Below are 115,343 nucleotides of genomic sequence, written 5' to 3'. Positions count from 1 at the left end.
CGGCTTTGCGGTAATCGCCTTCTTCCTCGCGTGGGCCGGTGAGGATATCGCTGGGTTTGCCAGATAAGGCATTGCGGATCGCCTGCGCGAAGACGTCATCGGGTATGGCGTTGGCTTGCGTTGACGAGTCATCGTCGTCATCGTCATCGTCGTTCTCGGTGCCGGAATCTGAATGAGCGGTATCGGCCCCCGCAGCAAAGCCGTGGGCGAGCGCATATTTTTCATCCCGATTTTGAGGCGCGACAGACTGGACAGTTAATGCGCGCCGAATAGCGGCATTGAATTCGGCGTTGCCATCCTCGGAGGAGGTGGGGGACTCGCCGGCATGACTCACGACAGGAGCGAGCAACAGCACGCCGCATACGGAGGAAATTGAACCTTTGGACACCAGACTTCTACACTCACGACAAATAGGGGCAGGGGGCTTTCGCCCCCCACCCTTGCATCACAAAAATCTCAAACTAAAAACCACTCAGGGTTTTCTTAGCCACGCAGAGCAGCTGCATCACCTTGCGCGTTGCTCAGGTCGTCCATCTTTTCGCGCAGCTTGTCTTGCTTTTCAGCCAGTTTCGACTGAGCTTGCTGGATCCGGCGTGCGTCGCCGCGAGCTTGTGCTTCACGCAGTTTCGATTCAGCTTGACGCACTTCGTCTTGTGCTTTGCGCACGTTACGTTGCTTGTCTTGCACGCGGTTGTTGGCGCGATCTGACTGGCCTGCGTTCGTGCAGTTAGCCTTCACTTGTGCCAGTGCGTTTTGGAGTGCAGCAACGCGGTTTGTGTTGCCGTATTGCTGGGCAGCCTGGATTTGAGCCTGGATCGCGTTAGCACGTGTTGCGCAATCTTGTGTGTTAGCGAATGCGCTTGATGCGCCGAGCATAACGATAGGAGCGATAGCAGCGATGATGATCTTTTTCATGATGAATCCTTTATCTACGTTGGTTGCAAGCGGTGTTGTTTCCCGCTCAGCCATCACTATGACGATTTCGTTTCTGCTACGCCATCGAACATATTCGAGAGTTGAAGCGCATGGGGTGAGGCGGGAGGTGAAAGGGGGCTGGCAAGCGGTGTTGCGGGTGTGGCTGCTGGGGCCGCTTCAGGTGCTACTTCATTTGCGGCCTCATTTGTTATCTCATTTGCTACATAAAGCGCCAGCAAGGCCGTTACGCGGTGCAGTTGCGCGGTGATGGCTGCACGTGCTGGCAAGCTGCGTGACGCCTGCATTTCAAGAACCAGGCAAGCCTGATCAAGATCGGGGTCGGCCAGTGTGCAACTCACGACACCACGAATGCGATGCGACAGATCGGCCACCACTTGCCATTTTTCGGCGCTGACGGCATGGCGCAACGCGAGGCCGTCTTCGCGCAGGCTTTCGGCTAGGCCTGCTGGCATGGCGCTGGTTGAGGGTGAGGGCATGGCCATCGAGGTGAGCGCAAGGCTTTGCGCTTGATGCCTGGTGACTTGCCCCGGAAACCAGTGCGCCAGCACGCGGCTGATTTGTGCCAGATCGAGTGGCTTCACGAGCACGTCGTCCATGCCTGCGGCGAGACAGGCTTCGCGGGCTTCGGGCAGGGCATTGGCGGTGAGGCCGATCACGGGGCAATGGCGCTGCCGGTGAGTGGCTTCAGCCGCGCGAATCTGCTGGGTCAGTTCGATGCCTGAAGTGACGGGCATATTGCAGTCAGTCAGGATCAGATCCACGCCTAGCGCGATCTGCTGGAGTGCTTCGCTGGCATTGACGGCTGCGATGGGGTGATAGCCAAGCCAGTTGAGCTGGTCGGACAAAATGCGCAGGTTGATCGGATGATCGTCCACGGCGAGGATGCGCAGCGGGGTTTGGGCGAACCAGAGCTGCGCCTGGGGTTGCTCCTCGCCTTTGACTGCCAGGCAAGGCAGCGTGACGCTCGCCTCGGTGCCGCAACCGGGCTCGCTGGTAAGTGCGATCAGCCCATTCATCAGGAAAACCAGACGTTTGACAATGACGAGGCCTAACCCGGTGCCCATATGCGCAGCGGGCGAAGATGCCTGATGAAACGGCTCGAAGACCAGCGGAAGTTCGCTGGCGGCAATGCCGTGGCCCGTGTCGCTGACCGTGATGAGCAGCATCGCCGCTTCAGTGGTGGCCGTGTGCTCAAGGCGGGCCGTTAGCGTGATGCTGCCTTTTTCGGTGAACTTGACCGCATTCGAAAGCAGATTGGCGACGATCTGGCGCATCCGTACTGGATCAAGCCAAACCCATTCGGGCACCTCTGCCGCGATGCTGTGCCGCAGATGCAGGCCTTTGGCTTGAGCCGCGTGAGTGAAGAGCGCGCTGATATCGGCTAGCAGTGCGCGCAGATTGACCGCACGTGGTGTGAGTGTCAGCTCGCCCGCTTCGATTTTGCTCAGATCGAGCAGATCACCCACCAGATCGAGCAGGCCGCGCGCGGAGGCTTCCGCCAGCGCGAGCGGCTGTGCATCTGTAACACCTGCACGGGCGCTCCGGTGCGCCATTTCCAGCAGACCGATTACTGCGCTCATGGGGGTGCGGATCTCGTGGCTCATCACGGCCAGAAAATCGGTTTTCTCCCGGTTGGCGCGTTCGGCGACATCGCGCGCGATGCGTAATTCGCTTTCCAGTTGTTTGCGGCGGCGAATCTGGTACTGCAGCAAGCTGTTCCAGCCGATGATCAGCGCCAGCGCGCCGAAGATCCATGGCAGCCAGCGAAACACCGAACGCCGCAAGCTGTCCCACGTGCCGGTGGGGTAGTTGATATTCACCAGCCATTTAGACGCGAGCCCGGCGCGCTCGGACGGTGCTATCGACAGTAATGATTTGTTAAGGATGCCTAGTAGTTCAGGCTGCTGGCTGGATACACCAAAGCGGGCCAGATCCGGGCCATTGAGAGAGGTGGCGGCAATGTGCAGACGGCCGTCGAAGTATCGCTCGATCGCATAGCTGGCACCGGCCATGCTGAGCAGCGTGGCATCGGCACGGCCGCGCGCGACGAGATCTAGCGCATCGGTGGCCGTGCGCATCGAGACGACCTTGATGCCAGGGTAAAGCGTGCGGATCAGATCTGTCATGCCATGCCCCCGGGTGAGCGCTAGCTGTTTGCCGTTGAGGCTGTCGAGCCCGCTGACCGACTGGTCCGCGCGGCGCGTGACGATGGCCCAGGCCATCGGTTCAATGGCGGTGGTGAATGACAGAAAGTGACGGCGTTCGACTGTGGGGATCAGCGTGGTGACAAGGCTGGTGCGGTGGGCTCGCAGGTCGGCTTCGATGGCGGCCACGGTGTCGCGCGGGACGATCTCGAAGCGCAGGCCGGTGCGACGGCTGATGAGCTTGAGCAAGTCGGCATACATCCCGACGAATTCACCTGCCGAATCGATAAAGGTGTAGGGGGCATTGGCCGCATCGACACTCACGCGCACGACTGGATGCGTGTCAATCCAGCGGCGTTCGGCGAGGGTGAGGGAGAGCTTGCCGTTCTCCATGTCTTGCGCGGCGCTGGCGACCCAGCGCCGCAGGATGTTGACCCGCATCCACGGCGGAATGGCATCGAGGCCAGCCTCAAGAACATGCGCGAGCGCCGGACGTCCGGCGCTGAACACCAGCGCAAAGTGTGTGGTGCTGGACTCCGTGCGGGCTACCCGCAGGTTCAGGAACATGCCCTGTTCGATGTAATAGGCAGCGGAGACTAAATCGCCCAGGTAGTAATCGGCATGCCCGAGTGACACCGCTTCGAGCGCCTTGTAGAGCGAGCGCCGGGAGCTTAGCGGCGCGCTGCCTGACTGTAGTGCCAGGTCGCCTTGCTGCACGCCATGGCCTTTTAGTACATCGTTGCTTGGGAGTGCGGGGCCCGCGCGGCGCACCACGGCAAGTGGCGCTCGCAGATAGGTTGCACGGACCGATGCGTCGCGCTCGGATTCAGCGAGCGGCCCAAGCAGGCTGAGCGCATCGACATCTTGTGCGCGAAGCGCGGCGAACGCCTCAGCGCGGCTGGCAAACCAGCGAATCTGCACGGGTGTTTGCAGCGCATTGCCGAGCAGCAGCAGATATTCGGCGGTGATGCCCTCAACGGTTTCGTTACTGGAGCGAAATTGCAGCGGCGCGTAGTCGTCACCCCACATGCCAACGACGATGGCGCCATGGCGTTTTAGCCAGGCGTTGTCGCCGGGCGAGAGGTTGGCGGGGAAGCGAGTGGTGGCACCCTGGCCGACGGGGCGTAACAGGCCTGTGGCGAGGGTAGGGTCGGCGCTGGCGTGAGCGGCACCGGGGGGCAGCAGCAGACAGGTCCAGACAATGCAGGCGAAGGCCCAGCGCCAGCAGTTACACAATGCCGATCTCATACGCGTAGCAGATCAGATCGGCATTGTTCGTGATGCCGAGTTTTTGCATCGCATTTTGTTTGTGGGTGGCGACGGTGCTTTTGGCCCGTTTCAGGTTGCCGGCGATTTCGTCGAGCGTTTCGCCCTGGGCGAACAGGCGCACGACGTCTACTTCGCGTTGGCTGAGTGTGGGCTGGAGGTTGTTCGCAGCATTGCCAGACGGTTGCGCCGCAAGCCAGCCGCGCACACTGGGAGAGCAGTAAGGCGCGGCGTGACCGGCTTCGATGGCACGCAAGGCCGCGAGAATTTCACCGCGCTCGTCGTTTTTGCTGACGATGCCATGCACTCCCAGCTTCGCCAGTTGGCCGCACAGCGCGGGATTGGACAACATCGTGAACACGATTAATTTGACGTGGGGGAATTGCCGCAGCACCCGTTCGATGAGCGCGAGGCCATCGCCGCCGGGTGCGCCTTGGGTCATCGAGTAATCGGTGATAGCGAAATCACAGTGCTGGGTGCGTAGTGCTTCGAGGAGCTGCTCGCCTGTCCGGACCTTGAACGCGACAGCGAAAGCGCGTGTTTCCGTGAGAGTCGATTCAAGCGCGTCCATGATGACGGGATGATCGTCAGCCATGCCGATCCACTTCATCTGCTGTCCTGAAATAAAAGAGAGCGATGAATTTTAGCGGATATGGGTTGAGGAATTTTCCTGAAATTGCGGAGAAAAGAGCCCGAGTTACAAGCTGGTTTGCCGGAGTTGGCGGCAAACTGTTAAGAGAGGGGGCGAAAGCGGAGTGTCAGGGGGTGTGGGCGGCCGATCACGTAAATTTTGGCAATCGGCGGCATTTTCCTTTATAATCCAAGGCTTTTCTCCGCATATGCCCGTGGGGAAAGGAACAGGAAGAGCCTGCACAGCGCCTTGAAGTGCTAAAAACTAAGCAGGAAAAACACTGGGCAAAGCAATTTTATTGGATCGATCATGAAGACGTTTTCCGCAAAAGCCCATGAGGTGACGCGCGAATGGTACGTGATTGACGCGACGGATAAGGTTCTCGGCCGTGTCGCCAGCGAAGTGGCACGCCGTCTTCGCGGCAAACACAAGCCTGAGTTCACCCCGCACGTCGACACCGGTGATTTCATCATCGTTATCAACGCCGGCAAGCTGAAGGTCACAGGTAAAAAGGCCACAGACAAGAAGTACTACCGTCACTCGGGTTACCCGGGCGGCATTTACGAAACAACATTTGGCAAGATGCAGGAACGCTTCCCGGGCCGTGCGCTCGAGAAAGCGGTCAAGGGCATGCTGCCGAAGGGCCCGCTGGGCTACGCGATGATCAAGAAGCTGAAGGTCTACGCCGAAGCAACGCATCCGCATTCGGCGCAACAGCCGAAAGCGCTTGAGATCGAGATCTAAGGAGCCCACATGATCGGTAACTGGAACTATGGCACGGGCCGCCGCAAGAGCGCCGTCGCCCGTGTTTTTATCAAGGCTGGCAAGGGCGACATCATCGTCAATGGCAAGCCTATCTCTGACTACTTCTCACGCGAAACTTCGCTGATGATCGTGCGTCAGCCCCTGGAACTCACGAACCACGCGGCTACGTTTGACATCAAGGTGAACGTGACAGGTGGCGGTGAAACGGGTCAAGCCGGTGCGGTTCGCCACGGCATCACTCGCGCGCTGATGGACTACGACGCAACGCTGAAGCCTGCTCTGTCGAGCGCCGGTTTCGTGACGCGTGATGCACGTGAAGTGGAACGTAAGAAAGTGGGTTTCCACAAGGCACGTCGCCGGAAGCAGTTCTCGAAGCGTTAATCGTTTCGGCAGCGTTTCGCTTTTTGTTTCAACGCGAAACTGCGCAAAAAAGCCGTCAGTGTTTTTACTGGCGGCTTTTTTGTTTGTGCGAACGAGCCCGGGAACAGGCAGTCAGATATTTCCGGTTCGTGGCGCAAACATGATGATGGCCATGCCGCTCAGAGCGACGGCAGCGCCTAGAAGGTCCCAGCTAGATGGCCTGATGCCGTCAACGCCCCAGAGCCACAGAAGGGCCGCGACGATATAAACACCGCCATAAGCTGCGTAGACCCGCCCAGCGGCAGCCGGATGCAAGGTCAACAGCCATGCGAAGAGCGCCAGACTGACGGCGGCGGGAAGCAGCAGCCAGATGGTTTTATCTTGCCGTAGCCACAGATAGGGCAAATAGCATCCGACGATTTCGGCAATGGCAGTCAAAATGAACAGCAGTAGGGTTTTGAGTTCTGGCATGGTGTTTTTCCCAAATCCTTGATTCAGGATCTCGATTTTTGATGCTGGCGAGCCGGGTGAAGACGGCCAAACTAGCCCATTGTGTTGCAGTCGTTACGGGCGCTGCCTGCTTACACAAGTGTTATTTACAAGCGACATCTGGCACTCAAAAGTCATTGATTTCATTGACTTCAGCACGATCTCAGGATCAGTCCTACAATGGCGCACAAAAGCTTTTTTGGAGATTTCGAATGAACGCTGTCGTGAATTCCCCCGTGGCTGAAATGCCTGGTCCCTTCGTGTTTACTGACGCGGCTGCCGATAAAGTTAAACAATTGATCGAAGAAGAAGGCAATTCTGAGCTAAAGCTGCGCGTATTTGTGCAAGGCGGTGGCTGCTCGGGTTTCCAGTACGGTTTCACTTTCGATGAAGAAGTGAACGAAGACGATACCGTGATGGACAAAAACGGCGTCCAGTTGCTGATTGATTCGATGAGTTATCAGTATCTGGTGGGTGCCGAGATCGACTACAAAGACGATCTGAATGGCGCACAGTTTGTGATTAAAAATCCGAACGCGACGAGTAGCTGCAGCTGCGGTTCATCGTTTTCGGCGTAGTTACAGGACAAGCAGCAAGCGGTGTAGTACGGCCGTTGGTATTGCAGAACGGGGCACAGTTCAAATTGAGCGGGCCCCGTTTTTTATTGCTTAATGGCTTTATAGGGTTTCACAGCCGGGGTTTCGCAACCGGTTTCACAGGGTTTTACCGCCCGCGGGTTTTACAGCCTGCGGTTTCACGCCGCAGGTTTGCCAGACTCGATTCGCGCTTCATGATTTTCCGTGCTACTCCCGGATGCCGGGTGCAGCTAGCGCGGGTATATCGCCCCCAGCACGCGTTCGCCTGCGGCACCAGTGACGGCCGGAAGATTGCCTGATTCGCGTGCCAGGCAGCGCATCGCCAGCCATGCGAAGGCCATCGGTTCCACTTGCTGTGGCGGCACACCTAACGCAGCAGTGGTCAAAACCGGCATGCCGCTCGCTCCGCTTTGTTCCAGTGCGGTTTGCAGTGCCTGCATCAGCGCCGGGTTGCGTGCGCCACCACCACAGACATAAACCGCCTTGCTTTCAGGTGCATGCCGTTCGATCTCGCGTGCCACCGTGATCGCTGTGAGTGCGACTAGTGTGGCCTGCACGTCTTCCGGGCTGACACCGGCATGCTGTTGCAGCCGGGTGTCCAGCCAGGCCGTGCTGAACAGGTCGCGGCCGGTGCTCTTGGGCGGCTGCTGCTCAAAGAATGGTTCTTCCAGCAGCGTATGCAGCAGTGGCCGGTGAACTTGTCCGCTCGCGGCTAACTGGCCGTTGTCGTCAAAGGGTTTGCCAAGATGGCGTTGCGCCCAGGTGTCGAGAAAGACATTGGCTGGGCCGCAGTCAAAGCCGCGTACATGGCCCGCCGCGCCCAGGATGGTGAGGTTGCTGATGCCGCCGAGATTGCAGACCACGCGGGTTTCGCTGGGCGTGCCGAAGATCGTTGCGTGAAATGCTGGCACCAATGGTGCACCCTGGCCACCGGCTGCGATATCGCGGCTGCGAAAGTCGGCCACCACGTCGATCTGGGTCATTTCGGCTAGCAGCGCGGGGTTATTGATCTGCCGCGTATAGCCTTGTTCCGGGCGATGCCGCACGGTCTGCCCATGAACGCCGATTGCCCGCACTTCAGCCGCAGATAAGCTGCTGCCGCGCAGTAGTTCGTGGCAGCAAACCATGTAGCAGGTGGCTAGCGCGTTGGCTGCCAGCGCTTCACGCTCGATTTCGTTGTCCCCCGGCTGCTGCAGCGCGAATAGCGCCTGGCGCAGCCCGTCGGAAAAATTCACGAAAGCCTCGCCGAGCACCACTGGCGGCTTGTCTGGCGTGAGGGCGACCGCGATGCCGTCCACGCCGTCCATGCTGGTGCCCGACATCAAACCAAAATACACGTTGCCTGCGGTGTTGCGCGTCACGGTTATGCCCCTGTCAGCGGTTGATGCGCGATTATCAATCGAACCACGTATGAGCGTAAGGGTTTTAGGGGGCAGGTCCGTGAAGTTTGAGCGTTTTGAGGGGCGTGCGGTGCATAGAGGGAACGGGGTAAGGTGCTTGATCTATGGGACAATCTTTCCTTTTTTCTATCTCGCCCAGCATGAGCAACGAGCCTCTCTCCCAATCTGGTCCCACCCTTCCGCTCACCGATGAGGTTCGTCACGCGCTTGCCGTTACCCGGCGCGGTGCCGACGAATTGCTGGTAGAGAGCGAGTTTGCCCAGAAACTCGCCAAAAGCGAGGCCACCGGCACACCACTGCGCATCAAGCTGGGTCTAGATCCGACTGCGCCAGATATCCATATTGGCCACACCGTGGTGCTGAACAAGATGCGCCAGTTGCAAGACTTGGGGCATACGGTGATTTTCCTGATTGGCGATTTCACTTCGCTGATCGGGGACCCTTCCGGCCGTAACGCCACCCGCCCGCCGCTTACGCGTGAGCAAATCGAATCGAATGCAAAAACCTACTTCGATCAGGCCGCGCTGGTGCTGGAGCGCGACAAAACAGAGATTCGCTACAACAGTGAGTGGTCGTTGCCGCTAGGTGCCGACGGCATGATCAAGCTCGCGTCGCGCTATACCGTGGCGCGTATTCTGGAGCGCGAAGATTTCACTAAACGCTTTCAGGGCGGCGTGCCGATCTCGATTCACGAGTTTCTCTACCCGCTGATGCAAGGCTACGATTCGGTCGCATTGAATGCCGATCTCGAGCTGGGTGGTACCGACCAGAAATTCAACCTGCTGGTGGGCCGCGAGCTGCAGAAGCAGTACGGCCAGGCGCAGCAATGCATCTTGACGATGCCGCTGCTCGAAGGGCTGGATGGTGTCGAGAAAATGTCGAAGTCGAAGAATAACTACATCGGCATTAGCGAAAAACCCTCTGACATGTTCGGCAAGCTGATGAGCATCTCGGATGTGCTGATGTGGCGTTACTTCGAGCTGTTGTCGTTTCGCCCGCTTGAGCAAATCGCCGGGTTCCGCGAGGAAGCCGAGAACGGACGCAATCCGCGTGACTTCAAGGTGATGCTGGCGCAAGAAATCATCACGCGGTTTCATTCGGCAGCGGATGCGGAGCGGGCGCTGGAAGATTTCAATCACCGCGCCAAAGGCGGGGTGCCTGACGATATCGCGGCGGTGACGCTGGCTGGCGCGCCGCTGGGAATTGGCCAGTTGCTCAAACAGGCGGGGCTGGCCGCATCGACTAGCGAAGCGCTGCGCAGTATCGAGCAGAACGGCGTGAAGATCGATGGCACGGTGATTACCGACAAGGCGCTGAAAGTCACTCCGGGCGAATACGTGGTGCAGATCGGCAAGCGCCGCTTTGCCCGTGTGACGGTGACGCTTTGATGGCATTGGCATTGGCATTGGCATTGGCGTCTGACGGCTGGAGGCGTTGCACATGATTGCGTTGTTGCAACGGGTATTGCGTGCGGACGTGAGGGTGGGCGAGCGGAGCACCGGGGCGATTGGCCCGGGTTTGCTGGTGTTGCTGTGTGCCGAGCGCGGCGACACCGATGCCGCCGCCGAGCGCTTGCTGACCAGGTTGCTGGCCTATCGGGTGTTTAGCGATGCGGCCGGCAAGATGAACTTGTCCGTGCAGAACATGAATGGTGCAGGCCAGGCCGGGGGCTTGCTGCTGGTGCCGCAGTTCACGCTGGCCGCCGACACCCGTAGCGGCTCGCGTCCGAGCTTCACGCCTGCTGCGCCACCGGACGAAGGCCGCCGTTTGTTCGATTACTTTGTCGCGGCGGCACAAACGCGGCATCCGCTGGTTGAAACCGGCGAATTCGGCGCGGATATGCAGGTGTCGCTGGTCAACGATGGCCCGGTGACGTTCTGGCTTCAAACGCACGCCTGAGCTGATGTAGCACGCTGGCGTGGTCTTTTTCAGTTGCTCCTCCCCTCGGTTCTCTTATGGCTACCCAGATTCTTTTTATTCGTCACGGCGAAACCGCGTGGAATCGCATCAAGCGTATCCAGGGCCATATTGATATTGCGCTGGCCGAAACGGGCCTTGCGCAGGCGCAGCAGCTCGCCGCGCGGCTGATAGCGGAAGTGCGGGAAGGGGCGCGTCTGGATGCGGTGTATTCGAGCGATTTGCAGCGGGCGCAGCAAACCGCTCAGCCGTTTGCCAGTGCACTGGGTTTGCCGCTGCATTTGCGGGAGGGCTTGCGTGAACGTTCCTATGGCGCGTTTCAGGGCTATGACCGGGAGCAGATCGCCGCGCGCTTTCCGGATGAATACGCGCACTGGCAAACCCGTGACGCGGGTTTTGCACCGCCGGGCGGGGAGTCACAGCGAGGGTTTTATCACCGGGTGCTGCATGCGCTTGAGCCGCTGGTCGCGGCTCATCCGGGTGGGCGTATTGCCTGTGTCACGCACGGTGGCGTGCTGGATTGCGTGTACCGGCTGGCCGGACATTTGTCGCTTGATGCGCCGCGCGACTATGCGTTGCTGAATACCAGCATCAACGTGGTGGATTTTGCGGGCGGCGTGGCAACGGTGGTTTCGTGGGCAGATGTCGAGCATCTGACAGCGTGCAGCCAGGACGACACGTTCAAACAGGTGCCGGAGCCAGGCCGTTAGCCGTATGTGGTGCTTTGTTGTGCTTTTTGTGTGCCTTGTTGTGCTTGGTATGGCTGGTGCTGGTGCTGCTGCTGGATCAGGAGCTTGGGGCTTTTTGCCCACGCTTGGGCGGTATGGCCTGAACTGAACTGAGCTGAGCTGAGCCGGTACCGGTGGCTGTCACTGCCTTCAGGGCGTGCCTGCATTCCATAGGTCGGGCACCGGGCTTGATGCGTCAGGGGCGGCGAGACCGAAGTGGCGATAGGTGAGCAGCGTAGCCACCCGTCCGCGCGGGGTGCGCTGCAAAAAGCCTTGCTGGATCAGATAGGGCTCCAGCACGTCTTCGATGGTGTCGCGTTCTTCACCGATGGCGGCGGCCAGATTGTCTACTCCGACGGGCCCGCCGTCGAACTTGTGCAAGATCGCTTCGAGCAGTTTGCGATCCATCAGGTCAAACCCCACGCTATCGACGTCGAGCATTTTGAGTGCCGCATCGGCTACTTGCGCAGTAATGTTGCCGTCGGCTTTGACTTCCGCGAAATCGCGCACGCGGCGCAAAAGCCGGTTGGCAATCCGTGGCGTGCCACGTGAGCGTTTGGCGATTTCGAATGCGCCGTCCGGGTGGATCTGCGCGTTGAGGAGTGAGGCCGAGCGGCTGACGATGCGCGCCAGTTCTTCAGCGGTGTAAAACTCCAGGCGCGCGACGATGCCAAAGCGGTCGCGCAGCGGGTTGGTCAGCATCCCGGCGCGGGTGGTGGCACCGACCAGCGTGAACGGTTGAAGGTCGAGCTTGACGCTGCGTGCGGCAGGCCCTTCGCCGATCATGATGTCGATCTGGTAGTCCTCAAGCGCGGGGTACAGGATTTCTTCGACCACGGGCGAAAGCCGGTGAATTTCGTCGATGAACAGGACGTCGTTGGCTTCGAGGTTGGTGAGTATCGCGGCGAGGTCGCCCGCGCGCTCAAGCACCGGCCCGGAGGTTTGCCGCAGGTTGACGCCCATTTCGCGCGCGATGATGTGTGCCAGCGTGGTTTTGCCAAGCCCTGGCGGGCCAAATAGCAGCACGTGATCGAGCGATTCTTCACGGCGCCGGGCAGCTTCGATAAATATCTCCAACTGGCCTCGTACTTTTTCCTGCCCAACATATTCGTCAAGCTGACGCGGGCGCAGCGCGCGTTCGAAAGCTTCTTCGTTTGGCGATACGGGAGTGGCCGCGATGATGCGCTCGGCGGAGAGTTTGTCGGTTTCGATCATGGGCGCATTGTAACGTTTGGGGTTCGCGGGCAAAACTGGCCAAATGGCCAGGGTGCGCACGCCGCAGCCGGCATGCGAGGATGTCGCGTCGGCTGCTTCAAACAGACCGTTGCATCTGCCTGGCGGGGGGGCGTCAGGCTTTGGATAACGCCTTCAGCGCCAGCTTGATGCCGTCTGACACGCCGGTGCCGGCGGGGACGTTTTTCACGGCGGCAACGGCTTCTTTTTCGGAGTAGCCCAAAGCTAGCAACGCATTCAGGATGTCGGCGGAGTGCGTCGGTGCGGCGACGCTGCCTGCAGCCGTGCCCAGATCTGCACCCAGCTTGCCTTTGAGTTCGAGCAGCAGCCGTTCAGCGGTTTTCTTGCCGATGCCCGGCACGCGCGTGAGGCGGGCTGCGTCTTGCAGGGTTACCGTTTGCGCCAGTTCTTGCACGCTCATGCCGGAGAGCACCGCGAGTGCCATGCGTGCGCCAATTCCGCTAATTTTCAGCAGCTCGCGGAAGGTTGCGCGTTCGGCTGCTGTGCCAAAGCCGTATAGCAGATGGGCGTCTTCGCGCACGATCATTTGCGTGAGCAGCGTGACCTTTTCGCCGCTGGCGGGCAGGTTGTAGAAGGTGCTCATGGGCACGTCGATTTCATAACCGACGCCGTTGCAGTCGACGAGCAGATGGGGCGGGTTTTTTTCCAGCAGGATTCCGACAATACGACCAATCATGGCGCTTTAACCGTGGTGGGAGGTGAGAACAAGGTGGGCGCAACGCGTGAATAGCGCAGAGCAACGCATGAGCGCCGTGCCGTTTTGCAGCCTGTGCGGCACTGGTTTGACAGGTTAGCCGATCAGCCGTCCGCGACGCACTCGCAGGCCTTTTTTGGCGAGCGAGGGGGCAATGGCCCCCAGTGTGCCGAGCGTGCCGCCGCCGTGGGCATGACAGATTGCCATGCCTAGCGCGTCGGCGGCATCCGTACCGGGCACGCCTGAAAGGCACAGCAGGCGCGCCACCATTTGCTGCATTTGCTCTTTGGTGGCGCGGCCATAGCCCACTACGGCTTGCTTGAGCTGCAACGCGGTGTATTCGGCAACGGGCACGCCATTGGCCACCAGCGCGCAAATCGCGGCACCACGTGCCTGGCCCAGCAGCAGGGTTGATTGTGGATTGACGTTGACGAACACTTTTTCGATTGCAGACTGGTCTGGGGCGTACTGGCGTGTCAGCGTCGAAATTCCTTCGAAAATGGTGCCCAGCCGGGATGGCAGATCGGCATCGGCAGTCTTGATGACGCCGCTGGTAACGTAGGTCAGGTGCTGGCCAGTCTGGTCGATGACGCCAAAACCAGTGACACGCAAGCCTGGATCAATGCCGAGAATTCTCATGGGGTGCCGGGCGAACAAGGTGGCTGCGATGCTACAACGGATGCTTGGCCGGCGCGCGGTAGAAGCGCGTGTTTGTGCCTGGCAGTGAGCTGGGTGAGCTGGGTGAGCTGGCTGTGCTGAGGGGTAAGGCAGCAGGTCAAATGCAGCAGATCAAATGAAGCAGCTCGCCCCGCCTTCCCATGTAAAACACCCCAAAGGCTGGATCAGCGTCCAACCTTCGGGGTGTATTTCACAGCCACAGGCTGAGCCAGAAACCGCTTGAATTCAGCGTGCAGAGTGTATTGGGGCGGACCACCTGGCATGTGTTACTGGCCTTCAGCCTCTCGCGCCAAAACTTCCAGCCCAGCCCCCAGCTGAATCCCGCCCTAGTGACGGAAGTGACGCGTGCCGGTTAGCACCATCGCTATGTTGTGTTCGTCGGCGGCGGCGATGACTTCGTCATCGCGCATTGAGCCGCCTGGCTGGATCACACAGCTTGCGCCGGCGTTGACCACCACATCCAGGCCATCACGAAACGGGAAGAACGCATCTGAAGCCACTGCCGAGCCCGTTAGCGACAAGTCCGCGTTTTGCGCCTTGATGCTGGCGATACGCGCTGAATCGACCCGGCTCATCTGGCCTGCGCCAACGCCCAGGGTCATGCCGTTGCTGCAAAACACAATCGCATTCGATTTCACGAATTTGGCGACGCGCCAGGCAAACAGCAGGTTGTCCATTTCAGATGGGGTGGGGTGGCGTTTGGTCACCACGCGCAGCTCATGCGGCTGGACATTTTTTGCGTCCGGCGATTGCACCAGCAGACCGCCGCCCACGCGCTTCAGGTCGAGCGCATTTTGCTGGGTGCCGAGCGGAATTTCGAGCACGCGCACGTTTTGTTTGGCGCTGAATACTTGCAGTGCGGCGGCGCTGAACGATGGCGCGATCAGTACTTCGACAAACTGCTTGACCACCGCTTGCGCTGTGGTTTCGTCTACTTCGCGGTTAAACGCGATGATGCCGCCAAACGCTGAGGTCGGATCGGTCTGGAGCGCTTTCGCATACGCTTGCGCCGGGTCGAGGCCTAGCGCTACGCCACACGGATTGGCGTGCTTGATGATGACGCAGGCGGGCGCGCTGAAGGTCTTCACGCATTCCCATGCCGCATCGGAGTCGGCGATGTTGTTGTACGACAGCTCTTTGCCCTGCAACTGGCGATAGTTGGCCAACGCGCCTTCCGGCGTGGCCAGGTCGCGGTAGAACGCCGCGCTTTGATGCGGATTTTCGCCGTAGCGCAGGTCCTGCACCTTGTTGAAGGCGAGGTTCAGCGTGGCGGGATAGGGGTTGCGTGAGGTGTGCTGCAACTCGTCAGTCAGGCTGGTGAGGTAGTTCGTGATCGCGCCGTCGTATTGCGCTGTGTGCGCGAACACTTTGGTGGCAAGGCGGAAGTTGCTCGCGTAGCTCACGGTGTTCTGGTTCGCGCGCATTTCGTCTAGCACCGCTGTGTAGTCGAGCGGATCGACCACGACGGTTACATCACGATGGTTTTTGGCGGCCGAGCGCAGCATGGTTGGGCCGCCAATGTCGATGTTTTCGATGGCGTCTTCGAGCGAGCAGGTGGATTGCGCCACGGTTTGCACGAAGGGGTACAGGTTCACGACCAGCAAGTCGATAGTGGGAATGCCGTGCTGTTCCAGCGCGCTCATGTGCGCGGGCAGGTCGCGCCGCGCCAGAATGCCGCCATGCACTTTCGGATGCAGGGTCTTGACGCGGCCATCGAGCATTTCCGGAAAGCCAGTGTAGTCAGCCACTTCAGTGACAGGCAATCCGGCTTCGGCGAGCAGCTTTGCCGTTCCGCCCGTGGAGAGCAGCTTGACGCCGAGCGCTGAAAGCGCGCGGGCAAAATCGACGATGCCGGATTTATCGGAAACGGAGATGAGCGCTTGCTGGATCATGATCTGATGAAAAACCGGTGGAGGAGAAAAGGGCGGAAAAGGCCGAAAGAATCGAGCGCGCTGCAAGGCGCGGCGAAACGTACAACGAAAAAACGAACAACGAAACGAGCTGCGAAACTACAGCAGCCCGTGCTGTTGCAGCTTTTTGCGCAACGTGTTGCGGTTGATGCCGAGATATTCAGCCGCGAGCGACTGGTTGCCGCCAGCCTGTTCGAGGACGACTTCGAGCATGGGTTTTTCGACGCAGGCCATGACCATGTCGTAGACATCGTGCGGATTGGAGCCGTCGAGATCCTGGAAATAAACGTCCAGGCTGTCGCGGACAGATTGTTCGATGATGTGCTTGCTCATGCTGCCAGGTGGTCGGTGTGGTCTGGCTCGCGGTCGGGTTGCGCGGTTTCGTCGAGATAGACAAGGCGTTCGGAGACGGCCTTTTGTGCTTCGAAGAATGCGTTGACGGCGAGCAGCTGTGCGTGTGTCGTGTCGAGCGTGTTCATGTGATGGCGGAACACGCTGGCACCAGAAAGGCCGCGAGTGTACCAGCCGATGTGCTTGCGTGCGGTACGAACGCCGGTAAATTCGCCATAGAACGCGTAGTGATCTTCCAGGTGCTCGTTCATCACTTGCTGGATTTCGTCGATGCGTGGCGCTGGCAGCAGCTCGCCGGTTTGCAGGAAATGAGCGATTTCACGAAAAATCCAGGGGCGTCCTTGAGCGGCGCGGCCAATCATGATGGCGTCGGCACCGGTGGCGGCGAGCACGGCCTGGGCTTTGTGCGGTGTGGTGATGTCGCCGTTGGCGACCACTGGGATGCGCACGGAGCGTTTAACGGCGGCAATCGTTTCGTATTCGGCTTCGCCGTGATACAGGTCGGCCCGTGTGCGGCCGTGCACCGTCAGCATGGCGATCCCGGCTTCTTCGGCGATGCGCGCGATGGCTAGTGCATTGCGATGGTCACGGTCCCAGCCGGTGCGGATTTTCAGCGTGACCGGCACGGCGTCGGGGCCACGGCCTACGGCGTCCACCACCGCGCTGACGATGCTTTGCACCAGCGGCTCGTTTTGCAGCAGCGCGGAGCCCGCCGCGACGTTACAGACCTTTTTGGCTGGGCAGCCCATGTTGATGTCGATGATTTGCGCGCCGTTGGCCACGTTGTAGCGGGCGGCTTCGGCCATCATCTGCGGGTCCGCGCCAGCGATCTGCACGGCGATGGGTTCGACTTCTCCCTCATGGTTGGCGCGGCGCATGGTTTTTTCGCTTTTCCATAGTTGCGCATTCGACGCGACCATTTCCGAGACTGCGTAGCCCGCGCCCAACTGCTTGCACAACTGGCGAAACGGCCTGTCGGTGACGCCCGCCATGGGGGCTGCGAACAGGTTATTGCACAGAGTGTGGGAGCCGAGAGTGAACATGGAAGACGCGAGCAACTGCAAATGGGCGGCCGCGATGGGCGATCACGGCCGCCCATCTCAGAAAAAGGAAAGCGCGCATTTTACCGTTAACCCCTCAGGTGGCCGAATGCATATCTGCAGCAGCGCACTGGATGGAATCTTCGCTGAATACCTGTTTTGCGTTGTGTGTTGGTGTTTGCTGGTGTTGCTACTGCCAGTTACGCTGGCCATTGCCATTGCCATTGCCATTGCTGCTACTACCGCCACCGCCACCGCCACCCCCCCCACCACCCCCACCACCCCCACACAGGCCGAGTACTCAACGGCGCTGGCCGAACATCATGTGCCGTGCCAGCGCGGTTTTAACCGGTGGAGCGCATTCGAGCGCGGTTAGCGCGAGGCCGCGCAGCGCGCCTAGCGCGGGGTAATTCAGCGTAAAAAGACGCGCCAGCGAATCGGTGGCGTGGATAGTCAGACGGCGGTCCAGCGTGCGGCGCTGGGCAAACGATGTCAGCGCCAGCGGCGTCGCGCCGTGTTGCGCTAGCGCTTCAGCCAGCGCGTAAGCGTCGCGCAAACCGAGGTTGAGCCCTTGCCCAGCCACCGGATGAAGTGTCTGCGCTGCGTTGCCGATGGCCGCAATGCGTCCTTGAACCGGGGTGTCGAGCGCATTCAGGCCGAGCGGGAACGAGGCCCGTGAATGGATCTGTGTGAAGCGTCCCATCCGCTCACCGAATGCCTGACCGAGTTCTGCCAGCAATTCGGCATCGGCCAGCGCGGCGCGGCGGGCGGCTTCGGCAGGGGCACAGCACCAGACCAGCGCGAACTCGGTCTGGCCCGCGCCACCCAGCGGCAGCAGCGCTAGCGGGCCGGTCGCGGTGAAGCGCTCCCATGCCACATGCGGTTGGGGCCGCGACACGCTGACTACGCCTACCAGCGCGGTTTGCGCGTAATCGCGGTGCGTGTCCGGGCTGGCCGTTTGCTCGCTGAACAGGCCGCCTTCGGCATGTACCAGAATCCGCGTGCGCAACATGCGCTCGCCCGTGCCCGCGCGGATGATGGGCAAGCTCACGGCGTCGGGCGTTTGCGCTGGCGTGTGGGCCGAGGTTGACGGGAACCATTGCGTCGGGGTGGGGCTAACCGCTTCGGCCAGCGCGGTGACGATCGAGCCATAGCGCGCGACGTAACCCAGTGCAGATAAACCGTGCTCTGCGCGGTCGATCAGCGCGCGGCCAAACTGGCCGTGCTGCGAGATATGGATGCGGTGAATCGCGCAGGCGTCGGCGGGCCAGCGCTGTGGTTCCAGCAATGACTCAAGCAGCACCCGGCTGCCGTGCGATACCGCGATGGCGCGCGGATCGGCCTGGGCGCGGGTGGGGTCGCGGGCGTCGAGCAGCGCCACCGAAAGCGTGCGGGTTGCGCTGCGGCGGGCTAGCCAGCCTGCGAGGGCAAGGCCGACCGGGCCTGCACCGACAATCGTGACGTCGAAATCGAACGGGGGAGCTGCTGCTGCGGGGCTGGGCTGTGGCGCGGCGGCGGCATCAGCGGCCGTGTTAGAAGCCACGTCAGAAGCCGTGGCGGACAGGGGTGAAGAGGTCATGGCGCGGGGTGGTTCTGGGGCGCAGCGGGAGAGATAGCGGCAGAGGTAGCCGTAGCAGCAAGCTCAGCCTGGGCGGCCTGCATCAGCGTTTCGATGGCGTCGGCGCTAACCGGGACGTCGCGTGTCATCAACTCGCAACCGGTGGCGGTGACGATCACGTCGTCTTCAATCCGGATGCCGGTGTTCCAGTACTGCGCTGGCACGTCGTCGGCGGCGGGGATGTAGAGGCCGGGCTCGATGGTTAGGGTCATGCCTTCAACCAGTGTGCGGGCGGGGCGGGTGTTGCCTGTGTGGCTTAGAGCGCTGGCACCGCCACCGGCATTGGCACCGGTGGTCACGCCCGGCGCTGGATGGGGTTCGAAATAGTCACCGCAATCGTGCACGTCCATGCCGATCCAGTGGCTGGTGCGGTGCATATAAAAGCGCAGATAGGCGCGCTCGCTGATGACCTCCTCCACGCTGGCAAAACGCTCGCGGCTGAGGATGCCGGTTTCCAGCAGCCCTTGCGCCAGCACGCGCACGGCAGCCTGGTGCGGCGCGTCGAAACTCACGCCTGCGCGAGTGGCTGCGATAGCGGCTTGCTGTGCGGCCAGCACGATGTCGTACAGCGTGCGCTGGGCGGGCGTAAAGCGGCCATTGGCGGGGAATGTGCGGGTGATGTCGGAGGCGTAGCCGTCAAGCTCGCAAGCTGCGTCGATCAGGATCAGGTCGCCATCCTGAATCACGGTGTTGCCCGCTGGATAGTGCAACACGCACGCGTTGGCCCCGGCGGCGACGATGGAGCCATAGGCGGGCGCTTGTGCGCCGTGCTGGCGGAAGGTGTGTAGCAATTCCGCTTCGAGCGCGTATTCGTGCAGGCCTGGACGGCAGACGGCCATCGCTCGGCGGTGCGCGAGCGCCGAGATCTGGCCAGCGCGCCGCATGATCGCGCATTCGTGGGCATCTTTGATGACGCGCATTTCGTCGAGCAGCGGTATCAGGTCATAGGCGGCTGTGGGCGTGCTGATGCCACTGCGATTGCGTGCGCGCACCGCGTCGAGCCAGCCGCGCACGGTGTCATCCAGTTGCGTCGAAGTGCCCAGCGCGTAATGCAGCGCGGGTTGGTCCGCGAGCAGTTGCGGCATGCGGGTGTCGCGTTCATCAAAGGCGAATGCGGCATCGACGCCATACACAGCGGGCGCACGTTCGGGGCCGCAACGTAAGCCTTCCCATGTTTCCCGCTCAACGTTGCGGGCGCGGCAAAAGAGGATCGTTGAGGGCTCGCCGGGTGCCGCGCTGGCATCGAGCACCAGCAGCGCTTCCGGTTCAGTGAAACCGGTCAGGTAATAGAAATAGCTGTCGTGCCGGTATGGGTAATCGACGTCGCGGTTACGCCGGACTTCCGCTGCGGTGGGGACGATGGCGACACCGCCGCCGCGCGCGCGCAATGCCGCCAGCACGCGTTCACGGCGCTGGCGGTAATGGTCGAGGGCGGCAACGGGGGGCAGGGCGGAGGCGGGGAGGGGTGTTTGAGTCATCGTGCGATTGTAGCGTTCTCCGCTGCCAAATCGCCCGGTGTAGCCCGTTTGGCGGGGGTTTTGCCTGCGCTGGGGGCGCTTCTGCGTTGAGTTTGAATGGAGACTGCGTGGTGCCTGAGTGGTGCCGGAATGGCGATTGAATGGCGACTGAGCGCCTGGCCAACAGGCTGCTGGACGCGCTCGGGTGGCACCGGAGATACTGCGGAGATCGTTGCGCGCGTGAATGCCGCGTGGGCTATCCAACGTATACTTTCGCCCGAATTCCAGACCATCCATGAAAAGGCAGATGTAATGAAACTCATCGGTTCGCTAGGGAGCCCGTTTGTGCGCAAGGTACGGATCGTGCTCGCGGAAAAAAAGATCGACTACAAGCTGGTGCTCGAAAACGTCTGGTCTGCCGGCAGCGTGATCCAGACCTTCAACCCGCTAGGCAAAGTACCGTGCCTTGTGATGGAAGACGGCGAGGCGGTGTTCGATTCGCGGGTGATTTGCGAGTACGCGGATATGCTGTCGCCGGTGGCGCGGTTGATTCCGGCGTCGGGGCGGGAGCGGGTGGAAGTGCGTTGCTGGGAGGCGCTGGCTGACGGGATGATGGAGGCGGCGGCGCTGATCCGGCTGGAGAGCACGCAGCGTCCAGCGGAGCACCGCAGCGAGGCGTGGGTGGCGCGTCAGCAGCAGAAAATTGATGGCGGTCTGGCGGCGCTGGCGCAAGGCCTGGGCAACAAGCCATGGTGCTCGGGCAACCGTTACACGCTGGCGGATATCGCGCTGGGCTGTGCGCTGGGATATCTGGATTTCCGTCAGCCCGAGTTGAACTGGCGCGCGGCGTGGCCGGTGCTGGAGCAGCATTTCCAGAAGCTGTCGCAACGGCAGTCGTTCATGGATACGGTGCCGGTGGCTTGAGTAGCTTGAGTGGATGGTTGAGGCTGGATGGCCGTGGGGCCGTTGCAGCAAAAAGCGCGAACGCTGTTTGAGCGTTCGCGCTTTTTTATGGTTATTCAGCCTGCCTTTGATCGCGTGGAAATCTAGCCGGAAAAATCACGCATCACGCCTCAGGCCTTCCCACCCACCGCTTGTCACCGTGCAGGCACCGCCTCATCCACCCCCAGCGCCGCAAACGAATCACTCCGGGCCAGCGGCCACCATTTCTCGTACAGCGTGTAGTGGTATTTCCCCGCCAGCAGGTCGCCTGGCTCCAGATACTTCAGCAGCTCCGACATCAGCCGCACCTCGTGTGATGACACCCGCCGCACGATGTGATGCGCGCGTAAATCCCCCGGGTGTCTGAGCCCCGCTGCCTGGACGATCTCCTGCAGCGCTCGCAGCGTGTTGTGATGGAAGCTGAACACCCGGTCTGATTTGTCTGGCACATTCAGCGCCCGCTGCCGTACTTCGTCCTGGGTAGCGACTCCGGTTGGGCAGCGTCCGGTGTGGCAGGTCTGTGCCTGAATACAACCGACGGCAAACATGAACCCGCGCGCGGCGTTCACCCAGTCCGCGCCAATCGCCAGCGTTTTGGCGATATCGAATGCGGTAATCATCTTGCCGCTTGCGCCGATGCGGATCTTGCTGCGCAAGCCGATCCCCACCAGCGTGTTGTGCACCAGCAGCAGGCCTTCCTGCAACGGCACGCCCACGTGATCGGTGAATTCGAGCGGTGCCGCGCCGGTGCCACCTTCGGCACCATCCACCACGATGAAGTCCGGCAGGATGCCGGTCTCCAGCATCGCCTTGGCAATGCCGAAAAATTCCCACGGATGGCCGATACACAGCTTGAAGCCGGTGGGCTTGCCACCGGATAGCTGGCGTAGCCGTTCGACGAATTCGAGCAGGCCGCGCGGCGTCGAAAACTCCGAATGGGTCGCGGGCGAAATGCAGTCGCGGCCCATCGGCACGCCACGGGTTTCGGCAATTTCGGCGGTGATTTTCGCCGCCGGCAGCACCCCGCCATGACCCGGCTTCGCCCCTTGCGAGAGCTTGATCTCGATCATCTTGACTTGCGGCTCAAGCGCCTGTTTGGCGAACTTGTCAGGATTAAACGTGCCATCGTCGTTGCGGCAACCGAAGTAGCCCGAAGCAATTTCCCAGATGATGTCGCCGCCATGCTTGCGGTGGTATTTCGACATCGAGCCTTCGCCGGTGTCGTGGGCGAAGTTGCCTTTTTTCGCGCCGAGGTTCAGCGCCATGATCGCGTTGGCCGAAAGCGAGCCAAAGCTCATCGCGGAGACATTGAAGATCGACAGCGAATACGGCTGGGGGCGATCGGGGCCGACGATGATGCGGAAATCATGGCCGTTGAGCCGGGTCGGGGCGAGCGAATGGCTGATCCATTCGTGCGCGACGGCTTTGACGTCGAGTTCGGTGCCGTAAGGGCGGCTGTCGACTTCGTTTTTCGAGCGTTGGTAGACGATGCTGCGTTGCACGCGGGAGAACGGTTTTTCATCGGTGTCGTCTTCGACGAAATACTGGCGAATCTCGGGCCGGATGAATTCGAACAGAAAGCGCAAATGCCCCCACAGCGGGTAATTACGCAAGATCGCGTGGCGCTTTTGCAGCAGGTCGAACAGGCCGAGCGCGACGAGCGCTAGCGGCACGATGGCCCATAACCACGACAGGTGCCGTGTAGCAGCCAGCGTCAGGCTGGCCGCGAGCAGTACGCAGGCACACCACAGGGCGAGATAGCGGCGAGAGAACATGAGGGGGCTCCAGAGACGGTGGGTTCAGCGTGGCGGCAGCGGTAATGGCAGCGGTAATGGCAGGAAGCGAGGTTGCGGGCCACGGTGAGAAGGGAAAGGGGATGGAAGGAGCGTTTCGATTTTGGTTTCAGCTTCAGCTTCAGTTTCAGCTTGCTAGACGACGGTGATGGGTCGTTGCTTAAGCGGGCTTGCCTGCGATGGGCGCTAGTTCTTGCCAGTCGCAGGCGGTGCATGGGGTGGGCGGTGCGAGTGCTGCTAGCGGTGTTAGCCACCCTCAGCCACCCTCAGCCACCCTCGGCGGCATGAGCCACATCAGCGGCGCGGCGTCAGCAGGGCCGCTTGCTGCGGTGCGCGGAGAGCGGGTGCTGCCTCGGCGGCGGTTTCGATGATGCCGCCGCCGAGGCAAACCTCACCGTCATACAGCACCGCCGATTGCCCGGGCGTCACGGCCCATTGCGCGTCGCTGAAGCGCAGCCCGAAATGTGCGCCGCCGTTGGTTACGGCGCTGACGGTGCATGCGGCATCGGCCTGGCGGTAACGGGTTTTGGCACTGCAACTGAGCCCTTCGGCGGGCGGCTCTCCGGCAATCCAGCTTGGGTTGCCCGCGCTGAGCGTATGGCTCAGCAGCCAGGGGTGGTCATGACCTTGCACGACGTACAACGTGTTTGAGGGGATGTCTTTAGCCGCAGCGAACCAGGGCTCGCCGCTGCCCTCTTTGCTGCCGCCCAAGCCAATGCCTTTGCGCTGGCCGAAGGTATAGAACGCGAGGCCCATATGCTCGCCGACGAGCTTGCCGTCGGGGGTTTTCATCGGGCCGGGCTGGGTTGGCAAATAGCGGTTGAGGAATTCGCGGAAAGGCCGCTCGCCAATGAAGCAAATCCCGGTGGAATCTTTTTTCTTCGCGTTCGGCAGGCCGATTTGCGCGGCGATCTCGCGCACCTGGGTTTTGGGCATTTCGCCTAGCGGGAACAGTGTTTTGGATAACTGGGCCTGGTTCAGGCGATGCAGGAAATACGATTGATCCTTGGTGTGATCGAGCGCTTTGAGCAGCTCGAAACGGCCTGCCGGGGTTTCGCGCACGCGGGCGTAATGGCCCGTGGCGATGGTTTGTGCGCCAAGTGCGAGCGCGTGATCGAGGAAGGCCTTGAACTTGATTTCAGCGTTGCACAGCACGTCTGGGTTGGGCGTGCGGCCAGCGGAATACTCGCGCAGAAATTCGGCGAACACCCGGTCTTTGTATTCGGCGGCGAAATTCACCGCTTCGAGGTCGATGCCGATCAGGTCGGCGACCGACACTACGTCGATCCAGTCCTGACGCGTCGAGCAATACTCGCCATCGTCGTCGTCTTCCCAGTTCTTCATGAAGAGGCCGATCACTTCGTAGCCTTGCTCCTTGAGCAGCCACGCGGTGACCGACGAATCGACCCCGCCTGACATGCCCACTACGACTTTTTGCTTGCTCATGCTGGTCAGTTGCCTGTTGTGCCGGGCCCGATGGGGCTGACGGAATGGGTGTGGAGCAGATCGAGGGGGAAGCGCCGTCCAGCGAGGTAATCGTCGAGACAGCGCAGCACCAGCGGGTTGCGGTGCCGTTGCGGACAAGCGCGCAGTTCGTCGGCGCTCAGCCATAACGTGCGCACGATGCCGCTGTCGAGAGTGTGGCCCGGCAGTGGGGCGTCGCAACTGCCGCAGTAGGTAAAGCGCAGATAGGTCGCGCCATCGCGCCCGCGTCGTTCGACATGCGTCATATACACGCCCACTAGGGCTTGCGGGGTAAACGGCTGGGCGGTTTCTTCGAGGGTTTCGCGGACAACGGCGTCGAGCAGGGTCTCGCCAGGCTCCAGATGTCCGGCGGGCTGGTTCAGGCGCAGCCCATCGGCGGTGTGTTCTTCGACGAAGAGAAAGCGTCCGTCGCGTTCGATGATGGCCGCAACCGTGACGTGCGGAGCCCAAGGGTCTGGTTTCATGGGGGCGCATTTTACCGTCTCCGCCGCGCGCCTGTGCGGCGGTGCTGGGGCGGGATTGCCCGTGCTATCGGCCGCACGGGGGCTTCGGTTACAGTGGCGCGGTTGCCGTGGCACGGGTTGGCCAGCGTGCCACGCTGGCAGAAGGGTCGTCACAGGTCGTTCCAGGTTGTTACAACCAGCAGGCCGAGGAGGATTCAACGATGCATATTGGAGTGCCAGCCGAGACGCGTGCCCACGAAACCCGGGTTGCCGCGACGCCCGAGACGGTGCGCAAATACGTGGCGCAAGGCCACCAGGTCACCCTTGAGCGCGGCGCGGGTGCCGCCGCGAGCTATCCCGACGAGGCCTATGCCGCCGCTGGCGCGCAGCTTGCCGATGCCGCTACAGCATTGGGCGCAGATCTGCTTCTCAAAGTCCAGGCTCCAACCGCAACCGAACGTGCGCTACTCAAGCCGGGTGCGGTGCTGGTGGGGCTGCTCGATCCTTTCGACACCGCTCAGGCGGCCGCGCTGGCAGCGACCGGGGTTAGCGCGTTCGCGCTCGAAGCCGCGCCACGCACGACGCGGGCGCAAAGCCTCGATGTGTTGTCGTCGCAGGCCAATATCGCGGGTTACAAGGCGGTGCTGGTCGCGGCTGATCTGTATGGCCGCTTCATGCCGATGCTGATGACCGCGGCGGGCACGGTCAAGGCCGCGCGGGTGCTGGTGCTGGGCGCGGGGGTCGCGGGCTTGCAGGCGATTGCGACGGCCAAGCGTCTGGGCGCGGTGATCGAAGCCTCCGATGTGCGGCCCGCCGTGAAAGAGCAGATTGAATCTCTCGGGGCGAAGTTCCTGGAGGTGCCCTATGAAACCGACGAAGAGCGCGACGCCGCGCAAGGCACTGGCGGTTACGCGCGGCCGATGCCGCCAGGCTGGCTGCAACGCCAGGCAGCGCTGGTGCACAAACGGGCGCTGGAGGCCGACATCGTGATTACGACTGCGCTGATTCCCGGGCGAGCAGCGCCGACGCTGATTTCGGCCGAGACCGTGCAAGCCATGAAACCAGGCTCGGTGATCGTTGATCTGGCAGCGGGGCGGGGCGCGATAGTCGACGGCCGCGCGGGTGGCAACTGCCCGCTGACCGAAGCCGACCAGATCGTGACGAAGCACGGCGTGCAACTGGTGGGCTATACCAATCTGGCCTCACGCGTGGCAGCGGACGCCTCCGCGCTCTATGCCCGCAACCTGTTCGACTTCATCAAGCTGATCGTGACCGCGCAAGGCGAATTCAAGCTGGATCTGGCCGATGACATCGTCGCGGCCACGCTGCTAACCCATGCTGGCGAGCTGGCTCGCAAGTCCTGAGACGGGTGTTGTTTCGAGGAGGAGGTTGCAAGATGGAACTGATAGATCACACCGTGATTAACCTGATTATTTTTGTGCTGGCGATTTATGTCGGCTTCCACGTGGTCTGGAATGTCACGCCTGCATTGCACACGCCATTGATGGCGGTTACCAACGCCATCTCGGCGATTGTGATCGTGGGCGCGATGCTCGCGGCGAGCCTGACCGTAGGCGGCACCGGCAAGGTTTTTGGCACGCTGGCGGTGGCATTGGCAGCGGTGAATGTGTTCGGCGGCTTTCTCGTCACGCGCCGGATGCTGGCGATGTTTCGCAAGAAACCCCCCAGCACCCGCGCCCCGGAGCAGAGCACGGCCAGTACTGCCAACCCCACGGTCACGGAGAACACGCCATGAGCATGAATATCGTCACGCTGCTGTATCTGATTGCGTCGGTGTGCTTTATTCAGGCGCTCAAAGGGCTATCGAATCCCAAAAGCGCCCGCACCGGCAACCTGTTCGGCATGGCGGGGATGGCGCTGGCGATTTTCACCACGCTGGCGCTGATCGTGAAGCAGGCCACATCACCAGGCGTGGATCTGACGCTTGGACTGGGCCTGGTGCTGGCGGCGCTGGTGGTGGGCGGTGCGGTGGGCGCGGTGGTGGCGGCGCGCGTCGAAATGACGAAGATGCCCGAGCTGGTTGCCGCGATGCATTCGCTGATTGGCCTCGCGGCGGTGTGCATTGCCTATGCCGTGGTGTCGGAGCCAGCCGCGTTTGGCCTCGGCTCAGCCAGCGACGCGACGCCGGGCTTCTTGCCCTACGGCAACCGGGTCGAATTGTTTATTGGCACGTTTGTCGGGGCGATTACGTTTTCGGGCTCGGTGATCGCGTTTGGCAAGCTGTCGGGCAAGTACCGCTTCCGTTTGTTTCAGGGCGCGCCGGTGGTGTATCCAGGCCAGCATCTGCTGAACCTGATGCTGGCGCTCGCGTTGCTGGGGTTTGGCGTGATTTTCGTGCTGACCCAGGCGTGGCTGCCGTTCATCGTGATGACCCTGCTGGCGTTCGTGCTCGGGGTGCTGATGATTATTCCGATTGGCGGCGCGGACATGCCAGTGGTGGTGTCGATGCTGAATTCGTACTCCGGCTGGGCCGCAGCAGGCATTGGCTTTTCGCTGAACAACCCGATGCTGATCATTGCGGGATCGCTGGTGGGCTCGTCGGGCGCGATTCTGTCTTACATCATGTGCCGCGCGATGAACCGGTCGTTTTTCAACGTGCTTTTAGGCGGTTTTGGCGCACAGCCAGGAGCCGCCGCTGCGGATGCCCGCGAGCAGCGGCCCGTGAAATCGGGCTCTGCCGATGACGCCGCGTTCATGCTGAGCAATGCAGAAACGGTGGTGATCGTGCCGGGCTATGGCCTGGCGGTGGCGCGGGCGCAGCACGCGTTGAAGGAGCTGACAACCAAGCTGGTGGCCAAGGGCATCGACGTGCGCTATGCGATTCATCCGGTGGCGGGACGCATGCCAGGGCACATGAACGTGCTGCTGGCGGAAGCGGAAGTGCCGTATGAGCAGGTGTACGAAATGGACGACATCAACAGCGAGTTTGGCCAGACGGACGTGGTGCTGGTGCTCGGAGCCAACGACGTGGTGAACCCCGCAGCGAAAAACGACCCAGGCTCACCGATTGCGGGAATGCCGATCATCGAGGCCTACAAGGCGCGCACGGTGATTGTGAACAAGCGCTCGATGGCGGCGGGCTATGCCGGCCTGGATAACGATTTGTTCTATATGGACAAGACGATGATGGTGTTTGGCGATGCAAAGAAAGTGATTGAGGAGATGGTTAAAGCGGTGGAGTAGGGGGAGGGGGGCCGTGTGTGCGTTCACCCTGAAACAACCATGCACAAAACGACATATCTTAAAAAATAAGAGTTACCCCATATCTGGGTGAACGTCCCCGTTGTTAGCCTGTGCCCGGCTCATATGTGAGCGGGCCATGACCTGATATCACACTGACAGGAGGGGGCGCATGTTTTCTGCACTGACAAGGATGGGGGATTCAACCACGACGGGTGGCGCGGTGATAAACGCGTCGTCCACGATGTTCGATGGCGGGCACTACATAGCAGACGATGCCATCTAGCGGACGGCGAGCCTAAAAATATTTATATTTGCGCTGTCCCTATCAAGGGAGTTTTAGAACCAAACGGTTGCACGAGTGTGTTAAATGAGGCAATTAAATAGCGTCAAACCGTCGTTGAGCTATCTATTGACAGCATTTCTTTTGCCAGCCGGGATGGTGTTGAAATTAACTCTCCATTTAGCTGTGTTGATGTCTATATCAACGCAAAGGCGAAAATTGAAAAAACCGTGAAAGAAATGGATTTTTACGCGCTTCCGCGCAGCACCATAAGCAAAGTAAAGACCCACGCCACCATTTCGCCATTTACCGCCTGACGGAAAAAGCACGCTCGCTTATTTGTGCGTTCGTACCTGCGAATTTCGCTGATGACGTTGGTCTCAATTAACTACATGCAACCACATACGCCCTGCAATTTGCAGCCTACTTCCTGAGTGCGTTTGCGATTGAATTAAACATTAATGAGGCTTCAAGCGGCTCAGCATCAAAGGCGGGCTCAGCTTCGTCCCATGTCGACCATTGCACCATTACCAGGTTTTCTTTCTGGTTCACGGCGATCATCTGGCCAAAAATGCCTATTGCCCATAACGTGGCATTGGTATTGGCATCGCCTTTTGGTGCGACATTCTTCGCATTGAGCGGGACGCTATTGTTCCACCACTGATAGCCGTAAATACCTTCTGGATGGGCCGCTGATACCGAATTTTTAGCCTTGTTCCACTGCGAGGCCTGTTGCACCCATCCGTCCGGCAAAGTGGCTGCGCCATTAGCGGATTCCCCATTACGCAAAACAAACAGGCCAAAACGGCCCCAGTCTTCCAGGGTTGCATTAAAGCCGTGCCCGCCAATATCGTGTTTGCCTGGCTGATACGAATGCCAGACACCATCGTTTGCCATGCCGGATGGCATCCAGATTTTCTGTTGCAGATACTGGGCAATTGGCATGCCGGTGGCGCGTTCGAGAATATCGCCCAGCAGCCATGCTCCGCCGGTGGTATAGGACCAGACTTCGCCGGGTTTTACCTTGGCATCGCGGCTCACGCCATACACCAGTTTGGCTACGCATTGGTAAGTGTCTTTGCTCGCTTCGCATTGCGTCAGCCGGGAAAAATCAGAATTGGGATTTTTATAGTCCTCGTTCCAGTTCACGCCGGAGGTGTGCTGAATCAATTGCTTCAGCGTCACGTTTTCCCATGCGGTTCCTTTCAGGTCGGGCTTGTAGACGGTTAATTTATCGTCCAGCGATTTGATTTTGCCGTCCTTGATGGCTGCGCCGACCAGGGTGGAAACGATGGATTTCCCTACTGAGCGGGAGGTCCATAGTGTGTCTTTGGTATTGCCGTCGCCATAATATTCATAAGCAATAGCGCCATTTTTAATAACCAGAAAACCTTTAACATTTTCTCGCTTGAGATAATCGGCCAGATTATAGCTCTTGCCATTTACGCTGTAACTGACGTTGGTTAATGGTTTTTCAGTGTGTGGCAATGCAGTGGCTTTGTCATGTTTAAATACATCGCCGGGATAAGCCCGGTAATCGTTTCTGAAACCGATTAAGCGTTCTGACTTGTTCCATGTCAGCATGTTTTTGACATCAGGCAGATTTTTGTCAAGCGGTGTCGGGCATGTGGCCAGATCAGGCACGCCGCAGGTGTTTTCAGTATTTTTGGCGTTAACGTTCGTCGCTATCAATAGCGCGAACGACAGGATTAATAGTTTTGTCTTGCAATTGCTCATGTTGCAGCCGCTCCAGTGAAAAATAAACCCGCAAAGTTTTTGCGGGTACTTTTTGAGATTGTTTCGGCTGCGATAATTTGTCAGGCCGATGCGGCATGATAATCGTGTTCGGCGCTTAAATTCGACGGTGATGGCATTTTGATTTATCAGAAAAATGATTATTTAAATTGAAAGCGGATAATCACGAAACTGAATGCCGATCAGGTGCGAGGGTGTGTGGGAATTTGCTTGGTGCGCATGTAGGAATGCGCTTTATGACCGGGCGCGAAGAGCCCGATGCCCGATGCGGTGGATGGCGGGGGAGATGGGCTCGATGACGCGGAACGAGACCCGGCAGGATGGAACGTGCCCAAGCTTATGCTCCAGGGCCATGCCGGAGCCAGGGTGAGCGCCAGGCTCCAAGGCCCGGCATTCATCCTTCAGCTTGCTTGCCGCTTCAGGCGGGCCGTTGCCGCACGCTGCCTGCGATCAGGTCGAAACGGAACAGGCGGCATTCGAGCGCGCCATTAAAGAGCGGTGTTTTGGTGGATTCGCGCAGGCGTAACTGGCCTGGCAGTTTCCGGTCCGACGTCAGGATAAAGGCGTGCCAGCCGGTAAAGCGCTGTTTGAGCGAGTCGCCGAGCAGCTGAAAAAACTCGCTATCGGGCGCTTCTTCATGAACCCGCTGAAAACCTTCAGCACTGCGTCTTTCGCGTCCTTCACGTCCTTCACGCTCGCCCGCCTGGCTTTCCCGCAATTCGCCGCGCGCGTTGCGGCCGCGTACTTCAATTCGTTCGCCATACGGCGGGTTGGCGACCAGAATGCCCGGCGTGGTGCAGGGCGGGGCCATCCCACGGGCATCGACTTGCTTGAGTGGAATGCCTGGCAAACCAGCTCGTTCGAAGTTGGCGCGGGCCTTATCGAGCATGTCGCCGGAAATATCACTGCCGAAAATTTGTAAATCAGCGCGCGAGCTGCGGGCGGCGCGTCTGGTTTCAAGCGCTGCGCCTTTGAGGCTTTTCCAGGCCGGGGCGTCGTATTGCTTGAGCCGCTCAAAGCCGAAGCTGCGTTCGGTGCCGGGTGCGATACCTAGCGCCACTTGCGCGGCCTCCGCGAGAAATGTGCCGCTGCCGCACATCGGGTCGTATAGCGGCGTGCCGGTAGTCCAGCCAGTCAAACGCAAAATGCCAGCGGCGAGGTTCTCGCGCAAGGGCGCGGCCCCTTTGTCGAGACGCCAGCCGCGCTTGAACAGCGGGTCGCCGGAGGTGTCGAGATAGAGCGTGCAATCGGTGGCGGTGAGAAAGGCGAAGACGCGCACGTCGGGCGCGCTGGTGTCGATGCTGGGGCGATCGCCGCTGACGTCGCGCAGGCGGTCGCAGATCGCGTCCTTGACCCGCAGCGTGGTGAATTCGAGGCTGCGTAACGGTGACTTGATCGCGGTGACGTCGACCCGCAGGGTGTCGCGGGCGGAAAACCATTGTTCCCAGCGCTGCTCAAGAGCCAGTGCGTAGATGTCCTGTTCGCTGCGATAGGGGCGCTGGGCGATCTTCAGCAGGACCCGGCTAGCGAGGCGTGAATGCAGGTTGACCGCCATGCCTGCGGTCCAGCCGCCGCGAAAATGCACCCCGCCTGGCACTTGCGCGCCTGGGGTGAACGGTGCGCCATTGAGATGCTGCGCGGCGATCTCGCTGAGTTCGGCGGCTAGCGTCGCTTCAAGGCCGCGTGGGCAGGGAGTGAAAAAATCGAAGGACATGAGCGGTGCCGGAGCGTTGAATGAGGGCGCCATTGTACGCGGTTGGCGGCCCCATCAACGCGGCCCGAGGCTGAGCGGCTAATGCCGCCTGGCCCCGTCAGCCGGGCGTTTTAGCGAGGTTGCTGCTGACGCTTCGCGGGCCAGACGAGATCCAGTGGCCGTTTGAAGATCTGACGCCAAACCGCCCCGCGCAACGAGCGCACATGCGAGTGACGCAGGTCGCGTGAGCGTACCGCCATATAAAACGCCAGCGCGAAGCTCACGGCTACGTTGAGGATGGCCATGCTGCCTACGCCAGCCACGGCCCACCAGAGCTCGGGCTGATGCAGTGCGTTACGGCCTAGCACGCCCAGCGCGATGCCAATCGAGCCAGAGCTGAGCGTGACGTGGCGCACTTCGAAGGTGAAGGCGAAGGCCGTGAGAATCGCGGGCACGAGGCCAAGCATCATGCCGAGCGTGATATTGCCCGCGACTCCGGCGATATTCGAGCGGCAAAACTGCGCCAGACGCGCCGCGCCTGCGGCTCCCAGGGTCATGCGCAAGCGGCGGTTGTAGCACAGCGCATCCGCGACCCGATGCAGTACGAACCAGTTGTCGGCCCAGCCCGCCAGCAGGCTGGATGACCACAGCAGCACGCCAGTTAGCGCGGCATAAAACGGGGTGGGGCCAAGCAGCGAGAACGAGTGCAGCGTGGCGTGCGCTTTTTCGGGCGAAATCAGATTGCTATGGAACAGCGTTTGCCACAGCAACTGCACCCCGAGACAGACTGGAAACACCAGCAGCACATTGCCGAGAATCGCTGCCGCCTGAGTGCGGATCAAGGCGATCACCGACGCCACGAAACTTTGCACGCCTTCTGGCGTACCCGCGCCGTCGAGTTCGCGGGCGATGGTGGGGGCCGTCATCGCGGGCTGCTTGGTGGCCAGCGAAAAATGCAGGAAGTGCATTAGCAGGAAGCTGGCCGAATAGTTGATCCCGGCCAGCAGTCCTTCGAGCATCGACTGCAAATGCGCGCCGGTAATCGAAAACTTCACGCACACCGTCACCACGGTGACTAGCCCACCGCCTGCGGCCATGCGCAGCATCTTCAGATACTCCGCGCGATCACGGGCGATGTAGTGTTCGCCGGTATCGGCGCTGTACTCCACCACCTTGCGCGCGAGCAGCGAAAAATTGCTGCGCAGCAGGTGCGAGGCGCTTTGGCTGGCGTAGTTCGCGTGGATCAACTCGGCGGTCAGACGGGCATGTGCGTGCAAGTCGTCAGCGGCGGCCATCCAGGTGTCGAGCAGGTGTTCAGCGCGCTGAATCCGCATGCGCATGCGCTCCACCTGAAACACGATGTCGACGCTCACGCCGTTTTTGTACAGATGCGAGAAGACGTTGTCGATCGCCACCCGGCACTGGTCCAGCAGCACGCGTAGATAGTTCACCTCATGGAGCAGCCGCTCGGGCTCGGCACCTTCGGCGCTGGCTTGATGGGCGGCTTCGACCGCGAGCATGGCCCGCGTGAGGAGATAGAACGGTTGTTTCTCGGGCGCGAGACGGGCTTCGGCTTCGCTCAGGCGGCTGCGCACGGTGGGCGACAAACCGGTTGAACTGATCTGGCACGTGAGGTTATGCAGCGCGGTGAGCAAGTCGAGCGAAAACGGGCTGGCAGGGCGTGGCGGGTTGCTGTCGTCGCCGTTATCCGGCGGGCAATAGTTGAAGAGTTCGCGGATACGCACCAGCAAATCCGCTGGCAGCGCAGCGATCCATTCGGCGTCGTGTTCTGAGGTGAACATCAGCGTGAAGATCGCGGTGAGGTCGCGGCGGTTAGGTGCGGGAGGAATCAGCGATGACTGGAAGCGCTCGGCGAGCGCGCCGAAAAAGCCCGAATGAACTGGCATGCCGGAGTCGCACAGTAGCGAGATGCTGTCGCTCTCGCGTAGCAGCTTGCGCAGGATGCTGGCGACGTTGGCTTTTGCGGCGGGGTTGCGCTCCAGCACATTCAGCAGATAGCGCACCCGGGTGTGGGCGGGGATAGAGCGGGGCGTGTCGTCAGCGGGGTCAACCGGGTCGGGCTGGACCGTTCCACCACGGTGCAGCCAGTGCGCTAGTTCGATCAGCCATTCGTTGCGCTCGGCGTAGGGAGCGTTTTTGTCTGCCATCGCCAGCAACGCATCGAGTTGATGACCTGTATTGCGTGACGCACGCCATTTTTTGATGAAAGTAGCGAAGGGACGAAACATGAATGTTCAGAGTAGTTGAGGGGAGAGGCGGCGGGTAGTACTCAGGATCGCTAAAACAGGGTGATGGCACAAGCTGGCCAGTTGGCCTGCTCTTTGTCCCTGGTTTGTTCTGGCAGGCGCGCCTGGGCCACGTGCCGTGCCGTGCCGTGCCGTGCCGTGCCGTGCCGTGCCGTGCCGTGCCGTGCCGTGCCGTGCTTAGGACTATTGCCACGGTATCCGGTTCCCTCGTCAGGGGCGTGATGGGAGGTGGGGCAGGCGGGAAGCCTGGCCCCGGCTGAGCTCTGCGATGCGGCAGTGTTCAATCAGAGGCCCGGCCCGGGGCTGATGGGCTGATGAGCGCTTAGCGGTTGCCGCTCAGCGTATTGACGCCGCTTGCGCCATCGGGTGTGGCGGGCAAGGCGGCCGGCGATGCCGGGCACGCAAAGCGGGGAGCGAGGGCGGTGGTTTTTTTCTGAGTGCCTGTGCCGCTGCCACTAGCTGCCGGCGCTTCAGGCGGCGCGCTGGCAAGCGTCTGAATACCCGCGGCGATCTCAGTAGCAAGCTGCTGCACTGCACGCCGATGGCCGCCCGCGAGCGCTTCGTAGCCCTCCTTGACGGGCATGTTCTCGATACTGCGGCAGGTCAGCACCCTCTGGCTGCCCACGGCCCGCACGCTCCAGACCGCATCGAGCAGCGCGTGAGAACCCGGCCAGGATTCGAAGCGCTGCACGGCGAGGTTCACCCGGTAAAGCGGTACGCCCTCTGGGCGCGGCGTGCCGGTGACGTCGATGGTGTTCAGTTGCTGCATCAGGCTGGTGGACAGCGCGCGGCGGATTTCATCGCCTGGCAGCGAGGCCCAGCGTTCCTGCTCAAGCACTTTCACCTTGAGCGGATCGGACTGGACCACGAACTGGTTGCGCGCCACTTGCAGTGGCACATCGACAGGCGGCACTTCGATTAACAACGTGGGGCTGGCAACGGGGCGCGGTGCCGTTGCCGCTTCGCTCGCGTTCAGCGTATAGAAGCGGCTGGACGGTGAGGCGCAAGCGCCCAGCAGCGCGAGACCAGCCAGCAGGCTGGCGCTGGCCGCACCGCGCGCGAACGGGCGCAGCCGTAGCCGCACATGAGAGAGCTGGGCAGGCGTCATGGTTTATCTCCTGGTTTGCCGCGCAAGAGCGACTCCGGGTGGCGTTCCAGATAGTCCGACAGCGCATTTAGCGATTGCAGCGTGCGGGTGAGCTCCTGGAGCGCCTGGTGAACATCGGACTGCAGTGGCGAGCCTTGCTGCAGCGTCGCTTCGGCAGAGCTAAAGGTCTGTTTGGCCGAGGTCAGCATGTCGCGGATCTGCGGCACGACTTCGCCATCAAGCCGGTTAAACAGCTGGTTGGCGTTTTTCAGCGAACTGTTCAGGTTGTCGCCGATTTGCTCGAACGGCACTTTGTTGAGCTTTCTGGCGATATCTGCGACTTGCAGTTGCAGCTCGTCAAGGGTGTTCGCAATGGTCGGCAGCTCCAGCGGATCAAGGTTGACGTCGATGGTGGCAGGCGGGGCTTTCGGGAAGATATCGAGCGCCACGTACAGCTGGCTGGTGATCAGATTGCCTGTGCGCAACTGGCCACGTAACCCGTGCTTGACCAGACGCTCAAGCAAGTCCTTGCCAATGACATTGCCTGGGCCCGGCACCGCATCGCGGAAGCGTTTGCCGAGGCGGTTCGGGTAGACATTCATCGTGACCGGCATCATGAAACTGCGGGTTTTCGGGTTGTACTCGATGCCAATGCTGGTGACCTGGCCGAGCACGATGCCGCGGAAATCAACTGGTGCGCCAATCGCCAGCCCGCGCAGCGACTGGTTGAAGTTCATCACGACCTGCAACGGCGGGCCGTCCGGTTCGCGCATGGCATCGGTTTCGTCCGAGCTCAGGTGGAACGTCATATTGTTCGGCGCGAGCTTGCCCGCAGTCTGATTGGGCGGCGACTGGAACGACAGCCCGCCCACGATCACCGTGGCGAGCGATTGGGTATTGAGCGTGAAGCCGCTCGAATCAAGCCGCAGATCAACCCCGCTGGCATGCCACCAGCGCGTGTTGGTGCCGACGTACTGGTCGTAAGGCGCGGCGACGAACACTTGCATCGTCACGCCAGTGCCGTCCTTGTCGAGCGAAAAGCCGACTACCTGGCCCACTTGCAGGCGGCGATAGAAGATCGGTGAGCCGATATCAATCGAACCCAGCGAATCACCGCGCAATGTGTATTGCCGGCCTTTCTGGTCGCCGGTGACTGGAGGTGGCGTTTCGAGTCCGACGAAGGCTTTTTGCGTATCGTGCGATTGGCCTGCATCGACGCCGATATATGCCCCGGACAGCAGCGTGCCTAGCCCCGAGACACCGCTTGCGCCAATGCGCGGCCGCACAACCCAGAAGCGCGAGCCTTTGACGGCGAAACGCGAGGCTTCTTTGGTTAGCTGAACTTCGACTTGAACTTGCGAAAGATCTTTCGACAGCGTGATGGTTTTCACCGATCCGACGTTCACATCTTTGTATTTCACCTGGGTCTTGCCAGGTTCGAGCCCTTCGGCGCTGGTGAAACTGATGGTGATGGTCGGGCCTTTGTCGACCACCGACTTGACCACCAGTGCGATGCCGATTAGCGCGGCAATCAGCGGAATCACCCAGACCAGCGAGGGCAGCCAGCTACGCCGTGGCGCAACGATTTCAGGCTCGGGCAGATCGGCTATCGGTGGGGGCGTGGGCCCTTGTGGATTAGTCATGTTTGGCATCCTGAGCGTTTTGGGTGGTGCTCTGCGTGGGGTGGCTGGGATCGTTTTTCGCGTTGTTTTTCACGCTGTTTTTCACGTTATCCCAGATAAGGCGTGGATCGAATTGCATAGAGGCCAGCATGGTCAGAATGACGACCGAGCCGAACGCGATGGCACCCGGCCCGGCGGTAATCACGGCGAGTGACTTAAAGCGCACTAGCGCGACGGTCAGGGTGACGACAAAGATATCGAGCATCGACCAGCGGCCAACGCGCTCGACGATGCGGTACAGCCTGGTGCGTTCCAGTTGACGCCAGCGCGAGCGGCGCTGGGCAGTGAACGCCAGCAGCACCAGCACCGAGAGCTTGAGCATCGGCACCAGAATGCTGGCAACAAACACGATGATCGAAAGTGGCCAGTCGCCGGAGGTCCAGAAGTAAACGACGCCGCTCATGATGGTGTCGTCTTCATCGCCGACCAGCGACGCGGTATGCATGATCGGCAGCAGGTTCGCCGGAATGTAGAGCAGCGCTGCGGCGATCAGCAGCGCCCAGGTGCGCGTCAGGCTATTCGGATTGCGGGAGTGCAGTGCGCTGCCGCAGCGCAGGCAGTGCTGGGCGCTGGCGTCGCGCTGGCGCGGTGCGAGCTGGCCGCAGGCATGACAGGCCAGCAGGCCGGCCCGTCTGGCTGTGAGGTAGTTCATCGGGGCGTCATCCTTGGCGCGGCGGCAGGGCGGTGACGGGAGCGGCTGCGGTTCTGGCCGTGGCCGCCTCTGTGGTTACCGCGGGGGCGTCGTCGGGAAGCGGCGGGCGGTGTGCGGCGAGATCGTCTGCGAGGTCCCAGAGCGTGCGTGGATCGAACGTGACGACCACCGCGAACATCAGCGTCAGCGCGCCAAAAGCAAATAACGCGGCTTCCGGGATCACCCGCGCGAGGCTGACCATTTTGACCATCGTGACCAGCACGCCAAGCATGAAGACTTCGATCATGCCCCACGGCCGCACGAATTGAATCGCGCGCAGCACCTCGTTAAAACCCGGTGGAATGTATCCGGCGCGCAGCGGAATCAGCACATAAAGCAGCGCCACCAGTTCGGTAAGCGGGAATAGCACGGTGGAGCAAAACACCATCACCGCGACGATCTGCATCTCTTCGTCCCAGAGCGCGACCAGCGCACCGAACAGGCTGGCCTGGGAACGGATGCCATTGGTTTCGAGTTCGACAATCGGAAACGCCTGCGCGATCAAAAACGTGATGAGCGCGGCGAGCGTCATGGCGCAGATGTTGTCGAGCCGGGTTGAGGCGCTGCGATAGAGCGTTGCGCCACAGCGTGAGCAGCGTGCCATTTGGCGGCCGGTCAGCCGTGGCTTGCGAAAGAGTGCATCGCATTCGTGGCACGCAATCAGGTTGTCATGTTCCATGCGGGCTCAAAGGCAAAGCTAGGGGAGGCGGGCGGCAATATCGGCACCGGCGGGACAGACTGTGGCAAAAATCTGCGCAATAGTATCAAAAGCCTTGGTGGCCACATTTGCAATTGCTCTAGCGTGTGAGCCTGGCTGAAGCCGCTCGCGCCTGCCTGGCTTGCCCGGCACTGTCTGACGCTGGTTTGAGGTGCCGCTCACGGGGTTGGGGAGCAGCTAGCCCCGGTCGCTGCGGATAGCGCAGCGGCGCTTGTTTTGCGCTTGGCGGGAAAAGAAGGCTTTGGGTTAGCATGGCGTCCTTGATGCCGGGCTCAAGCCATCTTGTTTCATGTGTTGTGCATAGGATCAAGCGTGGCAACACAGTCAAGCATCCTGACTGTGTCCGGTTTCTCCCTGCTTACGATCACCTTCATTCTGGTTACTTCATTTGGTTACTTATGACAGGTCAAATCTTGTTTCCCCCGCGTCTTGAGCGCGCCTCCTACACCGGGCCTGCGATTGCACTGCACTGGCTGATTGCGTTGCTGATCGTGTGTGGTTTCGCGCTAGGCTGGGTGATGACCGACATTCCTGGTTTCACCCCTACCAAGCTGCGTTATTTCTCCTGGCACAAATGGATTGGTGTAACGGTCTTCGCGCTGGCAGTGCTGCGCGTGCTGTGGCGCGCAACCCATGCCGCGCCGCCTTTGCCCCAGACCACGCCAGCGTGGCAGCGGGCCGCCTCACACCTGGTTCATTTCGCGCTGTACCTGCTGATGCTGGTGATTCCCCTCTCGGGCTATCTGTACAGCTCAGCGGCCAATGTGCCGGTGGTGTACCTCGGGCTGGTGCCTCTGCCGCGCCTGATTGCACCGGATGCCGAGCTCAAGGTGCTGCTCAAAACCGTGCATGTGGTGCTGAATTACAGCTTGCTGGTGCTGGTGGTGATGCATGTCGCCGCGGTGATCAAGCATCAGTTTCTGGACCGCGACGGCTTGCTGTCGCGCATGCTTCCTTCTCGCAAGTAGTCAGTCATCCGTTATCTAGTCAACCACCTAACCACCGGGGATCTCCATGAAAGTCTTGTTTTATCGCTACATGCTGGCGGCCTTCACGACTGCCTCACTGGCATTCAGCGGCAGTGCGCTGGCCCAGGTTGATCTGGCCAAAAGCAGCGTGACGGCTACGTCGAAACAGATGAACGTGCCGGTCGAAGGCAAGTTCAAAAAATTCAGCGCGCAAATCAGCTTTGATCCGGCCAAACCGGCAACGGGCAGCGCGCAACTGAATGTGGATGTCGGCAGCTACGACCTGGGCGACGAAAGCTACAACGAACAGGTGCGCGGCAGTGACTGGTTCGATGCGAAGCGCTTTCCGTCAGCCACTTTTGTGTCGAGCGCGATTGCACCCGTGGGCGGCAATCAGTACAAGGTCACCGGCAAGCTGACGCTCAAGGGCAAAACGCAAACCGTGGTAGTGCCGGTTACGGTGACGCAGCAAGGCGCGACGCAAACCTTCGATGGCGCGTTGCCCGTCAAGCGTTCCCAGTTCGATATCGGCACGGGCGAGTGGAAAGACACCGCCGTGGTGGCCGATGAAGTTGTCATCAAGTTTCATATCGTTGCGGCACACAAGTAATCAAGCAGGCTCAGTTGGGGGTGGTGCCATGGTGGCACCGTGAGCCATTTTTGAACCAGGGAGAATGAGATGAAGAAATTTCTGCTAATCGCTGCAGGCACACTGGCCGGATCGCTATCGTTTGGCGCACTGGCGGCCGATACCTATCAGCTTGATCCCACTCACACGTATCCGAGCTTCGAGGGCGATCACTTCGGCGGGCTATCGGTGTGGCGGGGCAAGTTCACGAAAAGCAGCGGCACGGTGACGCTGGATCGCGCAGCGAAAACCGGCACTGTCGATGTCACGGTCGAACCTGGCTCAATTCAGACGGGTAGCGCCAAGCTTGACGAGCATCTGGCTGGGAAGGAATTTTTCGATGTGGCCAAGTTTCCGAAAGCCACTTATAAAGGCACGCAAATCCGCTTTGATGGCGACAAGCCGGTTGAAGTGATTGGCAATTTCACTCTGCATGGCGTGACCAAGCCGCTCAACCTGAAAATCGAATCGTTCAAGTGCATGCAGCATCCGATGTACAAGCGCGAAGTGTGCGGCGTCGAAGCCAGCGCACAATTCGACCGGGCTGACTACGGTCTGGATTACGGCCACAAGTATGGTTTCAACATGGAAACCCGGCTGCATATCCAGGCCGAAGGGATCAAGCAGTAATGGCTTGGCTCTGAACCCGATGCGGGCTTGATCCCGCTAGCTAGCCGGAGGAGGCCTTGGGCTTGAGTGAGGTTTCTCCGGTGGTGTTTACGAGTTATGAACCGCTTCCTCGCCGCGTGCGACGAAGCGGTTTTTTGTTGGCCGGCGCGTGAGGGCTGGCTGGATTCGTATGGCGTGCGCGGGTTGCATATACGGCGTGTTATTGGCGACTCGCGTATAGCGGGGTTTTCAGGTAAACCTGACGCGCTGGCTGGCTGGGCGTTTTGCTCCGCCAGTTTCCCCGTCTGGTTTTCCTGTTGGTGTCCTGTCTGGCTTCCGAGGAGATTTCTGCATGAATGTTCCATCAACCGCGCGTTCAGCGGCCGCTGCGCATCCCGCCAGCCACAGTGAGAACGAGAGCCGTCGCCGCGCCCAGTCATGGCGTGTGGTGGTAGCTGCGTCGATTGGCAATGCGCTGGAGTGGTTTGACCTGGTGGTCTACGGCTTCTTTGCGCTAGTGATTTCGCAGCTGTTTTTCCCTGCGGGCAACGAAACCATTTCGCTGCTGCTGACGCTGGGCACCTTCGGCGTGTCGTTTTTCATGCGGCCGCTGGGCGCGGTGGTGCTGGGCGCGTATGCCGACCGGGCCGGGCGGCGCGCGGCGCTGACGTTGTCGATCCTGCTGATGATGGTGGGCACGCTGATTATTGCGGTGCTGCCGACATACCAGACCATCGGAGTGGCCGCACCAGTGATCCTGGTGCTGGCGCGGCTGATGCAGGGCTTTTCGGCAGGCGGTGAATTTGGCAGTGCCACGGCCTTTCTCGCGGAGCATGTCCCGGAGCGGCGGGGCTTTTTTGCCAGTTGGCAGGTCGCCAGCCAGGGGTTGACCACCTTGCTTGCGGCAGGGTTTGGCATGGTGCTGAGCAGCCAGCTCAGCGTCACGCAGATGGCCTCATGGGGCTGGCGTGTGCCGTTCTTTTTCGGGCTGCTGATTGGCCCCGTGGCCTGGTATATCCGCACGCAGCTAGACGAAACACCGGAGTTTCTTGCCGCCGAAACCACGCTGACGCCATTGCGCGACACGCTGACCGGCCAGAAACTGCGTTTGCTGATTGCCGTTGGCGTGGTGGTGCTGGGTACGGTGTCGACCTATCTGGTGCTGTTCATGCCGACCTACGGCGTGAAACAGCTTGGGCTAGCCCCTTCGGTGTCGTTTGCGGCGATTGCGCTGACCGGCGTGATCCAGATGATGTTTGCGCCGCTGGTCGGCCACTGGTCCGACCGTTATGGCCCGACGCGGATCATGCTGGTGCCCGCCGTGCTGCTGCTGGTGCTGATTTACCCGGCATTTTTGTATCTGGTGGCGCACCCGACATTTGGCACGTTGCTTGTCGTGCAGATTCTGTTCGGTTTTCTGATGACGGGTTACTTCGCGGCGCTGCCGGGTTTGCTGTCGCAGATCTTCCCGGTGCAGATTCGCACGACTGGGATGTCGCTGGCTTATAACCTCGCGGTGACTATTTTTGGCGGCTTTGGCCCATTCATCATTGCGTGGCTGATTCGCGTGACGCAGACGCCGGTGGCCCCTAGTTTTTATCTGATCTTCGCGGCGCTGATTAGTCTGGTGGCGCTGGTGGCGGTGCGCTGCAAGCTGGGGTTGCGCTAGCGCAGCGGGGTGCTTCATCAAACGCAGCCCAGTAAAAAGCCGGTTCATTCAACAGAATGAACCGGCTTTTGTATTTCAGACGCGCCAGTCTTCACGCGCGTTGATGAACCCGTGAACCCAGCGCTTAAACTTGGGCACCTGCATGCGGGTCGTTGGGATCGTGGCGTTCTTTTTTGTCCTTGATGAGGTCTTCGCGCTTCACGCCGAACCACATGGCCAGCGCAGCGGCGACGAACACCGACGAATACACCCCGAACAGAATCCCCACCGTCAGCGCTAGCGCGAAGTAATGCAGCGTTGGACCGCCGAACAGGAACATCGACAGCACCATCATCTCGGTACAGCCGTGAGTGATGATCGTGCGCGACATCGTGCTGGTGATCGCGTGGTTGATGACCTCGACGACGGTCATCTTGCGTTCGCGGCGGAAGGTCTCGCGGATACGGTCGAAAATCACGACCGATTCATTCACCGAGTAACCCAGCACGGCCAGCACCGCTGCCAGCACCGAGAGCGAGAACTCCCACTGAAAGTAAGCGAAAAAGCCAAGAATAATCACGACGTCGTGCAAGTTGGCGATGATGCCCGCCACCGCATATTTCCATTCGAAACGAAACGACAGGTAGATCACGATGCCGATCACCACGCAGGCTAGCGCCAGCAGCCCATCGGTGGCCAGCTCCTTACCCACCTGAGGCCCGACAAACTCGACGCGTTGCAGCTGTGCGGCCGGGTTTTGCGCTTTCAGCGCGCCCATCACCTGATCGCTTTGCTGCGCCGAGGTAAAGCCCGATTTCAGCGGCAGGCGAATCAGCACGTCGCGCGAAGTGCCGAAGTTTTGCACCTGAGCATCGCTGTAACCCAGCTTGCCGAGCTCCTGGCGCAACGGCTCAAGCGGAACGGCTTGCGGATACTGCACTTCAACGACCGTGCCGCCAGTGAATTCGACCGACAGATGCAGGCCGCGATGCAGCAGGAAAAATACCGCGGTGAGGAACGTCAGCAGCGAAATGATGTTGAAAATCAGCGCGCGCTGCATCAACGGCAGGTCTTTACGGATGCGGAAAAATTCCATGATTCAGTTCTCCGGGGTTCAGCGGGGCGAACCCGGTTTGCCGGGCGTATTGCCCGTGTCGCTACTGCGGCGGCGCACCACGGGCTTGCCTGAGCGTGCTGGGGTGGAGCGGTTCGGGGCGGCCTGAGCCTGGGTGCCGGGCTCGTTGCGCTCTAGCAGGCCAGTTGGCGCGTCACTTGCCTCAGTGGGTTTCCAGACCTGGCCAATCGCCAGAGACTTGAGTTTTTTCTTGCCGCCGTACCAGAGGTTCACCAGGCCGCGCGAGAAGAACACCGCGGAGAACATCGAGGTCAGAATGCCGATGCAATGCACCACGGCGAAGCCGCGTACCGGCCCTGAACCAAACGCGAGCAGCGCGATACCCGCGATCAGCGTGGTGACGTTCGAATCGAGAATCGTGGCCCATGCATGCGAATAGCCGTTCTGGATGGCCAGTTGCGGCGACGCTCCGTTGCGCAGTTCTTCGCGGACACGTTCGTTGATGAGCACGTTGGCGTCGATGGCCATACCCAGTGCCAGCGCGATAGCCGCGATACCTGGCAGCGTCAGCGTGGCCTGCAGCATGGACAGCACTGCCACCAGCAGCAACAGGTTGACCGAGAGGCCGATCATCGAGATCAGGCCAAACAGCATGTAGTACGCGATCATGAAAACAGCGATCGCAAGAAAGCCGTAGACCACCGAATCAAAACCCTTGCGGATGTTGTCGGCACCCAGGCTTGGGCCAATGGTGCGTTCTTCGATGATGTCCATTGGCGCTGCGAGTGATCCGGCGCGCAGCAGCAGCGCGAGATCAGCGGCTGATTGCGGCGTGGCCTGCCCGGTGATCTGGAAGCGGTCGCCCAGTTCTGACTGGATCGTGGCCACGGTCAGGACTTCGCCCTTGCCTTTTTCGAACAGCACCATCGCCATTGGTTTGCCGATGTTGTCGCGCGAGACGCTGCGAATCGAGCGGCCACCCGCCGAATCAAGCCGGATATTGACCGAGGGCCGCTGATGCTCATCAAAGCCTGCTGAGGCGTCGATGATGCGGTCGCCGGTGAAGATCACCTGCTTGCGCAGCAGCACCGGTGCCTGGTTGCCCTGAGTAAACAGCTCGTCGCCTGGCGGTACTGGATCGTTCGGATTCGGATGGGTATTGACCGGGTCGGCGAGACGCGCTTCGAGCGTGGCTGTGCGGCCGATGATGTCCTTGGCTTTCGCGGTGTCCTGCACCCCTGGCAGTTCGACCACGATGCGGTCAGCGCCTTGCTGCTGAATCACCGGCTCGGCTACGCCAAGCTCATTCACGCGGTTATGCAGCGTGGTGATGTTTTGCTTGAGTGCGGCGTCCTGGACGGTTTTCTGCACCGCAGGTGTGAACTTGCCGACTACCTGGAATCCACCGCTGGTGGCGGGCTGGACGCTCCAGAGCAGTTCAGCGACGCCGATAGACAACTGCTTGCGGGCGGCCTCGGCTACGTCGGCGTCGATGAAGTTGATGACGACGCTATGACCGACACGGTTCACGCCGCCGTCACGGATGTTTTTGTCGCGCAACAGCGAACGGGCGTCCGCTGCATCGGAGTCGAGCTTTTTGTTGAGCGCGCCTGCCATGTCGACTTGCAGCAGGAAGTGCACGCCGCCGCGCAAGTCGAGCCCGAGGTACATCGGCAGCGCATGCAGTGCCGTCAGCCACGCAGGCGAGGCGCTTTGCAGGTTCAGCGCAACGATGTACTGAGGATCGGTGGGGTCAGTGTTGAGTGCCTTTTGCAGCACGTCTTTGGCATGCAGTTGCGTGTCAGGGTCGGCCAGGCGCACGCGGATCGTGGCGTTGTTCGACGCGTTGTCGAACGCAACGGCATCAGGCTTGATCTGGCTGGCGGACAGCGCGGCTTCGACCTGTGTCAGCGTGGCCGAATCGAGCTTGACCGTGGCTTTGCCGCTTGACACCTGCACCGCCGGCGCTTCACCGAAAAAATTGGGCAGCGTATACACGAGGCCGATGACGAGCGCCACCAGCATCACGGCATATTTCCAGAGGGGGTAACGATTCATGAAGATGGTCCAACGGGAAGGTTGGCTAGGGACAGCGATGCGTCCGGTGTTGCGGGCGAAGAGCGGGGCGAGAAGCCCCGCCGCATGGGCCGGGCCGCACCGGACGTGAAGAAGGGTGTGTTACAGCGACTTGAGCGTGCCTTTCGGAAGAATGGTGGTGACCGCGCCTTTTTGCACTGTGATTTCAGTGCCTTCGGTGATCTCGATGCTGACATAGGCTTCGCCAACCTTGGTCACCTTGCCCAGCATGCCGCCATTCGTGACGACTTCATCACCCTTGGCCATCGCGGCGAGCATGTTGCGATGCTCTTTCTGACGCTTCATTTGTGGGCGGATCATGATGAAGTACAGAATGGCGAACATGGCGATGAACGGCAGAAAGCTCATCAGATTTGATTCGATACCGCCAGCAGCTGCGCCTTGCGCGTAGGCATTTGAAATGAACGACACGTTGGTCTCTCCGTTTATAGACGATCAAAAAATTCAGCCGGCCATTCTACCACCGGCCTTTTCTGCGACGGCGGCCAAAAGAAGCTTTGCGATCAAGCGTTTAAAAAGCCCGATGCGCTTTGCTGGTTTTGGGTTAACACCGGCGAAAGCAAATCGTAATGCTTTGTGCCGTGCCTGGCTATCCTGATATGTCGTTCAAGGCCTGCAGCGTGCTGATGCACTAGTCGATTCCACGCGCCCGGTCATCGTGAAAGCGCTTGCGGAACGGCTCGAACTCATGGGCTGAGATGGCATCGCGGATCTGGCTCATCAGTTCGAGGTAGTAGTGCAGGTTGTGGATCGTGTTGAGCTGCGCGCCGAGAATTTCGCCGACCCGGTTCAGATGGTGCAGGTAACTGCGGCTGAAATTGCGGCAGGTATAGCAGCCGCATTGCTCATCCAGCGGGCGCAGCGAATGCTTGTGTATCGCGTTGCGGATCTTGATGTCGCCAAAGCGCGTGAAGAGCCAGCCATTGCGTGCATTGCGGGTGGGCATCACGCAGTCGAACATGTCGATCCCGGCCGCTACGCCGGCCACCAGGTCTTCAGGGGTGCCGACGCCCATCAGGTAATGCGGCTTGTTCGCGGGCAGCTTCGGGCCGATGTGGTTGAGCACCCGCATCATGTGTTCCTTGGGTTCACCAACCGACAGCCCGCCAATCGCCAGCCCATGAAAATCCATTTCCGCCAGGCCCGCGAGGGATTCGTCGCGCAAATCTTCGAACATGCCGCCCTGAACGATCCCAAACAGCGCATTGGGGTTGCCGAGCTGCCTGAATTCGTTGATGGAGCGGGTGGCCCAGCGCATTGACATGCGCATCGAGGCGGCGGCTTCGTCGTGTGAGGTGGGAATGTTGTTCGTCGCGTAAGGCGTGCATTCATCGAACTGCATCACGATGTCCGAATTCAGCACCTTCTGGATTTGCATCGAGATTTCTGGCGATAAAAACAGTTTGTCGCCGTTGATCGGGGACGCAAAGGTCACGCCGTCCTCGGTGATTTTGCGCAACTCGCCCAGCGAAAACACCTGAAAGCCGCCTGAGTCGGTCAGGATCGGCCGCTTCCAGCCCATGAAGCCGTGTAGCCCGCCGTGTGCGGCGATGGCTTCAAGACCGGGCCGCAACCATAAATGGAAGGTGTTGCCGAGGATGATCTGCGCCTGAATTTCTTCGAGCTCACGCGGCTGGATTGCTTTCACCGTGCCGTAGGTGCCAACCGGCATGAAGATGGGCGTCTCGACCACACCATGGTTCAGCGTAAGCCGCCCGCGCCGGGCAGCGCCGTCGGTGGTCAGCAGGTCGAACTGCAGGCCGTTTTGGGGCGGCGTGTGAGGTTGAACGGAGGGCGTCTCACCGGTCGTAGAAAGGGTCATCGAAAAAAACTCCTGTGCCACCGGAAAACAGTCCGGCGCGAACTATGAAAGCTGTGGCCAGGCCACGGCTGGGAGGGGGTGGGTTCACACGTAACGAATCAGCCAGCTGAAGCGTGTATGCGCTAGCTATCCTGGCGGGTCAGCAGCATTGCATCGCCATAGCTGAAAAAACGATAGCGCTCAGCAATCGCGTGCTGGTACGCCGCGCGGATGGGGGCAACGCCAGCAAAGGCCGAAACCAGCATGAGCAAGGTCGATTTCGGCAGATGGAAATTGGTGATGAGCCGGTCTACTACGCGAAAGCGATAGCCCGGGGTGATGAAAATATCGGTTTCGGCGGCCGTGGCAGCGAGCGGCTGGCCGGCCGCTTCGGCATCACGCGCGGCGGCTTCGAGGGCGCGCATCGCGGTTGTTCCGACCGCGATCACACGCTTGCCGCGAGCCCGGGTGGCAGCGATTTGCCCGACCAGGGCCGCTGGCAACTGGTACCACTCGCTGTGCATTTTGTGATCGGCCAGATTTTCGTGCCGGACCGGCTGAAATGTGCCCGCGCCGACATGTAGCGTCAGCGTGGCGCGCTCCACGCCGCGTGCCTCCATCTGGTTGAGCAAGGCGCTGTCGAAATGCAGGCCCGCCGTGGGTGCAGCAACCGCACCGGGGTTTTGCGCGAACACAGTTTGATAGCGGGTTTCGTCAGTCGCGTCTGGATCGTGTGCGATATAGGGCGGCAGCGGCAGGCGGCCGTACTGTTCGATCAGATCGAGGCACGGAGCGGGGAAATGCAGTGTGTAAAACGGCTCGACCCGCTCGCCTACAGTGACCTCGAACGCATCCGCGAGACGCAGCGTGCTGCCGGATGGCGGGCTTTTGCTGGCGCGAATCTGCACGATGGCACTGCGCTCGCCAGTGAGCCGCTCGACCAGCACCTCAATCTTGCCGCCGCTAGCCTTCTGGCCGAGGAGGCGCGCCTTGAGTACCTTGGTATCGTTGAACACCAGCAGATCGCCAGGCTCGATACAGTGCGGCAAATCAGTAAAACGCCGGTCAAGCAGCAGGGTTTGGCTGCCTTGCTGCTTGACTTCCAGCAGACGGCTGGCGCTGCGCTCAGCCAGCGCGGTTTGCGCGATTAATTCGGGTGGCAGCGTGAAATCAAAATCGGAAAGCGTGAACATGCGCAAAGGCTGCCTGGTGCAGCGAACTGAATTGAACCGGTGCCGGACGGCGAGCGGCTATGATTGCGGGGTGCCGCCAGCGGCCGATAGCTAGCCATAGCGAGTAGCCAGCAGCCTTGTACGTGGTTGCACCCTGGTGGCCGTGGCGCTGATACAGGTTATGCGTATGTCGTAATAACCACGTTGACCACGCTAACCACGCTGCATGGCCGCGACCCCCTTGAAACAAGCCGACATTGTACTTGCGAAGCAACCCATGCCTCAGCCCGAACGCGCCCGCCCGACAGCCGCAGCGATATCTGACGGGATAGCCGCCGAGCCCGCTGAAACCCCCGGCCGGCTACCCGCTGACGCTGATACCGGCACAGGCCGCAAACCAGCGGCGCAGGCTTCGCCCAAAAATTCGCCTAAAAAGCCCCGTGCCACGCCGCTCAAGACGGCAGACAAGCTCGCCCGGCTGGGCTTGGTCCGCGACATTGATCTGGTGCTGCATTTGCCAATGCGCTACGAAGACGAAACCACCCTGACGCCGATGGGCGAGTTATTGCCAGGCGGCATCGCGCAAACAGAAGGCGTGGTTTTCGATAATGAAATTACTTATCGCCCACGTCGTCAGTTGCTGGTCAAGCTGCGTGACGATGCCGGTGATGAACTGGTACTGCGCTTTCTTAATTTTTACGGCTCGCAGGTCAAGCAGATGGAAGTGGGTCTTCGCCTGCGGGTGCGTGGCGATGTACGAGGCGGTTTCTTCGGCCTGGAGATGGTGCATCCGGCTGTGCGGGTGGTCGAAGCAGGCGAGTCGCTGCCCCAGGTGCTCACGCCGGTGTATCCGGCGACTGCCGGGGTGTCGCAGGCGTATTTGCGTAAAGCGATCGACAACGCGCTCGCCCGCACGGCGCTGCCTGAACTGCTGCCGCAGCCCGTGGCGCAGGCCTGGCTGGTGCCACTGGGTTTGCCATCGCTGCTGGACGCCGTACGCACGTTGCATCACCCAAGTGCCGATCAGGACGACACCGCACTGATGGACGGCACCCATCCCGCATGGCTGCGGATCAAGTTCGAAGAATTGCTGGCCCAGCAGATGTCGCTCAAACGGGCGCATGACGAGCGCCGCACGCGCGCGGCCCCCGCGATGCCGCGCCGGGCCACGGACGATCTGGCCGCGCTGAGCGGGCGTCTGGCGCACGCGTTGCCGTTTGCGCTCACTGCGGCGCAAAGCCGTGTCTGCGATGAAATCGCCCATGACCTGACACTGCCTCATCCGATGCAGCGTTTGCTACAGGGTGACGTCGGCAGCGGGAAAACCGTCGTGGCCGCGCTCGCGGCGGCCCAGGCGATTGATGCGGGGTATCAGGCCGCGCTGATGGCACCCACTGAAATTCTCGCTGAGCAGCACGCGCGCAAGCTGCGCGCCTGGCTGGAGCCGCTAGGGGTCAGCGTGGCCTGGTTGTCGGGCAGCCTGAAAGCGCGCGACAAGCGCGCGGCGCTGGAAGCGGCTGCACTGGGCACCGCCCAACTGGTGATTGGCACGCACGCAATGATTCAGGATGCGGTTGAATTTGCCCGGCTCGGGCTGGTGATCGTTGATGAGCAGCATCGCTTTGGCGTCGAACAGCGGCTCGCGTTACGGGCAAAAGCGCATCACGCTGCCGATGGCGCACAGGATTTTCAGCCACACCAACTGATGATGACGGCGACGCCGATTCCCCGCACGCTGGCGATGACGTATTACGCCGATCTCGACGTCTCGACGATTGATGAATTGCCGCCCGGCCGCACGCCGGTGGTCACCCGGCTGGTGGCCGAAACCCGCCGCGACGAAGTGACGAGCCGGGTGCGGGAGGCCGCGCTCACAGGCCGTCAGGTGTACTGGGTGTGTCCGCTGATCGAAGAAAGTGAAACCTTGCAACTGCAAACCGCCGTCGAAACCTGCGAAACCTTGCGCGCAGCGCTGCCTGAGCTGAACGTCGGTCTGGTGCATGGCCGTCTCGCGCCAGCTGAAAAAGCGGCGGTGATGGAAGCCTTCACGCGCAACGAACTTCAACTGCTGGTGGCGACCACCGTGATCGAAGTCGGGGTGGACGTGCCGAATGCGTCATTGATGGTGATCGAGCATGCCGAGCGTTTCGGGCTAGCGCAGCTGCACCAGTTGCGCGGCCGTGTTGGCCGCGGCAGTGCGGCTTCGGCGTGTGTGTTGCTGTATAGCGGGCCGTTGTCACAAACCGCCCGGGCGCGCCTGAAAACCATGCGCGAAACAACCGATGGCTTTGAGATTGCCCGCCGCGATCTTGAGATCCGCGGCCCGGGAGAGTTTCTCGGAGCCCGCCAGTCGGGCGAAGCAATGCTGCGTTTCGCCGATCTTGAACAAGACGGCTGGCTGATTGAGCCCGCCCGCGCAGCAGCGGCGCAACTGCTGGAAGCCTATCCCGAGGTCGTCACGCAGCATCTGGCGCGCTGGCTGGGTGCGCGGGAGCAGTACCTGAAAGCCTGAGCATAGGTCTTCATTGCTTAGGGCCATTCTGGACGGGGTGGTTGGCGAAGCAGCCGCATCGGTGTATAACAGAAATCTATCGGTCTCATAACATTGATTGGTTATCTATGACGCTAACTGAACTGAAATACATTGTCGCCGTGGCCCGTGAGCGGCATTTTGGCCGGGCTGCCGAAGCCTGTTTTGTCAGCCAGCCGACGCTATCGGTGGCCATCAAGAAACTGGAAGACGAACTGAACGTGCAGATTTTCGAGCGCGGCACGAGCGAAGTGAGCGTGACGCCGATTGGCGAGCAGATCGTCACCCAGGCGCAGCGTGTGCTGGAGCAGACGCTGGCCATCAAGGAAATCGCCAAACAGGGTAAAGACCCGCTGGTCGGGCCGCTGCGGCTAGGCGTGATCTATACGATCGGGCCGTATTTGCTGCCGACGCTGGTCAAGCAAATGATCAAGCATGTGCCGCAAATGCCGTTGATGCTTCAGGAAAACTACACGCTGAAGCTGATCGAGCTCCTTAAACAGGGCGAGATCGACGTGGCCATCATGGCCTTGCCATTCCCTGAAACCGGCTTGATGCAGCGTCCGCTTTACGACGAACCATTCGTGGTGGCGCTGCCTGCCGGCCACGCCTGGGAAGCGCGCGAGAAAATCGACGCTGAGGAGCTGAAGCAGGAAACGATGCTGCTGCTGGGCAGCGGTCATTGCTTTCGTGACCACGTGCTGGGCGTGTGCCCCGAGTTGATGCGTTTTTCGCAAAATTCCGACGGCATCCAGAAAACCTTTGAGGGCTCATCGCTCGAAACGATCCGGCACATGGTGGCGAGCGGCGTGGGCATCACGGTGCTGCCACGGATGTCGGTACAGGAAGTGAAGCCGCAGGCCGCAGGTATGGATGCGGGTTTGCTGAGCTATGTGCCGTTCGAGCAGCCGGTGCCTGATCGCCGCGTGGTGCTGGCATGGCGCAAGAGCTTCACGCGGATGCCCGCCATCGAAGCCATTTGCGAGGCGATTGCTGCTTGCGATCTGCAAGGCGTGCAAAAGCTCGATATCCCGGCCGCGCTGAGCTAGAGGCTTCCGGCACGGGTTGGCTTATGGGCCTATGGCCTATGCCCAGATACCACCCGTGCCGCTCTTTCATCTGCCCCCACTCTATCGAATAGATTAAATTAATCAAAATCACTACATCGATAGCTTTGATATAGTGACCTCCTTGAATCGCCCGATTCACCGCACCTGGAGGTCACCTCATGCCGCAGCACCCATCGCAAGTTCTTTCTCCTGCTTCGTTGTTGAGCGAGCTTGAGGCTACGCCTCGCGCTTCGTTGACTGGCCGTATGGCCGATCTGGCAAGTGGTGCGCGCACGGTTGCGTTTTCTCTGCTGGTGGATCGCGCGCTGGCGGGCTAACGCCTGCCCAGCCCCCGACCCCAGCCACCGGTCTCGACATTTCACGCTTGCCCCCAAGTCATTGATGACGAACACATGGAGTTTTTATGTCTGAACGTATTCTCACGGCCGCTTCCGGCGCACCCGTTGCTGACAACCAGAATTCGCTGACCGCAGGCCCGCGCGGCCCGGTCGCATTGCAAGACGTCTGGCTGATGGAAAAGATGGCGCATTTCAACCGCGAAGTGATCCCCGAGCGCCGGGTGCATGCGAAGGGTTCGGGTGCTTTTGGCACATTGCGCGTCACGCACGATATTTCGCGTTATACGAAAGCGAAGGTATTTGCTAAAACCGGCATGGAAACCCCGCTTTTCATGCGCTTTTCGACGGTTGCCGGTGAACGTGGCTCGGCCGATGCGGAACGTGACCTGCGCGGTTTTTCGGTCAAGTTTTATACCGAAGACGGAAACTGGGACGTGGTTGGTAACAACACCCCGATATTTTTTATCCGCGACCCGTTGAAGTTCCCCGATTTCATTCACTCGCAAAAGCGTGACCCGGCGACCAATCTGCGTAGCGAAGTAGCGGCGTGGGATTTCTGGTCACGTCATCCGGAGTCGCTGCATCAGGTGACGATCTTGATGAGCGACCGGGGTATTCCGCAGAACTATCGCCAGATGCACGGCTTTGGCTCGAATACGTATTCGTTTATCAATGCCGCAAACGAACGCTTTTGGGTCAAGTTTCATTTCAAGTCGATGCAGGGAGTCGAGAACTACAGCGAGGAGCAAGCCGCCGAAGTGGTGGCGCGCGACCGCGAAAGCGCCCAGCGCGACCTGTTTGGCAATATCGCGGCGGGTAATTTTCCGCAATGGCGCTTTTGCATTCAGGTAATGCCTGAGGCGGATGCCGCCACGTATCGCTATAACCCGTTCGATGTCACCAAAGTCTGGCCGCACAACGACTATCCGTTAATCGACGTAGGCACGATTGAGCTGAACCGCAACGCTGAAAATTATTTCGCCGACGTTGAACAGGCGGCATTTACGCCCGCGAATGTCGTGCCGGGCATTGGCTTTTCGCCGGACCGGTTGTTGCAGGGGCGTCTTTTTGCCTATGGCGATACGCAGCGCTACCGGCTTGGCATCAATCATCACCAGATTCCGGTCAATGCACCTCGCTGCCCGTTCCAGCATTCGTACCATCGTGACGGAGCGATGCGTACCGATGGCAACCTCGGCGGTACGGTCAACTATGAGCCGAACCGCTACGGTGATTTTTCCCAGGACAGCCGGGCGTCGGAGCCACCGCTTGAGGCGGGCGCGGTTGACCACTATGACCATCGTGACGATAGCGATTACTACAGCCAGCCAGGGGCGTTGTTCCGTTTGTTCGATGATGCGCAACGGGAGCGCCTGTGCAACACGATCGCGCGGCATATACACGGCGTGCCGCGCGAGATCATCGCGCGTCAGGTGGAACATTTCCGCCGTGCTGATCCGGCGTATGCGGAGGGCGTGATTGCTGCGCTGGTCAAGCTGGATGAGGCTATGCAAGGGTAGGTGCGCGGCCAGGCGGAGGGTTGGCCGGCCTATAGCACGCTAGCGTGCTAGCGCTATAGCGGTCAGCCATGCCTGGTACGTGTGAAAGGAATGGCATCAGCGTGCATGAAGCATGCGTGCATGAAAAGGAGGGCGGAGCATGATTTCGCTAAAACTCAATGCGGCGGGCATGGTGCTCGCGCAAGGGCCAGCCGTGCGGCTTGACGGCAAACTGATACGCAAAGTGGCGGGGCTGGCGCTGGTTGCGGGTGGCTATGGCGTGCTCGCCGCGCAGCTCTGGCAGTACGTGTCTGGCGCTTAGCCGCTCGCGCTGCTTGAGCCGCAGAGAGCCGCGCTGAGCGGCCCGGGCGGTGTCAGGTTGCGCGAGGGGTGCTGTCTTTCTACGGTAAACTGGCGCGCGTTCGACCGGGCTGCACGGGTTAGGGGTACTGGCATGTAAGCGCATGCAACCCGGGGGCATGCCAGCTAGTCCGCATCACTCTTTAATGGAGTCGTCATGGCAAAAAATAACGAAGCTGTACTGCACGTCAACATCGGTATTAGCGACGCAGACCGCAAGAAGATCGCAGAAGGCCTGTCACATCTTCTCGCTGACACCTACACGCTGTATCTGAAAACCCATAATTTTCACTGGAACGTAACGGGCCCGATGTTCAACACGCTGCATCTGATGTTCGAGACGCAGTATGTGGAGCTCTCGGATGCGGTTGACCAGATTGCGGAGCGTATTCGTGCGCTGGGCGTGGCTGCACCAGGTAGCTACAAGGAATTTGCCCGGTTGTCGTCGATTCCGGAGGCTGAAGGTGTGCCGGCTGCAGAAGACATGATCCGGCAACTGGTGGAAGGGCAGGAATCGGTTGTGCGCACCGCACGCCAGATTTTCCCGGTGGTTGACGCGGCCCACGACGAACCCACCGCCGATTTGCTGACGCAGCGTATGCAAACGCATGAAAAAACCGCGTGGATGCTGCGCTCGATGCTGGCCTGACCGGTTGCGCGGGTTTCTGCCGGAATGCGTCGCGTCAGGCACATCGGCAGAGGCCTGCGCTGATTGCCGCAAGCCGGTACTGAAGCGCAGGTCAAAGTCAAAGCAACGTCAAAGCCGCTGCTAAGCTACTCAAGCACAAGTGACAGAAAAGCTGCCCACCACAAATGTGGTGGGGTTTTTTTGTGCCGTGGCGGCTTATGCAATAAGACAGATAGCAGGCGGAGCGCATTGACGCGCTCGTAATCTCTTAAAATAGCCGCACTGTTTTTTCTTCAGCCCTCCTCCGCCGACCTATCCCGCTCCCCCGTTATGTTCGCCCGACTCCCGCTGTATTTGCGTCTTGTGCGTATGGACAAGCCAATTGGCAGCCTGCTGCTTTTATGGCCGACGCTCAATGCGCTATGGATTGCTTCGCATGGCCGCCCGCCGCTTTCGCTGCTGGTGATTTTCGCGTTGGGCACCGTGCTGATGCGCTCGGCTGGGTGCGCGATCAATGATTACGCGGACCGCGATTTTGACCGTCACGTCAAACGCACGGCCGACCGGCCGCTGACCTCGGGCAAGATTCACGCATGGGAAGCCGTTGCGCTGGCACTCGGGCTCGCGTTGCTTTCGTTCCTGCTGATCCTGCCGCTGAATGAGCTGACCAAAATGTTGTCGGTTGCCGCGCTTTTCGTCGCGGGTTCGTACCCATTCACCAAACGGTTTCTGGCCATTCCTCAAGCCTGGCTTGGGGTCGCATTTGGTTTTGGCATTCCAATGGCCTTTGCCGCGGTGCAAAACCAGGTGCCGCTGCTCGCGTGGGTGATGCTGCTGGCCAATGTATTTTGGGCAGTGGCCTATGACACCGAGTACGCGATGGTGGATCGTGACGACGACATCAAGCTTGGTATCCGGACGTCGGCACTGACGTTCGGCCGCTTTGATGTGCTGGCCGTGATGCTGTGTTATGCCGCGACGTTAGGGATCTATGCGGGCATTGGCGTGTATCTGGCGTTTGGCGCGCTTTACTGGCTGGGCTGGGCGGCGGCGCTGGGATGCGCTGCCTGGCACTACAAGCTGATTTACCGGCGCGAGCGCATGGCCTGTTTTGCCGCGTTTCGCCATAACAACTGGCTGGGCGGTGTGCTTTTTGCCGGTATCGCCGCGCATTACGCGGCGAGTTTCTGAACGATTGCCCGGGGGCGGCCGGCGGGCTTACTGCTGGCCGAATTCTTCTCCCATTTCTTTGGCCCGGGCATCGGCGGCCAGCGCGCCGCGCACGATAGCGTCTTTGACCCCTTGCGCGTCGAATGCATTGAGCGCCGCCGCCGTGGTGCCGCCCTTTGAGGTGACACGCTCGCGCAGCACGCTGGCTGGCTCGTCGGATTGCGCCGCGAGTTGCGCGGCACCCGTGAAGGTGGCAACGGCCAGTGCACGCCCTTGTGCGTCATCCAGGCCTAGTTGCCGCGCCGCTTCCTGCAACGCCTCGATGAAATAGAACACATAGGCTGGGCCGCTGCCGGAAATTGCCGTCACGGCGTCGATCTGCGCTTCGTCTTTGACCCACACGGTTTGGCCGACTGCGCCCAGCACCTGGGAGGCGAGCTCGCGCCCTGCCTCTTCGACCCCAGCCGTAGCGGCCAGCCCGGTGATGCCCATGCCGATTAGCGCCGGGGTGTTCGGCATTGTGCGAACCACACGGGCATGGCCGTTGAGCCAGCGTGACAGATCGTCAGCGCGAATGCCTGCGACGATGCTGATCACCAGTTGCGAGGCCGAGAGATGCGCGGCGAGCCCAGCGGCGACGTTTTTCACGATCTGCGGTTTCACGGCCAGCACGATGGCATCAAACGACGCCAGCGCCGGACCTGCTTGCGCTGCGGTTTCGATGCCGAATTGTTCGGCACAGCGTTGGCGTGCTTCCGTATTTGGATCAATCGCGTACAGGCTGGCGGGTGCCACGCCGCGTTTGATTAATCCGCCGATGAGTGCGGCAGCCATATTGCCGCTGCCTATAAAAGCAATTTTCATGAAAGCTCCGGGAGGGTCAGTGAGAGTAATCGCGTGCGCCAAAGATCGCTGTACCGATCCGGACGATGGTGGAGCCTTCGAGCACGGCCGCTTCGAGATCGGCCGACATGCCCATAGATAAGGTATCGAGCGCCAGGCCATCGGTGCGGAGTCGTTCAAAGAGTGCGTGTAACTGGTGATGCGGCGCGCGCTGGGCCGCGCTGCTAGACGCTGCCTCGGGAATCGCCATCAGGCCGCGCAGACGCAGCCTGGGCAGCGCGGCTATTTGATGGGCGAGCGCGGCGGCCTGGTCTGGCGTGACGCCGCTTTTTGAGGCTTCACCGCTGACATTCACTTGCAGACACACATTGAGCGGCGCTAAGACGCTGGGCCGTTGTTCCGACAAACGCTGGGCGATTTTCAGGCGCTCGACGGAATGCACCCAATCGAAATGTTCAGCGACCACACGGGTTTTGTTCGACTGCAAGGGCCCGATGAAATGCCATTCGAGTGTGGCGCGCAGATCGGCTAGCGCCTCGATTTTGAGCAGCGCTTCCTGGACGTAGTTTTCACCGAATGCGCGCTGGCCAGCTTCGTATGCAGCGCGGACGGCTTCGGCCGGAAACGTTTTGGATACCGCGAGCAGGGTGACTGAACCGGGTGCCCGCCCGGCAAGCTGGCTAGCTTGAGCGATACGTTGCTGAACGGCATCGAGGTTACGCAGGAGATCGGACATAAGGTAACGGGTGCCACGGGAGCAATGCGGGGAATTATACGGACGCTACCTGTTGCCGCCACCTGGCCGGATGGCCGAGGTGACGCCACTAGTGCGACAGCATATGCTCGACGAGTTCGATCCAGTGAACCACAGGGGTTGCGGTGCCGCTCTGCAAGTGCGTGATGCAACCCACATTGGCTGAGACGATGACTTGCACTTCGTGGGCGTTCAGCCGTTCCAGTTTCTGGTCACGCAGCGCATAAGCCAGCGCCGGTTGCGTCAGCGAGTAAGTTCCGGCTGAGCCGCAGCACTGATGGCTATCGGTGGGCAGGTGCACTTCAACGCCAAGCGCGTCCAGCAGCTGTTCGATCTGTCCACGCAACTGCTGGCCATGTTGCAGCGTGCAGGGCGGATGAAACGCCACCGTGTGGATGGTGCGGCGCTGGCGCAGCATGGCCAGTGCGGCCTCGCTGCCTGAGAGGACTTCAGAAATATCGCGGGTCAGCCCGGTAATGCGCTGGGCTTTGGTCGCATAGGCCGGGTCGTCGCGCAGCAGGTAAGCGTATTCCTTGACGGTGACGCCGCAGCCCGAAGCGTTCATCACGATCGCTTCGACGCCCTGTTCGACGTAAGGCCACCAGGCATCGATGTTCGCGCGGATGTCAGCGAGTGCTTCGTCTGGGTAGCCTAGATGAAGCCGGATCGCGCCGCAGCAGCCAGCTTCTGGCGCAATCAGGGTTTCGATGCCGAGCGCATCCAGCACGCGGGCGGTGGCGATATTGACGTTAGGCATCATCGCCGGCTGGACGCAGCCGGCCAGCATCAGCATCTTGCGCGGGTGCCGGCCGGTGGGCCACACAAGTGGCCGCTGGCGTGACGGCACCTTGTCGCGCAGCTTGCGGGGCAGCAGCGGGCGCAGATGCTGGGCGAGCCGCATGGCGGGCGTGAAGAGCGTGCTATTGGGGATGAAGCTGGCCAGTATCCGGTGCAGCAGCCGTTGCCTGAACGGGCGGGTGATTTTTTCAGCGGCTACCTTGCGGCCGATGTCGATCAGCCGTCCATACTGCACGCCCGAAGGGCAGGTGGTTTCGCAGTTGCGGCAGGTTAGGCAGCGGTCCAGATGCATTTGGGTGCTGCGTGTCACTGGTGCGCCTTCCACCATTTGCCGGATGAGATAGATGCGTCCGCGCGGGCTGTCGAGCTCATCGCCGAGCAACTGGTAGGTCGGGCAAGTGGCTGTGCAAAAGCCGCAATGGACGCATTTGCGCAAGATGGCATCGGCTTCGATGCCATCGGGAGTGTTGCGAATAAAGTCCGCCAGACTGGTTTGCATCGCGCGCTCAGAAGTCGGGGTAGAGGCGGCCGCGATTAAAAATACGCGCCGGGTCGAAAACGCTTTTCAGGCCGCGATGAATCTTCATCAGCGGTGCTGAAAGCGGGGTAAATACGCCAGCCGCCCGGTCGTAGCGGGGGCCGCAACGAAACAGCGTGGCGTGGCCACCTGCTTGTTTCGCGCTCATGCGCACGGTCTGGGCATCGGTATCGGTGATCCACCAGCGCTGGCTGCCACCCCATTCCATTAACTGCGCGCCAGGCAATTGCAGCGGCTCGGTAACGGAGGGCAAGGCCAGACGCCATAGCGCCGCATTGGGCTCGATAAGCGTAAAAAACGGATCGGTTTGTTCACGCAGGCTAATCCAGAACCGCGCGGCTTCGACTGCATCAACGACTTCGCCGCCTAGCGTGGTGCGGGCGGCTTTCACGGCGGCTTCGGCACCGCTCAGGCGGAGCGCGAGCGTGCCATCGCGCCAGGCGCTGGCGCTGATAGGCAATGGCCGGCCGCCCCACTCGTTGAGCTTGCGCACCGCGTCGGTGCCATTCATGTCGAATTTCAGAGTGGTTTCAGCTTTGGCCTGGGGCAGCACCTTGAGTGATAGCGACACAATCAGCCCTAGCGTGCCAAGCGACCCGGCAAGCAGGCGCGAAACGTCATAGCCCGCCACATTTTTCACCACCTGGCCACCGAAATGCAGTGTCTGGCCGTGGCCATTCATAACGGCCGCGCCCAGCACGAAATCGCGTGGTGCGCCTGATGCCTGGCGGCGCGGCCCTGCGAGCCCTGCCGCAATGCAGCCGCCCAGCGTGGCTTGAGTGCCGAAATGCGGCGGCTCGAACGCCAGCATTTGGCCGTGTCCGGCGAGCGTGGCTTCGATTTCGGCAAGGAGTGTGCCGGCCCGCGCGGTGATCACGAGCTCTGCCGGGTCGTAGGCCAGGATGCCATGATGGGCGCGGGTGTCGAGGATCTCACCTTCAAGTGTTTCGCCGTACCAGTCTTTTGTGCCGCCGCCGCGAAAGCGCAGCGCGCGCCCTTCGTGGCTGGCTGAACGGATTTGTTCGGCCCAAACGGCGACAGTCTCATCGTCTTGCATGGTGTCTCGGATTGTTGGTGTTTCGGCCGATTGTAGCTGGCCGCGCCAGGCCAGTAACTCAGCGCAGACCCACAGCCTTCGATATCTGGAGCGGGTTTTGCTGTGCCTGGAGGTGCATTGCTGGCGCTAACGTTCGCGCTAGAACCGTGGCAAATCAGGATGCGGCAACAGGCCGCCGCGCACGTGCATCTTGCCGTATTCGGCGCAGCGCGCACGGCTCGGAATACCTTTGTCCGGGTTGAGCAGGCCGGGCGCATCAAACGCGCGCTTTACTGCATGGAACGCATCGCGTTCTTCTGGCGAAAACTGCACGCACATCGAACGGATTTTTTCGATGCCAACGCCGTGCTCGCCCGTAATGGTGCCGCCCAGTTCGACGCAGCTTTCCAGAATGTCCGCACCGAAGGCTTCTGCGCGGTGCCATTCGTCGAGATCGTTGCCATTGAACAGAATCAGCGGATGCATGTTGCCATCGCCCGCGTGGAACACATTGATGCAGCGCAGCGCATAGCGGGTTTCCATCGCCTCAATGCGCGCCAGCAGCGAGCCAATACTGCGGCGTGGCACTGTGCCATCCATGCAGTAGTAGTCAGGTGCCAGCCGTCCTGCAGCCGGGAAGGCATTTTTACGTCCAGACCAAAACCGCAGCCGTTCGGTTTCGGAGCGTGAAATCTGGATTCGTGTGGCACCGAACTCACGCAGCACGGTGCTCATCCGGATGATTTCGTCGGCCACTTCTTCCGCCGTGCCATCTGATTCGCATAGCAAAATTGCCGAGGCGTCCAGGTCGTACCCCGCGTGAATAAATTCTTCGACGGCGTGTATCGCCGCGCGGTCCATCATCTCCAGCCCTGCAGGAATAATGCCGGCCGCGATGATTCCTGCCACCGCATCGCCGCCCTGGATCACATCGCTGAAACTGGCCATGATGACCTGAGCCGTTTGTGGCCGAGGAATCAGCTTGACGGTGACTTCGGTGACGATGGCAAACATGCCTTCACTGCCAATCAGGACGGCGAGCAGATCGAGCCCCGGCGCATCCGGGGCGAGCGAGCCGAATTCGACGATATCGCCGTCCATCGTGATGGCCCGTACACGCAGCACGTTGTGTACCGTGAGGCCGTATTTCAGGCAATGTACGCCGCCAGAGTTTTCCGCGATGTTGCCGCCGATGGTGCAGGCGATTTGTGATGACGGGTCGGGCGCGTAGTACAGCCCATAAGGTGCGGCGGCTTCAGAGATGGCGAGGTTGCGCACGCCCGGCTGTAGCGTCGCGGTGCGGGCGTAGGAGTCGACGCCGAGGATTTTGCGCAGGCGCGAGAGCGAGACCACGACGCCATGCCTGATTGGCATCGCGCCACCGGACAGCCCTGTGCCCGCGCCGCGCGGCACGATGGGCACTTCAAGCCGGCGGCAAATCTGGACGATGCGCTGAACCTGCGATTCGGTTTCCGGCAGCGCGACGGCCAGCGGCAAGCAGCGGTAGGCGCTCAGACCATCGCAGTCGTAAGCGACGGTGTCTTCTTCGCGGTATAGCAGGCAATGGTTGGGCAGCACCGCCATCAGCGCCTGGACGACTTCGCGCTGACGTTGGAACAACGCATGGGCCGAGAGATCGGCGGGGGCATTCATCGAGGTCTCCTCCTGCATCCGGACGTGCGGCTCAAGCCGCGTGTACTGGCCGGTGGGGCGTGGCTAGGCTGCCCACGAAAAAATCTTGCCGGGGTTCATCAGGTTGTCTGGATCGAGTGCCTGTTTGATGGCGCGCATGGTGGCCACTGCCGCTGGGCCATGTTCTTCCAGCATGAAGCTCATCTTGTGCAGGCCGATGCCGTGCTCGCCCGTGCAGGTGCCGTCCATCTGGATGGCGCGCTGGACGATGCGATGGTTCAGGCGCTCAGCTTCGACGCGTTCCTCAGGAATGTCCGGGTCTATCAGGATGGCCACGTGAAAATTGCCATCACCGACGTGACCGACGATCGGGCAGGGAAGGGTTGACGTCTGCAAATCGGCTTCGGTGTCGGCCACGCATTGCGCCAGCCGGGAAATGGGCACGCAGACATCCGTGGTGACGGCACGGCAGCCAGGCTTGAGTTGCAGCATGGCGAAGTAAGCGCTGTGACGAGCATTCCACAGGCGGCTGCGATCTTCCGGGCGGGTGGCCCATTCGAATCCTTCGCCAGCGTTTTGCGCAGCGATTTCCTGCACCAGTTCGGCTTGCTCTTGCACGCCCGCCTGAGTGCCATGGAATTCAAAGAACAGCGTAGGTGCTTCGCGCAGCGTCAGGTTTGAATGACGGTTGATGGCGCGAATCGCCAGCGCATCGACGAATTCGACCCGGGCCACCGGCACGCCGATCTGAATGGTTTCGATGACGGCGCGCACCGCGTCGCTCATTGAGGGGAAAGTGCAGGCCGCAGCCGAGATCGCCTCGGGTTGCGGATAGAGCCGCAGCGTGATTTCGGTGATGATGCCCAGCGTGCCTTCCGAGCCGACGAAAAGCCGCGTCAGGTCGTAGCCCGCCGATGATTTGCGTGCGCGGGTGCCGGTTTTGATGAGTGTGCCGTCAGCAAGCACCGCACTTAAGCCCAGCACGTTTTCGCGCATGGTGCCGTAGCGCACGGCATTGGTGCCCGAGGCGCGTGTTGCGGTCATGCCGCCGATGCTGGCATCCGCGCCTGGATCAATGGGGAAGAACAGGCCGGTATCACGTAGTGCTTCGTTGAGCTGCTTGCGTGAGATGCCGGGTTCGACGGTAACAGTGAGGTCTTCGGCATTGATCGACAACACCTGGTTCATTTCTGAGAGATCAATCGAGACGCCACCTTGCACGGCCAGCAAGTGCCCTTCTAGCGACGAGCCGCTGCCATACGCAATGATGGGCACGGCATGCTGGCCGCACAGTTTGACGACGGTTTGCACTTCAGCCGTGTTGTGGGCGAATACGACGGCATCGGGCAGTTGCGGCTCGAAGGGCGATTCGTCGCGGCCATGATGGGCGCGCACCGCTTGTGCGGTTGATACGCGTTCACCGAACGCGGCTTGAAGCTGGGTGAAGAGTTCAGCGGGGAAAGGACGGCGTGTGGATACGGGCGGCGCAAAGTGATTCACGCAGTTCTCCTGATGGCGCAGTGTGATTAGCACGTGGGTGTGAAGTGTCGGCCATTTTACGCCGATCCCTTGCTGGACGAAGGTGTCAGCGGGCCCAAACCTATAATGGCGGCGGCTTTTCTGTGCCTTGGCCGGGTTGTTTGCCTGTTGCGCGTTTGTGCTTTGCGCTGAAAGACGCGAAGAAGCTGGAACGGGCGGCGATGGGGCATCACTGAAGCATCACAGAGTATCTGGCGCTATTTGATAGGCGAGCCCGGGCAACCCGGGGCAACCATAACCGACGTAATACAGACATGGAGACATCATGGGCAACCGCTTGAGCAAGATTTCGACTCGCACCGGTGACGATGGCACGACCGGCTTGGGCGATGGCCGCCGCGTGCGTAAAGACAGCACGCGCATTACGGCGATAGGCGATGTTGATGAGTTGAACTCGCACATTGGCGTGCTGCTGTGTGAAGCGATGCCAGACGATGTGCGCGCCGCGTTGATTGCTGTGCAGCACGACCTGTTCGATCTGGGCGGTGAATTGTGTATTCCGGGCCATACGATGCTGGGGCTGCCACATCTGGCACGTCTTGACGGCTGGCTGGCCGATTACAACGCGACGCTGCCCGCGCTAAAAGAATTTATTTTGCCAGGCGGCTCGCGCGCCGCCGCGCTCGCTCATGTCTGCCGGACCGTATGCCGCAGGGCTGAACGCACGATTGTGGCGCTTGAGCAAGCTGAAACACTAAATGCAATGCCGCGCCAGTATGTGAACCGGTTGTCCGATTTGCTGTTTGTGCTGGCGCGGGTGTTGAACCGGAGTAGTGGGGGCCACGACGTGCTATGGCACCACGAACGTTCGGTGAAATAAGTGTCGGGCATGCCGATGAATTCAGGCGTGCATGCACTTAGCCGACGGTCAGCGTGACGGGTTTGCCGATCCGGCTGAGCATTTGGACGAGGGTGTCGATGGTGAATTTGGTGGTTTTCTTGTTCACGATGTCGGAGACGCGGGGACGAGACACGATCAGAATCTCTGCGGCTTCAGACTGCTTCAGATGGTGTTGCTCGATCCAACTGGTGAGCTCGGTCATCAGTTGCTCTTTCAGGACGCGAGTGTCGTTGATCTGTTTTTGCGATGCGGCGTGGAGGCGGGCGGCTTCTTCCGGAGAGAAGCCGAGTTCGAGGAAAAGATTGGCACCGGGTTTGGTGACGTGACGGATCTGAGTGTCGATGGTCATGACTATCCTTTGAAGTGGTTGATGATTGCGCGATAACGCGCTTCGGCAATGTCTTTGTCCTGCTTGCTGGTGGTTTGGGTTTTTTTCTGAAAGCAGTGCAGGACATACACTGCTTCCACAAATTTGGCGACGTAGATGACCCGGAAGATGCCGGGGCTTTCACGGATGCGAATTTCGCGGGTGCCGGGGCCCGCAGCATGAAAAGGTTTCCAGTCGTCGGGATCGAGACCAGCCTGAATCTTGCTGAGCTGGAAGCCTGCTTCACGGCGCGGTTCGTCGGGAAATGCGAGTAGGTCACGGTAGCTGGAGCCCAGCCAGCGAACTTCTTTTTCATGGTCCATAAACACCTGCATGTACAAAATGGTATACGCGTATTCGGATGTGGTCAAGTCTCCTGATACGTCCTTGAGGTGGTCTGACGACGCTGCCTCATGCCATCAAAGGTACTGGGGGGCTTGCAGGTGCGCTATTCGGCTGGCTGGCTATAGCGATGGATTCCGAAATAAATTGCCCCCCAGAAATCAGGACGGATGTCCAGCTTCTGGGGGGCATTCGATTCAGCGGTTCAGGTGCGTCGCGCCTGGTCTTCAGGCAGACGTTCAAACAATGGCTGGCGCGGGCTAGTTACCGCCAGAGGCGCGCATGCGCCGTTGCTTGACCGCCTGAGCCAGGTCTTCCAGTACCTTCACGCTTTCATCCCAGCCGATGCAGGCGTCGGTGATGCTCTGGCCGTAGGTCAGCGGGCTGTCTTCCTGCAAGTCCTGGCGGCCTTCCACCAGATGAGACTCGATCATGACGCCGACAATGCGGCTGTCGCCGCCTGCGATCTGGCGGCCAAGATCGGCGCAAACAGGGATCTGGTTCTGGTGTTTTTTAGAACTATTCGCGTGGCTGGCATCGACCATCAGGCGAGCCGCGAGCCCGGCTTTGCTGATGTCGGCGCAAGCGGCGTCAACACTGTCGGCATCGTAGTTGGGCGTTTTGCCGCCGCGCAGGATGATGTGACAGTCTTCATTGCCCGCCGTCGAGACGATGGCTGAATGGCCACCCTTTGTGACGGAAAGAAAATGATGAGGCTGGGATGCGGCTTTGATTGCATCGACGGCGATCTTGACGTTGCCATCCGTGCCGTTTTTGAAGCCGACCGGGCAGGACAAGCCTGAGGCGAGTTCGCGGTGTACCTGCGATTCGGTGGTGCGGGCACCGATCGCGCCCCACGAAATCAGATCCGCGATGTATTGCGGGCTAATCATGTCGAGATATTCGGTACCGGCTGGCAGGCCTAGTTCGTTGATACGCAGCAGCAACTCACGGGCGGTGCGCAGGCCGTCGTTGATCTTGAAGCTGTTGTCGAGGTGCGGATCGTTAATCAGGCCTTTCCAGCCCACGGTGGTCCGGGGTTTTTCGAAATACACCCGCATCACGATTTCGAGCTCACCGGCAAAACGCTTGCGTTGTTCAACGAGCTTGTGGGCGTATTCGAGCGCGGCTTTGGTGTCGTGAATCGAGCAGGGGCCGATGATGACGATCAGCCGGTCTTCCATCCCATGCAGAATGCGGTGCATGGCTTCGCGCGAATGGTAGATCAGGTCGGAGACGGTCTCATTGCAGGCAAATTCACGGATCAGATGGGCCGGTGGGGTCAGTTCTTTCAGTTCTCGAATACGGACGTCGTCGGTGTTATGCGGGGGCATGTCGTTCTCCTGGAAGCAGATTTAGCAGGTTCGCACTGGCCCGGAAAGCGGTGGGGCGGAGCGGACAAAATGCAGATGGCGGTAAAGGGTCGTGAGCGAGTGCTGCGCTGGACGAAAAAAAACCGCCAGACAGGCTGGCGGTTTTTCGAAAATGTGGGTGTTTGATACGCGCTAACACCTCTCTCGATCCGCCAGCGGCAAGAGATGCCAGAAAAAATAAAAATAAAATTTGGCGGACATGGTGGCGGTTGGTAAGCGTAATGGCTGGCACAAACAAGATGAGTGGCTTTATAACCTGCGCAGGCTTGTCTTGCAAGGCTGCGCAGGTAAATATGCGGATTATCCGCAAAAATTGGTCTGATTTTGCTGAAATTGTGAGGTTCTTGGCGGATCAGGCGGTGCCGCCAACGGTCATTTTGTCGATGCGCAAGGTGGGCTGGCCCACGCCGACCGGCACGCTTTGCCCTTCCTTGCCGCACACGCCGACACCGCTATCGAGTGCCATGTCATTGCCGATCATGCTGACGTACTTGAGCGACTCCGGCCCACTGCCGATCAGCGTTGCGCCCTTGACCGGGTAAGTGATCTTGCCGTTTTCGATCATGTAAGCCTCGGATGCCGAGAACACGAACTTGCCGTTCGTAATATCCACCTGCCCCCCCCGAAGTTCACCGCATACAGTCCGTTTTTGACCGAAGCGAGGATTTCTTGCGGGTCTTTGTCGCCGTTCAGCATGTAGGTGTTGGTCATGCGTGGCATGGGCAGCGCGGCATAGGATTCGCGGCGCGCGTTGCCGGTGACCGGCATTTTCATCAGGCGGGCGTTGAGCGTGTCCTGGATATAGCCTTTCAGGATGCCGTCTTCAATCAGTGTGGTGCATTGCGTCGGATTGCCTTCGTCGTCGATGTTCAACGAGCCGCGCCGGTTTGGCAGTGTGCCGTCATCCACCACGGTGACGCCTTTAGCCGCGACTCGTTCACCAATTTGCCCAGCAAATGCTGAAGACCCCTTACGGTTGAAATCGCCTTCCAGGCCGTGGCCAATCGCCTCGTGCAGCAGCACGCCAGGCCAGCCTGGCCCGAGCACGACCGTCATCGCACCAGCGGGTGCCGGACGGGCATCGAGGTTGACCAGTGCCGCATGCACGGCGTCGTCGACATAGCGTGACAGCACTTCGTCCGTGAAGTAGCCGTAATCGAAACGTCCGCCGCCGCCGCCGCTGCCGATTTCGCGGCGGCCATTGTGTTCGGCGATCACGGTGACCGAGACCCGCACCAGCGGGCGGATATCGGCTGCCAGCGCGCCATCGCTGCGCGCAACCAGCACCACGTCGTATTCGCCAGCGAGACCTGCCATGACCTGAGTGATGCGTGGATCACGGCCACGCGCCATTTGTTCAATGCGCTCGAGCAACTTGACCTTGGCGGTGGCGTCGAGCGAATGCAGCGGGTCGGATGGCAGATACAGGTCGCGTCCGGCAATTCCTTTGAGTGCGCTGGCAACCTTGATTTTTTGTCTGCCGCCGCCTGCGCGGGCAATGGAACGCGTGGCGAGGGCTGCCTGATGAATGGCTTCAGGGGATAGATCATCTGAATAAGCAAACGCGGTCCGGTCGCCGGATACCGCGCGCACGCCAACGCCCTGGTCAATGCTGAAGCTGCCTGATTTGACGATGCCTTCTTCGAGGCTCCAGGCCTCGCTGCGGGTGGTCTGGAAGTACAGGTCCGCGTAATCGACCCGATGCGTGAAGATGTCGGCGAGTGTGCGCAGCAGCAGCGCTTCGTCGAGGCCGTAGGGCGTGAGTAACACGTCTTTGGCGGTTGCGAGATTTCGGATGCCGGGTTCGATGAGATTCATGCGCAGTAGTGTTGTGTCAATTCAGGATTGGGAGTGGGGCGGCGTTTGCCGGTACATGGGTGTGGCACGCGAGGCTTTCAATACCGGTGTTTGTTAGGTAGGGCTGCATCGGGGGCCGCATTGGAGGCTGTATGGCGGTTGCAGTGGCATCAGTCCAGCACTCGGTGACGCCAGGCGGGCAGGCTTTGCCGGACTTCGCTGATGCGCGCCAGCTCAAGCTCGCCGCTGACCACCCCTGCGCCCTCGGCGCGCACCGCCAGAATTTGGCCCCATGGGTCGATCAGCATGCTGTGCCCCCAGGTGCGGCGGCCATTTTCGTGCTTGCCGCCTTGTGCGGCGGCCAGCACGTAACACTGGTTTTCGATGGCGCGGGCGCGTAGCAGGGTTTCCCAGTGCGCGCGGCCAGTGGTGTGCGTGAAGGCCGATGGCACGACGATCAGCGCGCAGTCGCCCATACGCCGGTACTGCTCGGGAAAGCGCAGATCGTAGCAGACCGATAGCCCGACTCGGCCAAACGGGGCATCGAAGGTCTGGATTGCATGGCCAGGGCTGATCGTGCGGGCTTCATCAAACGATTCATCCCCTTTTTCAAAGCTGAACAGGTGAATTTTGTCGTACCGGACGACTTCGTTGCCCTGCGGGTCGAAAACCAGCGTGCTGTTGAGTACACGTGAGGTGTCGGGGGCGGTGAGCGGCAAGGTGCCGCCAATGATCCAGAGCTTGTGACGCTGCGCGGCATCAGCGAGAAAACGTTGAATTGGGCCGTCGCGCCAGGTTTCACGCAACGCGAGCTTGTCGCTTTCGTGCTGCCCCATGAAACAGAAATATTCGGGCAGCAGCACCAGTTGCGCGCCTGCGGCGGCAGCTTCGGCGATCAGGTGCCCGGCATCTGCCAGATTGCGTTCGAGATCGGGGGTGCTCACCATTTGCAGCGCGGCCACGCGGCAGGTTGGGCTGAGGAGCGCTGAGGGGAGGGGCGCAGTGGCGTGTGAGTCGCTCATGAGTGGGCGGAAGACTCCGGGCGAAAAGGTGGCAAGAGAATGGCACCAAGGTCACAAAAAAGCACGCGAGCCGCGCGGAATATGAGGCCTGGGATGCGGGATGCGGCACAACCAGAAAAAGCCAGCAAGGCTGTCGAGAGAGGCGGGAGCGGCGTGTTGCCAAGCCTTTTACTCCGCCTCTGTGGCCGTTGCTGGCATGCGGCTCATCTTACCGTGATCGCCGTGGACCCGCTCAATGTGCGGTTTCGACCACGAGCCGGTAATCGCGTAGTTCTGGGCGAAGGCCACAGCAATAGATTGCGTCAGCGCCAGATCGGCCGCTAGCGCGCCCAGGCCAAGCAGAGGGTTAATGACCGTCACGGCTACCACGGCGGCCCCTGCGCTTAGCGTCGGCACGATATGGGCCCGCAGGTCCTGGGTTTCGTGCGCGAGGTCGACTGAACCTTGCAGGTCAGCGCGAGCGGGGGCCGTCACCAATTCGAAATCGTCAGTGCGGCCGACGCCGTTGCGAATGGTGCCGGTGCCCGATACGTGTTCAAACGGCAGGCCTTCGCCGATCACGTCGCGGAAGCTGAGCGTGCTCAGCAAGCGCGTGAGGCTTTGCAGGCTCAGCACGCCCAGTAGTTTGGCCACGCCAGGGTCGACCTTGAGAATTTCACCGTGACGCAAGTCGAGCGCCAGATGGCCTCCAAGGCTCGGGTAATCGACCGTGGTCGGCCCGCCGCGCCAGCCGACCTTGCCCGTCAGCGTGCCGGCTCCGGCCTTGATGGTGTGCGGCAGTCCGGCTTGCTGTAACAGCGAGCCAGCGTCCTTGATATCGAGTTTGAAATCGAATACTGAGCGCCGTGGCGTGTCCTCGTCGATCTGCTTGCCGAAGCGGCGCGCAGTGCGCCAGTTGCCGGTGGCGCTTAGCTGGGCGGCGGGGTTGATGATTTCGAGCGAATCCAGACGCCAGATCGGCACGCCGTCTTCCTCGACGTTGTGCGCGTCCACGCGCAGCTGGCCGACGGGGCGGTCGCGCACGATCAGCTCGTTGACCACCAGATCAATCGACGGCATGTTCTGCGCGGGCGCGGCGATAGCCTGGCCCAGCAGGTCGTTCTCGCTGGCTGACGGAATCACCAGCCGCGCGAAGCGCGCCTGGAGCGTGCCGGGCGAATTCTGCTGGGCACCTGGCAGCCATGCGACGTGTCCTGACACCTGGTTCGAAACGATATTGGCTTGCCATTTGTCTTCGGAGCGCGATGCGCCAATGACCACGCTGTCCCAGTGGCGCTTGAGCAAGGTCAGGTTGCCGATGTGGATGGCGAACTGGTTCGGCAAGAACGGTGTGAGCGTGCTGCTGCTGAAATTCGACGCGGAGAATGCCGCAGACTTTGGCCCGGCCGTGGCGCTGGCGGGGCGGATCTCGGCGGCGAGCGTGCGCCAGGCGTCGGCATCGAGCGTGCTGATATCGGCCGTGGCGGTGACGCCAGCCGCGGGTAGCTCGACCGGCCGGTTCAGGCCAATCGCCCCGCTTACCACGCTGAATGGTGCTTGTGCTGCTGCTGTGCGCCGCAGCAGGTACGACGCGGTGAGCGGGCCGAAGGTTAAATCTGCGCGGTGCAGGCGGGTGTCTGCGCCCGCTGAACTTGCGGTGCCCGCTATGGTGGATGCAGCGGATGCGGCAGGCTGGAACGCAAGGCGCAGTGGCATCGGTGTGCCCGCGGGTTTGTTGAAGGGGGCTGGGAAGGCCAGTGCCAAACCGGTGAGATCGGCTTGGGCATTGACGACAGGCAGGCCGCCTCGGGCACCGCTCAGGCTGAGGCGATAGGGCGCGTTGCCGCGCACATGCTTGAGCAGTTGGGCCGCTGGGGGATAAAGCTCAAGACGCTGAGCGGCATCAAGCGCCATCTGCCCTGAGACGTCAAACGCGTAATGGCCGTTTTCCTGTAGATCTCCGCTGGCGCGCACCTCACCGCCCATGAAGCGGCCGCGCAGTTGCTCAGCATGCGCGGTGTGGCTGCTGAAATGCAGCACGCCATTCAGTTGCGATAGTGGCGGCATGCCATTCAGCGTGAGCTGGTTACGTTCAAACGCCAGCGAGCCTTCCACTGCCGGATGGGGGTGAGGTGTGTGCGGCACAGTCAGTTTGAGCTTGAGCGTAGCCGGACCCTCCGCGTGCAGACGGTTGCTGACGTGCCGCGTCATGCCGCCAAGCGCGCTTTGATCGACGTAATCCAGCATGTCGGCCAGCGGGCCATTGGCCGCGCCGGAGATGATGAAGCTCGACGTCAGTGAGCCTAAATCGTCGATTCCGCCCTTGACCCCGCTGAATACCACCCGCCGGTAATGACCGCGGCTGACATCGAGCCGCAGCAGGTTCTGCTGCAGCGTGAAGGTGCCGTCGATGCCCTCCAGCGCGGGCCAGAGATTCGGCGTGCCGTCCTTCATCTTCTGCGGCGGATAGGGCGACGGATCGAACTTGCCGCCACGGAACGGTGCACTGATCTGGAATACGCCCGTTTTCGGCTCATGGGTATACGGGAATTTGTCCAGATTGCCGCGCACTTCAATCGTCGCGCCGTGTGAGACCCCCGCCTGCAGGCCGTGGCCGAGATACTGCCGCAGATGCTCGCTGATGCTGGTTGGCAAATAACGCACGATGCGCTTGACCTGGGCACGCTCGAAACGCGCTTTCAAGTCGAGTGAGCCACGTCCATGACCGGGATTGCTGTAGCTGGCGCTGAGCGTCGCGGCGGCATCCGGGTTGGCCACGCTGAAGGTTGGCACGCTGAGCGTGAATGCCTTGTGCGGCTGGCCTGTTGCGGTGGGGCCGATGGTCCATTGGGCGCGGCCTTGCAGCCGGTCGAAGCTTAGATGAGGGTCGTCGAATACCCCCGGCAGCGTGAGCGCACCTTGTGCCGTATCGAGCGCGACGGCGCCATGGGTTTCGTCGGCGTCGATGGTGCCCCACAGGTTTTCGAAGCCAGGCAGCCCGGCGCGGGGGTGGTTATGTGCGGTCAGCCCCGGTGGTGGTTCTTGAGCGGCCATGCTGATCCCCTGGAGATCCGCCTTGAGCCGGTAATGCAGCAGGGCTTCGGTGTCGCCGCTGGTTACATGCTCACCGGTGGCATTGCCGGAGTCGGGTGCGGCACGTTCAACGGACATCACGTAATTGGCCACCAGCCCGCGTGGATCGAAGCGCACCAGTTCGTTCAGAAAACGCTGCGGTAGCGGCAGCGCGCGGCTGAATTCAGCGAGGATGCCTAGATCGACGCGGTCGCCGTTGACGCTCAGCAGCAGGCCGTGTTGCTGCGCCGCGGCGCGGTAGCGCCCGGTAAACGTATTGAGCGCCAGGGTGCGGGTGAGGGGCGTGCCATCTGCCAGCGGTGCTTGTCCGAGTTCGGCGCGCAGACGGTGCAACTGCAAGGTGTAGTCGTTGGGCTCGATGGCGAGCGCCCAGCGAAAGCGTGCGGCTGGCACGTTCAGGCGTGGTTGGGTCGCGCGCACGCGCAAGGCGATTTCAGCGCCGCTCAGCTTGCCGCTGGCTGAGGTTAGACGGCCATCGGCAAAGTCGAACCAGATGGTGTTGTCGACCCGCCCGGCAAAAATCTCGATCGGCAGCTTGACCCGTTGCGCCAGCGCCGGCAGATCGACCGGGCCGGTTGCCATATAGGCTTCGCCACGCCAGTTGCCGGGTTTGCCGGTAGCCGCGAGGCGCGCATGACTAAAGCGCACGCGAAAATCCAGCGGGCCATGCAGCAAGGTGCCATCGGGTGATACCTGGAGCGCGAGCCGGTGGTCCGTGCCGTCGTTCAGGACCGCCAGACGGAGGTCGCGGAGCGTCAGTTCGGGTGCTGCATGCCGTGCGTCGCGCCAGCGCAGCGTGCCGCCACGCAGCACGATTGCTTGCTGACGCAGCAGCCAGGTGGTGAAGGCGTTGTCGTTGCTGTGGGCACCTTGCATCGGCACGCCTGCGACCGACAGCGTGCCGTCGCTGGCACGAGCTATCAGCAGATCGGGTTGATCGACGATCAGGCTGGAAAGCAGCGGAGTGAAGTGCCAGAGCGACTTCCATGACAGCGTCGCGCTGGCATGCGGAATGCGTAGCCCGACTTGCCCGTTGCGCTCGCGGATGGTGAGCTCGGTGAGCTCAAGGCCAGGCTGGAAACCACTCCAGCGTGGGGTGAGCCGGCCGATGGTGACTTGCGCATGGAGTTTGTCCGAGACGATGGCCTCGATGCGCGGGCGCAATGCGTCGATGCGTGGCAGGACGCCGTAGCGCAGCCCCAGAAAAAGTCCGGCAGCGAGGAAATAAAGCAGGATAGCGAAGCACAGTGCCAGCCGAAGCGTATGGCGTAGTAGCGCGTGGTCGCCAGGGCGGCTGCGCTGCGGATTCTGGGCAGGAGGCGGGTCGGCGGAGGGGGTTCGCTCGGACATGCGGCGGCGCGAATGGGTGTGGTAGTTTTGCGGTTTAGCGGTGGAATGTAACACATGGCTTCCCCGCTCCTGCCGCTCGGCAGAGCCCTTGCTGGGCCTTGGTACAAGCCTTGCTCCGGCTCATGCAACAGCAATTCAGACACCCTCCCGCGCCCTCTCCCGCGACCCATCCAGCCTCCCTTCCGAGCCCGACTTTCGATGACTGACCACACCCTTTTGAGTGCCCGCTATTCGCAGTACGCCCAGCGTGCGCTGACTGCCCGCCCGGCACTGGCTGAACAGATTGCTGCCCTTGCGGCAGAGCCCCTGACACGGGAGCGTCTTGAAGCCCGCTTCGACGCGTTGTGCGAGGCGCTGGGTGGAGCATCAGGGGCAGCGCTGGGTGAAGAGCGCTTGAAAAAAGCACTGCGCCAATGGCGCACGGAAGTGTTTTGCGCGGTGATGGAGCGCGATCTGGCTGGCACTGCCGATGTCGCGGAAGTCACTGGCACGATGACTGATCTGGCCGAAATTGCGCTCCAGCGCGCGCTGGCCGTGCTGTCGGCTGAACTGGAGGTGCTGTATGGCGAGCCGCGCGGGCCCCAGGGGGAAAAGCTGGTGCTAGGGGTGGTTGGCATGGGCAAGCTGGGCGGGCGCGAACTGAATGTGTCGTCCGATATCGACTTGATCTTTATCTATGAAGATGACGGCGACACCACCGGTGGCCAGCGCGCGGCGCTTCCGGTGCAGGAATATTTCACCCGGCTGGGCAAGCGTCTGATTGGCGTGCTGGCGGAACTGAGCGCCGATGGTTATGTGTTTCGCGTTGATATGCGGCTGCGGCCCAACGGCGATGCGGGGCCATTGGTTTGCAGCCTCGGCATGCTCGAAGAGTATTTCTACGTGCAGGGCCGCGAGTGGGAGCGTTACGCGTGGATCAAGGGCCGGCTGGTGTCAGAGCCCACCAGTGCGGCCGCACAGCGGCTCGCGCAGCAGCTTGAGGCCATCGTGACGCCGTTCGTTTACCGCCGTTACCTCGATTTCGGCGTGATTGATGCGATTCGCGCGCTGCATGTGCAGATTCGTCAGGAAGCCCAGCGCCGCGCGTCAATGCGTCCTGACAAAGCCGATGACATCAAGCTGGGCCGGGGCGGTATCCGCGAAATCGAATTCAGCGCGCAGGTGTTTCAACTGATCCGCGGCGGGCAGGACGCGGGTTTTCGTGTGAAGCCGACGTTAGCGGTGCTACAGCATGCGGCAGACCAGGCGCTGATCGACCCAGCGGTGTGCGCCACGCTGACACAGGCCTATCGCTTCTTGCGCCGCCTGGAGCACCGCTTGCAATACCGCAACGACGCACAAACCCACGCGATGCCGGTCGATGCTGAAGAGCGGGCCTGTCTGGCACGGGTCATGGGGTTCGACAGCTACCCGGCGCTGATGGCGCAACTTGATCTTTACCGCGAGCAGGTGGAACACCAGTTCGACCAGATTTTTGCCGACAAGGTGAATGGCCAGAACGGCTGCGGCGTGCCGGACGATAGCCCCGCCGCGTGGCTCTGGAGCAGCGCGCTCGACGACGACAGCGCCGACGACGCGTTGCACGCGCAGTTGCAGGCGCTTGGGATTGAGCAACCCGGCGCGTTGCTGGCGCGCTTGCGCGGGGTGTGGCAATCGGCACGTTATGCCGGGCTGGCAGAGCGCAGCCGCCAACGTTTCGACTGCGTGGCGCAACGCGCACTGGAAGCCGCACGCACGCTGGAGCCGCGTGAGCGGCGCGGCGACGTGGTGGCGCGCTGCTTTGACCTGCTCGAAGCGGTGAGCCGGCGCGGCGCTTATCTGGCGTTGTTGACCGAATACCCAGTGGCGCTGCATCGCGTGCTGTCCGTGCTGGGTGCCTCGCGCTGGGCTGCGGGCTACTTGATTCGCCATCCGCAATTGCTGGATGAACTGCTGGATGACGAGGCCATTGCCAGCCCGTTCGACTGGACTGAATTCAGGGCATCGCTGCGGCGCAGGCTGGCTGCAACGGACGGCGTTGAGCAGCAGATGGACCTGCTGCGGCATGCACATCACGCCGAGGTATTCCGCATCCTGCTGATTGATCTGGCCGGCAAGTTAAGCGTGGAGCACGTGAGCGACCAGCTTTCCGCGCTGGCTGATGCGGTGCTGGACGTGACGCTCGAAGCAGTCTGGCATCACTTCGCCAAACGGCACCGCGACGTGCCGCGTTTTGCCGTGATTGCATACGGCAAATTGGGGGGCAAGGAGCTAGGCTACGCGTCGGATCTCGACCTGATTTTTCTGTACGACGATGCTGACGAAGCCGCCGCCGAGGCTTATGCGCTGTTCACCCGGCGGCTGATTACCTGGCTCACGACGGCAACCGGGGCTGGCTCGCTGTTCGACATCGATTTGCGTTTGCGGCCGAACGGCGAATCGGGCTTGCTGGTGACGGATCTGGACGCGTTTCGCCGCTACCAGCTACGCGAAGGCGATGCCGCGAACACGGCTTGGGTCTGGGAGCACCAGGCGTTGTCACGAGCCCGCTACTGCGCGGGCGACGCACAGATCGGCGCGAAATTCGAAACGATCCGCGAGCAGGTGCTGACGATGCCACGCGAAGCTGCCGCGCTGGCGCGCGACATCGTGGAGATGCGGGCCAAGGTAGCCGCAGGGCATCCGAACCGCAGCGCGTTATTTGATTTGAAACACGACCGCGGCGGCATGGTCGATATCGAGTTCACGGTGCAGTACTGGGTGCTGCTGCACGCCGCGCAAGCGCCCGAACTGATTAGCAATACCGGCAACATCACGCTGCTGCGCAAGATGTCGCGGCTTGGGTTGATGAGCGAGGCGGAAGCTGACGAAGTGGGGGCGGCGTACCGGACCTATCGGCGCTTGCAGCACAAGCTGCGGCTGGACGGCATGGAGACCGCGCGAGTGGACCCCGCGAGCGTTGCTACCGAGCGCGCGGCGGTGCTGCGCTTGTGGGAACGGGTGTTTGGCTAGTGGCGGGAGGCGCACGGCGGCGCGGTGAGCGGGGCGTCTTGCTTGCGATTTCGGCGGTAACGCGTGGAGGGTGTAGGTGCGCGGCGGAGGGAGAGCGGCGGCATGGCAGAGCGCGTAGTACGGCAACGGCAGTAGGGCAACAGCAACAGCGCAACAGCAACAGCAACAGCAACAGCAACAGCAACAGCAACAGCAACAGCAACAGCAACAGCAACAGCAACAGCAACAGCAACAGCAACAGCAACAGCAACAGCAACAGCAACAGCAACAGCAACAGCACGCGCAGGTGGCACAGATAGCGCTTCAGCACCGCTGGCTGTCCTTGCTGTGCTGCTTTGTCGGCCGCATGAGCGTTACACCATTCGCGGATGCCTCTCTGGTTTAGTTTTAGTTACCCGCAAACACCGCCGCCTGAGACCATCTCAGGCTGTTGCACCATGCCAGCGCATACCACCTCTACGCCGCCAGCATTTCTTTCGCGTGTTTGCGTGTCGTCGCGGTAATAGCCAGCCCGCCGAGCATGCGCGCTACTTCTTCAACCCGGCTGGCCCGGTCGAGCGGCGTGACGGTGCTGAGCGTGCCGTTCGCGCCGTCGGAAGCCTTGGTCACCTGGAAGTGATGGTTGCCACGTGCCGCGACCTGCGGCAAATGTGTGACGCACAGCACCTGGCGCTCGTGTCCAAGCTGATGCAACAAGCGGCCGACGACTTCCGCGACGCCGCCGCCAATGCCGGTATCCACCTCATCGAAGATCAGCGTCGACGTTGGGCTGGCGGCGCTAGCGATGACGGCCAGCGCGAGGCTGATACGCGCCAGCTCTCCACCTGAGGCAACCTTGGCGAGGGGCCGCAGCGGCACCCCGGCGTGGCCCGCCACGCGGAATTCAATTTGCTCCAGGCCATACGCGCTGCCTTCTGGCTGAGGTACGAGCGCAATCTCAAAGCACCCGCCCGCCATCGAAAGATCCTGCATCCCGGCACTGACTGCCGCGCCTAATGTCGCGGCTGCCTGCGCGCGCGCCTGCGACAACTGTTTGCCTTGCACGAAATAGGCGTCGCGCGCCTGGGCTTCGAGAGCGAGCAGATGATCGAGATCGGCGGCTGCATCGAGCGCGGCCAGTTGCGCCTGGCGCGCGGCATGCTCTTCGGGCAGCGCATGGGGTTGAAGGCGGAATTTGCGGGCCGCCGAATGCAGCGCCTCCAGACGTGTTTCAGCCCGGGCGAGTTGCTGGGGATCGAGTTCGAGCCGTTGCGCGTAATGGCTTAGCGAGTAAGCCGCTTCCTGCAACTGGATTTCGGCGGGCTCAAGCGCCGCCAGCGCGTCATTGAGCGCTGGATCAATGCTGGCCAGCGCGCGTAGTTTCGAGGTGACGGCGGCGAGTTGCGTCAACATCGCCGCGTCTGATTCGGACAGGATGCTGAGCGCGTCCTGAACGCCGTCAATCAGACTCGCGGAGTGAGACAGCCGCCGGTGCTCGCTATTGATTTCTTCCCATTCACCCGGCTGGGGCGCGAGCTTGTCGAGCTCCGCCAGTTGCCAGGCGAGCCGCTCGCGTTCGAGTTGCAGCTCGCGCTCACGCACACGCGCCTGCTCGATTGCCTGCGTGGCTTCGCGCCAGTTGCGCCAGGCGCGGTTGACCTCAGCCGCTGAGGCCAGCAGGCCCGCATGGGTATCGAATAACTCCCGCTGCGCCTCTGGGCGCATCAGCAGTTGGTGGGCGTGCTGCCCGTGTATTTCCACCAGCATTTCGCCCAGCGTGCGTAACTGCGTGAGGGTGGCCGCTGTGCCGTTGATAAACGCCCGCGAGCGGCCATGCGTGTCGATCACCCGGCGCAGCATCACCGTACTGACGGGCGGATCGGTTTCAGCGGCACGTGGTGTCTGATTGAGCGCCAGGTCGTCGAGCCAGCGTTCCACTTGCGCATGGGTGTCGAATTCGGCGCTGATGTCGGCGCGTGTCTGCCCGGTGCGAACCACGCTGGCGTCAGCGCGCGCGCCGAGCGTCAGGGCTAGCGCATCAATCAGAATCGACTTGCCCGCGCCGGTTTCGCCGGAAAAAACCGAAAAGCCAGTGTCGAATTCGAGATCGAGCGTAGCCACGATCACAAAGTCGCGTATCGAGAGATGACGAAGCATGGGACGTGAGTTCGCTTAAAGAGCCAAGGGGACAAAAAGACAAAAGGATGCAGCGCGGGTGACGGTTTAAGACGCGGGATCGTCTTCGTGCGATGGGTATTCGTTCCAGTGCAGTTTTTTGCGCAGCGTTGCGTAATAGCTGTAGCCGACTGGATGTAAAAACGGCACGGTATGCCGCGAGCGGAGCACTTCGATGGTGTCGTTGAGTTCGAGCGCGGTGAACGACTGCATGTCGAAATTCACGTTGACGTCACGCCCCGCAATGATCTGGATGCTGACCCTGGAGTTGTCCGGCAGCACGATGGGCCGGTTCGACAGCGCATGCGGTGCGATAGGCACCAGCACCAGCCCCTGAAGCTGTGGATGCAGGATCGGCCCGGATGACGACAGCGCATACGCGGTTGACCCTGTAGGCGTGGCGACAATCAGGCCATCGGAGCGCTGGTTGTACATGAAGCGGTTATCGACCGACACCCGTAACTCCGCCATACCGGAAAAACCACTGCGGTTGACCACCACGTCATTGAATGCGAGCGCCTGATAAATCACCTGGTTGCCGCGCATGATGCGAGCTTCGAGCAGCATGCGTTCTTCACGCTCGAAGCTGCCGCTGAGCATCTGCGGCACGATCTCGTGCATATCTGAGACGGGGATGTCGGTGATAAAACCGAGCCGGCCATGGTTGATGCCAATCAGCGGGGTTTTATACGGCGCGAGCTGGCGGCCGATACCGAGCATCGTGCCGTCGCCGCCCAGCACCACGGCCACGTCGGCCTGTGCGCCGATCTCGGCGGGGTGTAACGCGGGATAGCCTGAGACACCGATTTCGCGGGCAGTTTCGGCTTCGAATACGACGTCGAAGCCGCGTCTGGCGATACATGTGGCAAGCGCGATAAGTGGCTCGCCGATGCCCGGCGTATTACTGCGCCCGACAAGCGCCACGGTTTTGAACTGGCTGGAAACTTGCATTGCGGCATTACACCATAGGTAAGGTCTGAAAAGAACCGGGAACGTCCCGGCCAGCGAGGCCGCCGCGATTGGCTCAGCGCTGCCGGGGATTATCGTTAAAATGTCGCCGTTCCGACGACCCGCGGCGAGTTTGAGCCTGACCAGGCACTGCTTTTCGCAGGTGCTTCGCCAGCGGGTTGAGGCTGGACCCGCAGTTGCACTGCCATTAAAGCGACACCACATTTCGCCATGCTAGATCCTCGCGCACAAACTCTGCTTAAAACCCTGATCGAACGCTATATCGCTGACGGCCAGCCAGTAGGCTCGCGCACGCTGTCGCGTTTTTCCGGTCTGGAACTGAGCCCGGCGACCATCCGCAACGTGATGTCCGACCTCGAAGAGCTTGGGCTGGTGACCAGCCCACACACCTCCGCTGGACGAGTGCCGACGCCGCGAGGCTACCGGCTCTTTGTCGACACGATGCTGACGGTTGAATCGGCGGCTGACGAAGAAGCGGTGATGCGGGTGGTTCAGACCACGCTGCAAGCGGGCGAGCCGCAAAAAATCGTGGCTGCGGCGGCGAGCGTGCTGTCCAGCCTGACGCAGTTTGCCGGGGTCGTGCTGACACCGCGCCGTAGCCATGTCTTCAGGCAGATCGAGTTCATGCGTTTGTCCGACAAGCGCATTTTGCTGATCATTGTGACGCCCGAAGGCGACGTGCAAAACCGCATCATGGCGACCCAGCGCGACTTCTCGCCATCGCAACTGACCGAAGCGTCGAACTACATCAACGCGCATTTTGGCGGATTGTCGTTTGACGAAGTGCGCAGGCGTTTGCGCGAGGAAATTGACGAGCTGCGCGGCGACATGACGACGTTGATGCACACCGCCGTCACGGCCAGCACGGACGCCGCCGATACCGGCGAAACCTTGCTGATCTCGGGCGAACGCAACCTGCTGGAGGTTGCTGATTTGTCGTCCGACATGGCGCGTTTGCGCAAGCTGTTTGATGTTTTTGACCAGAAAACCAGCCTCCTTCAGTTGCTTGATGTGTCCAGCCACGCTCAGGGCGTGCAGATTTACATTGGTGGCGAATCGACTCTCGTGCCCCTCGAAGAAATGAGCGTGGTGACGGCTCCTTACGAGGTGAACGGCAAGGTGGTCGGCACGCTCGGCGTGATTGGGCCAACCCGGATGGCCTACAACCGGGTGATTCCGATTGTTGACATCACGGCGCGGCTGCTGTCGTTGACGCTGAACCAGAAGTAAGCGCACGGAGCAGACGATGCACTGCATTGCTTGCCAAAGCTCAAAGCTCGGGCTTCGTGCAGCACGCCCGAGATGGTGTAAGGCCCATGATGCTTGACTAGCTGTGCTGCGCCAATCGGCCGGATGGCCAGGTGGGCAACGGCCAGGGCGTGGCTATAATGCGTCACCTGAATCCATGGCCCGCTGACTGCGGTTCCCGTTGCCTATGCGTTTCGATCTAGAGCGTCCATCGCAGCCCACCGCGTCACATCGTGTTGCAGTTTTGCTGATTAATCTCGGCACGCCAGATGCACCCACACCACGCGCGGTACGCCGTTATCTCGCACAGTTTTTATCTGACCGGCGTGTGGTTGAAATTCCGCCGGTGCTCTGGCAAATCATTTTGCGTTTGCTGATCCTGCCGCTGCGTGGCCGCACGTCGGCCAAAAAATACGCCTCGGTGTGGTTGCCGGAAGGCTCGCCGTTGCGGGTTCACACTGAAAAACAGACCGAAGGCCTGCGCCATCTGCTGCAAATCAATGGCTACGCGGTGCCGGTCGAATACGCGATGCGTTATGGCACCCCCAGCATTCCCGCGATGCTGAATCAACTGAAGCTCGCAGGCGCTGAGCGCGTGCTGCTGATGCCGATGTATCCGCAATATTCTTCATCCACTACAGCCACGGCTTTTGATGCCGCTTTCGCGGCGTTGCGGCGCATGCGCAATCAGCCCGAAATCCGCACGGTGCGTCATTACGCCGATCACCCGTCCTATATCGCCGCGCTCGCAGCACAAGTGCAGAACTACTGGCATGTGCATGGCCGGCCGGATTTTGCCGCGGGCGACCGGCTGGTGCTGAGCTTTCATGGCGTGCCGAAGAGCACACTCGATCTGGGCGACCCGTATCACAGCCAGTGCCAGGTCACTGCTGCATTGCTGATCCAGGCGCTGGGCTTGAGCACGGTCGAATGCCGCGTGACGTTTCAGTCACGCTTTGGCCGGGCCGAATGGCTCCAGCCTTATACCGCGCCGACGCTAAAAGAACTGGGCGCAGCCTGTGTTGGGCGGGTGGATGTGTTTTGTCCAGGATTTACCGCCGATTGCCTTGAAACCATTGAAGAAATCGGCATGGAAGTGTGTGAGGAGTTCAAACAGGCGGGCGGTAAGGTGTTCCACCGGATTCCATGCCTGAATTCCTCTACCGCATGGATCGCCGCCCTCGGCGAGATCGTGGCGCAAAACCTCCAGGGCTGGCCGGTGCATACGCCGCCAGTGCCTGGCGCTAGCTCATGAGTCCACGCCGTATCCAGTCCCATCAAGCGCTTGGTTGACCACCATGAATTACCGTATCTCGACTGAACCTGACGCGCGTTTGCGTATTGATAAATGGCTGTGGGCGGCACGGTTTTTCAAAACCCGCTCACTGGCGGCGGATGCGATCGAAAAAGGCCGCATACGGGTGGGAGGCGTTCACGTTAAACCCGCACGGGACGTGCGCGTGGGCGAACTGATAGAAATCGAGATCGACCGGATGGTGTGGCAGGTGACAGTCTTGGGTCTTTGCGAGGTGCGCGGCCCTGCAACCGTCGCGCAAACGCTGTACGCGGAAACGGCTGAGAGCCGGGTGCGGCGGCAACAGGAGCTGGAGCGGCGTAAAACCTTCCGCGAGCCCGCCGCAACCTTGCACGGGCGTCCGACCAAACGTGACCGGCGCATTATCGACAAGCTAGCTGGAGAGGATTGACCGGGTTTTCCAGGGCAGCGTGAATTTCGTCGTATTCAGAGGCGTTTTTACTGATCGCCCCGGACAGACAGATGGTCGTGGTTGTCGCAATCAGCACTAGGGCGACCAGCGAAATGGCAAAGGTCAGTTTCATGGCACTTCTCTGAAATAGCTGCCAGACAAGATGGTGTGCTGGCAGGCAGGAGTGGCGGTTCGTGGCGGTTCGTGGCGGTTCGGGGCGGATCGCGCACGCCAGCCGCGGCGTCGCACAGCCCGTTAGCCCAGTCTAGGCGAGCCATCAGACGGTCTCAATCTCAATTTGATTAAAACTCTGTCATGCGCCGGTCATTGATGTAACCCATTCTTTCTATGCACCGGTTCTGGGCAAAAATTCACGGCGAATCTTGAATTAGTGTTTTCGAGCCTCATCTACGCCGCCAGCTAGCAATGGCGGCACGGGGTGGTTTTGCCAAACCCGCGCCGCTGCCCTTTGCTTTCACTTTTCTAACGACTTTCAGCGATATGGAAAACAAGCAAGAGAACCCATCAGGCCTGCATCCCAATTCTGCGGAAGAGCGCTCCCACGAAGCCGATAGCATCGAACAGGGCGCTAGTTCAATCGAAGCCGAACTGGCCGATGCCCAGGCAAAAATCGCCGAGCTGCAGGAGAGTTTTCTGCGAGCCAAGGCCGAAACAGAAAATGCCCGCCGCCGCGCCCAGGACGATGTTGCCAAGGCGCACAAGTTTGCTATCGAAAGTTTCGCTGAGCATTTGCTGCCAGTGATCGACAGCCTTGAAGCGGCGCTTGAGCATGCGTCAACCGATCTGGACAAAGTGCGTGAAGGCGTCGAGCTGACCTTGCGTCAGCTCACCGGCGCACTTGAAAAGGGCCGCGTCGTCGCACTCAATCCGATAGGCGAGAAATTTGATCCCCATCAGCATCAGGCGATTTCAATGGTGCCCTCCGAGCAGGAAGCCAACACCGTGGTTTCCGTGCTGCAAAAGGGTTACGTGATTGCCGACCGGGTTTTGCGCCCGGCGCTCGTCACGGTGTCGCAGCCAAAGTGAGCTCCGAAGTGACTTCGATTCCCGTCGACGCTACTGCGTTCGCCACCTTCGACATGCAGGAGTTAAGCGCCGAAACGTTCGATGCCGCGCTTGAAGCTGCTGACGATGCGCTGGCGGTGGTCTTTTTCTGGGGGCTCGACTGTTTTAACTGTGAGGTCGCCAAGAAGGCGATGCTGACGCAGCCCGAGGCGATTCGCGCACTCGGGCTGAAATGGTTTCACAGCAATGTCTATGTCCACCGCGATTTAGGCCGGCGCTTTATGTTGCATGGCGTGCCGACCTGGTTTTTCTTTCATCGCGGCAAGCGGCTGGGCCGGGCCACCGGCTGGCATGGGCTCGCCCAGTTTGAGGCAGCGGTTGCCGCCGCCCGCAGCAAGATTCATGCCGCAGGCGGCGCTGAGCCAGTTGCAGACGCAAAATAATTGCAGCGTTTATCGCAAAAAGTCTTGAAAACGAATTGAACGCACTTATGTTGAGTGCAGGCAAAAATTGAAGGGAAATGTCCTGTAGCCAGCCTGTTCAAGGCGCTGTTCAAGGCACTTCCCGCGGTCATCAAATTCAGGAGATTAAAAAATGGGCAGAATCATCGGTATTGACCTGGGCACCACGAACTCGTGCGTCGCCATCATGGAAGGCAATCAGGTCAAGGTTATTGAAAACCTCGAAGGTGCGCGCACTACGCCGTCCGTCATCGCTTATATGGCCGACAACGAAATTCTGGTTGGCGCTCCCGCCAAACGCCAGTCGGTCACCAATCCAAAAAACACGCTGTACGCGATCAAGCGCCTGATCGGCCGCCGCTTTGACGAAAAAGAAGTGCAAAAAGACATCGCGTTGATGCCTTACTCAATCATCAAGGCTGACAACGGCGATGCATGGGTCGAGGTGAATGGCGAGAAGCTAGCACCGCCGCAAATTTCGGCGGAAGTGCTGCGCAAGATGAAGAAAACCGCCGAAGACTACCTGGGCGAGCCGGTCACCGAAGCCGTGATTACCGTTCCTGCGTACTTCAACGACAGCCAGCGTCAGGCCACCAAAGACGCGGGCCGTATTGCGGGGCTGGAAGTCAAGCGGATCATCAATGAACCAACTGCTGCGGCACTGGCGTTTGGTCTGGATAAAGCTGAAAAGGGCGATCGCAAGATTGCGGTGTATGACCTGGGCGGCGGCACGTTCGACGTCTCGATCATCGAAATCGCTGACGTTGATGGCGAAATGCAGTTTGAAGTGCTGTCCACCAATGGCGATACGTTCCTCGGCGGTGAAGACTTTGACCAGCGCATCATTGATTACATCATTGGCGAGTTCAAGAAAGAGCAGGGCGTGGATTTGTCGAAAGACGTGCTCGCGCTGCAACGCCTGAAAGAGTCGGCGGAAAAAGCCAAGATCGAGTTGTCGTCGGGTCAGCAGACTGAAATCAATCTGCCGTACATCACCGCTGATGCGTCAGGTCCGAAGCACTTGAACCTGAAAATCACCCGCGCCAAGCTGGAAGCGCTGGTGGAAGAGCTGATCGACCGCACCATCGAACCTTGCCGCATGGCAATTACCGATGCGGGCGTGAAGGTTAGCGAAATCGACGACGTGATTCTGGTCGGCGGCATGACGCGTATGCCGAAGGTGCTGGAAAAGGTGAAGGAGTTCTTCGGCAAGGAGCCACGCCGTGACGTGAACCCGGATGAAGCCGTGGCCGTGGGTGCTGCGATTCAGGGGCAGGTGTTGTCGGGCGATCGCAAGGACGTGCTGCTGCTGGACGTGACGCCGTTGTCACTTGGCATCGAAACCCTCGGTGGGGTGATGACCAAGATGATCACCAAGAACACGACCATCCCGACCAAGCACGCTCAGGTGTATTCGACGGCAGACGACAACCAGGGTGCGGTCACCATCAAGGTGTTCCAGGGTGAGCGCGAAATGGCAGCACGCAACAAGCTGCTGGGCGAGTTCAACCTTGAAGGCATTCCACCTGCTCCACGTGGCACGCCGCAAATCGAGGTGACTTTCGATATCGACGCCAACGGCATCTTGCATGTCGGCGCGAAAGACAAAGCCACTGGCAAGGAAAACCGCATCACGATCAAGGCAAACTCAGGTCTGTCTGAAGCCGAGATCGAACAGATGGTGAAGGATGCGGAACTCAACGCTGAAGAAGATCACAAGCTGCGCGAACTAGCCGATACCCGTAACCAGGGTGATGCGCTGGCACACAGCACGAAGAAGGCGCTGGCCGAATATGGCGACAAGCTTGAGGCGGGCGAGAAAGAAAAGATCGAAGCTGCGTTGAAAGACCTTGAAGAAGCGCTGAAAAGCGCGACGAGCGATAAGGCCGAGCTCGAAGCCAAAATCGAAACGCTGTCGACGGCTTCGCAAAAAATGGGCGAGAAGATGTATGCCGACATGCAGGCCGCCCAAGGTGCCGCAGGCGCAGCCGCCGGTGGCGCAGGTCATGCCGCAGGCAGTGCACAGCCACAGGATGACGTGGTCGACGCTGACTTCAAGGAAGTAAAGAAAGACTAATGCCAGGTGCAGTTTCACTGCAAAGCCGCGCCCAGCGATGGGCGCGCTCTGGTTGCAAGACGTTATGCATCCAGTTAGATGCATGAACGGTTTAAGCGCCTGGTGAGCCCTGCGGGGTTCTCCGGGCATCTTTGTTTTTATGGCGGGTATCGGGTAATGGGCTGCATTCAGGCGCATTGCCACGGCCACATGGGTCGCAAGACTCCACCAGCATTCAAGAGGAGCCACGGCGCGAGCGCGCTGAGGCGTTGAACCGATATGGCGAAACGGGATTATTACGAGGTTCTGGGCGTTGCAAAGAACGCGAGCGACGACGAAATCAAGAAGGCTTATCGCAAGCTGGCGATGAAGCATCACCCTGACCGCAATCCGGACAACAAGGATGCGGAAGAGCATTTCAAGGAGGTGAAGGAAGCCTACGAAATGCTCTCGGATGGGCAAAAGCGTGCAGCGTATGACCAGTACGGCCACGCGGGCGTTGATCCCAACATGGCAGGCGCAGGTGGTCAGGGTTTTGGCGGATTTGCCGACGCGTTCGGCGATATTTTTGGCGACATCTTTGGCCAGGCGGCAGGCGGTGGTTCACGCGGTGGCCGTGGCGGCCCGCAGGTGTATCGCGGCGCTGATCTGCGCTACAGCATGGAGATCACGCTGGAGCAGGCCGCGCATGGTTACGACACGCAAATTCGCGTGCCAAGCTGGGTTTCGTGTGAGATCTGCCACGGCTCGGGCGCGAAAACCGGCACCAAGGCGGAAACCTGCCCGACCTGTAACGGCTCAGGCGCAGTGCGGATGTCGCAGGGCTTTTTCAGCATTCAGCAAACCTGTCCGAAATGCCATGGCAGCGGCACGTATATTCCGGACCCATGCGCGAACTGCCACGGTGCTGGCAAGGTAAAAGAAACCAAAACCCTGGAAGTGAAAATTCCAGCGGGGATTGACGACGGCATGCGGATTCGTTCGTCGGGCAACGGCGAGCCTGGGCTCAACGGTGGTCCTTCGGGTGATCTGTATGTCGAGATTCACATCAAGGCTCACTCGGTGTTCGAGCGCGACGGTGACGATCTGCATTGCCAGATGCCGATTCCGTTCACGACAGCCGCGCTCGGGGGCGAGATTGATGTGCCGACGCTGGCTGGCCGGGCTAGCTTTACGGTGCCGGAAGGCACGCAGTCGGGCAAGACGTTTCGTTTGCGGGGCAAGGGCATCAAGGGCTTGCGTTCGAGTATCGCGGGTGACCTGTATGTTCACGTTCAGGTTGAAACGCCAGTCAAGCTCACCGAGACCCAGCGCGATTTGCTGCAGCAGTTCGAAAAATCACTGGTCGAAGGTGGCGCGCGGCATAGCCCGCAAAGCAAAGGCTGGTTTGACCGGGTGAAGAGCTTTTTCGATTAGGCAGTGGTGTCAAGCAGGCGGAATGGATGACGGTTGATGACCGGCACGCGGTGTTCGCGTTGCTCGATGATTGTGAGGCGACGGCTGCGCATCCGTTTAGCCGCTTGTACACGGGTTTTATGCATGAACGAGTGTGTGCCGATCCGGCCAGACTCAATGAAATCTGTGAGGCGCTTGAGGCAGATATACGCCGCGGTTTGCATGCCGTGGTGCTGGCCGATTACGAATGGGGCTACCGGCTTCAGCTTGGGCTTCCCCCTCAGCCTTCGTGTCAACTAACGCAGCGCGGCTTGCCCGCGCTGCGTTTTTTATTGTTTGAACGTTGCGACAAGCTGGCGCGTGCTGATGTCGACGCCTGGCTGGCGCAGCAGGACAACGGGGCGCTGACGCCCTCCGTAGCGGGCACAGCAGGCATGCGTGAGAGCGTGACGCCGGGCGAGTTTAGCGAGGCCATCGACGCGATTCACGCTGCGTTGAGCGCGGGCGATGCTTATCAGGTGAATTACACCTTCCGTCTGGCATTCGAGATGTTTGGCGCTCCTTGCGCGTTATACCGGCGCTTGCGTGTGCGTCAGCCGGTGCGCTATGGCGCGTTGATGGCGTTGCCGGGCGAGCAGTGGATGCTGTCGTGTTCGCCTGAACTGTTTTTGCAGAAGCAGGCGGCCACCCTGAGCGCGCGGCCGATGAAAGGCACGGCGCGCCGTTCTTCCGACCCCGTAGTTGATCAGCAAGCCGCTGATTTTCTCGCGCACGACCCGAAAAATCGCGCTGAAAACGTGATGATTGTCGACTTGCTGCGCAACGATCTGGCGCGTGTGGCTGACATTGGCTCGGTCAAGGTGGCCGGGCTTTTTTCGCTTGAAGCCTATGCCTCGGTATGGCAAATGACGTCGACGGTGCAGGCTCGCTTGCGAGCTGACCGGACGTTTGCGGACGTGCTGCGGGCGCTGTTTCCGTGTGGCTCGATTACCGGCGCGCCGAAACATCGCACGATGCAGTTAATCGACGCGCTGGAAACGACGCCGCGCGGGCTGTATGCCGGTGCCGTGGGCTGGCTTGAGGCACCGGCTGAGGGTGCGCGTTGCGGCGATTTTTGCCTGTCGGTGGCGATTCGCACGTTGACCCTGGAGGCTCCTGGCCCGCGCGGCCTGCGTTGCGGAACCTTGGGCGTGGGCGCGGGCATCGTGCTGGACAGCCGTGCCGTTGATGAATATCAGGAGTGTCAATTGAAGGCTTCTTTTTTGACCGATGCAGATCCGGGCTTTCAGTTGTTCGAAACGATGTATGCGAGCCGCGAGGATGGCGTCCGGCATCTGTCTCGCCATCTGGCGCGCTTGTCTGACAGCGCCAGGTGGCTGAACTTCAGCTTCGATGAAGCGCAGGTGCGAACGTGTCTGGATCGTGTGCTCGCCAACCTGCCCGCGTTGACACCGCAGCGCCTGCGTCTCGCGCTGGGCAAGCACGGCGGCCCTGAATGTGTGGCCATGGTGCTGTCACCTCTGCCACAGCCAGAGGTGAACGTGATGCTTGCGCCAGATCATGGTTTCGAGCCGATGCAGACCAGCGATGCCTTGTTGCAGCACAAGACCACCCGGCGCGCTGCCTACGATACCGCCTGGCGTATGGCCGAAGCGCATGGCGCATTCGACATGCTGTTCTTCAATGAACGTGGTGAGCTGACCGAAGGTGGCCGTTCGAACGTGTTTGTGAAGCTGGATGGACGCTGGTGGACGCCGCCGTTGCGGTCTGGCGTGTTACCCGGTGTGATGCGTGGCGTGTTGCTGGACGATGCCGTGTTCGGCGCGGCTGAGCGTGTGTTGACACGTGATGAGGTGTTGCGCGCCGAAGCGCTGATGCTGAGCAATGCATTGCGCGGTGCCATGCCCGCGCGTCTGGTTTGAACTGGTGGCCTTGCTGCAACAAGGCCACCGCACATGGCATAGGTGTGAACGCGCGCGGCGGATGTTTCAGAACGGCTCGTCTGCATCGAACCAAGCGATAGCACATTCAGTTGAACGCCTGCGTAGCCAGATCATGAGCTGACTGGCTACGCGAAGCTTGAATGAGCAGACATTTTTCAGGCGGCTTCAGACGACTTCCGGTGACTTTAAGCGGCTTCAGACGGCTGACTGAAACTGCTAATGCCGGGTCTGGCTCGCTTTGCTCTTGCAATACCTCGTATGCAACCCGGGCCGCACGGAGATATTGAAGCCGGCATTGATTCAAAAATTCAAAACGTATGTTCGGGTCCAGGAAAGACGCCTTCTTTTACTTCATGCACGAAGGCCTGAACGGCGGCCAGAATATCCGGCCGTCCCTGCATAAAATCCTTCACGAAGCGCGGCCGTTTGCCTGGGTAAATGCCCAGCATGTCGTGCAGCACCAGCACCTGGCCTGAACAGTTAACGCCCGCTCCAATGCCAATGGTCGGGATGCTGAGGTGTTGTGTGAGTTCGGCGGCTAGCAGCGTCGGAATCGCCTCAATCACCACCAGTTGCGCGCCTGCGGCTTGCAGTGCGAGCACATCGCGGCGCAACTGGGCTGCGCCTGCATCGGTTTTGCCTTGCACCTTGAAGCCGCCAAACGCATGCACGGACTGTGGCGTCAGCCCGATATGAGCGCATACCGGCACAGCCCGCTCAATCAGAAAACGCACGGTATCTGCGAGCCACTCCCCTCCTTCGAGCTTGACCATTTGCGCGCCTGCCTGCATCAGGGTGACCGCATTGGCGAACGCCTCAGCCGGTGTGCCGTAGGTGCCAAAGGGCAGATCTGCGACGATGAGCGCGGCTGGCTTCGCTCGTGCGACGCAAGCGGTGTGATACGCGATATCCGCCAGCGTGACTGGCAGGGTGGTCGCGTGGCCTTGCAGCACGTTGCCGAGCGAATCGCCGATCAGCAATACGTCGACTCCGGCGCGATCCAGTAGCCCGGCAAAGCTCGCGTCGTAACAAGTTAGTACGGCGATCTTTTCACCCGCATCGTGCATCGCTTGCAGCTTCGGGACGGTAATGGCGTTGCGGCTTGTGTCCTGCAGATAACTCATGGATCAATCCGTTGAAAAAGAAGCGAGACGCAGGCCGCAAGAATGGTCTGCGCAATTAAAGGAGTGAGGCTTGGGCCCCAGGCGATCAAAGGGGGCGGGCGAGGGCTGGAGTGGGCCAGGTTAGATCCTGTTAAAGCGAGGTGCCCTTGACGAAAAATTCCTTGCGGCCGCGCATGGTTTGAATCCGTTCGGCGAGTAGCGTCAGGTCCGCTTCTGATTCGAGCGGGTTCAGATGTTCGGCGTTAACGGTTAACACCGGTGCTTGATCGTAGTGATAGAAAAACGTGTTGTACGCGTCGCATAGGGCGCGCAGGTACGCGTCGGAGATTTGCAGCTCCATGGCCACGGCACGCTTCTGGATGCGCGAGAACAGAACCTCAGGGCTGGCCTGCAAATACACCACCAGATCGGGCGTGGGCGCAGGGGTGTCGATGCGGGCCGCGAGCATGCGGTACAGCTGCCATTCGTCTTCGCTCAGGGTCAGGCGTGCGAAGAGACTGTTCTTCTGCATCATGAAGTCGGTGATAAGCGCTGTGCTGGGCAGATGCGCGGCGATCTCCTGGACTTGCTGTGCGCGCTGCAACGCGAAATGCAATTGCACTGGCAGCGCGTAGCGCGCGGTATCGCGGTAAAAGCGTTCGAGAAACGGGTTGTCTTCGGGCCGCTCGAAGAGCGTGCGCATTGACCAGCGCTCTGCCAGCCGCTGCGCCAGCGAGGTTTTGCCGACGCCGATGGGCCCTTCGATGGCGATATAGCGAAACGGAGGCTGCGAAGACGGTGCAGTGACGGTTAGCGGCGGGGTGCTCATGAGCAGTTTTCGCTGGTGGGGGCGGTCTGGCTGTCCACGCCAGAGCCAGATGTGCCAGCTTGCGCTGGGCACTGGCAGGGGGACTTCATCCGTTCGATACGCTGGCTGGCGACAGCCGCGAGCAGGGTTTCAGCGCGGCCATGCCGTGGAATGGTGAGCGTGGCGTCGATTTCAACCAGCGGTGCCAGCGCAAACGCGCGGGCGCTCAGGCGTGGATGCGGCACGATCAGATCGGGCTCGTCGATGCAATGCTCACCGTACAGCAGGATGTCGAGGTCTAGTGTGCGAGGGGCGTTGCGAAACGGCCGCTCGCGGCCGAAATGATGTTCGATCTTGTGGCATAGCGCCAGCAGATGGCGCACTGGCAGCGCGGTGTCGAGTTTGACGACGCAATTGTAGAAATCGTCACCACGGGCATCAATCGGCGCGGTGCGATACAGGCTTGATTTGGCGAGCACGGTGAGTGTGTGTTGCTGGGCAAGGCACACTACCGCGTCTTTCAGGGTCTGGCGCGCATCACCGAGATTCGCGCCGAGGCCGAGATAAGCAACCGTCATGGCATAACTTCCTGCGACTGGGTCATTCGACGGCTGTTGCCGCAAACCGGGTCAATCTTCGTGCGTGCCGTTACGGCTCGCATCGCTGAATGATTCCTGATTGCCGGCGTTCGTGCCGCCTTCCATTGCCTCGCCCGACTTGCGGCTTCTGGCGCTGCTGCTGCGGCGCCGCCGTTTGCGCGGTGCCTTGTCTTTCTCACCCTGGCTCAGCAGGGTTTCGCGCGCCGTGGCATCGCCGTCGATAAAGTCAGTCCACCACTGGCCTGTTGCTTCATCGAGTTCGCCGGATTCGCAGCGCAACAGGAGGAAATCATACCCCGCTCTAAATCTTGGGTGTTCCAGCAGCTTGAGCGCGCTGCGGCCTGAGCGTTTTTCGAGGCGCTGTTGCAGACCCCAGATCTCACGCATATCTGACGAAAAGCGTTTGTGGATGGCCAGCTTTTCGGTTTGCATGTCGAGCACGTTGTCCATCGCGCGATGCAGCGCGGGCATCGAATGCTCGCCAGCCGCTTCGTACTGCTGCCAGCGTTGCTGCACGTCGTACCAGAGCAGCGTGGCGAACAGGAAGCCCGGTGAGACGGTTTTGCCTGCCCGCACGCGCCGGTCGGTACTGGTCAGCGCCAGCGTGATGAATTTTTCGGCATGCGGCTGTTCGAGCACTACGTCAAGCAAGGGCAGTACGCCGTGATGCAAGCCTTCCTTGCGCAAGCGTTGCAGGCACGCCAGCGCATGGCCGGACAGCAGCAGCTTGAGCATCTCGTCGAACAGGCGTGCGGCTGGCACGTTGTTGATGAGATCGGCCATCTTCTGGATAGGCGCACGGGTGCTGTCTTCGATCTCGAAACCTAGCTTGGCGGCAAAGCGCACCACCCGCAGCATCCGCACGGGATCTTCGCGGTAACGCGTGGCGGGGTCGCCAATCATGCGCAACAGACGCGCCCGCATGTCCGCCATCCCGTCGTGATAATCGAGCACGGTTTGCGTGGACGGGTCGTAATACATCGCATTGATCGTAAAGTCGCGCCGCGTGGCGTCTTCGTGCTGCTCGCCCCAGACGTTGTCGCGCAGCACGCGCCCGCTGGCATCAACTGCGTGTGTGCGGCGGTCGAGTTCATCGCGCTTCAGGCGGCGTGGGGGCGCGGCATCGGCGGCAGGCGGATCAACCAGCGCGCGAAAGGTCGAGGTTTCGATGATGTCCTGGCCAAACTGCACGTGCACGATCTGAAAGCGCCGCCCAATGATGCGGGCCCGGCGAAACAGCTTTTGCACCTGATCGGGCGTGGCATCGGTGGCGACATCGAAGTCTTTCGGGGCGATGCCTAGTAACAGGTCACGGACTGCCCCGCCGACGATAAACGCCCGATGTCCGGCTTGCTGCAGCCCATCGGTGACGCGGATCGCATTGCGAGAAATCAGCGCGGGATCAATGCCATGAACTTCTGCTGCGATGATCGCGGGCACTTCCGGATCGCGGGATTTTTTACCGCGCGGGCGTGTCGTTAGTTTGCGGCGTGATTTGGTTGGAGGTGAAGGAGTAGCCGTGGTGGCGTGGCGCTCGTTGCGTGCGCCAGATGCGGCTGCTTCGGCGGGAGCGGGCTCCTGTCCGAGCAGCTTGCGAATGAGTTTTTTTATCACGTCGGTTGGAATAGTTCGAGGATGCGCCAGCCACGTGCTTGCGCGTGAGCGCGAAGCGTCGCGTCCGGGTTGGTCGCTACCGGGTCGGTGACTTTTTCAAGCAGCGCAATGTCGTTGTGTGAATCGCTGTAGAAATAGCTGCGCGAAAAATCCGCCCAGGTTTTGCCGAGCGAGGCAAGCCAGGCCTCAGTGCGGGTGATCTTGCCTTCGCGGTAGCTCGGTATGCCAGCGGGGCGGCCAGTATAGGCGGAGCGGGGATCGCCATCGACGGTTTCGGCGTCGCAGGCGATCAGGTGATCTATGCCGAAGGCTGCGGCGATAGGTGTGGTGACAAACACATTGGTGGCCGTGACCATGCAGCACAGGTCGCCCGCTTTGCGGTGCTGGCGCACCAGATCTAGTGCGGCAGGGCGAAGCGCGGGCTGAATCACGTCCTGCATGTATTGCGCGTGCCATTGGGCGAGCTGTTCGCGTGAATAACGCGCCAGTGGCGTGAGCGTCGAAACCAGATACGCCTGAATGTCGAGCTGCCCGGCCTGGTAATCCGCGTAGAAGCGGTCGTTGTCGCGGGTGAAGCGCTCACTGTCAACCAGTCCGTGGCGGACCATGAAGCGGCCCCATTCGTGGTCGCTGTCGGTGGGGATCAAAGTGTGATCGAGATCGAAGAGGGCGAGGTTAGTCATGGGGGCGCATTTTACTTGAAGCGGGTGAAGGCGCGGCGCTTGCTCCAGCCGCAACGGGCGCGGCTTCGGGGGAAGCCAGCATCGCGCGCAAAAGCGGCAAGGTGACGGCACGTTTTTGTTCGAGCGAAAAGCGGTCGAGCGCATCGAGCAGCGTCATCAGGCTAGGCATGTCGCGCCGGAAATGCGTGAGCAGATAGGCCGGCACGCCGTCGTCCAGCGCGATGCCACGTTCGTGAGCGGCATGTTTGAGTACGGCCGCCTTGCTGTCGTCGGGCAGCGGGGCGAGATGGAACACCAGCCCCCAGCCCAGGCGGGTGCGCAAATCTTCGCGCACGGCGAGCGCGAGCGGCGCGGCATTGCCCGCCGCAATCAGCGCGCTGCCGGGGTGGGCCCGGACTTCATTGAACAGGTTGAAGAGGGCGATTTGCTGCGCACCGGAGAGGCGATCGCAATCGTCGATGGCATAGAGCGCGACGCGCGGATCAAAACCGAACGCGGCGAGGCTGCTTTGCGGGCTGATAAAGCGCGCGTGTCCCGCCGCAGCTTCGTGAATCAGCGCTTGCAGCAGATGCGTGCGGCCGCTACCGCTTTCGCCCCACAGATAGAACGTGCGGTCAGCCACGGGGCCCGCTGCGAGCGCGCCATCCAGCGCGCGCAGCCGCGTGACCAGTTCCGTGTTGCTACCGGTGAAGAAATTATCGAAAGTCGATGGCGGCGGCGTCCCGAGATCGAGCGTGAGCTGTCGAAGCACAATGCCTGCTGGGTAATGAAGGATTAAGAGATGGAGAATACCGGGTTGGCGCGGGCGTCAGTTTTTGTAGAGCGTGCTGGCGAGATAGCTTTGACGCAATTCACGCAGTGCGACGGTGAGAATCGCACTGACCGGCAGCGCAATCAGCACGCCGAAAAATCCGAATAACTGACCAAAAGCGAGCAGCGCGAAGATCACGGCTAGCGGATGCAGGCCGATGCGCTCACCGACCAGCCGTGGCGTCAGGAAAAAGCTTTCGAGGATCTGGCCCACGCCATACACCACGGCGACCGCACCAAAACCGTACCAGTTGCCGAACTGCAGCAGCGCGGCAAGCAGCGCCAGCGCGAGGCCGGTGGCGTAGCCGATATACGGAATAAAAACCGCCAGCCCGGTGAAAATGCCCACTGGCAATGCGATCTCAAAACCCGCCACGGTTAATGCAACTGCGTAAAACACCGCGAGCACGCCCATCACCAGCAACTGCCCCCGCAGGTATTGAGACAGCATTTGATCCATGTCGCGGGCGAGCTGCATGGTCTTGTCGAGCCAGCGGCGCGGAATGAAGCCCTGAGCGCGCGTGAGCATGCGGTTCCAGTCATACAGCAGATAAAACAGCACCAGCGGCACCATGACGAGATTGCCGATGAGCGTCATCATCACGTTGCCGCTGGTGCGAATGGAGGTCCAGGCATAGGCCGCGATAGTTTGTGCGCTGCCTTCCAGCTGGCCCATCACGAGATCGCGCAGACTGGCGAAATCAAGTGAATTAGCGAGACCTAAATAAGCCAGCTTGGGTTGCAGCCAGTCGCTGACATGGGTGAGTAGCACGGGCACTTGCTGCTTGAGCTGCGGGCCTTCTTTCTGGATCACCGCCAGCACGAGCAGCACCAGCATCATCATTAGGAGAGTGAACAGCAGCATCATCAGCAAGGCTGCGAGCCCGCGTGGAACCCGCTTACGCACGAGCCATGCGACACCAGGCTGAAGAATGTAAGCGAGAATCGCGCCGAGTAAAAACGGCGTTAGAACTGGGCTGAGCAGCCATAGCAAAAAGCCGAGAGCGAGTGCGATGGCGAGCCAGATAAATGCGCGCCGCTGATACGGCATGAGAACCGAGGTGTTTGGCTGCAAAGTGTTTCCCCTTGTCTCGTTGGAATTGGGCGAATTGAAGCCGGGTGGCCGTCATCGGGTAAAATCGCATTTTACCGACCTTCCTGCGCTCTCCCCCCATGAATCAACCGAAATCTGCCCCTGACGCCCAAGGTTTGTCGTATCGAGACGCCGGCGTCGATATTGACGCGGGCGACGCCCTGGTCGACGCGATCAAGCCATTTGCCAAAAAAACATTGCGTGATGGCGTGCTGGGCGGCATCGGTGGGTTCGGTGCACTGTTCGAAGTACCGAAAAAATACCGCGAGCCCGTGCTTGTATCTGGCACCGATGGCGTTGGCACCAAGCTGCGGCTGGCCTTCCAGCTCAACCGGCATGACACCGTGGGCCAGGATCTGGTGGCGATGAGCGTCAATGACATCCTCGTTCAAGGTGCCGAGCCGCTGTTCTTCCTTGACTATTTCGCTTGCGGCAAGCTGGATGTCGGCACCGCGGCGACGGTCGTCAAGGGTATCGCCCAAGGCTGTGAGCTGGCGGGTTGTGCGCTGATCGGGGGCGAGACGGCTGAAATGCCCGGTATGTACCCGGATGGCGAATACGATCTGGCCGGCTTTGCGGTCGGGGCGGTCGAAAAAAGCAAAATCATCAATGGCCGCACGATTGCTCCGGGCGATGTGGTGCTGGGGCTGGCGTCAAGCGGGATTCATTCGAATGGCTTTTCACTGGTGCGCAAGATCATCGAGCGTGCAAGGCCTGATCTGAATGCTGATTTCGATGGCCGCTCGCTGGCCGATGCGCTGATGGCTCCCACGCATATTTATGTCAAGCCGCTACTCGCGCTGATGGAGCAAATCACCGTCAAGGGCATGGCGCATATCACTGGCGGTGGTCTGGTCGAGAATATTCCCCGGGTGCTGCAAGACGGGCTGACCGCTGAGCTCGATCATCGCGCGTGGCCGCTGCCGCCGCTGTTTGGCTGGCTGCAGCAGCATGGCGGTGTGGCGGATGCGGAAATGCATCGGGTGTTCAATTGCGGCATCGGCATGGCCGTGATTGTCGCGGCAGACGATGCAGCCCGTGCTACCGGCTTGCTGTCTGCTGCGGGCGAGCAGGTGTGGCAGATCGGCGTCGTGCGTGAGCGCGCAGCAGGTGAGGCGCAAACCATCGTGGTTTAAGGCCGCCTGGTTGATGGCCTTCCTGGCCGTCAGCGAGTTTTATCAGCCTCCTGTTTGATTCGCGTCCCATCCAGAACCGGTGCCTTGTGCGCCGGTTTTGTTTTATGTGCCGTGCCACTGCACGGCGTTGCGCTCACATGGCGCATAGATGCCGCGCTAGTGCTCAAGCCTCGCAGGTTATGCGGTGGTGCCGTGAATGATCCGGCCAACGGCCTGCACCGCGAGATAGGTGGCGTTTGCCTCGCAGCAGTCGATGGTTTCGCGCTCGGGCATGCTACGCAGCCAGGTCAACTGGCGCTTGCATAACTGGCGTGTCGCAAACACGCTCTTGTCGCGCATCGTGGCGAAGTCGGACGCGCCATCGAGGTATTCCCATGCCTGGCGGTAACCCACGCAGCGTATCGACGGCAGCCCCGGATGCAGGTCGCCGCGCGCTCGAAGACGCTGCACTTCGTCGATAAAACCCGCCTCCAGCATCGCGTCAAAACGCCGTTCGATGCGGCTGTGCAGCACGCTACGGTCGCCTGGCTCCAGCGCTACCGGGACAAAGCGCCATGGCAGCGCGGTGTCAGTGGCCGGTGCTGCTAGCAAGGCCGACATTGGCTGGCCGCTCAACATGAACACTTCCAGTGCACGCTGGATGCGCTGGGCATCGTTAGGCGCGAGGCGTGCCGCCGTCACCGGATCAACCGCTGCGAGGCGCGCGTGCAACGCGGGCCAGCCGTCGCGGGCGGCATCGGCATCAAGCACAGCGCGCAGCTCAGGCGCTGCGCCCGGCAGGTCATTGAGCCCGTCACGCAGCGCCCGGTAGTACAGCATCGTGCCGCCTACCAGCAAAGGAATACGGCCCCGGGCAAAGATTTCACCCGTGAGCCTTAGCGCATCTGCGCGGAATTCAGCTGCGGAGTAGGCCTCAGCTGGATCAAGCGTGTCGATCAGATGATGTGGCACCAGAGCGCGTTCTTCGAGCGTTGGCTTGGCCGTGCCGAGATCCATTCCGCGATAAACCAGTGCTGAGTCGATGCTGATGATCTCGATGGGCCAGTGCGCCGCACAGGCCAGTGCGGCGGCCGTTTTGCCGGAGGCGGTAGGGCCCAGCAAGCAGGCCACAGCCGGGAGCTGGGGTGGGGTCATCAACGGTGCAGGGCTGAACGGGGTAGGTGCGGGCGCGGCGAGTGTCATTTCACTGGCTTCACTGGCCGCGCATAAACAGGCGGTCCAGGTCAGACAGCGTGAGCTGATACCAGGTCGGCCGGCCGTGATTGCATTGATCGGCGCGTTCGGTGGTTTCCATCTGGCGCAGCAGGGCGTTCATTTCGTCGAGGCTCAAACGCCGGTTGGCGCGCACGGCGTGATGGCATGCCAGAGTGCCTAGCAGTTCATGCTGCCGCTCGGTTAGTACCCGTGAGCCGCCGTAGGCGTGCAGATCGGCTAGCACGGCGCGGGCGAGCGCTTGCAAGTCCGCGTCCTTGAGTAGCGCGGGCACAGCGCGGATGGCGATCGTCGTGGGCGAGAGCACAGCCAGATCGAAACCGAGCGCATCCAGCGCGGCGTGCTCTTCTTCGACGGTGCCGACTTCTACTGCGTCGGCGGGCATCGACAGCGGAATCAGCAACGGCTGGACCGCTAGCGCGCGATTGGCCAGCGCTTGTTTGAACTGCTCGTACAGAATGCGCTCATGGGCGGCGTGCATGTCAACGATGATCAGGCCCTGGGCGTTTTGCGCCAGCACGTAAATGCCGTGAATCTGGCCAAGAGCGAAGCCGAGTGGCTGCTCTTCGTCCGCGGTGCCGGGGTTTTGGCTGTGTGCGCCAGCCGTAGGCAGCGGCGCATCACGCGCTTCGAGCGGGGCTGTCATGCCAGCGCCGTTGTTCTTGCGCTCAAAGAGTGCGTCGTAGAGCGCCAGTGGCTGCGCAACCGAGAGTGCGCCTTGAGTCATGCGCGCCTGGCGCTGCCAGGTATTGCCCGACGCTCCGGCACCCGAATTTGAGTGTCCACCGCCACTGAAACGATTCCCGCTACCGGAAGCACCGCCTGGCGGATTCATCAGCCAGGGCAGAGTGGTGTCCGCGAGCGAGGTGGTCGGGCGAGCTATTTCGAGATGCGCTGCGTGACCGCCTGAGGTGGTTTCTGGCGAAGCCCCTGCATGCCGTGCGAGCGCGCGCTGAACCGCATGGAAGACAAACTGGTGAATCGAGCGCGAATCGCGGAACCGGACTTCGGTCTTCGACGGATGCACATTCACATCGACCGCTTCTGGCGGCAAGTCGAGAAACAGCACATACGACGGGTAGCGTTCGCCATGCAGCACGTCTTCGTAGGCGGCACGAGCGGCGTGAGTCAGCAGTTTGTCGCGGACAAAGCGGCCATTGACATAGAAATACTGCTGGTCGGCACGACCCCGGCTAGCGGTCGGCAGCCCGGCACAGCCATAGACCGCTAGCGGCCCCGCCGCTTCGTCAAACGGTAGATGCGCGGTGGCGAAGGTTTCACCGAGGATTTTGGCGATTCGGGTGGTGGGGTCGCTAGCATTCCAGTGTTCGACGGCTCGGCCGTTATGCAGCACCGAAATCGCCACATCCGGCCGCGCCAGTGCTGCGCGGCGAATGACTTCAAGGCAATGGCCAAGTTCGGTTTGTTCGCTTTTCAGGAATTTGCGCCGTGCGGGCGTGTTGAAGTACAGCTCGCGCACTTCAATCGTGGTTCCTTGAGTGCCGGCAGCAGGGCTTAGCACACCGGTTTGCGCGTCGATACGAAGCGCGTGTGCGGCTTGCGCGGTGCGGCTGGTGATCTGCACTTCGGCCACCGAGGCGATGGACGCCAGCGCTTCACCGCGAAAGCCCAGCGTCGCAACGGCTTCGAGCTCGGCGAGCGAACGGATCTTGCTGGTGGCATGGCGCATCAGCGCCAGCGGCAGTTCGTTTTCTGGAATGCCATAACCATCGTCGGTAATCGAGATGCGTTTGACACCGCCTGCGTCCAGCACGATACGCAGTGTGCGGGCACCCGCATCAAGCGCGTTTTCCAGCAACTCCTTGACTACCGACGCGGGCCGCTCGACCACTTCGCCTGCGGCGATCTGGCTGATTAACTGGTCGGGGAGTGGCTGGATGGCGCGCATGGGTTGCGCGGTGGCAAAGGCGGGCGCTTGAAGCGCGGAAGCTTCGGGGAGGTCGGTGGATTCGGGCATGGGCGAAATTATAGCGATTCACTGAGATACGTCCGTGAGGCGCTTGCGCGGCGTCAGAGATTGCGTTCGGGGGTTGCCCTGGTTGGGTCGATGTAATTCGGGTGAGCTCAGGTGTCTTAGGTGTCTCAGGCGAGCTTCGGCGCAAATACTTTCGGTATCATGACGCGGCCGGTTTTGGCGGCTTTGGGCCGGACGGAGCAGGTGCGATGTGGCTTTGTTGTTGCTTTGTTGCACCCGTTATTGCCCCCGGTACCACACCCGCCATGGCTTTGCGCTGCATGCTCACCCCGGCGGGTTCTGCGCCTCCGGCACCGTGACTCGGCATTCCCCTTATTTTTTATGCTTAAAAGGACGTCCCTTGGACACGCTTTTACAGTTTGCCAACCTTGTCTTGCACATCGACAAATTTCTCGGCGTGTTTATTCAGCAGTACGGTGCCTGGGTGTATCTGGCGCTGTTTCTGATTGTGTTTTGTGAAACCGGGCTGGTGGTGATGCCATTTTTGCCGGGTGATTCGCTACTGTTTATCGGCGGCGCGTTTTGCGCCACTGGTGAAATGGAGCTTGGTTTGCTGATGCTGCTGCTGTTCGTCGCGGCGGTGACCGGTAATACGGTCAACTACATGGTGGGCAAGGCGGTTGGGCCCAAGGTGTTCAACACGCACATTCCGTTGCTGGAGCGTTTTCTTGATCGCGCGGCGTTACAGAAGACCCATCAGTTCTATGAAAAGCACGGCGGCAAGACCTTGGTGCTGGCGCGTTTCATTCCAGTGGTGCGGACTTTCGCACCGTTTGTGGCGGGCGCTTCGCAAATGAGCGTGCACCGGTTTCAGTTTTTCAATGTCGCGGGCGGCCTGTTCTGGGTGCTGCTGCTGGTATTGCTGGGGTACTTCTTCGGCAACATTCCGTTTATTCGCCAGTATTTGAATGTGATCGTGCTGATTGGCATTGGCGCGGCTATCGTGCCGCTGGTGCTGGGCGCGTTGTGGAAAATCCTGCGCAAGCCTAAACGGAATCGGGCGGTGAACGACGACCGTTATTGAACATTTGCTGGGAGGAGGCCTGGCATTAACGACGAGGTGTCGTTTCGTCCCGGGCCTGGTCACGCTCCGCTGAATTAGGGCTGGTTTCCTGGCCCCTGGCCCCCGGGGGCTGTGGCAACGCTGGCTGCAGCCAGGCTTGCCCGCCTCCCGCTGAGAAGAGGGCCTCGATTTTTTGAAATGCTACTTTTGCTCTCCTTACCCTTGGCTGCGATCTTTTGGGAACGAGCTGTCTCATGTTGTTACCAAGACGAGCAGGTTGGTTATGGATGCGGGTTATTTCATGCATGTGCTCGATATGCTTTTTATGGGTGAGCATGCTGGTAATTCAAAATTTATACTTAATCTGGTGTTTTTTTTATAAAAATCAGATGAGAGAAAAATATGAATAAAATAAATGGTGCGGGCGGTGCGATTGATTTTTTTAAATATGTGAATGGCTCGCCTGTTGTGAAGGGTAATGAAATAGAACAAATAAGAATGCCGGGCGTAGCAAGACGGGCTAGTGAGTCGCAGATTTTTTCAGGTAGTGGCTCCAGAAAATTATCAATCACGCCATTCAGTCAGGAAAATTACGAGAGCAAAAACACGCCTGTGGCATTGAGAAGGGATGCGTGTATTTCGCAGGTTTCCGGCAGGGAGCCTTTTATATATCTGGCAGGATTGTTGTTGACGATTGGTACTGGGGATATAGAAGATGTAGAAAAATACATCGGCGATGGAGTGAGATTCAAAAGTTTTTGTGATGTGATTTATGAAAATGGTGCACAGGGAAATATTCCCAAGGCACCCGTCATTATTCTCGCGGTCAGATTTTGCAAGACCAATCGTAATGAAATAGTTGATCTCCTGCAGAAAAATGGTGCCAGCCTGGCGGTGTCGGACCATGCTGGGAAGTCGTTGTTTAGCCATGTCCTGGATACCGGGGATGTAAATCTTTTAAGACAGTTGATTATTCGGGCGGGGAAAATTGATGATCTTTATAATATATCGGATATAAATTTGGATCGCACAGTGCAGGCTTTGATGAGTGCTGAGCGTTATGATATGGCGGAATTGATAATTAACAGTCAAATTTCTGATGAAGCAGGAAACTTGCATCCTGCATATCCGCCGCTATTTGTCGCAGCTGAAAATGACTGGCAGCAATTTTTTACCTGGATGCTGAATAAAAATCCAAAAAATGTGAATGTAAAAGATGTTTCGGGTAATAATGCGCTGCATTGTTTTGCGAAAAATATGAGGAAAATTTACCTTGATCCTGCAGTCCGGCTGCTGAATTGTTCGGAAATTGACGTGCACGCGCTGGATGGTGAAGGCAAAACAGCGATGGAGCTTTTTTCTGAAAGCGGGTTTAAATCTTCTGAGTTTGGTACAGCGCTTCAGGGGAAAATTAATCCACAAGATTCGCTGCAAAAAATCCGGATTGATTTTTTGCAATAGAGGGGGTGCGTCATCGTGAGCGTTATTTAATTTGTTGAAACAGGATGATATTCCTGCGGGTACAGGAATGTCATCCCGGTTAATTTTCGTCAAAGCAGTAACAATCTGGCTGAATGGCGCAGTACTTTAGAGCCCCATCGCGTAATCAGGAGATTCTCACAATCCTGAGCGGTTCAATTGCCTCCGGCAAACGGAATATTTTCGTCCTGAAGAAATTTTTTCCAATCGTTCAAGGCCACGTCAAGCGGATGTGTGGAACCAGATTCCAGCACGCCAAAATAAAGTCTTATAACTTTGGTATTGGTCACTTTGTCAACCTGTGCCGCATGGATAGCGAACGCGACAGTTGCGCCATTGTGCGGGGCGAGGATGAACGCACCGCTGTGCTCGACGGGGAACATCTCTTTTGAATGCACCAAATAGTGTTCCTGCAATCTTTCGGAGCCCGCAAACTGCTCTAGCACTTCACGGCGGTAAATGGCGTCCTGATTTGGCGTTCCAACTCCTTCTTTGCAGAACACGAGATGCAGTGAATTGCCCTGCAGCATGCGCTGTATGAGCCCCTCTTCACGCTCAGCCTGGCCGTGCGCTCGCTGCGCTTCGCCGTGGGTACGAAAAGGAGTGGGCCGGTCCGGCGTAATGATGTACTGGATTCCTTGCAGGCTTGCTTCCATAGCCCATTGCACGCCGCCTACAGCGGCTTTTCGCGCTGGCTCGTTATCGGATGTTTCGACGAAACCGGTTGTCTTGAGCTTTTCTAGCCACTCTTTTGCCGCTATCCGTTCTGACTCTGACAAATGAGCTGCTCTGTCAATGTGCTCTCGACAATTGTCAAGAATGGAATTGATTACGGCGTTGTGAGCAGCGACTGGCTGTTGCACATTTGGTGTCATCGGTGGGGAGTTTGAGATTGGTCGCATGGGTTAGTTTTTGAATTTCGTCAAGAAACTGATTTCACGATGGTGCGTCAAAAACTAGCGGCCTGATGCAGCCGCTTCCCCATGGAACTGGCGACTTTATTTCGCTTTGGCTGGAAATAGTGTTGCCAAGTCGTTGCCGATTCCGATGATCGCTTTCTTATCCCGATGAGAGTCGGTGTTTAGGGTGGTTTGCGCAACCTGTTTTGAAGGGTAAGCGTTGCTGTTGAACTCAGCTTCGGCGTTTGAATCTTTGCGGGTGGCTTGATGGCAGTAGTCGTGTTCAAGAGGTTTGCGTATGCCATTTGCTGCGGAATGCGGGGTTGCCGAGTGGGTTTGGGCGACTGCTTGTGCGCAGGCGTGCTTGTCCGGGGCGGGGCGTGTGTGGTGTCCGTTGCCGCTCGTTGCGGCACGACCCTAGGCATTCGGGCTATGCGGCGGGCCATGGTCACTTGCAACTATCGTCAACCTGAAGCGTTGATTGAGGTGATGGATGCCGCGATAGACCGTCTGCTGGTTCCGTCCGGTCGTTCTTCTGGCGTTGCGGGCTGGGGTTGGCGAGCAGAAGCTTGATCTGTCACCTGTGAGGGGGCTGGGATTTGTATGGCGGCTAGATCGCGGGAAAAGCGGCTGATGCTGCCGGTGCGCTAGCGAAAATTGCGGAACAAAGCAAAAGGGCTCCGATCGCTCGGAGCCCTTGCTGCAACTGGTGGCGAATCAGGGACTCGAACCCCGGACCTGCGGATTATGATTCCGTCGCTCTAACCAACTGAGCTAATTCGCCGAAAGAAGGCAGATTATGGGAGAAGCGGCAGAACGTGTCAACCCCCGTCACTCATCATTTTCAGCGCAAGCTACTGGGCCCAAGCCCCTGAGCGTGCCTAGAACTAAAACAACATGAGCAACACACCACCGCCTCCTTGCTGCCTAACCATACGCCATGCGTACTTACCAAAATCCCTCTTCGCCTTCAATCCTGCTCGTAAATGTTGTTATCTTTCGTTTCTTTGACAAACAACATGCCGATGACGAAGGTGGCCATTGCAATCACTATCGGGTACCACAGGCCAGAGTAAATGTTGCCCTGCATGGCCACGATGGCGAATGCGGTAGCGGGCAGAAAGCCGCCAAACCATCCATTGCCTATGTGATACGGCAGTGACATTGAGGTGTACCGGATGCGGGTTGGGAACATCTCTACCAGCATCGCCGCAATGGGCCCGTACACCATCGTTACGTAAATCACGAGGATCGTGAGAATCACTACGCTCATCGGCCAGTTGATTTGCGCAGAATCGGCCTTCAGTGGGTAACCTGCTGCCTTCAGCGCCGAACTAAGCGTGGTGTCAAAGGCCTTGCCCCGTTCTTTCGCATCGCTTGCCTTGCCGTCAAAGGTGTTGACGGTTGTATCCCCCACCTTGATTTGCGCGAGCGTGCCCGCTGGGGCAACGACGTTCTCATAGTTCAAGCCGGCCTTCGATAACGCGCTTTTGGCGATATCGCATGAACTCGTGAATTTCGCGGTGCCAACGGGGTTGAACTGGAATGAGCATTCGTCCGGATCAGCAATCACGGTGATGGGTGCTTGCTGGGTTGCGGTTTCTAGCGCGGGGTTGGCGTAATGCGTCAGTGCCTTGAATAGCGGAAAGTACGTCAGTGCGGCAATCAGGCAGCCCGCCATGATGATCGGCTTGCGTCCAATCCGGTCCGACAGTGAGCCGAAAAATAGAAAGAACGGGGTGCCAATCAACAGCGCCAGCGCAATCAGAATGTTGGCGCTTGTGCCGTCTACTTTGAGCGTCTGGGTCAGGAAGAAGAGCGCGTAAAACTGTCCGGTGTACCACACCACTGCTTGTCCGGCGGTCAGGCCGACCAATGCCAGAATCACGATTTTCAGGTTTTTCCATTGCCCGAAAGCTTCGGTCAATGGTGCTTTCGAGGTCTTGCCTTCAGCCTTAATGCGTGTAAAGGCGGGGGATTCATGAAGTTGCAGCCGAATCCATACCGACACACCAAGCAAAAGGATCGAAGCCAGAAACGGAATACGCCAGCCCCAGGCGCTAAACGCGTCTTCGCCGATGGTGGTGCGTATGCCGAGAATCACCAGCAGTGACAGGAAGAGGCCAAGCGTGGCTGTCGTCTGGATCCACGCGGTGTAAAAGCCTCGGCGGTTCGCGGGTGCATGCTCGGCGACGTAGGTCGCGGCACCGCCATATTCACCCCCTAGCGCTAGCCCTTGCAGCAATCTCATCAGAATGAAAATGATCGGTGATGCAATCCCAATCGCTGCATATCCCGGCAAAAAGCCGACGATGAAGGTCGAGACGCCCATAATCACAATCGTCACAAGGAACGTGTATTTGCGGCCTACCATGTCGCCAACCCGGCCAAACACAATCGCGCCAAACGGCCGGACCGCAAAGCCTGCCGCAAAACCCAGCAGCGTGAAAATAAAGCCCGCCGTCGGATTGACTCCGGAAAAGAAGCTCTTGCTGATAAACGCAGCCAGAGAGCCCGCCAGATAAAAGTCATACCACTCGAATACAGTGCCAAGCGACGACGCGAAGATCACTTTCTTCTCTTCTTTCGTCATCGGCGCATGTGAAATTTGCTCGCCAACGGTAGCCATAGTTGTCTCCATTATTGATATAGATCCGCGATGCGTCTGGTCAGACGTTCCCGTGAGCCGATTATTGGAGGAAAAACTTACGGCCTACTGACGTCCAATCTCAAAATTGAGTTGCGCTCAGGTGATCTGTATTTTTTCTAACGGATGCCAAAAGTCGCCTAACTGTTGCCAGGTTGAGGGCAAAGTCTTCTATTTCTGCGTGATGGCTGAGGCGGGGGGGGCGTGGTGTTGTCTGGGTTAGGGTAAGTCCCGGGCTGGTTTGAGCACAGGCAGGCTGATGCGCACCCGTGTTCCGACTGGTGCGGGGGCGCTTTGATAAACATGGTCTTCAATGGTGAGGGTGCCGTGGTGCATGGCCACAATTTCACGCACGATCGCCAGCCCAAGGCCGCTGCCGTCGCCTTCATGTCCGAGAATCCGGTAGAAGCGCTCAAGCACGTGGTCGCGTTCGTCAGCGGGAATGCCTAGCCCCGTATCTTCTATTTCAAGATGAACCTCGTGCTCTGAGGGTTCCGGTGCAGGCCTTACTCGCACGGTAATCTGGCCGCCAGTTGGGGTATAGCGGATCGCGTTGTCGAGCAGGTTGGAGAGCATTTCGCGCAGCATCAGGGGGTTGCCGTTCACATCGAGTGGCGTGTCCGGTCCTTCGTAGCCGAGATCCATCTGCTTGGCGAGTGCCGCAGGAACCCAGTCGCGCACGGCCTGGCGAGCTAGTTCGGTCATTTCCACGCGGGTGAGGCGAGTTCCTGCCATGCGGTTTTCCGCGCGGGCCAGGGCCAGCAATTGTGTGACCAGCCGGGCGGCTTGTTCTGAGCTGGTGGCGATTTGCTCCAGTGAACGATGGACCTCAAGCGAGGCCTCTTGCCGCAACGCTAGTTCGGCTTGTGTGCGCAGTCCGGCGAGCGGGGTTTTCATCTGGTGTGCGGCGTCGGCAATAAAGCGTTTTTGCAGCGCGACGTTTTGTTCGAGGCGAAGCAGAAGCTCGTTAAACGAGGTTACGAGTGGTTCGATTTCGGCGGGTGTGTGAAGCGTTTCGAGTGGCGAGAGATCATCTGGGCGGCGCTCGCGGATATGCGCTTGCAGTGCGTGTAGTGGCGCGAGCCCGCGCGACAGGCCGAACCAGACCAGCACGATGGCCAGCGGCAGAATCACGAACTGCGGCAGGATCACGCCTTTGATGATGTCGTTGGCCAACTGGCGGCGCTTGTCGAGCGTTTCTGCAACCTGCACCAGCACGGGCTGAGCGTTGTGCGGTGCGTGGGGGAGGGCGACCGTGGTGTATGCCACGCGAATTTCAGTGCCGTGCAGCATGTCATCTCGAAACAGCACCAGGCCGGGCGGTGGCCGGTCTTCGTCATGCGGCAAAGGTATGTCGCGGTCGCCGTCGACTAACTCGCCACGCATGCCTAGCACCTGGAAAAACACGTGGTCGAGATTGTCGAGGCGCAGAAAATCGCGTGTCGCGCTGGGCAGCGAGAGTTCGGCTACGCCATTTGCCGAGTGCATTTGCCGTGCCAGGACATAGGCATCGGTTTCGAGCGCGCGGTCAAAGGGCCCATTGGCAATCGACTTGGCGACCAGATAAGTGACCGCAATGCTCATGGGCCACAGCAGCAACAGCGGCGCGAGCATCCAGTCGAGGATTTCACCGAACAGCGAACGTGGCCGCGCCAGCGTGGAGCTTTCGTCTGGCGGGGCAAAGGGATTGGCGTAATGGGCGTCGCGTGTTCCATCATGGTCCGTGGCGGGCACGACGGAGCGCTCTGCGCGAGTGGACATAGGGGCGTCGACGCCTATTTGTAGTAATGACTGGCGGGCATTGCGGCGGTGTTGTCAGTGTTTGCCGCCGTGGGGAGATCGATGACCGTGGCGCTAGAGGAGGAGGCTGGGACGGCTTTTTCAAGGCAGTAGCCTAAACCCCGCACGGTGATGATGCGGATGCCGCTGGGCTCGATTTTGCGGCGCAGGCGGTGTACGTAGACTTCGATGGCGTTATTGCTGACCTCTTCGCCCCATTCGCACAGGTGATCGACCAGTTGTTCTTTTGAGACGAGGCGGCCGATGCGTTGCAGCAGCACTTCGAGCAAGCCGAGCTCGCGCGCGGAAAGGTCGATAACCTGGTCGTTAATGCAGGCCACCCGGCCGATCTGGTCGAACGACAAAACGCCGTGGCGCACTACGGTTGGCCCTCCTCCGGCACCACGCCGGGTCAGCGCTCGTACCCGGGCTTCGAGCTCACCCAGGGCGAACGGCTTGGCCATGTAATCGTCGGCTCCGAGATCCAGCCCTTTGACTCGTTCGTCGATGCTGTCGGCGGCGCTCAGAATCAGCACTGGCAAGGTTGAATTGCGGGCGCGCAGGCGTCGCAGCACGTCAAGCCCGGACAGGCGAGGCAGGCCGAGATCAAGAATTAGCAGGTCAAACACCTGGATGGAAAGGGCGTTATCGGCTTCGATACCGGTCTTCACTAGATCAACGGCATAGCCTGATTGGCGGAGTGATCGAACCAGACCATCCGCGAGTATGCTGTCGTCTTCGGCAATGAGGATTCGCATGGTATGCCCGCCTGGCTTGGCCGACGCCAGCTTGTGCGTGGCGTGCGGCAGTCTCCGGAAATTTTGTGGGTGGTATTGGCTGGCCAGGTTGCTTGCGTGGGTTACGTGCAGGTAAAGCGCGCAGGGGAATAAATCTGGCTTGCCAAAACTACTGTTTTTTTATACAGTGTCTGAATTCAGCGTGCTGCTTGTCTGCAGTGTCTTGTTAGTCAATTAGTTATTAACTGACCTACCTGGTCATTAGTCAGTGCACAGCTACCTCAGACGCCGTTCATCATAGCAAAGGACGATTCATGGAAGAAAACAAGAAGGGCTCGGCTGGACTTACGGCTGAAAAGAGCAAGGCGCTGGCCGCCGCGCTCGCGCAGATCGAGAAACAGTTCGGCAAAGGGTCGGTGATGCGGCTTGGCGCAGGGGAGGCGATCGAAGACATTCAGGTGGTTTCTACTGGGTCGCTCGGTCTGGATATTGCGCTTGGCGTCGGTGGCTTGCCGCGTGGCCGTGTGGTTGAAATCTACGGACCGGAATCTTCGGGTAAAACCACGCTGACGCTGCAGGTGGTGGCAGAAATGCAAAAGCTGGGCGGCACGGCGGCATTTATAGATGCGGAACACGCGCTTGATATCCAGTACGCAAGCAAGCTCGGTGTGAATGTCAACGATTTGCTGGTTTCCCAGCCGGATACGGGTGAACAGGCGCTTGAAATTGCGGATGCGCTCGTACGCTCGGGTTCTATTGACATGATTGTGATCGACTCGGTTGCGGCGCTCGTGCCTAAAGCTGAAATCGAAGGCGAGATGGGTGATTCACTGCCGGGCCTCCAGGCGCGCCTGATGTCGCAGGCACTGCGCAAGCTCACGGGCACGATCAAGCGGACAAACTGCCTCGTGATCTTCATTAACCAGATCCGGATGAAGATTGGCGTGATGTTTGGCAATCCAGAAACCACGACGGGTGGCAATGCACTGAAGTTCTATGCATCGGTGCGCCTGGATATTCGCCGTATCGGCTCGATCAAGAAAAATGACGAGGTGATCGGCAATGAAACCCGCGTAAAGGTGGTTAAAAATAAAGTGGCACCGCCGTTCCGCGAAGCGATTTTCGACATCTTGTACGGTGAGGGTATTTCTCGTCAGGGCGAAGTGATCGACTTGGGTGTGCAGGCCAAGATTGTTGACAAGGCTGGTGCCTGGTATAGCTACAGTGGTGAGCGGATTGGTCAGGGCAAAGACAATGCGCGTGAGTTCCTGCGTGAAAATCCTGACATCGCCCGCGAGATCGAAAACCGCATCCGCGAGTCCCTCGGGGTAAATGCGATGGCGGATGCCACCATCGTCAGTGCGGAAATCGCTGGCGAAGAAGAGTGATGATTGTGTGATGCGAAAAGGGCCATTTGCTTCGAGTAACCAACGTGAAGGGGATGGCCCTGTCCGTAAGCGTCGTGACGGCGATTCATCAAAATCGCCGTCATCAGGTTTGACGCGCTCGCATCACCGTGCAGTGGATCCCTTCGATCCCTTCGAATCATTTACTGCACATGCCGACGATGCGCTGGGTGTTGCCCCGGATGCGGCCCCGGACGCCAGGTCAGGTGATGGATTAAACAATCCCCAAGGCCATCAGCCCGCGGTAGCGCCCTATCCGCCAGCGGCAGTACCTCATCAGCCAACGGCAACACCTGAAGCTCAAAACGTTGCCGCAGCACCGCCGGAATCTACTTACACGCGGTCACGCGGGGCATCGGGGAAAAACACAAACACCAGCAAATCCGGCTCTGCCTCGTCGCCACCAGCGCCGGGGCGCTCTCTGAAAGGGCGGGCGTTGGGTTATTTGTCCTGTCGTGAATATAGCCGTACTGAGTTATCTCGCAAGCTGGCACCGTTCGTTGACGAATCCTCTTGCCTTGACACCGTGCTGGATATGCTTGAACGCGATGGCTTACTCTCCAATTCCCGTTTTACTGAAAGCTTGATTCATCGCCGTGCTTCGCGCTGGGGTTCGGCGCGGATCGTCGGTGAACTTAAGCGGCACGCTGTCGATCAGTCTTTGATCGACAGTACCAGTGCCCAGTTGCGCGAAACCGAGTTGAATCGTGCAATGGAGGTCTGGCGCAAGAAGTACGGCCAGCTTCCCGAAACCTCAGCCGAACGCGGGCGGCAAATACGTTTTCTAATCGGCCGTGGGTTTTCTCAGGCGATCGTTGGGAAAATTCTCCGTGGAATAGATGACGAATGGGATGGAACATAAGCGGCCTGGAGCTGTCGTTCGTTGTCGGTTGGGTTGCCAGTCTCAAATACCCAGTATGCTAAAATCCGCCGGTTTTCCCATCTCGGCCTCGTTTCGGCCTTCTTCCACATGCCGTTTTTCCCCTCCGTATCTCATCCATTACGCCATTGCTGCGTAATTCGAGGGAGTGCATGTGGGCGGGTAAAAGGGTTATCGGATGCCTGCGCCGGCTTGGTGCTTATTGCGAAGGGCAGTGCAAGGCTTAGCGAAACAAACAGTGTCAGGATCAGGTGGCCAGGTTTACTCTGGGCTTTCAACCTGATCCAGCCAGCAGCGCTCCGGCTTGCTGGTCAGATGTATGCCACGTTGCCTTTTTCCGGTTCGCGCTTGATGCGGGTTCAGCCGGGGCGTGGCCTTAGGCCGTTTGTTTTTCCTTCTGCTTTAATCCTCGCATTCCGTTCTGCCGTCGCTTCGCGCGCTTTCATGGTTTTTTCGCTGCATTTTCCTATTCTTTGTCCTATTCTCCGTTTGCTCGCCAGTGTGAAAAATCGTCGATATTTCATCAGCTTGCAGCCGGATTCAGGTCGTGTAGCGACGTGCGGGCCCGTTTGCGCAAAAAATCCTCCTGCCGGTAACGGCACAAGCCTGCTGGGCATCAAGCCAGCGGGTGGAAACGAAGTTCAATCCAACTCTCAGACTGAAGGGACTCACGCATGAAGATTCACGAGTACCAGGGTAAGGAAATCCTGCGGAAATTCGGTGTCGCGGTACCGCGCGGCACGCCGGTGTTCTCGGTGGATGAAGCGGTCAAGGCCGCAGAAGAGCTTGGCGGCCCAGTATGGGTGGTCAAGGCTCAGATCCATGCGGGTGGCCGTGGCAAGGGTGGCGGCGTTAAGGTTGCAAAGTCGCTCGAACAGGTTCGTGAATTTTCGAACCAGATCCTCGGCATGCAGCTTGTCACGCACCAGACTGGGCCAGAAGGCCAGAAGGTTAATCGCCTGCTGGTCGAAGAAGGCGCAGACATCAAGAAAGAACTGTATGTCGGCCTCGTGATTGATCGCGTGTCACAAAAAGTAGTGGTGATGGCATCAAGCGAAGGTGGCATGGACGTCGAAGAAGTTGCTGAAAAGACGCCTGAGCTGATTCACAAGATTGCAGTCGATCCGGCAAAGGGCCTGCAAGACGCAGAAGCCGATAGCCTGGCCAGGAAAATCGGTGTGCCGGATGCGTCTATTCCGCAAGCACGTGCGATTTTGCAAGGCTTGTACAAAGCATTCTGGGAAACCGATGCATCGCTGGCGGAAATCAACCCGCTGATCCTGACCGGCGACGGCAAGGTGATCGCACTGGATGCCAAGTTCAATTTCGATTCGAACGCATTGTTCCGTCATCCTGAAATCGTGGCCTACCGCGATCTGGATGAAGAGGATCCCGCTGAAGTTGAAGCATCCAAATTCGATCTGGCGTACATCTCGCTCGACGGCAATATCGGTTGCCTCGTGAATGGTGCTGGTCTGGCCATGGCGACGATGGACACCATCAAGCTGTTTGGTGGTGAACCCGCCAACTTCCTCGATGTGGGTGGCGGCGCGACGACCGAAAAGGTAACCGAAGCGTTCAAGATCATGTTGAAGAATCCGAACCTGACCGCGATTCTCGTCAATATCTTCGGCGGCATCATGCGTTGCGACGTGATCGCGGAAGGCGTGATCGCGGCGTCGAAGGCGGTGTCCCTGAAGGTGCCGCTCGTGGTCCGGATGAAGGGCACGAACGAAGACCTCGGCAAAAAGATGCTGGCTGAATCAGGCTTGCCGATCATCGCTGCCGACAGCATGGAAGAAGCTGCGCAAAAGGTTGTTGCAGCAGCGGCCAAGGGCAAATAAGGGCAAGTAAAGGCCTGGCGTCAGGTCATCACGGAATACGAATGGCGGCGCACTGGTTGCGCGGACGACAACTGTTGCCGCGCACAGTGTGTCGCCAAACGAACAGAGGTCAATACATGTCGATTCTGATTAACAAAGACACCAAGGTTATTACGCAGGGCATTACCGGCAAGACCGGCCAGTTCCATACGCGTGCCTGCCGTGAATATGCAAATGGCCGTGAGGCCTACGTGGCGGGTGTGAACCCAAAACGCGCGGGCGAAGATTTCGAAGGCATTCCGATCTACGGCAGCGTGCAGGAAGCCAAAGCTGAAACAGGCGCAACGGTTTCGGTTATTTATGTGCCGCCAGCAGGCGCAGCTGCGGCGATCTGGGAAGCGGTCGAAGCCGATCTCGATCTGGTGATCTGCATTACCGAAGGCATTCCAGTCCGCGACATGATCGAAATCAAGGAGCGGATGCGCAGCGGCAAGCGCAAGACGTTGCTGCTGGGACCGAACTGCCCTGGCACGATCACACCTGACGAGCTGAAGATCGGCATCATGCCGGGTCATATTCACAAGAAGGGCCGGATTGGCGTGGTGTCACGCTCGGGTACGCTGACTTATGAAGCTGTTGGTCAGTTGACAGCGCTGGGTCTGGGACAGTCATCGGCAGTGGGTATCGGTGGCGATCCGATCAATGGCCTGAAGCACATTGATGTGATGAAGATGTTCAATGACGATCCTGATACGGATGCGGTCATCATGATCGGTGAAATTGGCGGTCCGGATGAAGCCAATGCTGCGCACTGGATCAAGGACAACATGAAAAAGCCGGTGGTGGGCTTTATCGCTGGCGTCACAGCACCTGCAGGCAAGCGGATGGGCCACGCAGGCGCATTGATTTCAGGTGGGGCAGATACTGCCGAAGCCAAGCTGGAAATCATGGATGCATGCGGTATTACGGTCACGAAGAACCCGTCAGAAATGGCGCGGTTGCTAAAGGCGATCCTGTAATTCAAAATAGCGTCCGCCGATCAGGCCTATTTTTGATATGCTTACGAAACGCTTTCGTGAGTAGCTGTTCTAAGGCGAGGGAGCAATAGCTCCCTCGCTTTTTATTGGCCTCGTCACGGGCTCCATCCACAGCTTTCTTAAATTCACTCGCCTATGCTCGAATTCCTGACCACGCTCCACTGGGGCGCAGTTTTCCAGATCATCGTTATCGATATCCTGCTGGGCGGCGACAACGCGGTTGTCATCGCCTTGGCTTGCCGCAATTTGCCGCAAGAACAGCGCGTCAAGGGTGTGTTGTGGGGCACGGCAGGCGCGATCCTGCTGCGGGTGGTACTGATTGCGTTTGCGGTTGCGCTGCTTGATGTGCCGTTCCTGAAGCTCGTTGGCGGCTTGCTGCTGCTGTGGATTGGTGTGCGGTTGATGGCGCCCGCCCACGAAGCTCACGCTAACGTTAAACCGGCCGACAAGCTGATGGCGGCAATCAAGACGATTGTGATTGCCGACGCGGTGATGAGCCTCGATAACGTGATTGCTATCGCAGGCGCAGCGGAAGCGGCGGATCCGGCTCATCGGCTGGGGCTTGTGATTTTCGGTCTGGTGGTGAGTATTCCGCTGATCGTCTGGGGCAGCCAACTGGTGCTGAAAATGCTCGATCGCTTCCCGATCGTCATCACACTGGGTGCTGCCTTGCTTGGCTGGATTGCGGGTGGCCTCATCATCAACGATCCCGCAGGCGATCATTGGCCGCTGCTGGATGCACCAGCGGCCGAATACGGCATGTGTGTGGCCGGTGCGGTGTTTGTCGTGACGCTGGGGTATTGGCTGAAGCGGCGTAACGCGCGCCGTGCAGCAAATGAAGCGCCACCGGCTGTTCATTAAGCTATCCACCTTCGCTCCCAGTTATACGTCTTACGTCTTTGGGCTTAACCCGGCCGGCTAGATAGCCATCAGGCTGACTGGGTTAGCTGGATCCACGGAGCTACGATCAAAGTGCTTGTCCGATTCACGGGCAAGCACTTTTTCGTTTCTGGATCTGGAGTGTGTTGATGGCTTACCTTGCTTGCGCTTTATTCCTGCAGCCCCCGCCCGTGGTGCCGCCTTGTCCACCCCCTCGATCTCGCTGGGCTCCGCAAGCTCGATGGCGGGCGCGTGCCGAAACACGGGCTGGCCCGTTCCGGGGCTTTACGCTGATTGAACTGATGATCGTGCTGGCCATCGTCGGGGTGATCGCGGCGTATGCCATTCCTGCCTATCAGGACTATCTGGCGCGTAGCCGGGTGGGTGAGGGCTTGTCGCTGGCTGCGTCGGCGCGGCTGACCGTGGCAGAAAACGCGGCAAGCGGCAATGCCTTCAGCGGGGGCTACGCCTCGCCACCCGCCACCCGTAATGTCGAATCCATTCTGGTTGACGATGACAGCGGCCAGATTACGGTGGCTTACTCCACCCGGGTTGCGCCTGCGGGGGCCAACACACTGGTGTTTGTGCCATCGGTGCCGA

At 60.1% G+C, this 115,343-nt stretch carries 98 protein-coding genes, 1 tRNA gene and 1 pseudogene (2 of these 100 cut by a window edge); 41 read left to right on the top strand and 59 right to left on the bottom strand.

Going from position 1 to position 115,343, the window contains the following annotated elements:
- From GH656_RS12360 to GH656_RS12345, 4 genes are all read right to left on the bottom strand, one after another.
- A protein-coding gene (locus GH656_RS12360; RefSeq protein WP_153076209.1) for a fimbria/pilus outer membrane usher protein crosses the window boundary here: on the bottom strand, window positions 1–388 show its start. It extends 2,186 nt beyond the left edge of the window; 388 of the gene's 2,574 nt are visible here — the first part of the coding sequence; it begins with the start codon at window positions 386–388; its stop codon lies beyond the left edge, outside the window.
- A gap of 95 nt (window positions 389–483) precedes the next feature.
- Window positions 484–915 (bottom strand): DUF1090 family protein, encoded by a 432-nt coding sequence (locus GH656_RS12355; RefSeq protein WP_174769750.1) that lies wholly within the window; start codon window positions 913–915, stop codon window positions 484–486.
- Window positions 916–971: 56 nt separating this feature from the next.
- A complete protein-coding gene (locus GH656_RS12350) occupies window positions 972–4,328 on the bottom strand; it encodes an ATP-binding protein (protein ID WP_153076207.1) in 3,357 nt (1,118 codons plus the stop codon).
- Window positions 4,309–4,956 carry a response regulator gene (locus tag GH656_RS12345; RefSeq protein WP_153076206.1) on the bottom strand — a complete coding sequence of 216 codons (648 nt, stop codon included), beginning with the start codon at window positions 4,954–4,956 and terminating at the stop codon, window positions 4,309–4,311. The genes GH656_RS12350 and GH656_RS12345 overlap by 20 nt, the downstream gene beginning before the upstream one ends.
- A gap of 330 nt (window positions 4,957–5,286) precedes the next feature.
- Between GH656_RS12345 and rplM the strand changes: the two genes are divergently transcribed.
- Window positions 5,287–5,721, top strand: a complete 435-nt coding sequence (gene rplM / locus GH656_RS12340) for a 50S ribosomal protein L13 (protein ID WP_153076205.1) — start codon at window positions 5,287–5,289, stop codon at window positions 5,719–5,721.
- Between the two features lie 9 nt (window positions 5,722–5,730).
- The gene (rpsI, locus tag GH656_RS12335) at window positions 5,731–6,123 is read left to right on the top strand and encodes a 30S ribosomal protein S9 (RefSeq protein WP_153076204.1); all 393 of its coding nucleotides are present in this window, start codon (window positions 5,731–5,733) and stop codon (window positions 6,121–6,123) included.
- Between the two features lie 111 nt (window positions 6,124–6,234).
- Here the strand turns inward: rpsI and GH656_RS12330 are convergent, their stop codons facing one another.
- The gene (locus GH656_RS12330; RefSeq protein WP_153076203.1) at window positions 6,235–6,573 is read right to left on the bottom strand and encodes a YnfA family protein; all 339 of its coding nucleotides are present in this window, start codon (window positions 6,571–6,573) and stop codon (window positions 6,235–6,237) included.
- 230 nt (window positions 6,574–6,803) lie between these two features.
- Between GH656_RS12330 and erpA the strand changes: the two genes are divergently transcribed.
- Window positions 6,804–7,169: an iron-sulfur cluster insertion protein ErpA gene (gene erpA / locus GH656_RS12325; protein ID WP_153076202.1), complete on the top strand. Its 366-nt coding sequence runs from the start codon at window positions 6,804–6,806 to the stop codon at window positions 7,167–7,169.
- Window positions 7,170–7,417: 248 nt separating this feature from the next.
- Here the strand turns inward: erpA and GH656_RS12320 are convergent, their stop codons facing one another.
- Window positions 7,418–8,548, bottom strand: a complete 1,131-nt coding sequence (locus GH656_RS12320) for an anhydro-N-acetylmuramic acid kinase (protein WP_153076201.1) — start codon at window positions 8,546–8,548, stop codon at window positions 7,418–7,420.
- A 179-nt stretch (window positions 8,549–8,727) separates the two neighbouring features.
- On the opposite strand from GH656_RS12320, the gene tyrS reads away from it, so the two are divergent.
- The 3 genes from tyrS to GH656_RS12305 are packed head-to-tail and all read left to right on the top strand — an operon-like array spanning window position 8,728 to window position 11,214.
- Window positions 8,728–9,975, top strand: a complete 1,248-nt coding sequence (tyrS, locus tag GH656_RS12315; RefSeq protein WP_153076665.1) for a tyrosine--tRNA ligase — start codon at window positions 8,728–8,730, stop codon at window positions 9,973–9,975.
- A 52-nt stretch (window positions 9,976–10,027) separates the two neighbouring features.
- Window positions 10,028–10,486, top strand: coding sequence for a D-aminoacyl-tRNA deacylase (dtd, locus tag GH656_RS12310; RefSeq protein WP_153076200.1), 459 nt, complete (start codon window positions 10,028–10,030; stop codon window positions 10,484–10,486).
- Between the two features lie 56 nt (window positions 10,487–10,542).
- On the top strand, window positions 10,543–11,214 hold the full coding sequence (locus GH656_RS12305) for a histidine phosphatase family protein (RefSeq protein WP_153076199.1): 672 nt from the start codon (window positions 10,543–10,545) through the stop codon (window positions 11,212–11,214).
- A gap of 168 nt (window positions 11,215–11,382) precedes the next feature.
- Here the strand turns inward: GH656_RS12305 and ruvB are convergent, their stop codons facing one another.
- The 8 genes from ruvB to GH656_RS12265 all read right to left on the bottom strand — a co-directional run bounded on the left by ruvB (window position 11,383) and on the right by GH656_RS12265 (window position 20,255).
- The gene (ruvB, locus tag GH656_RS12300) at window positions 11,383–12,447 is read right to left on the bottom strand and encodes a Holliday junction branch migration DNA helicase RuvB (RefSeq protein WP_153076198.1); all 1,065 of its coding nucleotides are present in this window, start codon (window positions 12,445–12,447) and stop codon (window positions 11,383–11,385) included.
- A gap of 133 nt (window positions 12,448–12,580) precedes the next feature.
- Complete coding sequence (gene ruvA / locus GH656_RS12295) at window positions 12,581–13,162, bottom strand: Holliday junction branch migration protein RuvA (RefSeq protein ID WP_153076197.1); 582 nt, start codon at window positions 13,160–13,162, stop codon at window positions 12,581–12,583.
- 114 nt (window positions 13,163–13,276) lie between these two features.
- Window positions 13,277–13,819 (bottom strand): crossover junction endodeoxyribonuclease RuvC, encoded by a 543-nt coding sequence (gene ruvC / locus GH656_RS12290; protein ID WP_153076196.1) that lies wholly within the window; start codon window positions 13,817–13,819, stop codon window positions 13,277–13,279.
- Window positions 13,820–14,184: 365 nt separating this feature from the next.
- Entirely contained in the window at window positions 14,185–15,750 is a 1,566-nt protein-coding gene (purH, locus tag GH656_RS12285; RefSeq protein WP_153076195.1) for a bifunctional phosphoribosylaminoimidazolecarboxamide formyltransferase/IMP cyclohydrolase, read from the bottom strand.
- Between the two features lie 117 nt (window positions 15,751–15,867).
- Window positions 15,868–16,101 carry a Fis family transcriptional regulator gene (locus GH656_RS12280; protein WP_153076194.1) on the bottom strand — a complete coding sequence of 78 codons (234 nt, stop codon included), beginning with the start codon at window positions 16,099–16,101 and terminating at the stop codon, window positions 15,868–15,870.
- On the bottom strand, window positions 16,098–17,162 hold the full coding sequence (dusB, locus tag GH656_RS12275; RefSeq protein ID WP_153076193.1) for a tRNA dihydrouridine synthase DusB: 1,065 nt from the start codon (window positions 17,160–17,162) through the stop codon (window positions 16,098–16,100). The genes GH656_RS12280 and dusB overlap by 4 nt, the downstream gene beginning before the upstream one ends.
- 298 nt (window positions 17,163–17,460) lie before the next feature.
- Window positions 17,461–18,738, bottom strand: coding sequence for a UbiH/UbiF/VisC/COQ6 family ubiquinone biosynthesis hydroxylase (locus tag GH656_RS12270; protein ID WP_153076192.1), 1,278 nt, complete (start codon window positions 18,736–18,738; stop codon window positions 17,461–17,463).
- Window positions 18,735–20,255 (bottom strand): aminopeptidase P N-terminal domain-containing protein, encoded by a 1,521-nt coding sequence (locus GH656_RS12265; RefSeq protein WP_246184259.1) that lies wholly within the window; start codon window positions 20,253–20,255, stop codon window positions 18,735–18,737. Before GH656_RS12265 ends, GH656_RS12270 begins: the two co-directional genes overlap by 4 nt.
- Window positions 20,256–20,546: 291 nt before the next feature.
- Here GH656_RS12265 and GH656_RS12260 point away from each other — a divergent pair, with 291 nt between their 5' ends.
- Window positions 20,547–21,158, top strand: coding sequence for a glutathione S-transferase C-terminal domain-containing protein (locus GH656_RS12260; RefSeq protein ID WP_153076190.1), 612 nt, complete (start codon window positions 20,547–20,549; stop codon window positions 21,156–21,158).
- Window positions 21,159–21,331: 173 nt separating this feature from the next.
- Here the strand turns inward: GH656_RS12260 and GH656_RS12255 are convergent, their stop codons facing one another.
- The 3 genes from GH656_RS12255 to GH656_RS12245 form a co-directional block, all read right to left on the bottom strand.
- On the bottom strand, window positions 21,332–22,951 hold the full coding sequence (locus GH656_RS12255) for an FMN-binding glutamate synthase family protein (RefSeq protein WP_153076189.1): 1,620 nt from the start codon (window positions 22,949–22,951) through the stop codon (window positions 21,332–21,334).
- A 312-nt stretch (window positions 22,952–23,263) separates the two neighbouring features.
- A complete protein-coding gene (gene mnmA, locus GH656_RS12250; protein WP_153076188.1) occupies window positions 23,264–24,415 on the bottom strand; it encodes a tRNA 2-thiouridine(34) synthase MnmA in 1,152 nt (383 codons plus the stop codon).
- A 5-nt stretch (window positions 24,416–24,420) separates the two neighbouring features.
- Complete coding sequence (locus GH656_RS12245) at window positions 24,421–24,918, bottom strand: NUDIX hydrolase (protein WP_153076187.1); 498 nt, start codon at window positions 24,916–24,918, stop codon at window positions 24,421–24,423.
- A gap of 200 nt (window positions 24,919–25,118) precedes the next feature.
- On the opposite strand from GH656_RS12245, the gene GH656_RS12240 reads away from it, so the two are divergent.
- Genes GH656_RS12240 through GH656_RS12230 form a run of 3 tightly spaced genes read left to right on the top strand, consistent with a single transcriptional unit; the run spans window position 25,119 to window position 28,101 of the window.
- On the top strand, window positions 25,119–26,261 hold the full coding sequence (locus GH656_RS12240; RefSeq protein ID WP_153076186.1) for a Re/Si-specific NAD(P)(+) transhydrogenase subunit alpha: 1,143 nt from the start codon (window positions 25,119–25,121) through the stop codon (window positions 26,259–26,261).
- A gap of 32 nt (window positions 26,262–26,293) precedes the next feature.
- A complete protein-coding gene (locus GH656_RS12235; protein WP_153076185.1) occupies window positions 26,294–26,653 on the top strand; it encodes an NAD(P) transhydrogenase subunit alpha part 2 in 360 nt (119 codons plus the stop codon).
- Window positions 26,650–28,101 carry an NAD(P)(+) transhydrogenase (Re/Si-specific) subunit beta gene (locus tag GH656_RS12230; RefSeq protein ID WP_153076184.1) on the top strand — a complete coding sequence of 484 codons (1,452 nt, stop codon included), beginning with the start codon at window positions 26,650–26,652 and terminating at the stop codon, window positions 28,099–28,101. Before GH656_RS12235 ends, GH656_RS12230 begins: the two co-directional genes overlap by 4 nt.
- Window positions 28,102–28,804: 703 nt before the next feature.
- Here GH656_RS12230 and GH656_RS12225 read toward each other — a convergent pair.
- The 7 genes from GH656_RS12225 to GH656_RS12195 form a co-directional block, all read right to left on the bottom strand.
- Window positions 28,805–30,118, bottom strand: a complete 1,314-nt coding sequence (locus tag GH656_RS12225) for a serine hydrolase domain-containing protein (protein WP_153076183.1) — start codon at window positions 30,116–30,118, stop codon at window positions 28,805–28,807.
- Window positions 30,119–30,554: 436 nt separating this feature from the next.
- Window positions 30,555–31,850, bottom strand: a complete 1,296-nt coding sequence (locus GH656_RS12220) for a THUMP domain-containing class I SAM-dependent RNA methyltransferase (protein WP_153076182.1) — start codon at window positions 31,848–31,850, stop codon at window positions 30,555–30,557.
- A gap of 110 nt (window positions 31,851–31,960) precedes the next feature.
- The gene (locus GH656_RS12215) at window positions 31,961–34,078 is read right to left on the bottom strand and encodes a site-specific recombinase (protein ID WP_153076181.1); all 2,118 of its coding nucleotides are present in this window, start codon (window positions 34,076–34,078) and stop codon (window positions 31,961–31,963) included.
- A 340-nt stretch (window positions 34,079–34,418) separates the two neighbouring features.
- The gene (locus tag GH656_RS12210; RefSeq protein ID WP_153076180.1) at window positions 34,419–35,204 is read right to left on the bottom strand and encodes a PqiC family protein; all 786 of its coding nucleotides are present in this window, start codon (window positions 35,202–35,204) and stop codon (window positions 34,419–34,421) included.
- Window positions 35,201–36,826 carry a PqiB family protein gene (locus tag GH656_RS12205; protein WP_153076179.1) on the bottom strand — a complete coding sequence of 542 codons (1,626 nt, stop codon included), beginning with the start codon at window positions 36,824–36,826 and terminating at the stop codon, window positions 35,201–35,203. The genes GH656_RS12210 and GH656_RS12205 overlap by 4 nt, the downstream gene beginning before the upstream one ends.
- Window positions 36,819–37,517, bottom strand: coding sequence for a paraquat-inducible protein A (locus tag GH656_RS12200; RefSeq protein WP_153076178.1), 699 nt, complete (start codon window positions 37,515–37,517; stop codon window positions 36,819–36,821). The genes GH656_RS12205 and GH656_RS12200 overlap by 8 nt, the downstream gene beginning before the upstream one ends.
- Before the next feature lie 7 nt (window positions 37,518–37,524).
- Window positions 37,525–38,235 (bottom strand): paraquat-inducible protein A, encoded by a 711-nt coding sequence (locus GH656_RS12195; protein WP_153076177.1) that lies wholly within the window; start codon window positions 38,233–38,235, stop codon window positions 37,525–37,527.
- A 437-nt stretch (window positions 38,236–38,672) separates the two neighbouring features.
- Here GH656_RS12195 and GH656_RS12190 point away from each other — a divergent pair, with 437 nt between their 5' ends.
- The 4 genes from GH656_RS12190 (at window position 38,673) to GH656_RS12175 (ending at window position 42,148) form a co-directional block, all read left to right on the top strand.
- Window positions 38,673–39,242: a cytochrome b gene (locus GH656_RS12190; protein ID WP_153076176.1), complete on the top strand. Its 570-nt coding sequence runs from the start codon at window positions 38,673–38,675 to the stop codon at window positions 39,240–39,242.
- 46 nt (window positions 39,243–39,288) lie between these two features.
- The gene (locus GH656_RS12185; protein ID WP_153076175.1) at window positions 39,289–39,852 is read left to right on the top strand and encodes a YceI family protein; all 564 of its coding nucleotides are present in this window, start codon (window positions 39,289–39,291) and stop codon (window positions 39,850–39,852) included.
- 69 nt (window positions 39,853–39,921) lie between these two features.
- Complete coding sequence (locus GH656_RS12180; RefSeq protein WP_174769749.1) at window positions 39,922–40,500, top strand: YceI family protein; 579 nt, start codon at window positions 39,922–39,924, stop codon at window positions 40,498–40,500.
- 331 nt (window positions 40,501–40,831) lie between these two features.
- Window positions 40,832–42,148 (top strand): MFS transporter, encoded by a 1,317-nt coding sequence (locus tag GH656_RS12175; RefSeq protein ID WP_153076174.1) that lies wholly within the window; start codon window positions 40,832–40,834, stop codon window positions 42,146–42,148.
- 124 nt (window positions 42,149–42,272) lie between these two features.
- Here the strand turns inward: GH656_RS12175 and secF are convergent, their stop codons facing one another.
- The 3 genes from secF to yajC form a co-directional block, all read right to left on the bottom strand.
- Window positions 42,273–43,223 (bottom strand): protein translocase subunit SecF, encoded by a 951-nt coding sequence (gene secF / locus GH656_RS12170; RefSeq protein ID WP_153076173.1) that lies wholly within the window; start codon window positions 43,221–43,223, stop codon window positions 42,273–42,275.
- Between the two features lie 18 nt (window positions 43,224–43,241).
- Window positions 43,242–45,260 carry a protein translocase subunit SecD gene (gene secD, locus GH656_RS12165; RefSeq protein WP_153076172.1) on the bottom strand — a complete coding sequence of 673 codons (2,019 nt, stop codon included), beginning with the start codon at window positions 45,258–45,260 and terminating at the stop codon, window positions 43,242–43,244.
- 120 nt (window positions 45,261–45,380) lie between these two features.
- The gene (gene yajC, locus GH656_RS12160; RefSeq protein WP_153076171.1) at window positions 45,381–45,710 is read right to left on the bottom strand and encodes a preprotein translocase subunit YajC; all 330 of its coding nucleotides are present in this window, start codon (window positions 45,708–45,710) and stop codon (window positions 45,381–45,383) included.
- Here yajC and GH656_RS12155 point away from each other — a divergent pair.
- On the top strand, window positions 45,700–45,897 hold the full coding sequence (locus GH656_RS12155; protein WP_153076170.1) for a hypothetical protein: 198 nt from the start codon (window positions 45,700–45,702) through the stop codon (window positions 45,895–45,897). The two genes, yajC and GH656_RS12155, sit on opposite strands and share 11 nt — an antisense overlap.
- 33 nt (window positions 45,898–45,930) lie before the next feature.
- Here the strand turns inward: GH656_RS12155 and tgt are convergent, their stop codons facing one another.
- Both tgt and queA read right to left on the bottom strand, forming a co-directional pair.
- Entirely contained in the window at window positions 45,931–47,121 is a 1,191-nt protein-coding gene (tgt, locus tag GH656_RS12150) for a tRNA guanosine(34) transglycosylase Tgt (RefSeq protein WP_153076169.1), read from the bottom strand.
- A 122-nt stretch (window positions 47,122–47,243) separates the two neighbouring features.
- Complete coding sequence (queA, locus tag GH656_RS12145; RefSeq protein WP_153076168.1) at window positions 47,244–48,293, bottom strand: tRNA preQ1(34) S-adenosylmethionine ribosyltransferase-isomerase QueA; 1,050 nt, start codon at window positions 48,291–48,293, stop codon at window positions 47,244–47,246.
- Between the two features lie 256 nt (window positions 48,294–48,549).
- Here queA and recG point away from each other — a divergent pair, with 256 nt between their 5' ends.
- The 7 genes from recG to ubiA all read left to right on the top strand — a co-directional run bounded on the left by recG (window position 48,550) and on the right by ubiA (window position 55,888).
- Window positions 48,550–50,784: an ATP-dependent DNA helicase RecG gene (gene recG, locus GH656_RS12140; protein ID WP_153076167.1), complete on the top strand. Its 2,235-nt coding sequence runs from the start codon at window positions 48,550–48,552 to the stop codon at window positions 50,782–50,784.
- A gap of 107 nt (window positions 50,785–50,891) precedes the next feature.
- The gene (locus GH656_RS12135; RefSeq protein WP_153076166.1) at window positions 50,892–51,851 is read left to right on the top strand and encodes a hydrogen peroxide-inducible genes activator; all 960 of its coding nucleotides are present in this window, start codon (window positions 50,892–50,894) and stop codon (window positions 51,849–51,851) included.
- 179 nt (window positions 51,852–52,030) lie between these two features.
- Window positions 52,031–52,189 (top strand): hypothetical protein, encoded by a 159-nt coding sequence (locus GH656_RS12130; protein WP_153076165.1) that lies wholly within the window; start codon window positions 52,031–52,033, stop codon window positions 52,187–52,189.
- Window positions 52,190–52,275: 86 nt separating this feature from the next.
- Window positions 52,276–53,730 (top strand): catalase, encoded by a 1,455-nt coding sequence (locus tag GH656_RS12125; protein WP_153076164.1) that lies wholly within the window; start codon window positions 52,276–52,278, stop codon window positions 53,728–53,730.
- Between the two features lie 139 nt (window positions 53,731–53,869).
- Complete coding sequence (locus GH656_RS12120; RefSeq protein ID WP_153076163.1) at window positions 53,870–54,031, top strand: hypothetical protein; 162 nt, start codon at window positions 53,870–53,872, stop codon at window positions 54,029–54,031.
- 195 nt (window positions 54,032–54,226) lie between these two features.
- Window positions 54,227–54,718: a Dps family protein gene (locus GH656_RS12115; RefSeq protein WP_153076162.1), complete on the top strand. Its 492-nt coding sequence runs from the start codon at window positions 54,227–54,229 to the stop codon at window positions 54,716–54,718.
- 309 nt (window positions 54,719–55,027) lie between these two features.
- A complete protein-coding gene (ubiA, locus tag GH656_RS12110) occupies window positions 55,028–55,888 on the top strand; it encodes a 4-hydroxybenzoate octaprenyltransferase (RefSeq protein ID WP_153076161.1) in 861 nt (286 codons plus the stop codon).
- 27 nt (window positions 55,889–55,915) lie between these two features.
- Here the strand turns inward: ubiA and proC are convergent, their stop codons facing one another.
- The 6 genes from proC to GH656_RS12080 form a co-directional block, all read right to left on the bottom strand.
- Window positions 55,916–56,731, bottom strand: a complete 816-nt coding sequence (gene proC, locus GH656_RS12105; protein WP_153076160.1) for a pyrroline-5-carboxylate reductase — start codon at window positions 56,729–56,731, stop codon at window positions 55,916–55,918.
- A gap of 16 nt (window positions 56,732–56,747) precedes the next feature.
- Window positions 56,748–57,446: a YggS family pyridoxal phosphate-dependent enzyme gene (locus tag GH656_RS12100; protein ID WP_153076159.1), complete on the bottom strand. Its 699-nt coding sequence runs from the start codon at window positions 57,444–57,446 to the stop codon at window positions 56,748–56,750.
- An 88-nt stretch (window positions 57,447–57,534) separates the two neighbouring features.
- Window positions 57,535–58,761 (bottom strand): glycolate oxidase subunit GlcF, encoded by a 1,227-nt coding sequence (gene glcF, locus GH656_RS12095; protein ID WP_153076158.1) that lies wholly within the window; start codon window positions 58,759–58,761, stop codon window positions 57,535–57,537.
- Between the two features lie 7 nt (window positions 58,762–58,768).
- Window positions 58,769–59,857, bottom strand: coding sequence for a glycolate oxidase subunit GlcE (glcE, locus tag GH656_RS12090; RefSeq protein WP_153076157.1), 1,089 nt, complete (start codon window positions 59,855–59,857; stop codon window positions 58,769–58,771).
- 138 nt (window positions 59,858–59,995) lie between these two features.
- On the bottom strand, window positions 59,996–61,489 hold the full coding sequence (locus tag GH656_RS12085; protein ID WP_153076156.1) for an FAD-linked oxidase C-terminal domain-containing protein: 1,494 nt from the start codon (window positions 61,487–61,489) through the stop codon (window positions 59,996–59,998).
- 63 nt (window positions 61,490–61,552) lie between these two features.
- The gene (locus GH656_RS12080) at window positions 61,553–62,968 is read right to left on the bottom strand and encodes an FAD-binding oxidoreductase (RefSeq protein ID WP_153076155.1); all 1,416 of its coding nucleotides are present in this window, start codon (window positions 62,966–62,968) and stop codon (window positions 61,553–61,555) included.
- Window positions 62,969–63,272: 304 nt separating this feature from the next.
- Between GH656_RS12080 and GH656_RS12075 the strand changes: the two genes are divergently transcribed.
- The gene (locus GH656_RS12075) at window positions 63,273–63,827 is read left to right on the top strand and encodes a cob(I)yrinic acid a,c-diamide adenosyltransferase (RefSeq protein ID WP_153076154.1); all 555 of its coding nucleotides are present in this window, start codon (window positions 63,273–63,275) and stop codon (window positions 63,825–63,827) included.
- A gap of 37 nt (window positions 63,828–63,864) precedes the next feature.
- Here the strand turns inward: GH656_RS12075 and GH656_RS12070 are convergent, their stop codons facing one another.
- From GH656_RS12070 to GH656_RS12045, 6 genes and pseudogenes are all read right to left on the bottom strand, one after another.
- Window positions 63,865–64,197 (bottom strand): helix-turn-helix domain-containing protein, encoded by a 333-nt coding sequence (locus tag GH656_RS12070; protein WP_153076153.1) that lies wholly within the window; start codon window positions 64,195–64,197, stop codon window positions 63,865–63,867.
- Between the two features lie 2 nt (window positions 64,198–64,199).
- Window positions 64,200–64,538: a type II toxin-antitoxin system RelE/ParE family toxin gene (locus GH656_RS12065; protein WP_153076663.1), complete on the bottom strand. Its 339-nt coding sequence runs from the start codon at window positions 64,536–64,538 to the stop codon at window positions 64,200–64,202.
- Window positions 64,539–64,817: 279 nt separating this feature from the next.
- On the bottom strand, window positions 64,818–65,891 hold the full coding sequence (gene aroG / locus GH656_RS12060) for a 3-deoxy-7-phosphoheptulonate synthase AroG (RefSeq protein WP_153076152.1): 1,074 nt from the start codon (window positions 65,889–65,891) through the stop codon (window positions 64,818–64,820).
- Between the two features lie 391 nt (window positions 65,892–66,282).
- Window positions 66,283–67,748, bottom strand: a pseudogene (tldD, locus tag GH656_RS12055) (metalloprotease TldD).
- A gap of 149 nt (window positions 67,749–67,897) precedes the next feature.
- On the bottom strand, window positions 67,898–68,749 hold the full coding sequence (locus tag GH656_RS12050; protein ID WP_153076151.1) for a carbon-nitrogen hydrolase family protein: 852 nt from the start codon (window positions 68,747–68,749) through the stop codon (window positions 67,898–67,900).
- Between the two features lie 168 nt (window positions 68,750–68,917).
- Window positions 68,918–73,171, bottom strand: coding sequence for a YhdP family protein (locus GH656_RS12045; RefSeq protein WP_153076150.1), 4,254 nt, complete (start codon window positions 73,169–73,171; stop codon window positions 68,918–68,920).
- 198 nt (window positions 73,172–73,369) lie between these two features.
- Here GH656_RS12045 and glnE point away from each other — a divergent pair, with 198 nt between their 5' ends.
- Complete coding sequence (glnE, locus tag GH656_RS12040; RefSeq protein WP_153076149.1) at window positions 73,370–76,162, top strand: bifunctional [glutamate--ammonia ligase]-adenylyl-L-tyrosine phosphorylase/[glutamate--ammonia-ligase] adenylyltransferase; 2,793 nt, start codon at window positions 73,370–73,372, stop codon at window positions 76,160–76,162.
- Here the strand turns inward: glnE and GH656_RS17785 are convergent.
- From GH656_RS17785 to GH656_RS12030, 3 genes are all read right to left on the bottom strand, one after another.
- Window positions 76,113–76,472 (bottom strand): hypothetical protein, encoded by a 360-nt coding sequence (locus GH656_RS17785; protein ID WP_174769662.1) that lies wholly within the window; start codon window positions 76,470–76,472, stop codon window positions 76,113–76,115. The genes glnE and GH656_RS17785 overlap by 50 nt on opposite strands.
- 146 nt (window positions 76,473–76,618) lie before the next feature.
- Window positions 76,619–78,298 (bottom strand): DNA repair protein RecN, encoded by a 1,680-nt coding sequence (gene recN, locus GH656_RS12035; RefSeq protein ID WP_153076148.1) that lies wholly within the window; start codon window positions 78,296–78,298, stop codon window positions 76,619–76,621.
- Between the two features lie 66 nt (window positions 78,299–78,364).
- Window positions 78,365–79,267, bottom strand: coding sequence for an NAD kinase (locus GH656_RS12030; protein WP_153076147.1), 903 nt, complete (start codon window positions 79,265–79,267; stop codon window positions 78,365–78,367).
- A 228-nt stretch (window positions 79,268–79,495) separates the two neighbouring features.
- Here GH656_RS12030 and hrcA point away from each other — a divergent pair, with 228 nt between their 5' ends.
- From hrcA to GH656_RS12015, 3 genes are all read left to right on the top strand, one after another.
- Window positions 79,496–80,515, top strand: a complete 1,020-nt coding sequence (gene hrcA / locus GH656_RS12025) for a heat-inducible transcriptional repressor HrcA (RefSeq protein WP_153076146.1) — start codon at window positions 79,496–79,498, stop codon at window positions 80,513–80,515.
- Between the two features lie 205 nt (window positions 80,516–80,720).
- A complete protein-coding gene (gene hemH / locus GH656_RS12020; protein ID WP_153076145.1) occupies window positions 80,721–81,788 on the top strand; it encodes a ferrochelatase in 1,068 nt (355 codons plus the stop codon).
- A 43-nt stretch (window positions 81,789–81,831) separates the two neighbouring features.
- The gene (locus GH656_RS12015; protein WP_153076144.1) at window positions 81,832–82,239 is read left to right on the top strand and encodes an RNA-binding S4 domain-containing protein; all 408 of its coding nucleotides are present in this window, start codon (window positions 81,832–81,834) and stop codon (window positions 82,237–82,239) included.
- Here the strand turns inward: GH656_RS12015 and GH656_RS17780 are convergent.
- Entirely contained in the window at window positions 82,211–82,372 is a 162-nt protein-coding gene (locus GH656_RS17780) for a hypothetical protein (protein ID WP_174769748.1), read from the bottom strand. The two genes, GH656_RS12015 and GH656_RS17780, sit on opposite strands and share 29 nt — an antisense overlap.
- 368 nt (window positions 82,373–82,740) lie before the next feature.
- Between GH656_RS17780 and grpE the strand changes: the two genes are divergently transcribed.
- The 5 genes from grpE to GH656_RS11990 all read left to right on the top strand — a co-directional run bounded on the left by grpE (window position 82,741) and on the right by GH656_RS11990 (window position 89,099).
- Window positions 82,741–83,286: a nucleotide exchange factor GrpE gene (gene grpE, locus GH656_RS12010; protein WP_153076143.1), complete on the top strand. Its 546-nt coding sequence runs from the start codon at window positions 82,741–82,743 to the stop codon at window positions 83,284–83,286.
- An 8-nt stretch (window positions 83,287–83,294) separates the two neighbouring features.
- Complete coding sequence (locus GH656_RS12005) at window positions 83,295–83,708, top strand: thioredoxin domain-containing protein (RefSeq protein ID WP_153076142.1); 414 nt, start codon at window positions 83,295–83,297, stop codon at window positions 83,706–83,708.
- A gap of 151 nt (window positions 83,709–83,859) precedes the next feature.
- A complete protein-coding gene (gene dnaK / locus GH656_RS12000) occupies window positions 83,860–85,803 on the top strand; it encodes a molecular chaperone DnaK (RefSeq protein ID WP_153076141.1) in 1,944 nt (647 codons plus the stop codon).
- 258 nt (window positions 85,804–86,061) lie between these two features.
- Window positions 86,062–87,198: a molecular chaperone DnaJ gene (gene dnaJ / locus GH656_RS11995; RefSeq protein WP_153076140.1), complete on the top strand. Its 1,137-nt coding sequence runs from the start codon at window positions 86,062–86,064 to the stop codon at window positions 87,196–87,198.
- A 26-nt stretch (window positions 87,199–87,224) separates the two neighbouring features.
- Window positions 87,225–89,099 (top strand): chorismate-binding protein, encoded by a 1,875-nt coding sequence (locus GH656_RS11990; protein ID WP_153076139.1) that lies wholly within the window; start codon window positions 87,225–87,227, stop codon window positions 89,097–89,099.
- Window positions 89,100–89,428: 329 nt separating this feature from the next.
- Here the strand turns inward: GH656_RS11990 and panB are convergent, their stop codons facing one another.
- The 7 genes from panB to GH656_RS11955 form a co-directional block, all read right to left on the bottom strand.
- Entirely contained in the window at window positions 89,429–90,244 is an 816-nt protein-coding gene (gene panB, locus GH656_RS11985) for a 3-methyl-2-oxobutanoate hydroxymethyltransferase (RefSeq protein ID WP_153076138.1), read from the bottom strand.
- Window positions 90,245–90,374: 130 nt separating this feature from the next.
- Window positions 90,375–91,052 (bottom strand): deoxynucleoside kinase, encoded by a 678-nt coding sequence (locus GH656_RS11980; RefSeq protein ID WP_153076137.1) that lies wholly within the window; start codon window positions 91,050–91,052, stop codon window positions 90,375–90,377.
- Window positions 91,049–91,609 (bottom strand): 2-amino-4-hydroxy-6-hydroxymethyldihydropteridine diphosphokinase, encoded by a 561-nt coding sequence (gene folK, locus GH656_RS11975; RefSeq protein ID WP_153076136.1) that lies wholly within the window; start codon window positions 91,607–91,609, stop codon window positions 91,049–91,051. Before folK ends, GH656_RS11980 begins: the two co-directional genes overlap by 4 nt.
- 51 nt (window positions 91,610–91,660) lie before the next feature.
- Window positions 91,661–93,244 (bottom strand): polynucleotide adenylyltransferase PcnB, encoded by a 1,584-nt coding sequence (gene pcnB / locus GH656_RS11970; RefSeq protein ID WP_153076135.1) that lies wholly within the window; start codon window positions 93,242–93,244, stop codon window positions 91,661–91,663.
- Entirely contained in the window at window positions 93,241–93,927 is a 687-nt protein-coding gene (locus tag GH656_RS11965; protein WP_153076134.1) for a histidinol-phosphatase, read from the bottom strand. The genes pcnB and GH656_RS11965 overlap by 4 nt, the downstream gene beginning before the upstream one ends.
- Window positions 93,920–94,678: a DnaA regulatory inactivator Hda gene (hda, locus tag GH656_RS11960; protein ID WP_153076133.1), complete on the bottom strand. Its 759-nt coding sequence runs from the start codon at window positions 94,676–94,678 to the stop codon at window positions 93,920–93,922. The genes GH656_RS11965 and hda overlap by 8 nt, the downstream gene beginning before the upstream one ends.
- Before the next feature lie 57 nt (window positions 94,679–94,735).
- On the bottom strand, window positions 94,736–95,812 hold the full coding sequence (locus tag GH656_RS11955; protein WP_153076132.1) for an AI-2E family transporter: 1,077 nt from the start codon (window positions 95,810–95,812) through the stop codon (window positions 94,736–94,738).
- Window positions 95,813–95,910: 98 nt separating this feature from the next.
- Between GH656_RS11955 and purM the strand changes: the two genes are divergently transcribed.
- Window positions 95,911–96,966: a phosphoribosylformylglycinamidine cyclo-ligase gene (purM, locus tag GH656_RS11950; RefSeq protein WP_153076131.1), complete on the top strand. Its 1,056-nt coding sequence runs from the start codon at window positions 95,911–95,913 to the stop codon at window positions 96,964–96,966.
- A gap of 177 nt (window positions 96,967–97,143) precedes the next feature.
- Here purM and miaA read toward each other — a convergent pair whose 3' ends face one another.
- Both miaA and mutL read right to left on the bottom strand, forming a co-directional pair.
- Window positions 97,144–98,100, bottom strand: coding sequence for a tRNA (adenosine(37)-N6)-dimethylallyltransferase MiaA (miaA, locus tag GH656_RS11945; protein WP_153076130.1), 957 nt, complete (start codon window positions 98,098–98,100; stop codon window positions 97,144–97,146).
- A gap of 58 nt (window positions 98,101–98,158) precedes the next feature.
- Complete coding sequence (gene mutL / locus GH656_RS11940; RefSeq protein ID WP_153076129.1) at window positions 98,159–100,156, bottom strand: DNA mismatch repair endonuclease MutL; 1,998 nt, start codon at window positions 100,154–100,156, stop codon at window positions 98,159–98,161.
- 358 nt (window positions 100,157–100,514) lie between these two features.
- Here mutL and GH656_RS11935 point away from each other — a divergent pair, with 358 nt between their 5' ends.
- Together GH656_RS11935 and GH656_RS11930 are read left to right on the top strand one after the other, a co-directional pair.
- A complete protein-coding gene (locus GH656_RS11935; RefSeq protein ID WP_153076128.1) occupies window positions 100,515–101,198 on the top strand; it encodes a VTT domain-containing protein in 684 nt (227 codons plus the stop codon).
- 381 nt (window positions 101,199–101,579) lie between these two features.
- Window positions 101,580–102,638, top strand: a complete 1,059-nt coding sequence (locus tag GH656_RS11930) for an ankyrin repeat domain-containing protein (RefSeq protein WP_153076127.1) — start codon at window positions 101,580–101,582, stop codon at window positions 102,636–102,638.
- Window positions 102,639–102,811: 173 nt separating this feature from the next.
- On the opposite strand, the gene GH656_RS11925 is transcribed toward GH656_RS11930, so the two are convergent.
- From GH656_RS11925 to GH656_RS11905, 5 genes are all read right to left on the bottom strand, one after another.
- Window positions 102,812–103,435, bottom strand: a complete 624-nt coding sequence (locus tag GH656_RS11925) for a hypothetical protein (protein WP_153076126.1) — start codon at window positions 103,433–103,435, stop codon at window positions 102,812–102,814.
- Between the two features lie 827 nt (window positions 103,436–104,262).
- Window positions 104,263–104,339 (bottom strand) — tRNA-Met (locus GH656_RS11920).
- Window positions 104,340–104,525: 186 nt separating this feature from the next.
- Window positions 104,526–106,184, bottom strand: a complete 1,659-nt coding sequence (locus GH656_RS11915; RefSeq protein ID WP_153076125.1) for an MFS transporter — start codon at window positions 106,182–106,184, stop codon at window positions 104,526–104,528.
- Between the two features lie 237 nt (window positions 106,185–106,421).
- Entirely contained in the window at window positions 106,422–107,963 is a 1,542-nt protein-coding gene (locus GH656_RS11910) for a sensor histidine kinase (protein ID WP_153076124.1), read from the bottom strand.
- A 14-nt stretch (window positions 107,964–107,977) separates the two neighbouring features.
- Window positions 107,978–108,739: a response regulator transcription factor gene (locus GH656_RS11905; RefSeq protein ID WP_153076123.1), complete on the bottom strand. Its 762-nt coding sequence runs from the start codon at window positions 108,737–108,739 to the stop codon at window positions 107,978–107,980.
- Between the two features lie 293 nt (window positions 108,740–109,032).
- Between GH656_RS11905 and recA the strand changes: the two genes are divergently transcribed.
- The 6 genes from recA to GH656_RS11875 form a co-directional block, all read left to right on the top strand.
- Window positions 109,033–110,106, top strand: a complete 1,074-nt coding sequence (recA, locus tag GH656_RS11900) for a recombinase RecA (protein WP_153076122.1) — start codon at window positions 109,033–109,035, stop codon at window positions 110,104–110,106.
- Between the two features lie 7 nt (window positions 110,107–110,113).
- Window positions 110,114–110,986: a recombination regulator RecX gene (gene recX / locus GH656_RS11895; RefSeq protein WP_425495881.1), complete on the top strand. Its 873-nt coding sequence runs from the start codon at window positions 110,114–110,116 to the stop codon at window positions 110,984–110,986.
- Window positions 110,987–111,678: 692 nt separating this feature from the next.
- Window positions 111,679–112,848 carry an ADP-forming succinate--CoA ligase subunit beta gene (gene sucC / locus GH656_RS11890; RefSeq protein WP_153076121.1) on the top strand — a complete coding sequence of 390 codons (1,170 nt, stop codon included), beginning with the start codon at window positions 111,679–111,681 and terminating at the stop codon, window positions 112,846–112,848.
- 116 nt (window positions 112,849–112,964) lie between these two features.
- Window positions 112,965–113,846 (top strand): succinate--CoA ligase subunit alpha, encoded by an 882-nt coding sequence (sucD, locus tag GH656_RS11885; RefSeq protein ID WP_153076120.1) that lies wholly within the window; start codon window positions 112,965–112,967, stop codon window positions 113,844–113,846.
- A gap of 153 nt (window positions 113,847–113,999) precedes the next feature.
- Window positions 114,000–114,725 (top strand): TerC family protein, encoded by a 726-nt coding sequence (locus tag GH656_RS11880; RefSeq protein WP_153076119.1) that lies wholly within the window; start codon window positions 114,000–114,002, stop codon window positions 114,723–114,725.
- A gap of 320 nt (window positions 114,726–115,045) precedes the next feature.
- Window positions 115,046–115,343, top strand: the 5' portion of a protein-coding gene (locus tag GH656_RS11875) for a pilin (RefSeq protein ID WP_246184310.1). The gene runs 188 nt beyond the window's last position; the window shows 298 of its 486 coding nt (coding positions 1–298); its start codon is at window positions 115,046–115,048; its stop codon lies off the right edge, out of view.

The sequence above is a fragment of the Paraburkholderia bonniea genome (assembly GCF_009455625.1).
In the GTDB taxonomy this organism is placed as follows: Bacteria; Pseudomonadota; Gammaproteobacteria; order Burkholderiales; family Burkholderiaceae; genus Paraburkholderia; species Paraburkholderia bonniea.
Note: the sequence above shows the minus strand (reverse complement) of the source record. Positions and strands in the feature narration are given on the sequence as shown.

Coding starts and splice junctions, on each gene's coding strand:
- GH656_RS12355 (WP_174769750.1), bottom strand. CDS start 915: ATGAAAAAGATCATCATCGCTGCTATCGCTCCTATCGTTATGCTCGGC.
- GH656_RS12350 (WP_153076207.1), bottom strand. CDS start 4,328: ATGAGATCGGCATTGTGTAACTGCTGGCGCTGGGCCTTCGCCTGCATT.
- GH656_RS12345 (WP_153076206.1), bottom strand. CDS start 4,956: ATGAAGTGGATCGGCATGGCTGACGATCATCCCGTCATCATGGACGCG.
- rplM (WP_153076205.1), top strand. CDS start 5,287: ATGAAGACGTTTTCCGCAAAAGCCCATGAGGTGACGCGCGAATGGTAC.
- rpsI (WP_153076204.1), top strand. CDS start 5,731: ATGATCGGTAACTGGAACTATGGCACGGGCCGCCGCAAGAGCGCCGTC.
- GH656_RS12330 (WP_153076203.1), bottom strand. CDS start 6,573: ATGCCAGAACTCAAAACCCTACTGCTGTTCATTTTGACTGCCATTGCC.
- erpA (WP_153076202.1), top strand. CDS start 6,804: ATGAACGCTGTCGTGAATTCCCCCGTGGCTGAAATGCCTGGTCCCTTC.
- tyrS (WP_153076665.1), top strand. CDS start 8,728: ATGAGCAACGAGCCTCTCTCCCAATCTGGTCCCACCCTTCCGCTCACC.
- dtd (WP_153076200.1), top strand. CDS start 10,028: ATGATTGCGTTGTTGCAACGGGTATTGCGTGCGGACGTGAGGGTGGGC.
- GH656_RS12305 (WP_153076199.1), top strand. CDS start 10,543: ATGGCTACCCAGATTCTTTTTATTCGTCACGGCGAAACCGCGTGGAAT.
- ruvB (WP_153076198.1), bottom strand. CDS start 12,447: ATGATCGAAACCGACAAACTCTCCGCCGAGCGCATCATCGCGGCCACT.
- ruvA (WP_153076197.1), bottom strand. CDS start 13,162: ATGATTGGTCGTATTGTCGGAATCCTGCTGGAAAAAAACCCGCCCCAT.
- ruvC (WP_153076196.1), bottom strand. CDS start 13,819: ATGAGAATTCTCGGCATTGATCCAGGCTTGCGTGTCACTGGTTTTGGC.
- purH (WP_153076195.1), bottom strand. CDS start 15,750: ATGATCCAGCAAGCGCTCATCTCCGTTTCCGATAAATCCGGCATCGTC.
- GH656_RS12280 (WP_153076194.1), bottom strand. CDS start 16,101: ATGAGCAAGCACATCATCGAACAATCTGTCCGCGACAGCCTGGACGTT.
- dusB (WP_153076193.1), bottom strand. CDS start 17,162: ATGTTCACTCTCGGCTCCCACACTCTGTGCAATAACCTGTTCGCAGCC.
- GH656_RS12270 (WP_153076192.1), bottom strand. CDS start 18,738: ATGACCTCTTCACCCCTGTCCGCCACGGCTTCTGACGTGGCTTCTAAC.
- GH656_RS12265 (WP_246184259.1), bottom strand. CDS start 20,255: ATGACTCAAACACCCCTCCCCGCCTCCGCCCTGCCCCCCGTTGCCGCC.
- GH656_RS12260 (WP_153076190.1), top strand. CDS start 20,547: ATGAAACTCATCGGTTCGCTAGGGAGCCCGTTTGTGCGCAAGGTACGG.
- GH656_RS12255 (WP_153076189.1), bottom strand. CDS start 22,951: ATGTTCTCTCGCCGCTATCTCGCCCTGTGGTGTGCCTGCGTACTGCTC.
- mnmA (WP_153076188.1), bottom strand. CDS start 24,415: ATGAGCAAGCAAAAAGTCGTAGTGGGCATGTCAGGCGGGGTCGATTCG.
- GH656_RS12245 (WP_153076187.1), bottom strand. CDS start 24,918: ATGAAACCAGACCCTTGGGCTCCGCACGTCACGGTTGCGGCCATCATC.
- GH656_RS12240 (WP_153076186.1), top strand. CDS start 25,119: ATGCATATTGGAGTGCCAGCCGAGACGCGTGCCCACGAAACCCGGGTT.
- GH656_RS12235 (WP_153076185.1), top strand. CDS start 26,294: ATGGAACTGATAGATCACACCGTGATTAACCTGATTATTTTTGTGCTG.
- GH656_RS12230 (WP_153076184.1), top strand. CDS start 26,650: ATGAGCATGAATATCGTCACGCTGCTGTATCTGATTGCGTCGGTGTGC.
- GH656_RS12225 (WP_153076183.1), bottom strand. CDS start 30,118: ATGAGCAATTGCAAGACAAAACTATTAATCCTGTCGTTCGCGCTATTG.
- GH656_RS12220 (WP_153076182.1), bottom strand. CDS start 31,850: ATGTCCTTCGATTTTTTCACTCCCTGCCCACGCGGCCTTGAAGCGACG.
- GH656_RS12215 (WP_153076181.1), bottom strand. CDS start 34,078: ATGTTTCGTCCCTTCGCTACTTTCATCAAAAAATGGCGTGCGTCACGC.
- GH656_RS12210 (WP_153076180.1), bottom strand. CDS start 35,204: ATGACGCCTGCCCAGCTCTCTCATGTGCGGCTACGGCTGCGCCCGTTC.
- GH656_RS12205 (WP_153076179.1), bottom strand. CDS start 36,826: ATGACTAATCCACAAGGGCCCACGCCCCCACCGATAGCCGATCTGCCC.
- GH656_RS12200 (WP_153076178.1), bottom strand. CDS start 37,517: ATGAACTACCTCACAGCCAGACGGGCCGGCCTGCTGGCCTGTCATGCC.
- GH656_RS12195 (WP_153076177.1), bottom strand. CDS start 38,235: ATGGAACATGACAACCTGATTGCGTGCCACGAATGCGATGCACTCTTT.
- GH656_RS12190 (WP_153076176.1), top strand. CDS start 38,673: ATGACAGGTCAAATCTTGTTTCCCCCGCGTCTTGAGCGCGCCTCCTAC.
- GH656_RS12185 (WP_153076175.1), top strand. CDS start 39,289: ATGAAAGTCTTGTTTTATCGCTACATGCTGGCGGCCTTCACGACTGCC.
- GH656_RS12180 (WP_174769749.1), top strand. CDS start 39,922: ATGAAGAAATTTCTGCTAATCGCTGCAGGCACACTGGCCGGATCGCTA.
- GH656_RS12175 (WP_153076174.1), top strand. CDS start 40,832: ATGAATGTTCCATCAACCGCGCGTTCAGCGGCCGCTGCGCATCCCGCC.
- secF (WP_153076173.1), bottom strand. CDS start 43,223: ATGGAATTTTTCCGCATCCGTAAAGACCTGCCGTTGATGCAGCGCGCG.
- secD (WP_153076172.1), bottom strand. CDS start 45,260: ATGAATCGTTACCCCCTCTGGAAATATGCCGTGATGCTGGTGGCGCTC.
- GH656_RS12155 (WP_153076170.1), top strand. CDS start 45,700: ATGAACGACACGTTGGTCTCTCCGTTTATAGACGATCAAAAAATTCAG.
- tgt (WP_153076169.1), bottom strand. CDS start 47,121: ATGACCCTTTCTACGACCGGTGAGACGCCCTCCGTTCAACCTCACACG.
- queA (WP_153076168.1), bottom strand. CDS start 48,293: ATGTTCACGCTTTCCGATTTTGATTTCACGCTGCCACCCGAATTAATC.
- recG (WP_153076167.1), top strand. CDS start 48,550: ATGCCTCAGCCCGAACGCGCCCGCCCGACAGCCGCAGCGATATCTGAC.
- GH656_RS12135 (WP_153076166.1), top strand. CDS start 50,892: ATGACGCTAACTGAACTGAAATACATTGTCGCCGTGGCCCGTGAGCGG.
- GH656_RS12130 (WP_153076165.1), top strand. CDS start 52,031: ATGCCGCAGCACCCATCGCAAGTTCTTTCTCCTGCTTCGTTGTTGAGC.
- GH656_RS12125 (WP_153076164.1), top strand. CDS start 52,276: ATGTCTGAACGTATTCTCACGGCCGCTTCCGGCGCACCCGTTGCTGAC.
- GH656_RS12120 (WP_153076163.1), top strand. CDS start 53,870: ATGATTTCGCTAAAACTCAATGCGGCGGGCATGGTGCTCGCGCAAGGG.
- GH656_RS12115 (WP_153076162.1), top strand. CDS start 54,227: ATGGCAAAAAATAACGAAGCTGTACTGCACGTCAACATCGGTATTAGC.
- ubiA (WP_153076161.1), top strand. CDS start 55,028: ATGTTCGCCCGACTCCCGCTGTATTTGCGTCTTGTGCGTATGGACAAG.
- proC (WP_153076160.1), bottom strand. CDS start 56,731: ATGAAAATTGCTTTTATAGGCAGCGGCAATATGGCTGCCGCACTCATC.
- GH656_RS12100 (WP_153076159.1), bottom strand. CDS start 57,446: ATGTCCGATCTCCTGCGTAACCTCGATGCCGTTCAGCAACGTATCGCT.
- glcF (WP_153076158.1), bottom strand. CDS start 58,761: ATGCAAACCAGTCTGGCGGACTTTATTCGCAACACTCCCGATGGCATC.
- glcE (WP_153076157.1), bottom strand. CDS start 59,857: ATGCAAGACGATGAGACTGTCGCCGTTTGGGCCGAACAAATCCGTTCA.
- GH656_RS12085 (WP_153076156.1), bottom strand. CDS start 61,489: ATGAATGCCCCCGCCGATCTCTCGGCCCATGCGTTGTTCCAACGTCAG.
- GH656_RS12075 (WP_153076154.1), top strand. CDS start 63,273: ATGGGCAACCGCTTGAGCAAGATTTCGACTCGCACCGGTGACGATGGC.
- GH656_RS12070 (WP_153076153.1), bottom strand. CDS start 64,197: ATGACCATCGACACTCAGATCCGTCACGTCACCAAACCCGGTGCCAAT.
- GH656_RS12065 (WP_153076663.1), bottom strand. CDS start 64,538: ATGGACCATGAAAAAGAAGTTCGCTGGCTGGGCTCCAGCTACCGTGAC.
- aroG (WP_153076152.1), bottom strand. CDS start 65,891: ATGCCCCCGCATAACACCGACGACGTCCGTATTCGAGAACTGAAAGAA.
- GH656_RS12050 (WP_153076151.1), bottom strand. CDS start 68,749: ATGAGCGACTCACACGCCACTGCGCCCCTCCCCTCAGCGCTCCTCAGC.
- GH656_RS12045 (WP_153076150.1), bottom strand. CDS start 73,171: ATGTCCGAGCGAACCCCCTCCGCCGACCCGCCTCCTGCCCAGAATCCG.
- glnE (WP_153076149.1), top strand. CDS start 73,370: ATGACTGACCACACCCTTTTGAGTGCCCGCTATTCGCAGTACGCCCAG.
- recN (WP_153076148.1), bottom strand. CDS start 78,298: ATGCTTCGTCATCTCTCGATACGCGACTTTGTGATCGTGGCTACGCTC.
- GH656_RS12030 (WP_153076147.1), bottom strand. CDS start 79,267: ATGCAAGTTTCCAGCCAGTTCAAAACCGTGGCGCTTGTCGGGCGCAGT.
- hrcA (WP_153076146.1), top strand. CDS start 79,496: ATGCTAGATCCTCGCGCACAAACTCTGCTTAAAACCCTGATCGAACGC.
- hemH (WP_153076145.1), top strand. CDS start 80,721: ATGCGTTTCGATCTAGAGCGTCCATCGCAGCCCACCGCGTCACATCGT.
- GH656_RS12015 (WP_153076144.1), top strand. CDS start 81,832: ATGAATTACCGTATCTCGACTGAACCTGACGCGCGTTTGCGTATTGAT.
- GH656_RS17780 (WP_174769748.1), bottom strand. CDS start 82,372: ATGAAACTGACCTTTGCCATTTCGCTGGTCGCCCTAGTGCTGATTGCG.
- grpE (WP_153076143.1), top strand. CDS start 82,741: ATGGAAAACAAGCAAGAGAACCCATCAGGCCTGCATCCCAATTCTGCG.
- dnaK (WP_153076141.1), top strand. CDS start 83,860: ATGGGCAGAATCATCGGTATTGACCTGGGCACCACGAACTCGTGCGTC.
- dnaJ (WP_153076140.1), top strand. CDS start 86,062: ATGGCGAAACGGGATTATTACGAGGTTCTGGGCGTTGCAAAGAACGCG.
- GH656_RS11990 (WP_153076139.1), top strand. CDS start 87,225: ATGACGGTTGATGACCGGCACGCGGTGTTCGCGTTGCTCGATGATTGT.
- panB (WP_153076138.1), bottom strand. CDS start 90,244: ATGAGTTATCTGCAGGACACAAGCCGCAACGCCATTACCGTCCCGAAG.
- GH656_RS11980 (WP_153076137.1), bottom strand. CDS start 91,052: ATGAGCACCCCGCCGCTAACCGTCACTGCACCGTCTTCGCAGCCTCCG.
- folK (WP_153076136.1), bottom strand. CDS start 91,609: ATGACGGTTGCTTATCTCGGCCTCGGCGCGAATCTCGGTGATGCGCGC.
- GH656_RS11965 (WP_153076134.1), bottom strand. CDS start 93,927: ATGACTAACCTCGCCCTCTTCGATCTCGATCACACTTTGATCCCCACC.
- purM (WP_153076131.1), top strand. CDS start 95,911: ATGAATCAACCGAAATCTGCCCCTGACGCCCAAGGTTTGTCGTATCGA.
- miaA (WP_153076130.1), bottom strand. CDS start 98,100: ATGACCCCACCCCAGCTCCCGGCTGTGGCCTGCTTGCTGGGCCCTACC.
- mutL (WP_153076129.1), bottom strand. CDS start 100,156: ATGCCCGAATCCACCGACCTCCCCGAAGCTTCCGCGCTTCAAGCGCCC.
- GH656_RS11930 (WP_153076127.1), top strand. CDS start 101,580: ATGAATAAAATAAATGGTGCGGGCGGTGCGATTGATTTTTTTAAATAT.
- GH656_RS11915 (WP_153076125.1), bottom strand. CDS start 106,184: ATGGCTACCGTTGGCGAGCAAATTTCACATGCGCCGATGACGAAAGAA.
- GH656_RS11910 (WP_153076124.1), bottom strand. CDS start 107,963: ATGTCCACTCGCGCAGAGCGCTCCGTCGTGCCCGCCACGGACCATGAT.
- GH656_RS11905 (WP_153076123.1), bottom strand. CDS start 108,739: ATGCGAATCCTCATTGCCGAAGACGACAGCATACTCGCGGATGGTCTG.
- recA (WP_153076122.1), top strand. CDS start 109,033: ATGGAAGAAAACAAGAAGGGCTCGGCTGGACTTACGGCTGAAAAGAGC.
- sucC (WP_153076121.1), top strand. CDS start 111,679: ATGAAGATTCACGAGTACCAGGGTAAGGAAATCCTGCGGAAATTCGGT.
- sucD (WP_153076120.1), top strand. CDS start 112,965: ATGTCGATTCTGATTAACAAAGACACCAAGGTTATTACGCAGGGCATT.
- GH656_RS11880 (WP_153076119.1), top strand. CDS start 114,000: ATGCTCGAATTCCTGACCACGCTCCACTGGGGCGCAGTTTTCCAGATC.